The following is a 115343-nucleotide window of genomic DNA, read 5'->3' on the forward strand; positions in this document are numbered from 1 at the left end:
TCTTATAGGTACTGATGGTCTTGTGGCTCAGCAGCATTTGATTGGCGATTTCGTTATTGCCCAGCCCCAGCGCCAGCATCTGCAACACCGCCAGCTCGCGATCCGACAGCAACTGCACCAGCTCCAACTCCGTAGACTGCAAATCATCACGGCGTACCGAACTGCTTGGCAAACTGGGAAAGCAGCTGTAGTTGGACATCACGGCCTTGATCGCTTTTTGCAGCTCGTCCAGTTCCCCTGTCTTGGCGACAAACCCCATCGCGCCTGCACGCATGCAACGCGAGGAAAAGAACTCCGGAAGGTACGACGTCAGTACCAGAATCTTGCACGGCAAGCCCAGCGCCTTGACTCGGCCGATCACCTCCAGCCCACCCAGCTTCGGGATTGCCAAGTCGAGAATGATCAAGGCTGGGCGCCCCTCTCTGGCCTTCTGCACGGCATCGGCACCATTACCCGCTTCATCAATGTCAGTGAAGCCTTCCAGCGTCAGCAGATGGCGGACGGTTTTGCGGATAAACGGGTGATCGTCAACTATTAACGCTTTGCTCATAACACTCCCCTGAGAGGTAAGTAGACTTACACACCACACGGGACACAGGTACCTGTGAGAAATGACAGTGCCGACCAGCGGTGCTGCCCCCACTCAGGACGATAGCCAGGCTATGCCTGGTCCCTTTCGATTGAAAACAGGCCGAACACGTACAGCCAAACGGCTGCCGCTGGCTAGTTGCAAGGGCGCAACCTTAGCAACGAAATGACGTTTCAATCGAAGGGATAGTCCCAACCAAATGTAGGACTTTTCCTCGCGAAAGCATTCCCAAGCCAACGCCTGGTCATGCTTTGCAGGCGCAGGCTAGTCGGTGGTACTCGGGCTCCAGAAGGCCTGCACCACCAGGGTCGATGTGGAGATACGCGCCACCAGTGCATCCAGTTCGTCACCATCGACTGACGTGGCGGCAAGGGTGGCCTCGATTTCCACTTCTTCGCTGCCGAATGGGCGTACGTCGACGTCGCTGGCCGGGTAGTTGCAGCGCGCCAACTCGGCTTCCAGCAATACCATCACCGCCTGTTGCTGGCTGCGCCGTGCGATGACATACAGGATGTTGGTGACCTCTGCCGACACCACGTCCAATGGCTGACGGTTGATGTTATTGACGATCGGCCGCAGCAAGGTATTGGCCGCCAGCACAAACAGCGTGCCGAGCAGCGCTTCGAGAATCAGGTCGGCCCCTGCACAAGCTCCCACCGCCGCCGAGGCCCAGAGCGTGGCAGCGGTGTTGAGCCCGCGTACATTACCTTCCTCACGCATGATCACGCCGGCCCCCAGAAAGCCGATGCCCGAGACCACATACGCGACGACCCGCACGGCGCCTTCCGCGCCGCCCAGGCGGTTGGCCATGTCGACGAAAATCGCCGCGCCCACTGCCACCAGCACGTTGGTGCGCAAGCCCGCCGTGCGCTGGCGGTACTGGCGCTCGAAGCCGATCAAGCCACCGAGGATAAACGCCGCGGTGAGGCTGACCAACGTGTCGACCAGGGTGGTGAGGTTGATGTTGTTGATGGCTTGCATAAAAAATCTCCTTGAATGCAGCAGCAAGCTGATTGCACCGTTGGCCCATGTGGGCGCTGGCTTGCCTGCTCCCACATGGGCCAACGGTATTACGGAATAAAGCCGGTTATTGCCAGCCAAACTTACGGATATAGAAGCCCTTCACCGCCTGGGTCAGCGCCATGTACGCCAGCAAAATCAGCGGCAGGAACACAAAGTACAACGACGGCAGCGCCTGCAATTTGAAGTAGTGCGCCAGCGGCCCCATCGGCAGGAAAATCCCCACAGCCATGATCACACCGGTCATCACCATCAACGGCATCGCCGCCCGGCTTTGCAGGAACGGGATTTTCGGGGTGCGGATCATGTGCACGATCAGCGTCTGGGTCAGCAGCCCCACCACGAACCAGCCGGACTGGAACAGGGTCTGGTGATCGGGCGTGTTGGCATCAAACACATACCACATGAGTGCAAACGTGGTGATGTCAAAGATCGAACTGATCGGACCGAAAAACAGCATGAACCGCCCGACTTCACCCGGCTGCCAGCGCTGCGGCTTGGCGAGCATTTCGTCGTCGACGTTATCGAACGGAATCGCGATCTGCGAAATGTCATACAGCAGGTTTTGCACCAGCAGGTGCATCGGCAACATCGGCAGGAACGGGATAAACGCACTGGCCACCAGCACCGAGAAGACATTGCCGAAATTGGAACTGGCGGTCATCTTGATGTACTTGAGCATGTTGGCGAAGGTGCGGCGGCCTTCGAGCACGCCCTCCTCCAGGATCATCAGGCTCTTTTCCAACAGGATGATGTCAGCCGCTTCCTTGGCAATGTCCACGGCGCTGTCCACCGAAATACCGATATCCGCCGTGCGCAATGCCGGCGCGTCGTTGATACCGTCGCCCATAAACCCCACCACATGCCCGTTGGCCTTGAGCAGGCGCACGATGCGCTCCTTGTGGCTGGGTGTCAGCTTGGCGAACACATTGGTGGTTTCCACGGCCTTGGCCAGCTCGGCGTCGGTCATGTCTTCAATATCGTTGCCCATCAGCAAGCCCTGTTGTTCCAGGCCCACTTCGCGGCAGATTTTGGCCGTCACCAGTTCGTTGTCACCGGTCAGCACCTTGACCGCCACGCCGTGGGCTTTCAGGGCCTTGAGTGCCGGCGCGGTGCTCTCCTTGGGTGGGTCGAGAAAGGCGACATAGCCGATCAGCGTCAGGTCTTTTTCATCCGCCAGGCTGTAGGTGTCGCGCCCCGCCGCCATGGGCTGCGCAGCCACCGCCACGACGCGCAGGCCTTCTTCGTTGAAGGCCGCCGTCACCTGGCGAATGCGCGCCAGCAACTCATCGGTCAGCGCTTCGTTGGTCTCACCATGGCGCACGGTGTTGCACACCGACAGAATCTCTTCCACCGCGCCTTTGCAGATCAGCAGGTGTGGCTGGCCCTGCTCGGCCACCACCACCGACATGCGACGCCGGTTGAAGTCGAACGGAATCTCATCGACCTTCTGGAACGCCGTGCCGACTTGCAAGTCGCGATGCACTTCAACGTGTTCGAGCACCGCCACATCCAGCAAGTTTTTCAGGCCGGTCTGGTAGTAGCTGTTGAGGTAGGCCATTTCCAGCACGTCATCAGACTCTTCGCCCCACACGTCCACATGGCGCGCCAGGAAAATCTTGTCCTGGGTCAGGGTGCCGGTCTTGTCGGTGCACAGCACGTCCATGGCGCCGAAGTTCTGGATTGCGTCCAGGCGCTTGACGATGACCTTCTTGCGCGACAGGAACACAGCGCCCTTGGCCAGCGTGGAGGTCACAATCATCGGCAGCATTTCAGGGGTCAGGCCCACGGCAATCGACAGCGCGAACAGCAATGCTTCGGTCCAGTCACCCTTGGTGAAACCGTTGATGAACAGCACCAGCGGCGCCATCACAAACATGAAGCGGATCAGCAACCAGCTGACTTTATTGACGCCATGCTGGAACGAGGTGGTCGCACGGTCAGTGGCGGTCACGCGTTGCGCCAGCGCGCCGAAATAGGTGCTGTTGCCGGTGGCCAGAACAATCGCCGTCGCCGCACCGGACACCACATTGGTGCCCATGAACAGGATGTTTTCCAGGTCCAGCGGGTTACGCGCCTGGCTGTCGTGCTGGTGGACGAACTTCTCCACCGGCATCGATTCGCCGGTCATCGCCGCCTGGCTGACAAACAGGTCCTTGGCACTGAGCACGCGGCAGTCGGCGGGGATCATGTCGCCGGCCGACAGCACGATCAGGTCACCCGGCACCAATTGTTTGATCGGCAGCTCAATGCGCTTGGCCTTATCGCGGCGCAACACCGTCGCGGTATTGCTCACCATGGCTTTCAAGGCGTCGGCAGCCTTGTTCGACTTGGCCTCCTGCCAGAAGCGCAACAGGGTCGACAGCACCACCATGGAGAAAATCACCGTGGCCGCCTTGATGTCGTCCGTCAGCAAGGAGATCAGCGCGAGCAAGGTCAGCAGCAGGTTGAACGGGTTCTTGTAGCACTGCCACAGGTGCACCCGCCACGGCAGCGGCTGCTCATGCTCGACCTCGTTGAGGCCGTACTGCACGCGCAAGGCGTCGGAATCCTGGGTGCTCAATCCCTCGACATGGCTGCCCAATTTGCCCAGCAATTGCACAGCACTGCTGTTGGCCGCCACCACCAGGGTTTGCGCCAGGGTCGGCGGTACTTCGCGGCTGACGTTGGCGTCGGTCACGGTCTCGAGCATCGCCAGGCGGCGGAAATGCCGGGCAATGTGCCGGGTCCGCAGGAAACCGGCGAAGAACTCTTTCAGCAGTGTGAGGTTCATGGTGTAACTCCTGCGCGAGGAAACCTTCGTGCAGGTACGACCGACTGCACTGCGCCCTTTTTAAAGGCACAGTCAGCTTGGCCCGCCGGCCATAAAAGGCAGGCGCGTCCGTAGCCTCCTGATTGCGATCAGGTGCTGGTCAGCGTCGATGAGAGGGGTTGGGGCAGGTGCCAGGACTGGCCGCTGCCGCGATGCCGCTTCTCGCTTTGTTGGCGAGACAACGGCATCAGAAGAATGCGCGTTACCTTGCCAAGTATGTGCCGGTTACCGAAACCGGCCGACTACTGTCACTCGAACAAGTACCCACTTAGGGTCTCCGCTATTGATGAAAACGCGCGGAGTTTACGCCCCGACTCCGGGGGAGTAAACCGTAGGAAAGTTTACCAACAGGGAATAGGTGGATTCTTCAGGGTGGGTTCAGGAAAGCATTCGGCGTCACAACAGTGAACTGAGAAAGCCTATGGCAACGAATGAATAGAAGGCGCCGCAAATCAGGCCGAATGATTTACGCGTCCGCGTGAAAAACGGTTCCGCCGAATGGGCGGAAAATACCAGGGCGTAGGTACAAAAAATCAGAAACCCCAACAGCGCACAGCCCGCCACCAGCACAAAACTGGTCCAGGCCGGCGCATTGGCGCTAAGCCCGACGGTAGTCACGGTGAACCAGGTCAAGGCCGCCTTGGGGTTGGTCAAGTGAATGCCCAGCCCCTGCAAATAGAACCCCAGGTTTCGGGTCTGTTTTTCCCGCACCCGTGCCACCATGGTGGCGTTGTGGGCCAGTGCGCCACGGATGGACTTCCAGGCGAGGAAGAACAAGTAGCACGCACCCAGTATCTTCAGCCACAGCAGGATCTGGGTGTTGGACATCAACAATGCCGAGACACCGGCAGCGGTCATCGCACCCCAGCACAGCGACCCGGAAATAACCCCGGCCGCCAAGGCCAGGCCTGGCGTACGCCCGTAATTGAGGGAGGTATTGGCGATCGCCAGATTGCCAGGCCCAGGGCTGGCGGTGCCGATCACGTAGACGCCCAGTGCCGCCACGAAACTCGAAAACTCGAACATAGATGCTCTCTTACCCGTCGCGCCAACGCGCAGTGAACACTTCAAGCCACAAGCGGCTTGAAGTGACTTGCCCAAAAACTACTTGAAACAACGATGATCCGGCTCTTGGACACGAATCTGCTCCATCCAGGGTTTGAGTTCCGATTGTTTGTACAACCGCTCCCCCCAGTTCTCCGGCGAGACCGGCAACGGTCGCCCCACCAGGATGTAGTCGGTCAGCAGATGAATAAACTGCTGCAAGCAATAGGCCCCGACATGCAGGCGCAGGGACGACGCCGTCTCGGCGGGCGCTACATTGAAGCGCGCAACATTGATGATCTGGCCACTGTCGACCGACGGCGCAAGGTGGTGGCACGTCGAGCCGTAGGTTTCATCGTTGTAGTAAATTGCGTAATGCTGACTGCCCAGCCCGCGATACTTGGGCGGCGCCGGGTGCAGATTGATCGCACCCTTGCGCGCATTTTTATAAATGCTCTCTGGGAAGATGAAATCGCCACGGTAGGAAATGATCCAGTCGCCTTCCCAATTATCCAGGTGATAAGGGTAAGGATCACCCGGGTCCCAACAAAACACCTCAAGGTTGGAGAACACGGTCTTGGCGAATTCCACCCCATGATCGCACCAGTCCATGGTGCACACCGACAGCAGGACTTTGTCCTTGCACGGCTCGATTGTCTGCATCTTCACTGCTCCATTTCTACGTAATTTGGGTGAACGCGCGATACATCGCCTGACGGCTAATGAGCCACGGCCCGCACCACCGCACTGAACCGTTCAACCATTTGCGCCAGCTCGTCTTCACGGGTGATAAATGGCGGTGCAAACAGCACATGATTGCCTTGTATGCCCTGCACGGTGCCACTGCCCGGGTAGATCAGCAGGCCGCGTGCCAAGGCCTCTTGCTTGAGCGCTGCCGCATACGCACCACCGCCCTTGAACGGCGCCTTGGTGGCGCGGTCTTGCACAAATTCAACCCCGACAAACAGTCCTCGCCCACGCACATCGCCAACGGTATCCAGGTCACTCAGGCTTTCCTTGAGCCAGCTGCGCAGCTGCTCGCCGCGCTGGCGCACCCGGGCCAACAGTTCGTCTTCAACGATGATCTGCTGCACCTCCAGGGCGATGGCACAGGCCAGTGGATGGTTGACATGGGTTTGGCCGTTGCCCAATACGCCTGAGCCCCGCGCCATCACCGAATGCACCTGTTCACTGATGAGCAGCGCTGAAATCGGCATGTAACCGGCCGCCAGGCCTTTGCCCACGGCGACCATGTCCGGCACGATGCCGTCGTCGGCATAAGCGAACAGCTGGCCGGTGCGCCCCATCCCGGCCATCACCTCATCGAGAATCAACAGCACATCGTGACGCTCGCAGACCGCCTTGATTTTGCGAAAGTAACCCGGCACCGGGGGAACAGCGCCGCTGGTCGAACCCACCACGGTTTCGGCGAAAAACGCCGCGACATTTTCGCTGCCCAAGGCGCGGATTTTCTGGTCCAGTTCTTCGGCCAGGCGGGTCGCGTACTGCTCTTCCGTTTCGTCGTGCCGCTGATCACGGTAGGCGTAACACGGCGACACGAACTCGGCCGCCGGGAACAACTGGCCAAACACCGACTGACGCTGCGGGTTACCGGAAATGCTCAGGGTGCCCAGGGTGCTGCCGTGATAGCTCTGGCGCCGGGAAATAAACACCGACTTATCCGGCAGCCCGCGCTCGCACTGGTACTGGTAGGCGATTTTCATCGCCAACTCCATCACCTCCGAGCCTCCCGACAAAAACTGCGCCCGCGCCAGGCCGCCGCTGCCTGCCACCAGGTGTTCAGCCAGTTCCTCCGCTGCCGCCGTGGTGAAACTGCCGGCATGGGCCCAGGCGAGTTTTTTCGCCTCCCGCTCGAACGCCGCAACGATGCGCGGGTGGCCATGGCCCAGGCTCGACACCGCGACACCCCCACAGGTGTCGAGGTAGCGTTTACCCACCGCATCCTCCAGCCAGCACCCGGCGCCACCCACCGCAAGAATCGGTGAGGTATTGAGGTTTTTGTAAATCACCTTTGACATGGACACAGATCCTTAGGCCGATGGCGTTACGGTTGATTGACGGCGTGATCCCACGCGGACGGCGCCTGGTGGAAGCGACGGCCAAACCGTGAGGAATGCAGCACCGAGCGCGTCAACCCGACGGGCAGGAGTACAACCATGAACACGATAAACGCGAGAAATCTCAGCATGGAAAAAGCTCCGGAAAGTTAGGGGTCACGATCAGTCCAGCGGGATTTCGTTGCGCCAGTCGACGCTTTCAACAAAGGCAGGCTGGCCCGGCCGCTCCAGTACGTAACGGCCGAGTACCAGAACGTCCATTTCCGTGCGCATAAAGCAGGCATACGCTTCCTCCGGCTTGCACACGATGGGCTCGCCACGCACGTTGAACGAGGTATTGACCAGTACCGAACACCCGGTGCGCTGCTTGAAACTGCGCAGCAGGTAGGTGAACGGCGCGTTGTTTTCCTCGGTCACGGTTTGCACCCGCGCCGAGAGGTCGACATGGGTCACTGCCGGCAATTGCGAACGAATATTGTTGATGCTGCCCAAGCCACGCTCCGGGCCACCCTCTTGCAGCGATTGCGGGGTTTTGATGGCGTCCGACACGGGCGCGACCATCAACATGTAGGGGCTTTTTTCACAGATATCGAAATAATTCCCGGCGTCCTCGGCCAGTACTGCCGGCGCAAACGGGCGGAACGACTCGCGATACTTGATCTTCAGGTTCATCGTGCGTTGCATCTGCGGGTTGCGCGCATCGCCGAGAATCGAGCGCGCGCCCAGGGCCCGGGGGCCAAACTCCATACGGCCCTGGAACCAGCCCACCACAGCGCCATCGGCCAGTCGGCTGGCGACCTGGTCATACAGGCCGCTGTCGTCATAGCGAATGAAGGGGTATTGGTTTTCCAGCAGGAATGCGGCGATTTCTTCATCGCCGAAGCCCGGCCCCAACAGGCTGCCGCTCATGGCGTCTGACTTGCTGCTGGCCAGGTGCGGGCGGCCGCAGCGCTTGACCGCATGATCCATCGCGGCACCCAAGGCGCAACCGGCATCCCCGGCTGCCGGTTGGATCCAGATCGAGTCAAAACGCCCGGAGCGACTGAGCACGCCATTGGCCACGCAGTTCAATGCGACCCCGCCGGCCAGGCACAGATTGCGCTGGCCGGTCTGCTTGACGGCGGCCGTCGCCAGCCCCAGGACTACCTCTTCGGTGACTTTTTGAATCGACGCCGCGAGGTCGCATTCACGCTGCGATATCGGGCTTTCGGGTTGGCGGATCGGCCCTTCGAAAAGCGCTTCGAAGGCCTCCCCGACCATGCGTTCACCACGCAGGTACTCGAAGTACTTCATGTTCAAGGTGAACGAACCGTCGGGGCGGATATTGATCAGTTCATCGCGAATCTTGTCGGCATAGATGGGTTGACCATACGGCGCCAACCCCATCAATTTGTACTCCCCCGAATCGACCTTGAAACCACAGTAATAGGTCATCGCCGAATACAGCAGGCCCAGGGAATGCGGGTAGGAAATCGAGTTTTTCAGCTCAAGGCTGGAGCCCTGGCCTTGCCAGATGGTCGTCGAATGCCATTCGCCAATGCCGTCGATGCACAGCACTGCGGCGTTCTCGAACGGTGAGGGATAAAACGCAGCGGCCGCGTGAGAACGGTGGTGCCGGGACGCCTGGGTGCGCGGCGCCTTGCCCCGCCCCAGCGCCTCGAGCTGCTCATCGACGAACTTGAGCACGTTCCACTTCCAACGAATCCATTCCGGCATCGCATTGATAAACGTGCGGGCACCGCCGATGCCGCCACTGGCGAAGGAGGACATCACCCGGGAGAATTTCTCCTGAGGGTCTTCGTAATAGACCACAGCCTCCAGGTCATCCAGGGTAATCCCCTCGGCGTCCAGGCAGTACGCAATCGCCTGGGCCGGGAATGCCGGATCGTGACGCACACGGGTGAAGCGCTCTTCCTGAGCTGCAGCAACGGGCACACCGTCCTTGACCAAGGCGGCAGCACTGTCGTGATAGAAGGCAGATATCCCTAAAACATACATAGCCATTTAAGTGTGCATCCTCATCACATCATGCCAATCCATGGAGTTGCTTGTGCCCACCGAGCGGTGAGCGGCACAGCAACTTTCTAGGCGTTTCAAAACCATCCTTGAGCGAATGGCAGACTTTTTATGACCGGTATCAACGACACCACCAGCACCAGGCTCATGGCGATATTGAAGACCTTCAAATGCCGCGGCCGCGTCAAGAAGCGCCGCAGGTACTGCCCAAAAAAAACCCACACCATCGAGCACGGTGTGCCGAACAAAAAGAACAACAGTGCAATCAAAAAAACCTGCAGGGTGTAGCCGCCCAGGGGCGACGTGTAAGCCAACACCGCGCCCACCGCCATGACCCAGGCTTTCGGATTGACCCACTGAAACAACGCCGCGCCAGTGAACCCCAAAGGCTTGCCGGACTTGTCAGCCAGGTCGGCGGTGGGCGAGCGGGCGATCTGATACGCCAGAAACAGCAGGTACACCGCCCCGATCACTTGCAACCCATCATGCAGGCTTGGGTACTGCCGAAAAATCGCGCCGGCGCCCAGGCCGACCGCCACCACCATCAACGGAAAGCCGATGTTGATCCCGGCCACGTGGCGCAGGGTTCGGCCCATTCCGAAGTTGGCGCCCGAGGACATCAACATCACGTTGTTCGGCCCCGGCGTGACGCAGGTGGCGATCACGAACAATGCAACCGCGTAGTAATCCAGAATCTGCATCACTGCCCCCTTATCAACGGTAGTCTTCCAGCGTGCCGCGCCGACGGATATCAACGGACACACAATGGAACCCACCGCTCAAACTGCGGGCATGCCGCATCTTCAACGGCGCCACATCGATGCCATGGCGTTCCAGCGCACGAATCAACGGGACTTGCTGGTCGTTGATCACCGCCAACGACGGGTTGACCATGATGAAGTTCATGCCCTGCCAAATGGATGCGCGTGGGTAGGACCAGCAATAACCGGTGTCTACCATGTCGGGCGCCCAGATAATGTCCCAGTGCTTGAACACTTCCGGCACTTGGTCCTTGGCGATACGCTCAGGGTTCAACACCACCAACCCGGGGCGTACCAGCGTGATCGTGGTGTCCAGGTGCGTACCGTCGTAGAACCCACTGAGGGCGTGCACCCGGTATTGATCACCGAGCACTCGCTTGAGCCATTCGTAGCCCAGCCGATTGCCACTGCGCGACTCCAGGTAAAGAATGTCGCGCCCCATACGCAGCACGTTGGCCGCATCGAAGATAGGTTCCTCATTGGCAATGATCGAGCCTTCACGCGGGTTGACCCGGTAGGTGTTGTCACCCAGTTGCGGCTTGGGGGCCGAGATCCAGTTGGCGCCGCTGGCGAAATACGCTTGCAGGTGTTCACGGTAGGCGAAAGGTTCGAAGTAGCGGCTGCGCAAGGCCATCGGCGCTTCAATGATGGTCTTGCCGACCGGCAGCAGGACATCCCGAGGGCAGTAATTGTATTCACCGTCGGTCTTCCAGTCGGACGTCCCGAAGACCTCGGCGTGGTAGGACTTCTTGGGGCGGCGTACGGTAACGCCATGCCCCACCAGAAACGCCGCGAACGCGTCGAGGTCTTCTTCGGCCTCTGCAACGACCTGCTCGGGATAGGGGCCCGACGGAATCTCATGCATGGCGTCGTGATGTTCGCTGTAATCAAGGGCGAACAGGCCTTTGTCCGGCCGAGGCACGCGCGCGCCATGGGCAATACCCACGATCATTTCCTCGAGGGGGTCCCATTCGTTATGCACTTCTACCAAAGACATAGTTGCTCCTCGTGGCGTTACTGATCGGTCACGTGCGTCAACACTTCCCGAGTGATCGGCAGGTGATGGAGATAGTCATTTGAAGCCGTTGCCCGCTCCGTACGCGGTAAAACGCGCCCCACCGATGACAGGCCCAGCCGACTCAATATCGAGTCCCACTTGCTCGGCATCGGCGCCAGTGATTCATAGCCCACGCGTACGCGCTGCCATTGCTCGGCGACGGCTTCTGCCGTTGCCAACGGGCGCATGTAAGCGTCAATCGCATCGGCAGCCCAGGCTGAGTGCCCGGTGGAAACGTTGTCGATGGTGTTATGCAGATCAACGAACGCGGTGCTGAAACCGTAGTGCCGCAGAAAACGTCGCGCAGAGCGATAAGTACCGCCCACGCCGGATAACTCCATCGCCAGGTTCATGCCGAGAATTTCCGGCATAAAGGTCACCGGCAGTTTCCCCAGGCACAGCCAATACACCGGCAAGCGGAAGGACGCCTCGTCCAGGCGCGGGTCTTCGGCAAATTCACGGCTGCCGGTTGGCGCGAGCTCGAAATCCATCTCGCGCAAGCCATCGCGGTAGATCTTCGGATGATTGAGCGCAGCGACGCCGTTGCCCAGCTCATCCCAATACGTCTGAAACAAGCTGTAGCCGACATGGGAAGACGCCAACCCGACATCGGTAAAACCTTGCAGCCAGGCACCGTCGATCAGCGTCAAGGGCGCCAGTTGCAGGGTTGAATCAATGATTTCTTCACGGCTCGGCATTTGCGCCGGGTCGCTGTTATCGAACTGCTGGCCGTGCTGGTCATGCTTATCGAGCAACCAGGCGCGCAGCACCTGGGTGCCCCACTGCTCGGGCAGTTGGCGCCCGGAGGTTTTCAGCGACCGTTGCGAACGCGCCAGCCAACGGGACACATAGGCGTGAGCGAATTGCAGCGTGGAGGCCTCCAGCGCCCGCCCCTGCAAGACAAAATACGCTTCGCGCAAACTCTGGGGCCAATGGCCAACACTGACCTCGGCGCCCACGGTTTGGCGGGCTTCAATGGCCACGTTATCGATCGGTTGTCGAGGCAGCTGCTGACTGCCGGCGAGCTGGGGCAAGGCGTCGATCCATTGGCGAATCACGCTCAAATCCGCCTCACTGAAGATGCGGAACATGCGGCCCGTCGGCGCCACCAGGCTGGTCACCAACAGGCTTTTTTTCGCGTTGCCGGGAACGATCAAGCGGCTGCGGGAAAGCACATCCAGCAAGGGCGCAGGGTCGGTCTGTGCCTCCCCAAGCCAGAGCGCCAGGCTACGGCCTTCGATCAGGTAGTTCTGGTGATACACCGCGCCGACCCTGGCCAGGCGCTGCACCAACTGCATCATCGCCTGCTGCGGGCAAGTGGCCGCCAACGACGCGTTGTACAGTCGAGCATTCCAGCGCTGTAACGCGCCAAACACCCAGCTGGCCCCACGCATCAACCGCGCCTGCCGTTCCTCACTTTGCAAGGCAACCTGGCGCGCAACCCACTGGCTGATCTGGCGCAGCGATGCCGGCTCCATGCCAGGGAATGACTCACTCAGGTCCAGGCGCCGCACCTCCAGCGCCACACCGTCGAGTTGCCCCATTGCGGCCCAACCGGGGCATAACCCCACTGCCCGCAACACCCAGTCGATACCGCACAGTTCATCACCAAATTCATCACTGCGACGGCTCAGCGCCAACAGTAATGCGGGCAATTCAAACGCGTCGTCACTGAGGTCCGGCAACGTCGACAGTTGCTCAGGCGCCAGGGCATAAGCCGTCAGTTGCAACTGGCCCAGCAGCGCTTTGAAATGATGGGCCCGTGACGCATTCGGGTAACCGACGCCCACGTCATGGGCAAACAATTGCATGATTCGTAGCTGTGCCGGGTCTTCGAAAACCCCAGGCGCACTCATGCCCTGAAGCCAGCAGCCGAGCACCGAGGCCATCGGCGCCGAGTAAATGGCCAGCGCCTGGGCAAAGGCGTGGGTGTTGTTGCGTTCAGCGGCTGCTGCCGCAGCGCTGGCGTATGCCGTTGCCTGAGACACTTGCCACTGGTCGATCCGAGGCGACAGCAGCGACAGCGGCGTTGGCTCACCGCTGCCCAACATACGGTTGAGGTACGCAGCCTCCAGAAAACATTCAGGGTTGAGCGCCAGGCGATACAACTCGCGCCACCTGCCCTCTTCCATCATGCGTGTTGAAACCGAGCCATCCATAGCCAATACCTTGTCCAATCAAACGTCAGAACATTGGATAAATAGAGGAGTCGGGTTTTTTCTTCTTCTTTCCAAACAGGCGCTGAAAAAACTTTTTGATGGATTTCATGAGCAAGTCCTTTTACCGAGTGACATCAAGAATAAGTTTCGAAACCAGGTCATTGCCGAAGTCGGTGAAGTGAATACGGTCAACAAACTGCCAGTCGTCCGGGCCCAGGGCCTCTGCCAGCAAAGGCGTGATATCGACAAAGCCGACCCCCATGCTCTGTGCCCCGGCCCGGAGCCGCTGGGCGTAGGCTTCACGCACTGAGGTTTGCAGGATGTCGCCGTACACGTCGGTAAAGTTTCCTGCCTGGTCCAGTTCGGCGAACAATTGCCGTTCCTCAGGGCTACCGGTTTCCCGTACCCAACCGGCCAGGGGTTGCAGGATGAACGTCAACTTCGCGCCCATATCAGCGGCCAGGGCACGCCAGATATCCAGGTGCTGCAAGGTCAGGTTGGCGGCGTAGTCAATCTGTTCCTGCATCGACTGCGGCGCCGGGCGCTCAGGCTCCTGGGCCTTGCCGAACAGATTCGACAGGCTCCACGAAGTGGACGCCGGCTCCGCTGGGGCCAATGCGTCGAAAAACTGATGGCAATTGAAGAACGCTCCATACTCGCCGCGATAATTTTCGGGCTGCCGAGCCAGGCCGAGGTTATTGAAACCGGAAAACAGCACGATCTCGTCCACCTTCGGCAAACGGTGCTTATTAAGGGTGAACAGCATCAATTCTTGAGTGGAGTTGAAACTGCGACCGCCAAAATTGAGCCAGTGCTGGCCACGGGGGTCGTTTTGAGTGAGGCGCGACGCCAGTGTCTGGCTGTCAGCACTGGCGCCAATACCGAATACGGTCGAGCTGCCCGCCAACAACCGTACCGGGCCACTGCTTTGGCCGCCGTCGGCCACCGAGTAGCGCGTGGTCAACGACTCCGAGTAGCGAAAACCTGCCGAATCGGTATTGACCACGAAGGAGCGATGGTCAGTCGGGTGAAAGTACATCAAATAAGGTAACCAACGAACCTCGCCACCATCGGTGAACTTCTGTTCATATTCGGCCATTTGCGGTGTGAGCGTCATCCTTGCCGTCATTGCGCGTGGTCCTCTCGCTATTCGCTGGGCAGATTCAGGTATCTGTATTTGTCATGCCGGGCATGTCTTGAAATTTGACCGTGCCAGGTGTTGCCTTGCCATTTTGCGACTACCCTGTCCAAGGCCCTGTGCACCGTTACGGGGCTCATCATCCCAAGACGACGATGTGTATTGCAGATACAGAAACATCTAATCTTTTAAATACAGATTGGCTTTTTTGTAAGAAAATTCTTCAAAAAAAGGCACCTCTGTACCTTCTTAAGTAACAGATGAGCAGCTACAGTCAGACCATGACTCTTTATCTGAACCTCGCCGAATTTATCAGCAGCCGCATCGAGCAGGGCCTTTATGGCCCCGGCGAGCGCCTGCCCTCTGTGCGCACGCTCAGCCATGAGCACGGCGTCAGCCTGACGACCGTGCAACAGGCCTACCGTGTATTGGAATGTTCGGGGCTTGCGATACCACGCCCCAAGTCGGGCTACTTCGTGCCGGCCAACCGACGCATCGCGCCATTGCCACAAATGGGCCGGCCGATCCTGCGCCCGGTGGACATTTCCCAATGGGATATGGTCCAGGAGCTGATGCGCTTCGATGAGAACGCCGATATTGTTCAATTGGGATGTGGCATGCCGGACATCACCGCGCCCACGCTCAAGCCACTGCTGACGGCAATGGCACGCATCAGCCGGCGCAGTGATAACGCCAGCCTGCAGTACAACCGTATTCAGGGTGTATTGGCCTTGCGCGAGCAGATCGCCAGGCTGTCGATTGATTCGGGCTGCCGCCTGAACCCTGCCGATATCGTCGTCACCAGCGGTTGCCAGGAAGCCCTCTCCACCGCCATACGCGCGATTTGCTCGCCCGGCGACATTGTCGCCATTGCCTCGCCGAGCTATCACGGGATGATGCAGATCCTCAAGGCGGCCGACCTCAAGGCCCTGGAGATCCCCACGGACCCTGTAACGGGTATCAACCTGGAAGCCCTGGAAATGGCCATGGAGCAATGGCCGATCAAGGTTATCCAGTTGACCGCCAACTGTAATAACCCGTTGGGCTACATCATGCCTGACGAGCGCAAACTCAAACTGATACGCATGGCCCAGCGCTTCGACGTCCCGATCATAGAAGACGATATCTACGGTGACCTGTCGCACCGCTATCCGCGGCCGCGCTCACTCAAGTCCTTTGACGAGGACAATCGGGTGCTGCTGTGCAGTTCATTTTCCAAGACAGTGGCACCTGGCTTGCGGGTTGGCTGGATCGCACCAGGGCGCTATCTGCCACAGGTGCTGCACATGAAATACATTGGCTCCGGCGCGACGGCCACCCAGCCGCAGCTGGCGGTTGCCGAATTCATCGCCAAGGGCAATTACCTCCTGCACCTGCGTCGAATGCGCAAACAATACAAGCGCAATGGCGACCTGATGAGCGAGTGGGTCAACCGCTATTTCCCGGCGGGCACCCGCGTCAGCCAACCCCAGGGGGGCTTTACGCTCTGGGTCGAACTGCCCGAAGAGTTCGACATCTATACCCTCAACCAGCTGCTCGAAGCCCAGGACATACAAGTGGCGAACGGCAATATGTTCTCGGCAGCGGGAAAATACCGAAACTGCATCCGCCTGAACTTCGCCAATGCACCGACGCGCAAAGTCGAGATGGCGGTACTCAAGGTCGGGCAAACCATCAGCCAACTGAAGCAACTGGAAACGCACGGCGGCCAGGCCCGCCAGGATGGCCCAACCGTTTGAGGTGGTACCCAACGGGCTGGTTGCACTGGCGCTGTTACGGCGAGCCTGGTCGATCCCGACCGACTCGCTGCAGGTACTCATCCACCTGCCCGCCTGTCAGCGCCTTGATTTGAATCGACACGCTATTGACCTGTCGCCCCATCGTAATCCCTTCACGACGTCGTACCTGCACATACCCAAGCCTGGGCCAAAAGCGCTCGGCCTTGTGATTGCCGATGACAACGGTCAACCGCAACCACTGGGCACCTTTGCCCATAGCCCACGCCTCAAGATCCGCATGCAACTGCCGCGCAAGCCCGGTGCCATGCAAGCGCGTATGCACCAGCAGCAGCCCGATATGCCACACACCGGCAGCCAACAGGTCGGCGGCAATGTTCACTGCCGCGACCAATTGATCATCAGCATCGCGGTAACCCAACCAGTACATCCGGCTGCAGCGCCAGCCTGCGGGCAAATGACCCTGCAACTCTTCGTGCGCTTCAGTCGGCAAAGCGGGCTCGCCGTTGACGGCGATGAAATAATCCGGCGCCTGCTCAAAAAACCGCTGCAGTTCAGCCGCATCGCTGACCTGCAGTTCAACCACTCGAATACCCTCGACGGAGCAATCCGGCAACGGCGGTGAATCAACGTCCATGTTCAACTCCGTTCAGTCGTCCCGCGTCAGCACTTCCAATAACTCAATCTCAAAGCGCAAATTGCTGTTGGGCTTGATATGCGCGCCCATCGAGCGTTCGCCATAGGCCAGGTGCGCGGGCACACACAACGTGCGCACACCGCCGACCTGCATGCCCATCAAGCCTTGGTCCCAACCCTTTATCACGCGCCCGGTGCCGATCACACACTGGAACGGCTTGCCGCGTTCCCAGGACGAATCGAACACTGTGCCGTCCTCCAAAGTGCCGGTGTATTGGGTGGTAATCAGCGCACCTTTGACCACGGCTTTGCCGTCGCCCACGCGGATATCAGTGATCTGGAGTTCGTCGTGACTCATGGGGAGCTCATTGAAGGTGTAAAGGCTGGGGTTTTCCCAGAAACGGGTGGGTTTGGCAAGTGTAGGAACAGTCTGATCAACAGGAATATACCTACGACAAGGGAGCATAGATGGTAGCCATGAGCCCACCCTGCTTATCTGGGAAACCCCCCAATGGAAAAACAGCACCACCCGGTAAAACGCTAGGCACCGTTTTTGCAAAATGGAAAATGTTTGCAGAGCGAATGACTCTAACAGTCTCTGAGCATTATGGTTCTGAGGGCTGGGAACGCATGTGGATGTCCATAGTAAAAAAATACGAAGGTATTTCATTTCGTGATTTGGTGAAGATGCCAACCATAGCGGCCTGGTGCCAAAGTGATCCTGGTAATGTTGGCGGGATGGGTATGACTTCCCAGGAATCTGCTGTTTTCTACTCCATTGGAATTGGTGACGGCAGTTGGGGAGCATTCTATGACGTGTGTTAGCTTTACCCTTTACGCACGGCAATATTTGGGTTCAGTAGTTACTTGCAATTGATCCACGGACGCGTAAACGCGGAGGGTACGCCCATAGAGCCACCTTATCTGAACTCGACAGAAATATTCGATTTAAATAAAAAGGCTTACTTTTAAGAAACCAAATTATATTGGACTTGGTTCTCTGGCTGAGTCCCTGCTCTTCATAAAGCCGGACGAGCCCTGGGAATCCCTGTACGAACATTTAATTAAAAGCCAGTAAGGACTGCTGACCAGTAGCGCAGTAACAAAACTAAAAAATGACCGTGATAAACATCTGTAAAAAAACCCATGCAAACTTCAATGGCGGCTTCACCCTGCAGGATTATCCTGAATACGAAGTTCAAACTCAGACATAAAGGAATCAGACCACAACGCAACGAGAATCATCTGACTATCACTTACACACTCTATCGCCTCTTATAAACATTAAGCCACCCCGGTTGCATAAAAGTAAGAGGTCACCTCCATGAGCGAACCAACGAGCCCGGCACGTATCGCGGTTATCCAACTTGATCCCCAAGTCGGAATGACCAACCGAGCGGATAACCTGCGTCAGAGTCTTGGAATGGCAACCGAAGCTGCAAACGGCGGTGCCAATCTGATCGTGCTACCTGAACTCACCAATTGCGGCTATTTTTTCAGCAGCCGCCAAGACGCCTTTGATCACGCCGAGCTGGTTCCAGACGGCGCCAGCGTGCGCGCGTGGACTGAATTTGCCGTCAGGCATCAGGTGTATCTGGTTGCCGGTCTAAGCGAAATCGACGGAATGCAGCTGTTCAATACTGCCGTATTGCTAGGCCCCAACGGTTTTATAGGCAAGTATCGCAAAGCTCATTTATGGAATCTGGAAAAGCTTTGGTTCACTCCCGGTAATACGGGCTTTCCCGTGTTCGAAACGCCGATCGGCCGCATCGGCTTACTGATCTGCTGGGACATCTGGTTCCCGGAAGTACCACGTATTCTCAGCCAACAAGGCGCGGATATTATTTGCAGCCTAAATAATTGGGTGTGGACGCCACCACCGCTATTCGATGAGGCAGGCAAATGCATGGCGTCCTACCTGACGATGACTGCCGCACATGTGAATAACGTGTTTATCGCAGCCGCAAGCCGCATTGGTGAGGAGCGGGATGCTCGCTACCTGGGATGCTCGTTGATTGCAGGCACCAACGGCTGGCCGATCGGCGCTGTAGCTTCGGCCAACCGTCAGGAAATTTTATTTGCTGACATTGATATCACCAGCGCCCGGAGCGCACCGATCTGGAACAGCCTCAATGACCTACAACGTGATCGACGCAATGATCTCTACGATCAAATGCTCGGGTACGCCCAACATCCTGCTCTACCGCGTTGATGGGAGGGCAGAAGATGGAAACGCTCTCTACCGATACAAAACGCGGCCATTCACGGGCAGAAATCATCGTCATTATTTTGGGTTTAATCAGTGCATTGCTGGTGCTATGGGTAACAGTCAATCATCACGGCTCTTGGCCAAGCTATAGCGAAATGGTCGCAAGTCTGCCCCATCCAGTCGCATGGCTGCGATGGATACTCGGGGATATCAGTGAATTCGCCTTCTACAAGCATGAACTCGCCTCACTCGGTTTGCTGAGCGGCGCCTATTTGGCGTGGTGGGCTAGCAAGCGCGGTAAAACCTGGCAGGGCTTTTCCATTTCATACGGAACTGGATTGTGGCCTTGGCTGGTGACCAGTTCGCTCTTAGGGCTACTGCTTAGCAATTTACTGTGGGGCTGGAGCGTTACCGCTCAAACGTGGCAACCGACCACATTCGCGGCCTTCGTTTCGTTGCCGGCGGCAATGGTGCTGATGTTTGGCGGCGGCTGGAAGGTTGCGCTCATTGGCGCAGTATTGGGGGCATTACTGGTTACGCCGATGTGCTTGATAATCGTGAACTTCGTATGCGTACCGCTGGATTTACCTCCGGTAATCGGCAATGTGCTGGGCATGGCCGTGGGTAGTGTCTTAGCTTTTTTACTGTGTCGTCATGCGCCATCATTGATGCGCTCAGACTACAAGCCCCCCGCCAGACCCCTGCAGGGCAAACCACCCACTTATGGTGTCGTCTGGAGCCTGCGTCGAGTTTTGGCCGACTTTTCCGAAGCACCGTCTTTCGGAAATGAGCTGGCCAGTCTTGGTCTGCTGGCAGGCGTATTGCTGGCATATGCTTTGAACCCCATCAGCCCAGTTTATGGGTCAGGATTGGTCTTGCCACTGCTAGGGGCGCAAGCACTGACATCGGCACTGGGCGTAGTGTTCTGGCGACACCAGTGGATCAGACGAGGCTGGTATCCAACTTACATTCCATTGGTTTCAGTAGTGCCCGCAGCCGTATTGACCTATGGCAGTAGCTGGATGGTGATTGGCTCAAGTGCGCTACTTGGTGCTCTGATCGCACCGCCATTGGCATCAGCCATTGCAGGACGATTGCCAGCAGACTTTCATCCGTATATTGCGAACGTGATCTCAATGGCGTTGAGTACGCTGTTGATCGTGCCGTCGGTGGGCTGGTTAGTCCAAATGTGAGGTTTTCCCACGCGGCGCTCTTCGCGCAGCGTGGGAACAGTCAACGTTCTTGTCCCTCACAACCAATGCCAAAACCGGCTCCAAAACCCACGCCCCAAATCATTCTTGCAGCCCGCATATTGCGCCGCATACATCTGCGAACGCGCCTGCACCTTGCTGGCCACGGGCGGCAGCCAGGCTTTGGCCGCATAGGTACGCTGGCGGTAGCCGCCCCAGCCTTCGTGGTAGTTCAGGTATTGGCCGTAGGCGTCGTATTTGTAAACGCCGTTGATGGTGTAGGTCTTGTCCATGTACCAGCCGATAAAGTCGATGGCGTCGTCGAAGTCCCGCCGGCTGGCGCCGCTGCGGCCGGTGCTCTTGCGGTAGTCGCTCCACACTTCATCCTTGGCCTGGGCATAGCCGGCGGCAGTGGAGACGCGGCCCCAGGGGATGATCCACAGCAGGTATTTGCGCGGGGCCAGGGCGTCCTGACGGAAGCCGGACTCCTGATACATGATCGCCAGCGGCACCTGGATCGGCACGCCCCAGCGTTTTTGCGTGACCTTGGCTGCATCGTACCAGTCATCTTTTTCGCGAAAGATGCCGCAGATGTCGTTGGGTGTGCGTGGCGGCGACGTACCGCACGCCGCCAGCATTGAGGTGAGTAATAACAACCCGACAGTTTTGCCTGCGCTCAAAGTGCACCTTTGCGTGATCCGCGTAAAAAGCCGGCATTTTACGCGTTCAGCAAAGCGGCGTCCTTGCCGCAAACACTTTTAAGCCAAAGGCACTCGGCGAGTGGTCAGCGCCGTACGCCCGACGAAGAAGCTCAAGGCTGCGCCCAACAGCAACATGGCCAAGGTGCTCCAGGCTGCACGGGAGAGCTGTTTGGCCGCCACTTCACCGGCTTCACGGGCTTTCTGCTCGGCCTGCTGCTTCAGTTCGTCAACCTTTTGCATGGCTTGCTGATAGGCCTGGGCATAGTTGTCGACGATCTGGGTCGCGTCCTCTTTGCTCTTGCCGGTACGGGCCGCGACGATGTTGACCAGTGCATCTTTATCCGCAGCGTTCAGCGCGGGTTCACCCGACGCTTTAACGCGTTCAAACCACTGCTTCAATGCATCGCCGGCCTGGGCTGGATCGGTGGCGGCAGCGGTGGCCGATTGCTTGCCGTCAGCGGCAGCCTGGTCAGCCTTCTGCTCAACGTTGGCCGGGTCCAATTCAGGTTTTCCGCTTTGCTTGAGCAGTGTGTCCAGTTGGCCTTGCAGGCTGTTCCAATCCAGCTGGATGCCCTGCTCGTTCAACTGCTGCTTAACAGTGTTACCAATGCCCGGTGCTGCTGCCGCAATGCCGCTGCCGGCAGCCGACAGGCCTTTGCCCACGACGTTGCCAGCCGTCCCGACCACACTGGCAGCCAAACCCGCCAACAGCCAGGTGGTGAGCAAGGTGGTGACGGTCCAGGTCAACACGCCGTGCAAGCCACCACGGTCCGGCGCAGTGCGGCCAGCCACAAAGGCACCGGCGCCGATGGCGATCAGTGTCGACACGAACAGCCAGATCCCGGCGCCCGTACCAAAGCCACTCAATGGGTTACCTGCTTGCATTGGGTTGACGGCACTCGCCCCGATAGCCGTGCCCAGCACACTGAGCACCAAATAGGTCACCAGTGCAATTGCGCTACCGGCCAATACCGAGCTCCAGGACACACGAAACAGCGAACGATTGGTTTCATAGACAGTGGTCATACACAGGTCCTTCACAAGTTATGAGAGCAAGGCAAAGTGCCTTGATGGGTGTGAGTGTGGCGAAAGGACATACGTTCAGTCGTGGCCAAAATGCACTAGGTCGACTGGTACATTCGCACTTACCCACCCACACTTTCTCTGCACTATCCTCAACCCCGGTTGTCGTACCCCCAAGAGCTATCTACCGGGAGAAACCATGAGCCAGGATGTCCTCGCGAAAGAAACCAACCGCCGCCATTTGCAGCAGATTATCTCCGGGTTATCCGACGGTGTGATCCTGGCCGAGGTCGACCAGACCATCCTGTGGGCCAACGAAGCCGCGTTGAACATGCATGGGGTGAGCGAGATCGAGCAGCTCGGCGCCAATACCGAGCAATATGCCGAGCGCTTCGCCTTGCGCTACCGCAACAACCATCCGTTGCAGCTGGACAACTACCCGCTCAGCCGCGTGGCGGCCGGTGAAGAATTCAGCGACGTGATAGTGGAAGTCACCCCCGCCGCCGACGAAGACCGCCGCTGGGTCCATCGCTTGCGCAGCCTGGTACTGAACGACGCTCACGGCGAGCCGGAGCTGTTGGTGCTGATCCTCAGCGACGCCACCGAGTGGGCCAGCGCCGAGCAACGCTTTGAGAAAACCTTCAACGCCAACCCGGCGCCCGCCGTGATCTGCCGCCTGAGTGACCTGCGCTACATCAAGGTCAACCAGGGTTTCCTCGAGATGACCGGTTACAACCGTGACCAGGTCATCGGCCGCTCTGTGTATGAACTGGATGTGCTGGAACACGCCGAGCGCAAGGACCTGGCCGTGCAGCGCCTGGGCGAAGGCGCGACCATCCCGCAGATGCAGGCCGAACTGCGCCTGCCCGAGGGCGGTAGCAAGCTGGTGATCGTCGCCGGCCAGCCGTTGGACATGAACGAGGAAGACTGCATGTTGTTTTCCTTCACCGACCTGGAGCCGCGACGCAAGGCGGAAACCGCCCTGCGCCAGAGCGAAGAACGCTTCGCCAAATCCTTCCGCCTGACACCAGTGCCGACGCTGGTGTGCAGCGCCGCCAACCGGCAGGTGGTGGATATCAACGAAGCGTTCATGAACATCACGGGCTACATCAGTGAAGAACTGATCGGCAAGACCGTCGAAGAAATCCACTTTATCGACAGCACCCAGGCAGGCGCGCAGCTGTTCGCCACCCTGGAAAAAGCCGGCAACCTCGACGGCCAGGACCTCAAGGTGCGCAAGAAAGGCAACGAGGTGATCGACTGTGTGGTCTCCGCCGACACCGTGCTCATCCAGGACGTGCCCTGCTACCTGTTGGTGATGATGAATATCACTGAACGCAAACGCTCGGAGCTGGAGCTGGTGGCGGCCATCGAGGAAGTGATGCAAGACGCCTCCTGGTTCAGCCAGACCCTGATCGAGAAACTGGCCAACGCCAAGAGCGTTAACAGCCCCAATTTGCCGAGCGTGAACTTTACCGATCTGACGGCCCGTGAGCGTGATGTGCTGGGCTTGATCTGCGAAGGACTGGCCGACAAGGAAATTGCATCGCGCCTGAAACTGGCCCCCAACACCGTACGTAACCATGTGGCCACGGTGTACTCCAAGCTCGGTGTGCACAGCCGCAGTGCGGCAATCGTTTGGGCCCGTGAGCGCGGGCTGTTCGCCGGTGAATTGCGGGTAAAAAGCAAGAAATAGAGTGCAAATGCACTAGTGCGACCAGTGCAAATTCGCCTTATTGCGTCGCGATGCGCTGCTTAACCTTGAAGAGTGGGCACAGGGCGTTTAGTCCCGTGCCGTAAAGGTTTGATCTCTTTGAGGAATGCACCATGAAAAGCGAACAAGTCAAAGGCGCCGTGGAGAAGGTCGCTGGCAAGGCCCAGGGTTTTATCGGCGACCTGACCGGTGACGAGCAATTGCAAGCTGAAGGTGTTGCCCGCCAGGCCGCAGGCCAATTGCAGCAAACCTATGGCGACGCGCTGGATACAGTGAGTGATTTTGCCAAAAACAAACCGCTGGCTACCGTGGCTGTTGTTGCCGGAATCGGTCTGCTCGTGGGTCTGTTGCTGCGTCGCCGTTGAGGAGGCTGAGCACCATGTTCACGCTCTCCCAATTGCGTAACTGCATCGAAGAAGCCCTGCTGCCGCTAACCTGCGAATTCACCTTGTGCCGGGACGCTTCGCTGACACTGAAAGTGTTCGATGCCGAGAGTGGCCGGGTTGACCTGGTGGTAACGGGTATCAGCGTCAACAAGTTGCAGTCGGCCCAGGCCGTGGAAAACATGGTTGAAGAACTGCGCTATGAACTGCAGAGCAACACCATGGGGAGGCTGACGCTGGACGACCTTCCCCTGTCGCCTTCGGCGCAATAACCGCGTGCTACTCAAGCGGCTGCGGTTTCAACGACGCGCCAATAAAGTAAAACACCCCACCGCCCACGATAAACGCCGCCAGCATGTAGAACATGGCGTGGGCCGGCAGGCTGGCCAGCACCAGCCCGCACAATACCGGGCCCAGGGCGGCGCCGAGGTTGGTCAGGTTTTGCGCACCGTAGTACATGCCCCGCAGAGGGTCCGGGGCAATCCGGTCGATAAACATGTACTCGGCCGGAACCACGATGATCTCCCCCACTGTGAATACCGCCATCGCCAACACCCACCACAGCACACTGGTGGACAGTGCAAAACCAATCACACCCAACATGAACATGCCCAGGCCAGCGATCAGCCACTGGCTAAGGTAACGGTAGGAAATACGCCGGCCAATCACATACTGCAACGCAATCACCAGCACGGCGTTGGTGGTGAGCACCGCACTGATCACACTGTAGGTGTATTCGGCAGTGCTGGTAGTCATCAGGTACTGCGACAAGTAGGCCGTGAACTGGCCGAACACCACCGCGCTGAGCAAACCGCCGACGGTGAAGCACACCAATCGGTGATCGCGTAACAGCACGCGGCCAACAGCCAGGAACGACACCGGTTTCTGCGCGGCATCGGCAGTCGTCAAGGTGCGATCGCCCCAGCGCCAGTACAACAGAAAGAACCCCGCGCCGAGCAGCGCCGACAACATAAACGGCAGGCTGATATCCCACTTGGCCACCATCGCGCCCAGAAACGGCCCCACCGCATAACCGATGTTGGTGAGCGTGTACTTGATAGAGAACACTCCACTGCGCGCGTCTTCAGGCAGCAGGCTGGCAAAGCCGGCTTTGATTGCAATATCGATGACGGCATACGCGAGGTTGATCAGGATCAGGCAGCCGTAAAACAGCCAGAGGTGGTGGGCCACGACCGTGCCGACAAACCCCAGTACAAACAGCGCACTCAAGGCGAGCAGCAGCGGGTAACTGTGGATACGGTCGACCAGAAAGCCACCGTACACGCCGAGCAATGAGCCGACGATCAATGAACTGCCGATCACCAGACCGACTTGGGTAATGTCGAGGCCGAAGTGGTCAATGAGGTAAATCACCAGGTACGGAAAGGTGATCGCCTTGGCCAAGGTCAGCAGTAACGTGGCGCACAACAGCAGGTTAACGCTACGCGGGTAGTTTTTCAGGGTGGCAAACATCCTGCTCTCAGCCTTTGAAGGTAACGCGACCGGTGTGGTCGGTTACCTTAGCGCAAGCGCTAGGAAAAAAGACCGGTCATTTCTTGACGGGAGTGATCTCGAGAATGGTGCCGTTGGTGGTTTTCAGCAGCACAAACCTGTCACCCACCCGAGCCCACTGGCTGTCTGCCTCAGGCTGCTTGAGGCCACGCTTCTTCCAGTCGCTGACCGCCGATTCCTTGCGCATCAGCATATCCGGGGCGCGGTCGCCCTCTTTCAGGTCGCGGGCGTTGATGCTTGAAGGCTTTACGGTTTCCTGGGGCGTATCACCGGCCTGCACGACAAAACTGGCGGTGGACAGGCCGGTGGCGACCAGCAGGCAAGCGGCGAGGATTTTAGACTTCATGGGTGCTCCTTCAATGAATGATGCGTACCCAGGTTCCGACCGCGGGCACGCGGAATCATTCAGCCAGAACTCGACTTCAAAGGGGGTTATACAACGGCCACCGGCGTGCCCTGATGAAACACCATCCGCCACTGCCCAGCCTCTTCGCGCCAGACTGAACTGCGCAACGAATGCCCGACCCCTTCCCGATAGCCGCGGTAAGTCACCAGCGCTACGCCTTCACCCAACACGTTCACCGCAAACCCCGTCATGCTCCGCGCGCAAAACACTTCATCCAACAAGCCGGCAATTATTTCGGCCTTGCTGCCCCAAACATTCCCGCTGGCGCCAAACTCAAAAAAATCATCGGCCAGCAACTGCGACAGTCGGGCTGCGTCTGAACGGGTGGTGCACCCCTGCAGCGCCTGTTCCTGCTCGAATAAAAGCGCTTCCAATGCCATGTCCATTGCTCCCATGAAATAAATCCTGTAATTTTTCATGAAATTTATCGAAATAAATTTCATGAACCAACAACAAGAACTCGACACCCTGGCCGTCCTGATCCACGACCTGCGCAAGCACAAGAAACTCACCCTCGCCCAACTCGCGCAAAAAATCGAGCGCTCGGTGGGTTTCCTGTCTCAGGTCGAACGCGGCTTGTCGCGCCCGACCGTGGCGGACCTGACCGCCATCAGCCACGCCCTCGATGTGCCCACCACCTACTTCTACAGCCTGCCCAAACCCAAAGCAGTGGCCTGGGTCACCCGACCCAACGAGCGGCGCACGGTGTATTACGCCAATGGCATTACCGACATCCTGGTCTCGCCGAGCATGAATGGCGCCTTTTCGATGCTCGACAGCCTGCTCGCACCCGGCGCCAACAGTGGCGAACACCCCATGAGCGACCGCGCCGAGCAGGCCGGTTTTGTGTTGGAGGGCGAGTTGACGCTGTGGGTGGACGGTGAGGCCGACTCGGTCACCCTCGGCCAAGGCGACAGCTTCCACCTCGCCAGTTTCGCCCATTGCCGCTACGCCAACCTGACTGAGCTGCCCGCCCGCGTGCTGTGGGTTTACAACTAGGAGCAACACCCGTGAAAAGCCATTCATCCAGTTTGCTGGCCGAAGTACGGACTTTCCGCCAGAACCATCCCGAGGTGCGTTACGTCGACCTGATCGCCCTGGACATTCCCGGGCATTTCTACGGCAAGCGCTACCCGGTGGACATGCTGGAAAAAGTCGCCGCCGGCAGCCCGTTGAAGTTGCCGCAAAACGCTGTGCTGCTGGGGGCTCAGGGCGGCCTGTTCAAGATTGGTGACTATTGCTTCCACGATGGCGACCCGGACGCCAACCGGCGCCTGGTGCCTGGCACGCTCAAGCCGGTGAGCTGGGAGTCACAGCCGCTGGGGCAAATGCTGATTACCTCGGACGGTACCGAAGCGCCGATCGAATTCGAACCCCGCGAAGTCTTGGCCAAGGTACTGGAGCGTCTGCACCACAAAGGCATCCATCCGGTGGTGGCGTTCGAGTTGGAGTTCTATCTGTTCGATAAAAAGCTCGACAGCGGCCTGCCGCAATTTGCCCGCGACCCGCTGAGCGATGACACCGATGACCAGCCCAACCTGCATATCGAACGGCTGTCGCGCTTTTCCGACGTGCTCGACGATATGGCACAAACCGCCAGGGACCAGGGCATCGACATCACGGTAATCACCGCCGAACTTGGCCCCGGCCAGTTTGAAATCAACTTCGGCCACCTTGACGACGGCTTGCGCGCCGCCGACTGGGCCGCCCTGTTCTGCCGCAGCACCCGAGGTGTGGCACTCAAGCATGGTTACCGCGCCAGCTTCATGGCCAAGCCTTATCTGCAATACCCGGGCAGCGGCATGCATGTGCATGTGAGCCTATACGACGGCGCGGGCAACAATGTGCTGGCGGCGCACCAGCAGCAACCGCTGCGTCACGCCGTGGCCGGCTGCCTGGAACTGCTGCCGCACTGCATGCCGATTTTCTCGCCCAACCACAACGCCTTCCGCCGCCTGGGTGGCACCGTCAATGCGGCGACCCGCGCCAGCTGGGGCTTTGAGGACCGCGACGCGTGCGTGCGCATCCCCGAGTCCGACCCGCGCAACCTGCGTATCGAACACCGCCTGGCCAGTGCCGATGCCAACCCGTATCTGGTATTGGCGGCGATCCTCGCTGGGTTGGAGCATGGCCTTGAAGCCAGGCAAGAACCCATCGCCCCCTTGAACGAAGACCGTAACAGCGGCGCCGACTTCCCCCTGGAAATGCTCGATGCCGTGCGCGCCATGCAACATCAACCGGTCGTGCGCGATAAGCTGGGCGCCGAATTTGTCGACGTGTATTGCGAGAACAAACGCCAGGATCACCTGGCCTTTCAACAAGAGATCAACGCGCGGGAATACCGCTGGTTTCTCTAACGCCCTGGAACCCCCGATGACCGAGCAAAGCGCCCCAGCCCTCAAGGAAATCTTCAACGTCGAACGCCTGCAACACATCGCCAGCGAGATGTCGGCGGTGTACCCGGCATTCGACGCCAAGGGGTTCCTCAAGCACGCCAAGGCAGGGCTTGCCGAGTTGTCGGTGATGCAGCGCATGGCGCGGGTCAGCGAAAGCCTCCACGCCGTCATCCCACTGGATTATGCGCAAACCCTCAAGCTGCTTTACGCCCTCGCCCCGCGCCTGAACAGTGGGTTTGTCAGCCTGTTCCTGCCGCACTATGTGGCCAGTTACGGCCAAGGTGACTTCAAACGCTCCATGGCCGCGCTCAAATATTTCACCACGTTTGGCTCGGCCGAATTCGCCATCCGCCACTTTTTGCTGCACGACTTCAAGCGCACGCTGGCCGCGATGCAGGCATGGTCGCTGGACGCCAACGAACATGTACGGCGCCTGGCCAGCGAAGGCTCGCGCCCGCGCCTGCCCTGGTCCTTTCGCCTTGCCGAAGTGCAGGCCAACCCCGAGTTGTGCGCATCGATCCTCGATAACCTCAAGGCTGACAGCAGCCTGTATGTGCGCAAATCCGTGGCCAACCACCTCAATGACATCACCAAGGATGACCCGGATTGGGTGCTCAGCCTGATCGAAGGCTGGCACCTGGATAACCCGCACACCGCGTGGATCGCCCGCCACGCGCTGCGCAGCCTGATCAAGCAAGGCAACACCCGTGCGCTGACAATAATGGGCGCCGGTGCCAAGGCCGAGGTGAAGGTTCACCACCTGACGGTCACCCCGGCGGTGATCAACCTGGGCGAGCGCATCAGCCTCTCTTTCAGCCTGGAGTCCACTGCCGCCACCGCACAAAAACTGGTGGTGGACTACGCCATCGACTATGTAAAAAGCGCGGGGCATAGCGCAGCCAAAGTGTTCAAGCTCAAGGTGCTTACCCTGGATGCGGGCGAGCACCACAGCATTCGCCGCGAACAACATATGCGTGAGCTGACCACACGCAAGCACTACCCAGGCAAACACTGGGTACACGTGCTGATCAACGGCGAGAAGCTCGCCAGCGCCGAATTCGAGCTGATTAAAACCTGACATTTCTTACACAAAAGGCTCTAGAACGGGCCTTTCAGACCAATAAATTGTAGAACAATCCTGGCCTTTGCTGTTGAGATCAATTATCATCTGCGCCTTCTTGCTACCCACAGGGTAGTTGTTTCAATGTGTCACCCGAGGCGCCCATGTACCGTTTTTCGTTTCACCGCCCTTTGATTGCCCTCAGTCTGGGGCTGGTTACCCACTCCGTTAACGCCGCACTGCAACCCATGGCCGAAGCCCCGCTGGCCGGCGACACCGAGTTGCATTGCCACTTCAACCGCGATGCCAGTACCGACTGCACCACCACCTATCACTACACAATCCTTGCGCCCAACGGCCGCGAAATACTCTCGCGCATCGACTTCGATTACTCCGAAGGCGACACCTTTGAAGTGATCAGCGCCCAATCCACCCAGCCTGGCGCCAGGCCGATCGCGCTGGATGCCGCGCAAATCGACACCCGCACCGCACCCAACCCGGACCAGGGCTTTCGCCGCGACAAACAGACCTCCCTGGCCTTCCCGAACCTGCGCGTCGGCACACAGATTCGTTACACCGTGCGCGAACATCGCGCGGCCAAGCCGCTGATGACCCAGTTTCACTACGCCCTCAAGTTCGGCCCGAGCGCGGTCCGTCGCGACCACGTCAAGGCACGCTTTACCGCTGAGCGACCGATCCAGTGGCGCAGCGAACTGTTCGACGATTTCACCGTGACCCCGTCGGCCGACGGCAAAGCCCTGGACGTGGTCCAAAAAGCCCCGATTTACCTCAACTACATCAATGAATCCCCCGGCGCCGCACTGTTGCGCACCCCGCGCCTGGAAGTGGGCAGCGCCCTGGATCGCCAAGCGTATTTCGGTGATTTCGCCCAACGCTACAACCAGATCCTCGGGGCCACCCTGCCAGCGCAAAGTGCCGCGGCCGTGGCCGCCGCGCGCGGTTTACCGCCGGCTGAACAAGTCGCCGCCCTGATGCAGCACATCAATGATCACTACCGCTACCTGGGCGACTGGCGCGCTACAGAGCGCGGCTATGTGCCGTTCAATCTGGCTGAAATCGAGCAGCATGGTTATGGCGATTGCAAAGACCTGGCGATCTTGCTGACCGCCATGCTCAAGGCCAGCGGCATCAAGGCCGAGACGGCGTGGGTAAGCCGTGGCGAAGTGGTGGATTCCTTGCTGATTCCCGGCACCAACGCGCCGAACCACGCCATCGTTCGCGCCGAAGTGGATGGCCAGGTCTGGTGGCTCGACCCGACCAACCCGGTGTTCGCCCCAGGCCAGACGCTGCCCGACATCCAGGACCGCTGGGTGTTGGTCAACGACGCCCAAAGCCAGGTGCGCGAAGAACATATCCCGCTGGAGCGTCCCGAAACGAGCATGCGTCTGAACAAGCAGGTGCACTACGACAAGCAAGGCAACGGCGCGACTCAAGCCACCATCGTCTTCAGCCGCCTGCCGCTGATGCAAATGAGCGTGTCCGACCGCCAACAAGGCACCACCGCCACCGACCAGGCGTTCTGCGCGCGCTTCGGCAACGAGATCAGCGACTGCCACATCACCCGCCCACCCACCGCGTTTGTGGTACACGACGGCTACACCGTCAGCGCAACCTTGAACGACCATCGCGCCCTGGAAAAACTGGCGAATGACTATGTCTATACCGATGAGTCACTCAAAGGTCTCTGGGACGGCTTTATCAACTATCGCCGCCACGGCCAACAGGCAGATCTCTACATGGGCAACCCGGAGACCCACGACTACAGCTTCGTGCTGACGGGCGGGAAAATGGAAAAAGCGATCCCCGGCTGCCAGGTACGCTCGCCGTGGTATGACTTGGATCTGGAAGGGCAACGCACGGATGACGGGTTGCGTTACCACTATCGCCTGAGCCAGAAGACGCGTTGGTTGACCCACGCTCAAATCACCAGTGATGCGTTTGGCAAGATGATTGAAGATGCGCGGGCCTGTGCCGAACAGGTGCATCAGGTGGTAAAGCTCTAACCCCTGCCTGACACCACACAATCAACCTGTGGGAGCTGGCTTGCTCGCGAGCGCGGTGGCTCAGTTAATACATTTACTGACTGACACGCCGCTTTCGCGAGCAAGCTCCGCCCACAGGTTCATCCGGTTTCTTCAACGGGATTCGCCGAGCAGCAAACCTTGCTCACGCGCGCACAATTCCACCACGTAATCCCACAACACGCGCAGCCGCACTGACTTGTGCAGCTCACGGCGCGAGCTGATCCAGTAGCTTCGCTGAATGCCCTCCCCCGGCAGCAACGGCACTAGGTCCGGATCGCCGGCAGCCATGAAGCATGGCAACACGGCAATCCCCAATCCCGAACGCGCAGCCTGATGCTGGGCGATCACGCTGGTGCTGTGGAACACCACCTTGGGGTTTCGGCAAAAGCTGCTGAGGAGTTTAAGTTCCTGGCTGAACAGCAGGTCGTCCACGTAATCGATCCAGGCGTGGGCCGCGAGGTCTTCGCGTTTCTCGATCGGCGGGTTACGGTCCAGGTAGCCACGGCTGGCGTAAAGCGCGAGGCGGTAGTCGGTGAGTTTGCGCGTGACCAGTTGATCGACGCTGGGTCGTTCGAGGTGGATGCTGATTTCCGCTTCGCGGTTGAGGATGCTGACGAAGCGCGGCACGGCCACCAGTTCCACTTCCAGCCCCGGATAACGCTCAAACAGCCCGCCCATGCGACTGGCGAGGAACATCACGCCTAACCCTTCGGCCACACCCAGACGAATCTTGCCCAAGGGCGCGGCGCGATGGGTGAGTTCGTCTTCGGCCAGCAGCGCAACGTTTTCCATGGCTTCGGCGTGTTTGAGCAGGGCTTCGCCGGAGGGCGTCAGCTCGTAGCCCTGCGCGTGCTGGACAAACAACGCGGTGCCGAGGCTTTTCTCGATCGCCTCGATGTGACGGGCCACGGTGGCGTGGGTGGTTTTCAGGCGTTGCGCGGCGGTGAGCAAACGGCCACTGCGTTGCAACTCAAGAAAAAACCGCAAGTCATTCCAGTCGAACATGTCGTCTCCGTTGCGAGAGCCTGAGCCGCGCTGTTTAAAAACGCACAGCAGCTGGGTAAAAACTAACATTTTTAAGACGAAAACTAACAACTAGGATGGAGCCAATAAGAAAAACAAGCGAGACCTCAGATGCCCATTGCAGCTGCTGAATACGATTACGTGGTAGTAGGCGCCGGCCCCGCAGGTTGCCTGCTGGCCAATCGACTGTCCGCCAACCCCGCCCACCGCGTGCTGCTGCTTGAAGCCGGTGGCCGCGACAATTACCCCTGGATCCATATCCCCGTCGGCTACCTGTTTTGTATCGGTAACCCTCGCACCGACTGGTGCTTCAAGACCGAAGCCCAGGAAGGCCTGCAAGGCCGTGCACTGAGTTACCCACGAGGCAAGGTGCTGGGTGGCTGCTCGTCCATCAACGGTATGATTTATATGCGCGGCCAGGCCCGGGATTACGACGGTTGGGCAGCGCAAGGCAACGCCGGTTGGGCCTGGAAAGATGTACTGCCGCTGTTCAAACAGAGCGAAAACCATTTTGCCGGTAGCTCGGAGTTTCACAGCGACGGCGGGGAGTGGCGCGTTGAGCAACAGCGCCTGCACTGGCCGATCCTGGATGCCTTTCGCGATGCGGCGGCACAAAGTGGCATTGCGCCGATCAGCGACTTCAACCAGGGCGATAACGAAGGCTGCGGCTACTTCCAGGTCAACCAGAAAGCCGGGGTACGCTGGAATGCGGCCAAGGCATTTCTCAAGCCGATCCGCCAGCGGCCTAACCTGACGGTGCTGACCGAAGTGGAAGTGGACCGTGTGGCGCTGGAAAACGGCCGCGCATCGGCGGTAGTCGGGCGTCAGCACGGCCAGCCGGTGAGTTGGAAGGCGCGCAAGGAAATCGTGCTGTGCGCCGGCGCCGTCGGTTCACCGGGCATCCTGCAGCGCTCGGGGATCGGCCCGTCGAATGTGCTCAAGCCGCTGGGCATCGACGTGCTGCATGAACTGCCCGGCGTCGGCGGTAACCTGCAGGACCACCTGCAATTGCGGCTGATCTATAAGCTGGAAAACGCGCGAACCCTGAACCAGATCGCAGGCACCGTGTGGGGCAAAATGGGCATGGGCCTGCGCTATCTGTATGACCGCAGCGGTCCACTGTCGATGGCGCCCAGCCAGCTCGGCGCCTTTGCTCGCTCCGGCCCGGAACAGACCTCGGCCAACCTTCAATACCATGTACAACCGCTGTCCCTGGAGCGCTTTGGCGAGCCGTTGCATGCATTCCCGGCATTCACCGCATCGGTCTGCGACCTGCGCCCGCAGAGCCGTGGCCGTATCGATATCCGCTCGGCAAACCCGGCGGATGCGCCATTGATCCGGCCCAACTACCTCAGCCATCCGCAAGACCTGCGGGTAGCCGCCGACGCGATCCGCCTGACGCGCCGCATTGTCGCCGCACCGGCTTTGAGCGCGTTCAAACCGGTGGAATACCTGCCTGGCGAGTCGTTGCAAACCGAAGAACAACTGCACGAAGCCGCCGCGCGTATCGGCACGACTATTTTCCACCCGGTGGGCACCTGCCGCATGGGCAGCGACACCGACGCCGTGGTCGACGCCCAACTGCGCGTGCATGGGGTGCCCGGCCTGCGCATTGCCGATGCCTCGGTCATGCCCCGCATCACATCCGGCAACACCTGCTCACCTACACTGATGATTGCGGAGAAAGCCGCGCAGTTGATCCTTTCGCCGAACACAAGGAGCCTCGCCCCGCAGAAAGAAACGGTTCATGCAATCTGAATAGCGGCGCCACACCCGGCGCCGACAGTGGAACAACAATAAATAATCACTGTGAGGGATACCCGATGTCAGAACACGCTCAACCCCTGGGCTCCGCGGTCCGCGCGAGCACCGGCAGCGAATCAAGGAAAGTCATTTTCGCCTCGTCCCTGGGGACGGTGTTCGAGTGGTATGACTTTTTCCTGTACGGCGCCCTGGCGGCGGTGATCAGCAAGCAGTTCTTTGCCGGGGTCAACGACACCACGGCGTTTATCTTTGCCCTGATGGCCTTTGCCGCCGGTTTTGTCGTGCGGCCGTTTGGCGCGCTGGTGTTCGGCCGCCTGGGCGACATGATCGGGCGCAAGTACACCTTCCTCGTCACCATTATTTTGATGGGCGTGGCGACATTCTGTGTCGGGCTGTTGCCCACCTACGCCAGCATCGGTATTGCGGCGCCGGTCATCCTGATCGCGCTGCGCATGTTGCAAGGCCTGGCGTTGGGCGGTGAGTACGGCGGCGCAGCCACCTATGTGGCCGAACATGCGCCCGCCGGTAAACGCGGCTTGCACACCAGCTGGATTCAATCCACCGCCACCCTCGGCCTGCTGCTGTCGCTGCTGGTGGTGCTGGCCTGCCGTTACTTCACCGGCGACCAGTTCGAAGTGTGGGGCTGGCGTATTCCGTTCCTGTTTTCCATCGTGCTGCTGGGCATTTCCACCTGGATTCGCATGAGCCTGCATGAGTCACCCGCGTTCCTGAAAATGAAGGAGGAAGGCAAGGCCAGCAAGTCGCCGATCCGCGAGTCCTTCGGCAAGTGGGAAAACCTCAAGGTGGTGCTGATCGCGCTGTTCAGCATCAACGGCGGGCAAGCGGTGACCTTCTACGCGGCGCAGTTCTACGTGCTGTTCTTCCTCACGCAGTTTTTGAAGATGGACCCGGCGCTGGCCAACATGCTGTTGATCATCAGTGTGGTGATCGGCGCGCCGTTCTTTATCCTGTTTGGCTGGCTGTCGGACAAGGTCGGCCGTAAGCCGGTGCTGATGCTCGGCTTGCTGCTGGCCACCGTGCTGTATTTCCCGATCTTCAAGGGGCTGGCGCACTACACCAACCCGGCGATGGACCAGGCCAGCCACCAGGCCCCGATTACCGTGCTGGCCGACCCGGCCACGTGCACCTTCCAGTTCGACCCGGTGGGCAAGGCGCGTTTTGACAGCCCGTGCGACAAGGTCAAGACCTTCCTGGTCAAGCAGGGCCTGCCGTATAGCAGCGCGGTAGCCCCGGCGGGCAGCCCGGTACAGGTGAGCGTCGGTGACGTGCGCATCGATGGCTTCGACGAAGCCGCCCTGCGCGGTGCGGTGACCCTGGCCGGTTACCCGACTTCGGCGGACATGGCCCAGGTCAACAAGGTGATGGTGGTGGTGCTGATCGTGGCGCTGATCCTGATCGCCGCCATGTGCTACGGCCCGCTGGCGGCGTTGATGGTAGAGCTGTTCCCGACGCGTATCCGCTACACGTCGATGTCGCTGCCCTACCACATCGGTAACGGCTGGTTTGGCGGGTTCCTGCCGACCGTATCGTTTGCCTTGGTGGTGTACACCGGCGATATCTTCTATGGCTTGTGGTACCCGGTGGTCGTGACCGGGGTGAGTTTGATCGTGGGTTTGTTCTGCCTCAAAGAAACGCGGAATGTGGACATCGATAACAACTGATCTAAAAAACGCTGAAGCCCCTGTGGGAGCGAGCTTGCCCGCGATGGCGGTGGTTCAGTCACTGTTGTAATGACTGACACATCGCTATCGCGGGCAAGCCCACTCCCACATTTTGGTTTCGCGGCGCTCACACAAATTGCTGTACATCCATACAGATAATGATTGCTCAAATCCTTCTGACTAAGCATCCTGCAAGGCATCAACCCGATGTGATGTGATGACCATGCGGCTGTACCTCTGTGAAAAACCCTCCCAGGCCAAGGATATCGCGGCCGTACTCGGCGCCAGTCGCCGTGGCGATGGCTGCTGGCTGGGCAATGGCGTCACAGTGACCTGGTGCATCGGCCACCTGCTGGAAACCGCCCCGCCCGATGCCTACGACGCCAAATACAAGCGCTGGGTGCTGGCCGACCTGCCGATCGTCCCGGAAAAATGGAAGATGCTGGTCAAGCCCAAGACCGCCAGCCAGTTCAAGGCGGTCAAGCGTTTGTTGGGGGAAGCGCAGGAACTGGTGATCGCCACCGACGCCGACCGTGAGGGCGAGATGATCGCCCGTGAACTGGTGGAGCATTGCCGTTACCGCGGGCCCATCCAGCGGTTGTGGCTGTCGGCGCTGGATGACGCCTCCATTCGCAAGGCCCTGGCCGCGCTCAAGCCGGGCGCCGAGACCTTCAGCCTGTATCACTCGGCCCTCGGCCGCTCGCGCGCCGACTGGCTGATCGGCATGAACATGAGCCGTTTGTTTACCTTGCTCGGGCGCCAATCCGGTTATCAAGGCGTGTTGCCGGTGGGCCGGGTGCAAACCCCGACGTTGCGCCTGGTGGTGGACCGCGACCGCAGCATCGCAGACTTTGTGCCGGTGGCTTACTGGGCCATCGATGTCGACTTGCGCCATGAACGCATGACCTTCACCGCGCAATGGCGCGCCAGCGAGGACGCCTGTGATGATCAGGGCCGCTGCCTGAACCCCCAGCTGGCTCGGGAAGCGGCCGATGCGATGACCAATGCCGGGACTGCGCGCCTGATGAAACTGCGCACCGAACGCATGCGCGAGGTAGCCCCCCTGCCCTTCGACCTCGGCACATTGCAGGAAATCTGCTCCAAGAAGCTCGGCCTCGGCGCCCAGGAAACCCTGGATGTCGCGCAATCCCTTTACGAAACCCACAAGGTCATCACCTACCCGCGCAGTGACTGCGGCTACTTGCCGTTAAGCCAGCACGGCGACGCGCCAAAGATCCTCGCAGCGTTGGGCCGTGCGGATGCGGCGGTGAACGAGCTGATGCCGCATATCGACCCGCAACGCCGTTCGCGGGCCTGGAACGACGCCAAGGTCAGCGCGCACCACGGCATCATTCCTACCGGCGCAGGCAAGGATGTCGGGCAGCTCACCGGCAAACATCGTGCGGTCTGTACCCTCATTCGTGCGCGTTATCTGGCGCAGTTCCTGCCCAACCATGAATACGATCGTACCCAGGCGGATTTCGACTGCGCCGGCCAGGCGTTGCGTGCAGTCGGCAAGGTCATCATCGAGCCGGGCTGGAAACGCGCGCTGCCCGAAGCGCTGGCGCCCGCCAAAGGCCGAGAGGCCGCCGCGCCACAAGCGTTGCCGACGCTGGTGCAGGGCCAGGATTATGCGGTGGCCAAGGTCAACCTCAAGGACCTCTGGACCCAACCGCCCAAGCCATTCACCGAAGGCGACTTGATCAAAGCGATGAAAAACGTCGCCAAACTGGTGGAAGATCCGCTGCTCAAGCAAAAACTCAAGGACACCACCGGCATCGGCACCGAAGCCACGCGCGCCGGGATCATCCAGGGCCTGCTGGACCGTGGTTACCTGGTCAAAAACGGCAAGGCGCTTTCAGCCACTGCGGCGGCGTTCAGCCTGATCGACGCGGTGCCACGGGCGATCGCCGACCCCGGCACCACCGCGATCTGGGAGCAGGCACTGGACATGGTGCAAAGCGGTGAAATGAGCCTGGAAGAGTTCGTCGCCAAGCAGGCCGCCTGGATGAGTAAACAAGTGGCGCGCTGCAATGGCATGCGCATGACCATCAGCGGCCCGGCCAGCCCTGCGGGCCGAGGCGCTACGCCGTGGAAAAAGAAACGCAAGAGCACACCGCGCAAAACGACAGCCACCCCCACCAAGCGCGCAAAAAAGCCGACAAATGCTGGATAACGTCGAAAAAATCCGGCGAATGACGTTTTTCGACGGGTTTAACGCCGCTTTGGACCTTGCTCCGCCGTGGGCCGTCTAGGATTCTGTAGGTGACCCGCTGACTTCCTAACAACAACACCGGAGTGGCCGCCATGAAAACCGTTGCACAAGTGCTCAAAGCCAAGGACCAGAAGAATCACGACGTCCACACAATCCAATGGGACCACACCGTGTTTGAGGCACTGGTGCGGATGTCCGAGAAGAACGTCGGGGCCTTGCCGGTCGTCAAAGAAGGCACGGTTGTAGGGATCATCAGCGAACGTGATTACGCACGTAAACTCATCCTCAAAGGCTTATCGTCGGTCACCACAAGGGTTGATGAGGTGATGAGTTCACCGGTGATAACCGTCGATACCCATAAAAGTGTCGAGGAGTGCATGAACATCATGACCGACAGTCACCTGCGCCATTTGCCGGTGGTCGAAGACGGCAAACTGCTGGGCCTGCTCTCCATCGGTGACCTGGTCAAGGAAGCCATTGCCGAACAGGCTGACCTGATCAAGCAACTGGAGCAGTACATCCGCGGCGAATAGGAGACCCCATGCTCGACACGCTGGAATATCAACAGGACCACCTCGATACCCTGCACCGGGCCATGGCTGAACGGCGCTTTTTGGTGTTGACCGGCGCGGGGATCAGTACGTCGTCGGGTATCCCTGACTATCGCGACAGCGAGGGCGTGCGTCGAGGCAAGGCGCCAATGATGTACCAGGAATTCCTGGCCACCCCTCAAGCGCGGCGCCGCTACTGGGCGCGAGCGATGCTGGGTTGGCCACGGGTACGCATCGCACAGCCGAACAAGGCTCATTGGGCGCTGGCGACATTGCAGCAACGTGAGCGCATCAGCGGGCTGATCACGCAAAACGTCGATGCCTTGCATGACCAGGCGGGCAGCCATGAGGTGATCGAACTGCATGGCAGCCTGCATTGGGTGCTGTGCCTGGATTGCCAACAGCGCAGCGAGCGCGATGTGATCCAGCGGGTCATGGAAGATCAGAACCCGTACCTGGCCGGTGTTGATGCCGTGCAGGCGCCCGATGGCGATACGCTGCTCGATCCTGCCTTTGAAGAACGCTTCCAGGTCCCCCACTGCCCTTACTGCAACGGCCAACGGCTGAAACCGGATGTGGTATTTTTTGGCGAGAACGTCGCCCAGGCAACGGCGGCCAAGGCAATGGCCGCTGTGGCACACGCCGAGGGCTTGCTGGTAGTGGGCTCATCGCTGATGGCCTACTCGGCGTTCCGCCTGTGCAAAGCAATGGTGGAACAAGGCAAGCCAGTGATTGCCATCAACCTGGGCAAGACCCGTGGGGATGAGCTGTTGCAGATAAAGATCGAGGCCTCGTGCGAGCGGTTGTTGCCCTTGCTGGTCGAACGATTGGGACAGTAGGAACACTGCAGATCAAAAAATGTGGGAGCAGGCTTGCTCGCGAAAGCGAATTGTCAGTTAACAAATGTTTAGCTGACCCACCGCATTCGCGAGCAAGCCCGCTCCCACAGGGTTCGTGTGGTGGTTCGACTATCGTGCCCTTCGACCAACCGCACAAAAAATGACGCCCGAGTCACGTTTTCCCGCATTCTCCCGTCCCTGCTGCGATTTATGTAGTGCCCTAAAAAAATCACTACATAACCGTTGACGTAACCTTTTTGTCCTTGCATTATCGAGACGTCTCCCGGATCGGGAGCGTTGGTAACAAGCGTTTTGAACAAGCTCGTCTGACCGCCGAGCTGTTTTTTCCGGATGTGCACTGCCCACAAGGCAGATTGATGAAGCTGACCGGCTCGAAAGAATCGGTACAAGGGGCTCAAACGCTGCTTGTCTTCGTTATGAAACCATTGCGTAGCAGTTCATCAGCAAGACTACATACATCAGGTTCAAGACCCTGCCCGTATTCGGCAGACCGTCACTGACGCCCGGTTTTCGGAACCGGAGACAACTAAGCAGTATTAACGAATCAACTGATAGATCGCCAACTGGTCAAGGGGCTTACACATGAATCTGAACAACCAACCTACTATTGATGAATTGGCTGAGATGTTCGCAGCGCAGAAAGACAAACTCGACGACCATATCCTGTGGATAGGTAAATCGGGCGAAGTCAATATTGACTGCCTGGCGCCCCATACTGAAGAAGCCGAGTTCGACCGCAATCACCATGAACTGGCGGCGCGCCTGAAGATGTACCGCCGCGGCCAGGGTTATGTTGGCAAGAAAGCGGCTGCCGATCGCAACTTTATCGAGCAAGTTTTCCATACACTTAATACCGAATGGCAGCACCTCAAAGGCCAATCGCAGGTTAAAGTGATTGATAAATACTGCTGATAACAGTGCCACTTGATTTTAAGCCCGCTCGTTTATTCGAGCGGGCTTTTTAATACCTGATTTTCAAAAATTTTATACCCGTGCGGGAAACCTGCCCTTCGCCGCTTCATCGCGAAAAATATCAAACAACACCTGCGCCGCCGCCGACAATTCATGCCCGGGTTTGGTCAGTACACCAATGGGCCGCTCGATCACCGGATCGCTCAACGTAATGCAATGGGCACCCGCTTCCTCCATCTGTCGTGCGCACAATGCCGGTACGGCGCTGACGCCCAGGCCGCTAGCAACCATCTTGCCCACCGTTGCCAGTTGATGGCTCTCCAGCGCTACCGGCAATTTCATCTGCAAGGCGCCCAAGTGTTCCTCCAGCATCACCCGCACCGTGGAAGGCCGTTGCAAGGTAATGAACGGTTGCTCCAATAAGGTTTTCCAGTCGATTTCGGCACACTGTGCCAAGGGCGAGTCACCCGGCACCACGGCTATGAACCGGTCCAGGTACAACGGTGTGAACGCCAATGACGAACCTTCCGACGGTTCGAACGCCACGCCCAATTCCACCTGACGGTCGCGGACCATCTCCAGTACCTGCTCGTTGATCAGGTCATGCACCGTCACGTTCACCTGAGGGTAACGTGCGCGGAATATCTTCAGAATCGGCGGCAGCAGGTTGCCCGCAAACGATGGCATGGCAGCCACTGTGACCCGGCCACGCTGCAGGGTGAAGCGCTGGCGCAGCTCATCCTCGGCGTTGTCCCAATCCGCAATCAAGCGCCGAGCCAGGGGTAACAACGATTCACCTTCAGGCGTGAGCGCGACGTTGCGGGTATTACGGCTGAACAGGCGGCCACCCAAGCCCTCCTCCAGCCCTTTGATCGTCAGGCTCAGCGCCGATTGGGAAAGGTGCAGGCGCTCGCAGGCAGCGGCGAAACTCAGGCTCTGGGCCACGGCGAGAAAGGCACGCATCTGTTTAACGGTCATGAGGTTGCTCCGAACGACGGGTGGACTATGCTGTTTTCTAAATCAATCAACCTTAAAAAACAACTTAACAAATCAATCCGTCAGCGCAACACTCGGCTCATTGGCTGGCCCACAAACAATAAAAGAGGTGCATATGGCAGGTTTCGATAAACGCGTGGCGTCCTATGAAGAAGCACTGGCAGGCCTGGAAGACGGCATGACGGTACTTTCCGGTGGTTTTGGCCTGTGCGGCATTCCGGAAAACCTCATCGCCGAGATCAAACGCAAAGGCACCCGCGACCTGACCGTGGTTTCCAATAATTGTGGCGTCGACGGTTTCGGCCTGGGCGTGCTGCTGGAAGAAAAGCAGATCCGCAAAGTGATCGCCTCCTACGTCGGTGAAAACGCCCTGTTCGAGAAGCAACTGCTCAGCGGCGAAATCGAAGTAGTGCTCACCCCACAAGGCACCCTCGCGGAAAAAATGCGCGCAGGCGGTGCCGGCATCCCGGCTTTCTTCACCGCCACCGGCGTCGGCACCCCGGTTGCCGAAGGCAAGGAAACCCGTGAATTCAACGGTCGCCCGTACCTGATGGAAGAGTCCATCACCGGCGACTTCGCGATTGTCAAAGGCTGGAAAGCCGACCACTTCGGCAACGTCATCTATCGTCATACCGCCCAGAACTTCAACCCGCTGGCCGCCACCGCCGGCAAGATCACCGTGGTCGAAGTTGAAGAAATCGTCGAACCGGGCGAGCTGGACCCGGCGCAGATCCACACCCCTGGCATCTACGTCGACCGGATCATCTGCGGCACCTTCGAGAAGCGCATCGAACAGCGCACTGTCCGCAAATAATCCTCCAGCCCAAATAATAAGGAGACAAAAAATGGCTCTTACCCGCGAACAAATGGCTCAACGCGTCGCCCGCGAAATGCAGGATGGTTTCTACGTCAACCTCGGCATCGGCATTCCAACCCTCGTGGCCAACTACATCCCCGAAGGCATGGAAGTCATGCTGCAATCGGAAAACGGCCTGCTGGGCATGGGTCCGTTTCCGACTGAAGAAACCATCGATGCCGACATGATCAACGCCGGCAAACAGACGGTGACTGCGCGCATTGGCGCGTCGATTTTCTCCTCCGCCGAGTCCTTCGCGATGATTCGCGGCGGCCACGTCGACCTCACCGTGCTCGGCGCGTTTGAAGTGGACGTACACGGCAATATCGCCTCATGGATGATCCCCGGCAAACTGGTCAAAGGCATGGGCGGCGCCATGGACCTGGTGGCCGGCGCGGAAAACATCATCGTCATCATGACCCACGCCTCCAAAGACGGTGAATCCAAGTTGCTCAGCCAATGCAGCCTGCCGCTCACGGGCGCCAATTGCATCAAGCGTGTGCTGACCGATCTTGCCTACCTGGAAATCGAAAATGGCGCTTTTGTCCTCAAGGAACGCGCACCTGGCGTCAGCGTTGAAGAGATTGTGAGCAAGACCGCCGGTAAACTGATCGTCCCGGACCACGTTCCAGAAATGCACTTCCAGTGAGGACAGATTCCATGCAAGACGTCGTGATTGTTGCTGCCACCCGCACCGCCGTGGGCAGCTTTCAAGGTTCGCTGGCCAGTATCCCGGCGCCGGAACTGGGCGCGGCCGTGATCCGTCGCCTGCTGGAGCAGACCGGCCTGGACCCCGCTCAAGTAGATGAAGTCATCCTCGGCCAGGTGCTCACGGCCGGCAGTGGCCAGAACCCTGCGCGCCAGGCGTCGATCCTTGCCGGCCTGCCCCATGCCGTGCCGGCCTTGACCCTGAACAAGGTGTGCGGTTCTGGCCTCAAGGCGCTGCACCTGGGCGCCCAGGCGATTCGTTGCGGCGACGCTGACGTGATCATCGCCGGCGGTATGGAAAACATGAGCCTGGCGCCGTACGTGTTGCCCGCTGCGCGCACCGGCTTGCGCATGGGCCACGCCAAGATGATCGACAGTATGATCACTGACGGCTTGTGGGATGCGTTCAACGACTACCACATGGGCATCACCGCCGAGAACCTGGTGGACAAATACGGCATCAGCCGTGAAGCCCAGGACGCCTTCGCCGCTGCCTCCCAGCAGAAAGCCACTGCGGCGATCGAAGCTGGCCGGTTTGTCGATGAGATCACGCCCATCCTGATCCCCCAGCGCAAAGGCGACCCGGTGACCTTCGCGGTCGATGAACAGCCGCGCGCCGGCACCACCGCCGAATCCCTGGCCAAGCTCAAGCCCGCGTTCAAAAAGGACGGCAGCGTCACCGCCGGCAACGCCTCCAGCCTCAATGACGGCGCGGCGGCGGTACTGCTGATGAGCGCTGATAAAGCCAAGGCGCTCGGCCTGCCCGTTCTGGCGCGTATTGCCAGCTACGCCAACGCCGGTGTTGATCCCGCCATCATGGGCATCGGCCCGGTCTCGGCCACACGCCGCTGCCTGGACAAAGCCGGCTGGAGCCTGGGCGACCTGGACCTGATCGAAGCTAACGAAGCCTTCGCCGCGCAATCCCTGGCGGTGGGCAAAGAGCTGGAGTGGGATGCGGACAAGGTCAACGTCAACGGTGGCGCTATCGCCATCGGCCACCCGATCGGCGCCTCAGGCTGCCGCGTGCTGGTGACCCTGCTGCATGAAATGATCAAGCGCGATGCCAAGAAAGGCCTCGCGACGCTGTGCATCGGTGGCGGTCAAGGCGTAGCCCTCGCCCTCGAACGCAGCTGATTCAAGAGCAACATGGAAAAGGCCCGGTTCCACGAAAACCGGGCCTTTTCTTTGGGCAGCATTCCTGAAAAAACACGGTAATGATTTCAGTGTCAGTCGGTACGAGGCACCGCAAACACCGCACTCGCCCGCGCCACGACCTTCTCCCCCACCTGCAAGCTCGCCGTGGCAAACGCCATCTGCCGACCACGTTTATGATGTTCCAACCGCACCACCATCCACTCACCCACCTGCATCGCGCCCAGGTAGTCCAAGGTCATGCTTGCGGTAATTAACGGCAACGGTGGCTCGCTGGAAAACGCCATCGCATACCCCATGCCGATATCCGCCAGAGTCGCCAACACCCCACCGTGCACCGTGCCGCGCCCATTGGCGTGGCGGTTGTCGGCGCGCAGGCCGATTTCCAGTTGCAAACCTTCACCCCGGCAATAGGCCGGGCCTAACAAGTCGAGCAACGGGCTGCTGCGCGGTAGCGAGACGAACCCTTGGGGCACGGCGTGAGCGATCATGGCGAGTTCTTCCTTGGCATAAGGTTTGAGGTGTACGCCTGGCTCTGCGAGGCTGCCATCACCATCAGCCACGCAAATCCTGTGCGATGCTTTGCGTAAATACGCCAGACCCGCTTTAATCGCGATCATTTCCCCTGCACACCCCAAGGAACTGCAATGCGCCATCTGGACGGCACAACAAAACCGCTGCTTTTGATCGTGCTGGCCGGCCTGGCCCTGGCCGGTTGCTCGCCCAAGGACCACTCCCGTGCCACGGTGATCAATGGCGAACAGGGCCGGGCCGGGGCGCAGTTGGCCTATGAACATGAGCTGATGCTGGCGCTGCCCGGCGCCCTGCTTGCACCCCGCATGCACGCTACCCGTGAGGCGTGTGAATCGGCACGTTTCGGCGCCTGCAATATTCTGGGTATCACCGAAGATGACAATGGCGGCACGATCATCCTGCGCATCGCACCTACCGGCGTGGAGCCGATGGTCGCACTGGCCGCTGAAGGCGGAAAACTCGGCCAGCGCATCACTAGCGCCGAAGACCTGGCCGACGCGGTGGCCGATGTGCGCCGTCGCCAGGATCGCCTGCAAGCCCAACAGCAACGCCTCGACGAACTGGCCAAGCGCAAGGACATCACCGTCAGCGACCTGATCGCCCTGAGCAAGGAACAGGCTGCTATCGAAAACGAATTGCAGGAACTGGCACAGGTCGCCGCGGGCCAGCAACGTCGCCTTGATACCAACCGTGTGACCCTGAATTTCCGTTCTTCCGACGGTGAGAATCAACCCTCACGCTTCAGCCGGATGTTCAGCAACCTGGGTGACAACTTGGTGAACGGCACGGCAGACGCCCTGGAGCGCGCCAGTTATGTGCTGCCGTTTGTGATCCTGGCGTTCCCGGTGGTGTGGTTGTGGGTCTGGCTGTGGCGCCGGTTCGTTAAACGCCGCCCATGATCAGCGCTTCATACAGCGCTGATAGCGCTCATCCACCCGCTTGGCAAACCACGCCGTGGTCAGGTTGCGGGTGATCTTCGGGCTCTTGAGCACGATGCCCGGCAGGATCGCCCGTGGCATCGGCTTGCCTGCAGCCTTATCAGCTAGAGCAAACACACGCTGGTAGAGGGTGGTCTGCTCAAAGTCCAATTGCTCGCCCTGCTCCAGCTGGCTGCGGATGCTGGGGTTGCGCATGTCCAACTTCGAACCCAGTGAGCGCACCGCCAGCTCAGTGGTGCCCGGCAGCAGCGACCCGTAGCGAATCAAATCCCCGTCCAACGCCAGCTCGGTGCCGCTGGCACGACTGACGGCAGCCTGGAACGCAGCGTTACGACTGGCGTACCAGCCCGCGTTGAAATCGGCAAAGCGGTACAACGGCTGGTCGTAGTTCACCGGGTAACCGAGCAGATGGGTGATACCAAAGTACATCCCGCCACGACGAGTGAAGACTTCGCGCCGAATCGTGCCATCCACGGTGTAGGGATAATCACGGGCGTGCTGTTGCGCAAAGTCGATGCTGACCTGCATGGGGCCGGCGGTATGCACCGGGTTGAAACCGCCAAACAATGAATTGCCCAAGGGCACCATGCTGATGAAATCATCAAAGATGCCGCTCAGGTCCTTCTCTGTGCGTGCCGCGTTGAGGCGATCGGCGTAAGTCTTACCGCTGGGCGAGCGCAATTGCAGCGTGGTCCGCACCACGAAGGCCGGGACATGGACCTTGCCGGCACGCCGCAGAATTTCATCCTGGGCGATCTTGCCCATGTTTGGCACGGGTGGGTCGACCTGGTAGGTGGACTCTTGCTCGGTCACCGCCAGCACAGCGCAGATATTCTCGGTGCTGGGGTAGACTTTCTGGGTGTCGAAGGCGGTGTAAATGTCCTGGGCCCAGCCACTGCGGTCGGGAACCGAGGTCGGCAACAGGCGCACGATCTGCGCCTTTACCTCGGCCTCGCTGCGTTCAGGCTGCTGCGGGCCACGTGGGGTGGAGCAGCCGGCCAGCACCAGCAACGTAGTGAGGCACAGGATCAGACGGCTTGAATACATGGGGCTTCCTTGAGTAACGACGGGCCGGGCAATGCGGATATCGACAGGTAAGTCTAACCGGGGTTCGCCGACCTGCTGCACTCGCCAGTTATCACCGAACATGACAGGATCCGTCATCAGCCATTCGTACACGGAGTTGGATGCCATGCTCAATCTGAATTTCTTCGTCACCTGCCTGATCGTCGTACTGATCCCCGGCACTGGCGTGATTTTTACCGTCTCTACCGGCCTGACCTCCGGCAAACGCGCCAGCTTGTTTGCCGCGCTGGGCTGCACCGCCGGGATCATTCCTCACTTGCTGGCGTCGATACTGGGCCTGTCCGCCCTGCTCCACACCAGCGCCTTGGCCTTCGAAGCATTGAAATTCGCCGGCGCGGCCTACCTGCTGTACTTGGCCTATGCCACCTGGCGTGACCGCTCGGCCTTTGCAATGAGCGACACGCCGACGGTTGCGACCGCGCGCAGCCTGATGCTGCGTGGCTTTTTGCTGAACATCCTCAACCCCAAGCTGACGATTTTCTTCCTGGCCTTCCTGCCTCAATTCGTAACGCCAGGCGGCACGGCGCCAGCCGTGCAGATGCTGGTACTGAGCGGCGTGTTCATGGCGATGACGCTTGCAGTGTTTGTGCTGTATGGCCTGTTGGCCAATGTGTTTCGTCGTGCGGTGGTCGAATCGCCACGTGTGCAGAACTGGCTGCGTCGCAGTTTTGCCGCGGCCTTTGCAGGGCTTGGGTTAAACCTGGCGTTTGCGCAGCGCTGAAAACGTGTCGAATCGTGTTAATGGATCACTGACAAGGACTACTGAAACATCCTACCCAGCCTCCGGATAAGCTCTACATACCTCTCCTGAAAACCTCTGCAAAGTCCTTCGCCTGATCACACAGTGCGAGGGATTGCAGATGGTTTTTTTCGTTAAAGCCCGCGTTAATGGGGCTGTCGCTTGAACCCGGCCATTGGCAGGCTGGCCCTGGCCCCAATGGATGCAAAGACGGTCGATGTTGAAACCGTCTTGCGCGACTTTAGAGAGTGCCTGAACACCTTTGACGACTGGGCTTCGAGCTTCTGGAGCTTTTCGGCGCTGGATGTCGAGCAGGTGTTCAAGGTCGGCGACGAGGTGGCGCTGGTCGCGCCCATCAACCGCTCCATTTTTCCCAGCAGCACCGTCGCCACGTGCCAGGCCAACGGCACGTTGACCCTGGTGCACATGTTCCAGAGCACGCGGTTTGTGCCCATCGGCAACACGCCGGTGGTGCTGCAACGCGTCGATCCCAACGGCGGGCCGTTGGGCGAGCCGATCCACAAGACCATCGGCCCCAGCGGCATTCTCGAAATCACCGAGTGTGATCGCAACCAGCCGTACCGAATCAGCTTCTATCCCAACGTTTCCACGGAGCACGTCAAGGCGCTGTACGCGTCTTATCAGTCGGTGATCGGCGAGCTGGAAGCGCGCCTGCGGGGAGAGTGGAACAGCAGGTTCCAAGCGCAGTGGAAAGACTATACGGACGCTACTGCGCTGGATCGGCGCCGGATGCTGGAAGCGGCGTTTCTCAGTGGCATGGGCAAAGCGCTTTACGGGCTGTGGGACAACATCACGCAGCTGTTTGACTTGTTGGCGGACATCAAGCCCAACAGCGAGAAGTTGCTGCAATACATCTCCCAAACCGAACTTGATGAACTGCTGAAGCTCGGCAACGACGCGATTGCCAACGGCCTGCTGATACTCAGCGATGAGCCGCTGTTGTTCATTTATGTGTCGGCGATGGTCAGCTGGATGCGAATGCTGCCGCCGCAAGAAATGAACGAACTGATGGGGGAAATCACTGGCGAGGTGTTGATCAACCTGCTGCTGATCTGGGCGACTGCGGGAATGGGTGTGGCGGTGCGCCTGGGTGCTCAAGCGCTTGGGCATATTAAGTCTGGGCGGACGCGGGATCTGCTGGAGTTGTTGGCGACAAAGCTGGTGATGCCCAGGTTGGAGCCGCATGCCGAGGTGGTGAAGCCACTGCTGATTGGTAGCGCGGCGACGCCGATCAAGACCGTGCCGGTTGCGTCGTTGAAGGCGGGTGAGCAGTTGGTTTCCAACGCGGTGCCTGCGGTTCGTAAGAAGACCCAGCAGACGGCATTGGTGCGCCAGGAACATGTCGACGATGTGCCTGCTGCGGGTAAGAACCCGAACGGCGAGGCGGCGGCCCCTGCGGACAAGACCGCCACCAATGGCTGCCCGGTGTCGATGGTGACCGGGGAGGAACTGCTGACCCTCACCGATGGCACCCTGGATGGGGTTTTGCCGTTTGAGTGGACGCGGCTGTATCGCACCAGTGCGGTGGACGTGGATTGCGGGTTGGGGTTTGGCTGGAGTCATTCGCTGGCCCAAAGGCTGGTGGTGGATGGCGATTCGGTGGTGTGGACGGATCATGAGAATCGGTCGACTGCCCTGCCCTTGGCTACGGTGGCTCGGCCGGCGATTACCAACAGCCTGGCCGAAGCGGCGATCTACTTGGGCGCTTTGCCCGATGAGTTAGTGCTGGCTCAGGCGTCGCGTTTCTACCATTTCCGCGACGGTGTGCTGACGGCCATCAGCGATACGTATGAAAATCGGCTGCGCATCAGCCGTGATCGTTTGGGGCGAATCGAACGACTGGATAACGGTGCAGGTCGCTCGCTGTTTTTGCGCTATGAGTTCGGCCGAATCGTGGCCGTGGACTACCAGGTTCATCGCGCCAAAGGGCATGAACCCTTTGAATGGGTGACTGAACAGAACGTCGTTTCCTACGCCTATGACGATATTGGCCGACTGGCGTCGGCGACCAATGCTGTCGGTGAAAGCGAGGTTTATCGGTACGACGATCAGCACGTCATTCTTGAGCGACAGTTGGCCGGTGGGGCAAGTTTCTTTTGGGCGTGGGAACGGGCTGGCAAGGCGGCACGCTGTGTCCGGCACTGGGCCAGCTTTTCGCAGATGGACACGCGGTATGCGTGGGATGACAACGGCCGGGTCGCGGTTCAGAACGCTGATGGCAGCCGGGAAGTTTACGTGCATGACCAGCGGGCGCGGCTGGTGCAGCGCATTGATCCCGATGGCGCCGAGCATTTCAAGTCCTATGACGACAAAGGCCGGCTGACGGTCGAGCAGGACCCGTTGGGGGCGGTGACGGCGTATCAGTACGACGACGCCGGACGTTTGGTGGCGTTGTTTCCTGGGGAGGATGAACCGACTTCCTACGAGCACGATAACGGGTTCGTACGGGTAGTACGGCGTGGTGAAGCGGTTTGGAAGTATGAGCGCAACGACCAGGGCGACGTCATTCGTAAGACCGATCCCGACGGCCACATTACGGACTACAGCTACAACAAATACGGGCAACTGACCGGGATTTGGTATCCGGATAACAGCTGTCACCGGCTGGTCTGGAATGAACGTGGTCAGCTGCTTGAGGAACAGCTGCCGAATGGCGGTATCAAGCGCTATCGCTATGACGATCTTGGGCGGAAGGTTACGCACGAGGATGAACAGGGCGCGCTGACTCAGTATCAATGGGACAGCGTGGGCCGGTTGACTCGCGTCGTGTTGCCAGGCGGCACGACGCGGGAATACAGCTACAACCCCTACGGAAAAATCACCGCCGAACGCGATGAACGGGGCCACGTCACCCGCTACGAGTACGCCGACGGTCTGCACCTGATCAGCCGCCGCATCAATGCCGACGGCAGCCAGGTCAACTACCGCTACGACAACGTACGGTTGCTGCTGACCGCCATCGAAAACGAAGTCGGCGAAACCTACCAGCTCGCTTACCACCCCAGTGGCCTGATCCAGCAGGAAATCGGTTTTGACGGCCAGCGTACCGCCTACGCCTACGACCTCAATGGCAACCTGCTCGAGAAAACCGAATATGGTGATGACGGTAGTCAGCTCGTCACCGGCTACGAGCGAGACCACGCTGGCCGACTTGTACGAAAAACCCTGCCCGACGGCAACCTTGTTGACTACGCCTACGACCGCCAAGGCAACCTTCTCAGCGTCGACGACGGGCACTGGGCGCTTGCCTACGAATACGACAGCCAAAACCGCCTCACTGCCGACCACCAAGGCTGGGGCACCTTGCGCTTCGGCTACGACGCCTGCGGCCAACTGCAAAACCTGCGCCTGCCGGACAACAACCGCCTCACCTTCAACCACGACAAAGGCGGCCACCTTTCCACCATTGAATTGAACGGTGAAACACTCACCTCCCACCTGTTCAAAACCGGCCGCGAGCGCCAGCGCCAACAAGGCCAGCTCCTCAGCCATTACCACTACGACGAGCAAAACCGCCTGCACACCCATGCTGTCAGCCAACAGCAACACACCCTCTACCAGCGCCAATACGACTACGACAAAACCGGCAACCTCAGCCGCGTTCTCGACACCCGTAAAGGCCAACACGACTACCACTACGACCCCCTCTCCCGCCTGACCCGCGCCGATCACTCGCAAGGCGTGCAAGAACGCTTCGGCCACGACCCGGCGGGCAACCTGCTGATGCAGGATCGACCCGGCCCGGACATCGTTGCCGGCAACCGCCTGATGATCCAGGGCGATCATCATTACGACTATGACGCCTTTGGCAACCTGATCCGTCAGCGACGTGGCAAGGGCCATCAACTCGTTACTGAATACCGCTACGACTGCCAGCATCGGCTGATCGGCATTACCCAGCCGAACGGGAAAACAGCCAGCTATCGCTATGACCCGTTTGGTCGACGGATCAGCAAAACTGTCGACGACATCACCACAGAGTTTTTTTGGCAAGGCGACAAGCTGATTGCAGAGCATCACGCGGATCGCCATCGCAGTTACATCTACGAACCGGACAGTTTTAGGCCTTTGGCACTGCTGGAAGGCTTTGGTCCAAAAGACACCCAGCCCTTCCACTACCAACTCGACCATCTCGGAACACCGCAGGAGCTTACAGATCCAGACGGCGAAATCGTCTGGTCGGCGCACTACCGCGCCTACGGAGAAATTGCCCGACTCGACATCAGCAAAATCGACAATCCGCTGCGCTTCCAAGGCCAATACTTCGACCCGGAAAGCGGACTGCACTACAACCGCCATCGCTACTACAATCCGGATAGTGGTCGTTACCTGACGCCTGACCCGGTGAAGCTAGCGGGTGGGATCAACGCGTACCAGTACGTGCCGAACCCTACGGGGTGGGTAGATCCGCTAGGACTCAGTAAATGTCCTGGTAATTGCGGTCCCTTTGAGGACGTCGAAGATCCGGCAAACAGTGCAATAGTCAAAGGCAGCCAGCCGACGCTGCCTGCACCTGAAGAAATCGAGTGGACCGCTCATGGGTATAAGCACAGCCCCTCAAAAAAAATGCCTTGGAAAGATATTTTGGCTACAACAAAGTCCGGCCCAGCCAAGTACAAGCCAGGCATAAATATTGAAAATCTGGAAAGAGAATCCTATAAAAATGGCAGAACAGTTACTAATGGAAAAACGTGGAAAGTGATGGAGTATCCTGAGAGCATTGGCGCCAGCGAAGGAGTATCCAGCCGTTGGATACGTATTGAATTAAGCGCGAAAACAATCCACGGCCACCCTATATCAGAGCAAGAATTCCGGAGATTAACTAAATGATCTCGTTAGATTTTCTACAAGGCAAAGTAACTTACGACGAGCTCTCGATGTTACAGGAATCAGGGATTGAGCATCAAGCCTACCATCTGAAAGAGGACTTGCTTCAAGTGGAGTATCCAGACGGTTTCCTAATTGACGTAGGTTGGTATCCTTCATTCGACGCAAAAGGGCACTTCCAAATAAAGGTCGTTAAAGACTATGAATGGGAGTCTCCCACTTTAACGCTTACCGCGCAGTCAATTGATGCGCTAACCGAGCAACTGCTGCTCGCTCAAGTTTTGATTAGCGCAAAACTTCAAAAAAAGCCAATTCATTGATCGATTGAAAACATCTAATGAAGCGTGTTCCCCCAAGCTGGTACCTGCGACGAGCACACTCGCTCGCCACAGGACCACGGACCGGAAAATGATCGCGCAACGGCAGAGTTAGCAATATCAAACGTATTAGATGACAACAAAGCCAAGATTAGCAACTTTCTCAAATGGCAAAATAATCAAGTTGTCATTGTTCAAAAAGTCAAACACCCTATAGGCACCAGCTTTAAAAAGAACACCACGACTTCCGTTCCCGGAACGGAAATTCACCTTGTCATTCGCAGAGATAACAATATGCATAATGGCTACCGAATTCATACTGGACATCCAAACCCATAAACCAAGACTATCCCGAATTACAGCAATTCCTTGCAGGCTATTTTAATCAAGATTGGGTGCACGACCACAAGAACGCAGATGATGTAATTGACTTTTTCATCTCCGATGTTTCTGCGGACGCACTATTCGAAGTACAGTCAGAATTAGACAGATTAATAATGACCAACAAGACGGAGCAAGAGCTTCAATACTATTTATTCGCCGACATTGGATGCTACTACTATTATCTTAACGAATGGAAGGACGCTCGAACGTGGTTGAAACATGTGGCTTCAACCCTGAAAAAACAAAGCTCCAAATAAAAAACAAATAAGGCGGAAACCTTGTAGTGAGCGAGCTTGCGTTGGGCTGCGAAGCAGCCCCAATAGGAGCGGACAAGTTACTACCACTACGACCCCTTCGCCCGCCTGACCCGCGCCGATCACTCGCAAGGCGTGCAAGAACGCTTCGGCCACGACCCGGCGGGGAATCGGTTGATGATCCAGGGCGATCATCATTACGACTATGACACCTTCGGTAACCTGATCCGTCAAAGGCGCGGTAAGGGTCACCAACTTGTCACCGAATATCGCTATGACTGCCAGCATCGGCTGATCGGCATTACCCAGCCGAACGGGAAAACAGCCAGCTATCGCTATGACCCGTTTGGGCGGCGGATCAGCAAAACCGTCGACGACATCACCACAGAGTTTTTTTGGCAAGGCGACAAGCTGATTGCCGAACACCATGCAGATCGTCATCGCAGCTACATCTACGAACCGGACAGTTTTAGGCCTTTGGCACTGCTGGAAGGCTTTGGTCCAAAAGACACCCAGCCCTTCCACTACTAACTCGACCACTTCGGAACACCGCAGGAGCTTACAGACCCAGACGGCGAAATCGTCTGGTCGGCGCGCTACCGCGCCTACGGCGAGGTTGCCCGACTCGACATCAGCAAAATCGACAATCCGCTACGCTTCCAAGGCCAATACTTCGACCCGGAAAGTGGGCTGCACTACAACCGCCATCGCTACTACAATCCGGACAGTGGTCGTTACCTGACGCCTGACCCGGTGAAGCTGGCGGGTGGGATTAACGCGTACCAGTACGTGCCCAACCCTACGGGGTGGATTGATCCGCTAGGCTTGAATTCATGTCCTGGTGGAGATGGTTGCAAGTCAAGCGCTAACGTTCAAAACTCAACTAAAGGTGTACATCACGGAGAGCCCGCGTTACCTCAACTGACACGTGCGGAACGACTGGCAAAAATTGATGAGCTCGTAGAGGCAAATACCTACAGACGCTTGGACAAGCTCGAAGAGGAGACACCAGGCGCACATTTTTTAGAAAAACACGGCGCCCAGACAACACTTGAATCTCAGCTCGAAAGAGTCAGATCAGCAAAAAACCCAACAACAGGAATTGTTGAGATTTACACATCAGGTAAGAAAAAAGGAGAACCTAAATACCCACCTGCAGCAACGCATTACCTGAGCCATAGGGATCAGTTGAATTCGATATATCGAGCACAGCTAATATTTAGAAGAAACGGTCATGCAGCATCATTGGAGCCGATGGACATGGGAAGAGTGATTGGTGAAGGGTATTCCAGTGGCGACCTGAAATATAGTCAACAACGCAAAGCACGAGTAATACTAGATAAAGATGGAAAACCAAAAACTGCATATACCGAGTGATGGACATGAAAAAAAATCCAAGTATGGCAATAATCCGTGGATTACTATTCACATACGACATTGAAAATACGGATAATCCGGAAAGAGAAGATCTCATCTCCTCAAAGAATGTAAACAATAAAGAAGAACTTATTGAGCTTTTTGACGAACTGACCAAGCCAGAATTTCTGTCTTATACGAAACCAGAACAAGATTGGTTTATCGAGTCGATCGAACACTACTTATCTATTAATGATGACTTCAACGCCATATTTAAAACAATGGCAACTTACTTCAGCGACCCTATAGCTGATCAACGAATCTTTATGCAGATCCTTTTAAGCCGTTTAAAGCAATACATGGTCAGTTTTAAAGACCAATAGACATCATAAGAACGCCACCACTCGACGTTACAGCCCAACCCCCGTGGTGAGAGAGCGAACATGCTCGCTCTCTCACCACGGGTCTTCGCGATAACCCTAAATCCCAGCCAACGCCAAATCCATCGCAAAATACGTAAAGATCAAATCCGCCCCCGCACGCTTGATCGACCCCAACGTCTCCCGCACCACACGCGCCTCATCAATCGCGCCCGCCTGGGCACCAAATTTGATCATCGCGTACTCACCACTCACCTGATAGGCCGCCACCGGCAAGCGCGAAGCTTCGCGAATGTCGCGGATGATGTCGAGGTAGGCACCGGCAGGCTTGACCATCAGCGCGTCCGCGCCCTCTTGCTCGTCCAGCAGCGATTCGCGCACGGCTTCGCGGCGGTTCATCGGGTTCATCTGGTAGCTTTTACGGTCGCCCTTGAGGGCGCTGCCACCGGCTTCGCGGAACGGGCCGTAGAGGGCCGAGGCGAATTTGGTGGAGTAGGTCATGATCGGAATATGGGTGAAGCCGGCGTCGTCCAGGGCGCGGCGAATCGCCTGAACCTGGCCGTCCATCGCTGCCGAAGGGGCGATCACATCGGCGCCGGCACGGGCTGCGGCCACGGCTTGCTTGCCGAGGTTGACCAACGTCGCGTCGTTGTCGACATGAGCACCGTGCATCACGCCGCAGTGGCCGTGGTCGGTGTATTCGCAGAAGCAGGTGTCGGACATCACGATCATTTCCGGCACGGCGTCCTTGATGATCGAGGACATGCGCGAAACCAGGCCGCGTTCTTTCCAGGTGTCGCTGCCGTTGGCATCCAGGTGGTGGGACACACCAAAGGTCATCACCGATTTGATCCCGGCACGGGCAAAACGCTCGATCTCACCGGCCAGTTTCTTCTCTGGGATTCGCACCACACCCGGCATGCTGGTGATCGGTACGAAGTCGTCGATTTCTTCTTCGACGAAAATCGGCAACACCAGGTCGTTGAGGGTGAATTCGGTTTCCTGGAACAAGCCACGCAGCTCCGGGGAGCGGCGCAGGCGACGTGGGCGGGCTTGGGGGAACTGGCTGGTCATGGTTTTCCTGACTGGATGCTAAAACAGTAGAGGCAATAATCTTTGGGGCCAAAGCTTATGCCCCCAGGCCCCGGCAGTACAAACGCCAAGGGGCCAACAGTGTATTGCGCGGCCCGTAACAATTCATTGATCTAGAGCTGTACACGCCCTTCGATGCATACCGCTACCGCGCCACCGATCCAGATTTCATCGCCGCGATGCTCGACGCGAATACGCCCGGCGCGCCCCATGGCAGTGCCTTGACTGACCACGTAACGGCTCGGCGCAAGGCCTTCACTGCGCAACCATTGGGCAAGACCGGCATTCAGGCTACCGGTGGCCGGGTCTTCCGGGGCACCATCGCCAGCGATAAAAGCGCGGACTTCGAAGTGCGTGTCGACATCGTCGCGCGCCGGGTCACACGGCGCGATGACGCCAATGGCCAACCCGTGCAGTTGCGCGTAATCCGGCTGCAAGCCCAGCACCTGGTCACGATCGGCCAGCATCAGCGCCAGCCAGCCCGCGCCATTGTCCACCCATTGGCTGCGCACAATGGCCTCGGGCGCCAGACCGAGCGCCAGGCGCACGCGCTCCAGCACAGGGGCCTCTACCGCGCCGGAACGCAATAACGGCGGCGCAATAAACGCCAACTCATCGCCTTCACGACGGACACGCACCAGGCCGATTTCGCACTCCTGGATGATCTCCTCGCCTTTCGGCACGCCGCCAGCTTGCAGCCAGGCATGGCAGCTGCCCAACGTCGGGTGCCCGGCGAACGGCAGCTCGTTGAGCGTGGTAAAGATTCTCACCCGATAATCCGCCCGCGAATCACGCGGCGTCAGCAAAAACGTGGTTTCGCTGAGATTGGTCCAGTTGGCGAAGTCGGCCATTTGCTGGTCGGTGAGGCTGTCAGCGCCCAGCACCACGGCCAACGGGTTACCTTTGAGTGAGACGCTGCTGAATACATCCAGCTGTTTGAAATCGAAAGTCGGCATGCTTCAACTCGGTATGTTCAGGCCGCGGATCACCGCAGGGCGCGCAACAAAGCCGTCCAGCGCGCGCAGCACGTTAGGAAAATCGGCGATGCCCACCAGGTCGCCGGACTCGTAGAAGCCAATCAAGTTACGAATCCACGGGAACGTGGCGATGTCTGCGATGCTGTAATCGTCGCCCATGATCCAGGTGCGGCCCAGCAGGTGTTTTTCCAGCACGCCCAGCAATCGCCGAGACTCGGCGGCGTAGCGATCACGCGGGCGTTTATCTTCGTATTCCTTGCCGGCGAATTTATTGAAGAACCCGACTTGGCCGAACATCGGGCCGATGCCCGCCATCTGAAACATCAGCCACTGAAGGGTTTCGTAGCGGGTGGCCGGGTCTTCGGAGAGCAACTGGCTGGTTTTTTCCGCCAGGTAAATCAGAATCGCGCCGGACTCGAACAACGCCAGCGGCTGACCGCTCGGGCCATTGGGATCGATGATCGCGGGGATTTTGTTGTTGGGGTTCAGGGACAGAAACTCAGGTGACATCTGGTCCTGGGTCTCGAAACTGACCTTGTGCGCTTCATAAGGCAGGCCCAGTTCTTCGAGCATGATCGACACTTTGACGCCGTTGGGCGTGGGCAACGAATACAGCTGCAAGCGTTCAGGGTGTTGGGCGGGCCATTTGGTGTTGATCGGGAAAGCGGCGAGTGCATTCATCGGAAAGTCCCCAGGCGGAAAGTCCTCATAATAACCACAGGCTCGGCGTCCTGCATGGGTCATGATTGCGCAACATAGCCGCGCTAATCTCGCGTGCTGACGAACCAAAGAGCGGATAAACACTCTTAAGTGCGCCATCAGGGTGAACGGAGACACTCGTTACAACGACACGGAAAACCGCAGGACGCCGGATGCGTCACTGGCGCCGGGCCTGTACGACTTAACCCCAAGCACGAAGACTCGACACTACAATGACAATCAAGCCTCTGTGCCTTGCTAAACGCCTTAAACGCTATTCATACATCATGTTGCCGCTGCTTCTGGTCGGCGGCGCAATCGGCCTGACGCTGGAGTCGCGGACCAGCCGCGCCGAACCGGTGGATGGCGTACAAACCCTGGTCTTCCTGCGTCACGGTGAAAAACCGGTCGGCGGCCTCGGCCAGCTCAACTGCCAGGGCCTGAATCGCGCGATGAACCTGGCGAGCGTATTGCCGGAAAAATTCGGCAAGGCCAATTACGTATTCGCCGCCAACCCGACACGCAACGTCGAGGAAGGTGAACACGACAATTCCTACAGCTACATTCGGCCGCTGATGACCATCAGCCCCAGCGCCATCAAGCTCGGCCTGCCGGTGAATATCAAATTCTCAGCCAATGACACCAGCGCCCTCGCCGACGAGTTGGTCGAAGACAAGTACCACAACGCGATCATCTATACCGCCTGGTCCCATGGCTATCTGCCGGAGCTGATCAACAAGGTGGCCAGTGAAGCCTCGGGGGAAAAACACACCATCACTGAGGATTGGTCAGGCGATGACTACGACACGCTCTATGTCCTGACCTTGACCTGGCATAACGGCAAAGCGTCGCTGCTGAGCCGCAATTACAAGCAAGGCCTGAATAACGGCCAGCAGACATGCCCGGACGCAACTCAAGTCAGCGCAGATATCTGAAGCCTGGGCGCCACAGGCGTATGATGCCCCGCTATTGAACCATCTGCGGATCTGCACCATGCCCAACCTCATCTCCCACCAGCCCAACCGGGGCTGGTCCTTCTGGTGGAAACCAGCGCTGTTCGTGCTGGTGGCCTGCATAGGCCTCTACTACGTGAAGTGGTCGCCCTACTACCTCAAGGCGTTCGTGGCGGCGGATAACCACAGCATCGGCGCCTCGATTCTGAATGACCAGCAAAGCTCGCCACTGGCAGCGGCGCTGGCCTATGCCCAGGTATATTTCCTGGCGATCTGGAAGGCCGCCGTGCTGGCGGTCATCCTGGGCTCGCTGCTGCAAGTGTTGATTCCCCGCGACTGGTTGCTGCGCCTGTTCGGCCGCGCCGGGCTGGGTTCGACCGTGCGTGGCGGGCTGTTCGCCTTGCCGGGAATGATGTGCAGTTGCTGCGCGGCCCCGGTGGCGGCCGGCATGCGCCGTCAGCAGGTGTCGGTGGGCGCGGCCCTGGCCTTCTGGATCGCCAACCCGGTATTGAACCCGGCAACCCTGGTGTTCATGGGCTTTGTGCTGGGCTGGGGCTTTACCGCATTGCGGCTGGTCGCTGGTATTGTGCTGGTGGTCGGCGTGTCCCTGGTGGCGCAGCGGATTGCCCGGCCCGACCAAGTGCCTGAAGCCGCACTGGATGCGGTGGCCGACGTCAGCCAGGTCGAGTCTCAGCCGTTCCTGAGCCGTTGGTTACGCACCCTGTGGCAATTGTTCTGGAGCACGATCCCGATCTATATCGTCGCCGTGCTGGTGCTGGGTGCTGCGCGGGTCTGGCTGTTCCCCCATATTGACGGGGCCATGGCCAACAGCCTGATGTGGCTGGTACCGCTGGCGATCGTCGGCACGCTGTTCGTGATTCCTACCGCCGCCGAGATCCCAATCGTACAAACCATGATGACCCTGGGCATGGGCACCGGGCCGGCCGTAGCCTTGCTGATGACCCTGCCCAGCGTGAGCCTGCCGTCACTGTTGATGCTGCGCAAGGATTTCGATGCGCGCGTGCTGGTGACGGTGGCCGGGCTGACCATGCTGATGGGCGTGGTGTGTGGGTTGATCGGGGCGATCCTTCTTTAGATTTCTGGCGACGTTGAGGGCCCTTTAGCGAGCAAGCCCGCTCCCACATCCAACCGGGCTCATCCTGTAGGATTGCGGTCGACATGTGGGAGCGGGCTTGCTCGCGAAGAGGCCCTCAAACCCACCGATTATTCTCGCCTGGCACTGCGCTCGCGCAAATAATCCACCACCGCGCCCTGCTCCCCCGCGAACTCGATCCGTGCGCCTTTGCTTTCACGCTGGAAGGCGTACATCGGGTCGTAATACTCACGCAGCAACCCTTCGATCCACACCCGGTGCAAGTCCACCGCACCGCTGCGGGCCTGTTCAGCCAAAGCGTCCTGCAAAACAGCCTGCAAGCGCTGGAAGCGCTCGCCGCCCAGCCGTTTGTGGATATTGGCCAGGCTCTGGGTCAGGCGCTCGGCAAACAGCGCCGGGCCATTTTCTCCAAACACCTGGATAAACTCGGCGCACAGGTCGACCACGTAATCACGCAAGATCCTTTCGACCCGGCCTTCAACGCTGTCTTCCAGCCACACCATCGGGAACGTCTGCATGCCTTTGTACAATGCCAATGGCAGCGCACAGCTGCCGATCATGCGGCTCTCATCCTCAACGACAAATTGCTCGATACCCGCCGCGCGTTTTTTCAGCAGGTCCACCGCCAGGCGGTTTTCGAAGTCGATGTTGGACGGTTGTGTCGTGGCGCGCTTGCCGAAGCTGGAACCGCGATGGTTGGCGTGCCCCTCAAGGTCCAGGGCGTTATGCAACTGGCCAAGCACCTCGGTTTTACCCGTGCCGGTCATGCCGCCCAGCAATACGAAATCACACTCGGCGGTCGCTTGCTCCACGGTATCCAACAAAAAGGTACGCATGGCCTTGTAGCCACCGCCGACGCGGGGATACTCGATACCGGCTTCAGTCTTCAACCATTGCTGCACGATCTGCGAGCGCAGCCCGCCGCGAAAGCAGTACAAGTAACCGTCAGGATTGGCCTTGGCGAACTGCGCCCACTGTTCGATACGCTCGGCCTTGATTGCCCCCGAGACCAGCTCATGCCCCAGCACAATCGCGGCTTGCTGGCCCTGCTGTTTGTAACAGGTGCCGACCCGCTGGCGCTCGTCGTCAGTCATCAACGGCAGGTTGATCACCCCGGGAAACGCGCCCTTGATGAATTCGATCGGCGCGCGGGTATCCATCATCGGCCGGTCGTTGAGGAAGATGTCGCGGTAGTTGGTGATGTCGGTTGCCATCAAAACACCTCTACCGCGTGTGTCTGTCGCTCAACCAGTTCACCGATCGGCTCCAGGCTCAGGCCCAGCTCGGCGGCCACCGCGTGGAACTCAGCGTCACCTTCGGCGGTAACGGCGATCAGCAGGCCGCCACTGGTCTGCGGGTCGCACAGCACGCGTTTGTGCAGCTCCTGCAAGCGCCCGAGTTTGCTCGAGTAGCTGTCGAAGTTGCGCAAGGTGCCACCGGGCATGCAGCCCTGATCCAGGTAATCCTCGATCCCTGCAAGGCGTGGGACTTTTTCGTACTCGATGCGGGCCGTGAGACCACTGCCGTCAGCCATTTCCACCAGGTGGCCCAACAGGCCGAAACCGGTGACATCCGTCATGGCCGTGACGCCGGCCAACTTGCCGAAGCGGCTGCCGGGTTTGTTGAGTGTGCACATCCAGTCACGGGCCACGCCGACATCCGCCTCGCGCAATTTGCCCTTCTTCTCGGCAGTGGTGAGGATGCCGATACCCAGCGGTTTGGTCAGGTACAGTTTGCAGCCGGCGGTAGCGGTGTCGTTGCGTTTCATATGGCGCTTTTGCACGATGCCGGTCACGGCCAGGCCGAAAATCGGCTCCGGGGCATCAATGGAGTGGCCACCCGCCAGCGGGATACCGGCGGCATCGCACACCGAACGGCCGCCACGGATCACTTCGCGGGCAACCTCCGGCGCCAGCACATTCACCGGCCAGCCCAGAATGGCAATGGCCATCAACGGGTCGCCCCCCATGGCGTAAATGTCGCTGATCGCGTTGGTGGCGGCAATGCGGCCGAAGTCAAAGGGATCATCGACGATCGGCATGAAAAAGTCGGTGGTGGAAACCACACCGCGTTCGTCGTCGATGGCGTACACCGCCGCATCGTCGCGTGAGGCATTGCCGACCCACAGATTGGGGTCGAGGTTCTGCGCGCCGCTGCCGGCGAGGATCACTTCCAGCACCTGGGGCGAAATCTTGCAGCCGCAACCCGCGCCGTGGCTGTACTGGGTGAGGCGAATCGGCTCGTTCATGGTGGACCTCAAGGTAACAAGTGGGCGGATTCTATCAGACAGCAAAAAGCCGGCTGGACTCTTGGGAGTTCAGCCGGCTTTTGGGTTTAGCCGTTACTGCCTGGCAGCGAGCAAACGCTTATGGCGATTGCGCCGCGCGATGTTCAGGCACTCGATCACCGCCGAGAACGCCATGGCCGCGTACACGTAGCCTTTTGGCACGTGAGCGCCGAAGCCTTCAGCGATCAACGTCATGCCGATCATGATCAGGAAGCCCAGGGCCAGCATCACGACCGTCGGGTTGTCGTTGATGAACTTGGCCAGCGGTTCAGCCGCCACCAGCATCACGATAACCGAGGTCACCACGGCAATGATCATGATCGGCAAATGCTCGGTCATGCCCACGGCGGTGATGATGCTGTCGATGGAGAACACCAGGTCGAGCAGCAGGATCTGACCAATCGCCGCGGCAAAGCCGATGGTCACCACATTGCCGGTGGTCGCCTTCTCTTCCGGCTCAGGGTCCATGCTGTGATGGATCTCGGTAGTCGCCTTCCACACCAGGAACAGGCCACCGGCGATCAGGATCATGTCTTTCCACGAAAACGCCTGGCCGAAGATTTCAAATACCGGGGCCGTCAACTGCACTATAAACGCGATAGTGCTCAACAGGCCCAGGCGCAACACCAGCGCCATGCTGATGCCGATACGGCGCGCCTTGGCTCGGTGCTTTTCAGGCAATTTGTTGGTGAGGATCGAGATAAAGATCAGGTTATCGATGCCCAGCACGATTTCCATGACGATCAAGGTGGCCAGTGCCACCCAGGCGGTGGGGCTGGCGGCCAGTTGTAAAAGGTAATCCATAGGTCAGTCCTGACGTTGTGCTGGGGAATTAGGCTTCTTTGTTGCTCGTTTCAGGCTCTTTTTCTTGCTGATCAGCCTTTTTTTGCGGACTGATCAGGCCTTGCGTCGCCTCACTCAATGCCTGCTCGGCGGCTTTGTGGGTGTCATCGATGGCTTGCTTGGCCGACTCGGTCGCCTTGCCCAACACTTGCTGGGCGCTTTTTTCGACCTGATCACACCCGCTGATCATCACCAATGAAAGCGCAAGTAAGGACGCCGCGCCCAGGGAATTGAGTTGCATGCTGTATTCCTCGTTAGAACCAGTGGGTCCAAATAGTGGCCCCTCGATAGCGAGGCATTCTATGCAGCTGAACAGTTCAGGAAAATTCGTATTTTTCTCGCGTATACTTCGATTTTTACGAAGTGTAGACGACGATGCTCAATTACCGACAGCTGCATTATTTCTGGGTGGTGGCCAAGACCGGCAGCATCGTGCGCGCCTGTGAGCAATTGAATCTCACGCCCCAGACCATCAGCGGGCAGATCAGCCTGCTGGAGCAGACCTTCGGTATTGCACTGTTTCAGCGTGTCGGCCGCCAGCTTGAACTCACCGAAGCCGGGCGCCAGGCGTTGCCCTACGCTGAGCAAATGTTCCAGACCGGCAACGAACTGGAGGCGATGTTGCGCGCGCAGCCCAATGAACAGCAGATCCTGTTCAGGGTCGGCGTGGCGGATGTGGTGCCCAAATCCATCGTTTACCGGCTGATTGCACCTACGATGGAGCTGAGCGAACAAATCCGTATCACCTGCCGCGAGGACAAACTCGAACGTTTACTGGCAGACCTGGCGATCCAGCGTCTCGACCTGGTGATCTCCGACAGCCCCATGCCCAGTCACCTGGACATCAAAGGCTACAGCCAGAAACTGGGGGAATGTGGCATCAGCTTTTTCGCCACCCAGGCGTTGGCCGACCAGTACGGTGGCGATTTCCCACAATGCCTGCAGGGGGCGCCATTATTGATTCCGGGGGCCGAGACAGTGGTGCGCAGCCGCTTGCAACGCTGGTTCGCCGAGCAGCAGATTCAACCAAAGATCATCGGTGAGTTCGATGACAGTGCATTAATGCAAGCGTTTGGCCAATCGGGCAGCGGAATCTTTATCGCTCCCAGCGTGATTGCCGACGAGGTGGTGCGCCAGTACGGCGTGGCGCTGATCGGCCAGACTGATTCGGTAACCGAGTCGTTCTATGCGATCTCGGTGGAGCGCAAGGTCAAGCACCCCGGCATCGTGGCGATTACCGAAGGTGCCCGACGCGAGTTGTTTACCGCCCTGCCCTGACGACTCAGGCGTTGGATGCGACTGGTTGCCTGGCGGTCATCAGCCACAACGCCAGTAAGATCGACACCAGGATAAACCCGGACGCCGCAAAGCCCAGGCTGCCAAGGCCGAGGGTGTCGATCACATGCCCACCGACCATTGCCCCCAGGCCAATGCCCAGGTTGGCCCCGGCAATATTCAACGACGCCGCAAACGCCGGCGCATGGGGCGCGGCCTTCATCAACCGCACGTGGCTGACCAGGAACAGCGCCGCCTGGGTCACGCCCCACACGGCCATCGCCGCCGCGAGGCCGACAGTGGAGTGAATCGCCGGGACCAACGCCACCATGCCCGCGACCATGAACCCACAGAACACCATGGACGCGATCAACGGGTGGCGATCCACTGCGCGCCCGCCGAGTGAGTTGCCGATCAGGCCTACCGCGCCAAACCCCATCAGGCACCAGCCCACCAGTGTGCCGTCGAACCCGGCCAGGCGCTCAAGGATGTCCGCCAGGTAGGTATAAGCGGTGAACATGCCGCTGAACACCAGCACTGACAGCAGGATATGACCCTGCATCAACGGGTTGCGCAGGATCTTGAATTGCGAGCGCAGCGTCACCTGGTCGTTCTTCGGCTGGGTCACCGGCAAGTAGATGAACAGCAGCAACGCCTTGGCCAACGCCACGACCGCCAGAATGGCAAACGCGGTACGCCAGCCGAACATGTCGGAAATCAACGTACCGACCGGAATGCCGAACACCGTCGCACAGACGATGCCGAAGCCGATTTTTTCGATGGCTCGCCCGGCGTATTCGGGGCCAACAATGTCCACCGCGGTTTCGCTGGCCAAGGCCCAGAACACCGGTAACCCCAGCGCCGGTATCAACCGCGCGAACGCCATCACCCAAATATTCGGCGCCAGCGCCGCCACGGTATTGGCCACGCCGAACATGATCAGGATGCTGATAAACAAGCGCTTGCGTGGGAAGCGCGCGCAGTACGCCGTCAGAAACGGACCGAACGCCGCCACGGTAAAGGCGAACAAGGTCACCAACAATCCCGCCTGGGACACGCTGACATTCAAGTCCCGGGCAATCGACGGCAGCAGGCCCACGATGACGAATTCTGTGGTCAACACAGTAAAGCCGGCGGCCGACAGCAGCAGGATGGGAAACAACATGAAAACTCCAGAAACGACGACATCAACGACGACATCAACGACAGCCCGAAGGGCTCGCTGACGGAGAGGAAAGATGAGAGGGGAGAATATTAACAGAGTATGTCTGGATTTTGCCAAAGCCTGCGGGCGTGGGTGACGCAATGCCGCACCGAACGGGACACTTCCTACAGCATGTTAGACTTCGCACCTACTGCCTACAGCACTTTCCGCCTGCAATGCTGCGTTCTATTAAAAAAACTAGAGACAACTGTTTATGACTGCTGCCCCTTCCCTGTTGCAACGACTTCTGCGCGTTAGCCTGGTCACCCAAATTGTCTTCGGCTTGATTGCCGGGATCCTGTTGGCCCTGTGGATGCCCGAGGCTGCCCGCGCCACCGGTTTTATCGGCAAGGTGTTCGTCACCGCCCTGAAGGCCGTCGCACCGATCCTGGTGTTCGTGCTGGTCATGGCCTCGATCGCCAACCATAAACACGGCCAGGAAACCCATATCAAGCCGATCCTGTTCCTGTACCTGCTCGGCACCTTTGCGGCTGCCGTCGTGGCGGTGGTTGCCAGTACGCTGTTCCCGTCGTCCCTGGTGCTTGCCACCCATGACGTCGCGGTAAGCGCTCCCGGCGGCATCGGCGAGGTGTTGCAAAGCCTGCTGTTGAGCGTGGTGGATAACCCGGTGAGCGCACTGATGAATGCCAACTTTATCGGCATTCTGGCGTGGGCCATCGGCATGGGCATCGCGATTCGCCATGCTGGCGAAACCACCCGCACCGTGCTCGACGACCTGTCCAACGGCGTGACGCTGATCGTGCGCGTGGTGATTCGCTTCGCGCCGCTGGGGATCTTCGGCCTGGTGGCCTCGACCCTGGCCACTTCCGGTTTTGGTGCCCTGCTCGGCTACGCTCACCTGCTGGTGGTGTTGATCGGCTGCATGCTGTTCGTGGCATTGGTGGTCAACCCGGCCATCGTGTTCTGGAAGCTGCGCCGTAACCCCTACCCACTGGTGCTGATGTGCCTGCGTGAGAGCGGCATCACCGCTTTCTTCACCCGCAGTTCGGCGGCCAATATCCCGGTAAACCTGGCGTTGAGCAAACGCCTGGGCCTGCATGAAGACACCTATTCGGTATCGATCCCACTGGGCGCCACCATCAATATGGCCGGTGCCGCGATCACCATCACCGTGCTGACCCTGGCGGCCGTGCATACCCTGGGGATTGCCGTCGACCTGCCGACCGCCGTGTTGCTCAGCGTGGTGGCGGCAGTGTGTGCCTGCGGGGCGTCGGGCGTGGCCGGTGGCTCGTTGCTGTTGATTCCTCTGGCGTGCAGCCTGTTCGGCATTCCCAGCGAGATCGCCATGCAGGTAGTCGCCGTAGGCTTCATCATTGGTGTGTTGCAGGATTCGGCGGAAACCGCGCTCAATTCGTCCACCGATGTGCTGTTTACCGCCGCCGCTTGCCTGGGCCAGGAAGAACAGCCGGCTTAACCCTCAGGCGAAAAAAAGCCCGGTGCGGTTCGTTGCAGAACCGCACCGGGCTTTTTTGTACCTGGGTGCTTAGAACGCGCCCATGTAATCGCGCTTGCCCACTTCTACGCCGTTGTGACGCAGCAAGGCGTAAGCGGTGGTGACGTGGAAGAAGAACTGCGGCAGGCCGTAGGTCAGCAGGTAGGACTGGCCGCTGAAGCGCTTCTCTTTCGGGGTGCCTGGGCGGGTGATGATCTCGATGCCTTCTTTGCCATCGATTTGCTCGGGCTTGATGGTGTCGACAAACGCCAGCACCTTGGCAATCAGCGCTTGCAGGTCGGCAAAGGTCACTTCGCTGTCTTCGTACTTCGGCACTTCAATCTCGGCCAGGCGTGCGGAAACGCCCTTGGCGAAGTCGACGGCGATCTGCACCTGGCGCACCAGCTGGAACATATCCGGGAACAGGCGCGCTTGCAGCAGTGCATTGGGCTCGATGTTCTTGGCGGTGGCATGGGCTTCGGCTTTGTTCAGCACATCGCTCAGGGCGTTGAGCATTTGCTTGAAGACCGGGATGGAGGCGGCGTACAGGGAAATAGTCATGACAGTCTCGCGGTGATGGCAGGGTGTGTAACCAGCGGCGATTATAGACATGCCAGCCGCGTGTGCAGCTTGTCTTTTATTTTTTCAGGATTAGGCTAGGGGACTCACTGCATAGGGAAAGCGCGATGACCGCCGAGCACGCCACCGACACCCCAGAACCGCGCCTGAACAGCACGGAAATTCGCATCCTGGGCTGCCTGATCGAAAAACAGGCGACCAACCCGGAAACCTACCCCCTGACCCTTAATGCATTGGTGCTGGCCTGCAACCAGAAAACCAGCCGCGAGCCGGTGACGAACCTCAGCCAAGGCCAAGTCGGGCAAAGCCTGCGCGCGCTGGAAGGCCAAGGCTTTACGCGCCTGGTCATGGGCAGCCGGGCCGACCGCTGGGAGCATCGTGTGGACAAGGCACTGGAGCTGGTGCCAGCCCAGGTGATACTGATCGGGCTGCTGTTTCTGCGCGGGCCGCAGACGGTCAATGAACTGCTGACCCGCAGCGGACGCATGCATGATTTTGAAGATGCCGAGCAGGTTGTACACCAGCTGGAGCGTTTAATTGCGCGCGGGCTGGCGCTGTTGGTGCCGCGTCAGGCGGGGCAACGGGAAGATCGTTATACCCATGCGCTGGGCGATCCGGCGGATATTGAAGTGATTCTGTCGGCGCGGGGTAATCCGGTGGAGCGGTCGGCCGGTGCCGTCTCTTCGGATCGTATCGAAGAACTTGAAGCCCGGATTGCAGCGCTGGAAGAGCGCCTTTCGCAGCTGGAACAGGCTTAACACGGTCAACAGGTGGGAGCTGGCTTGCCTGCGATGCAGATACCTCGGTACATCAGGTACACCGGGGTGATGCTATCGCAGGCAAGCCAGCGCCCACATGGGTTCTTCAGTGTTCTCTAGGCTCGGCGGGCAAACGCCACGGCTTTTTCAAACTGCGCCTGCGTCGGCCGCACGCCGGTGTACAGCACAAACTGCTCCAACGCCTGGATCGCGATCACTTCCAGCCCGGTAATCACCCGCTTGCCCTGGGCACGCCCGCGCACAATCAGTGGCGTTTCGGCGGGGATCGCCACCACATCAAAGACGGTGTCCGCGGCATCCACTGCGCCAGCCTCAAAGGCTAACTGGTCGGCCTCCGCCCCGCCGGTCATGCCAATCGGCGTCACGTTGACCAACATCTGCGGGCGCAACTCACCCAATTGCGCTTGCCACTCATACCCCAGACCTTGTGCCAACGCCCGGCCTGCCGCCTCATTACGCGCCACAATCACGCCGTTGGCATAACCACCGTCGCGCAAGGCACTGGCCACGGCCTTGGCCATGCCGCCGCTGCCACGCAGGGCAAAGGTCGCGTCTTTTGGCACTGCGTGTTTTTTCAGCAGCTGTTCGATAGCAATGTAGTCAGTGTTATAGGCCTTGAGATGGCCGTTGGTGTTGACGATGGTGTTGAGGGAAGCGATGGCCTTGACCGACTCATCCAGCTCGTCGACCAAGGCGATACTGGCTTCCTTGAACGGCATGGACACACCGCAACCACGGATGCCCAGCGCCCGAATACCACCGATCGCGCCGGGCAAATCCTGGCTGCTGAACGCTTTATAATAAAAATTCAAACCCAACTGTTCGTACAGATGGTTATGGAAACGCAAGCCAAAATTCCCAGGGCGCGCCGACAATGACATACACAGCTGGGTGTCCTTGTTGGGGTGCATCTGCATGGGTAACTCCTTTGAGTAAGCAATTCGGTACAGACCTTACACAACCTTTACCTATCGGCCGTGCTGTTTTTCAGAAATACGTTGTCTTAAAAGTATCCCCGCGACAATCCTTGAGTCTATTGATTGCAGACCACAAGCGCAGGGGCTAACCGAGGAATGACCATGATTCGTAAAATCCCCAAAATCGCCTTGCTTATCGGCGCACTCGCTATGGCAGGCCAAGCCTCCGCCCACGGTGGTGGTTGGGGTGGCCCGGCCGTATTGGGTGCTTTGGTCGGCGCAGCCGTAGTGGGCTCCGTGGTTGCCAGCCAATCCCAGCCGGTCTACGTGCAGCAACCGGTGTATGTCCAGCCGCAACCGGTTTACGCCGCGCCGCCGCCGGTCTACTACGCACCGCCACCACCGGTGTATGTGCAACAACAGGTTTACTACCGCCCGGCGCCGGTCTATTACGGCCCACCGCGCGGCTATTACGGCCCTCCCCACGGCTATTATGGTCGCGGCTGGTAACACGCAATTGAGATGACAGGTACAGGCCTCGCCTACACGCGGGGCCTTTTTTTGCCTGAAAAGTCCGGATTCATCCTGCCAAGGTCGCTCTGAGGACAATGGTCGACGCGTAATCGCACATGATTATGGCCAATGACCCCTTGCTCGAACGCGCCTCGCGCTGTCATGTTTGTGTCACGAAACACTCCCACTATCGACACTGTCCACCCAATAACAACAAGGACGACTGACCATGCCCACGCAAAACCCGCATCGAACCGCTGGCCTGTGTACGTCCAGCAAGGTCTACAGCGCACTGACCGAACTCAAGCACCTTGAGGGCCACCGCAGCGCAAAATTCCTGTCGCTGCTGGCGGAAAACCTGGTGCGTAAAGGCCTGCTCAGTGAACAGGAAGTGGTTTCCATGCTCGATCAAGTGGTGGATTGACGCCTGGCGTTAATGTCGACTATCGAGCCAGGTGATTTTTCCTACGGGCAAACAGCCAGTATGGTGACCTCCATAGCAATTGGAGGTACCTATGCCCACTGTTCAGATCATGTCCGTCATCGGCAGCGCAGTCCCCGCCCCTCTTCGTGAGCACGGGTTGCTGGCCTGTTGGTATCTGGTGCGCGATGGCGAGCCCATCAGCGGCCCGCTCACCTCGTTGTCCGCTGCCGAAAAACAGCTGCAGCAAGCGTCGAACTTCAGACTCCACGCATGAGCCTCACGCTCTGTAACGTCTAGGGCAACGGCAGCTTGACCCGTGGTTTGCTTTCCACGAACAGCGCCCAACTGGACATAAACAGCGCCGCTACCAGCGGACCGATCACAAACCCGTTAAGGCCAAACACAGACAGGCCGCCCAAGGTCGAGATCAGGATCAGGTAATCCGGCATCTTGGTATCCTTACCCACCAGGATCGGGCGCAGCACATTGTCCACCAACCCAATCACGAAAACGCCGAACAGTCCCAGCACCACGCCCTGCCAGATCGAACCGCTCAACAGGAAGTAGGCAGCCACCGGCGCCCATACAATTCCTGCGCCGACCGCCGGCAACAGCGAAAGAAACGCCATCAGCACCGCCCAGAGCAACGCACTGGGAATGTCGAGAAACCAGAAAATCAAACCACCCAGCGCACCTTGGGTCACGGCCACTAGCACGTTGCCCTTGACCGTCGCGCGCACCACCCGGTTGAACTTGAGCTGCAACCGACGCTTTTGCGGCTCGGCCAGCGGCACTGCCGTGCGTACCTTGCGCACCAGTTCTGGGCCGTCGCGCAGCAGGAAAAACAGCAGATACAGCATGATGAAAAAGCTCACCAGGAAATCAAACGTCCCCTGGCCGAAGCTGAATGCCTGGGTCGCAAAGAACTGGCTGCCCTGCATTGCACTCTTGACGATTTTTTCTCGCAGACCTTCCAGGTTGCCCATGCCAAAGCGGTCAAGCAGGTGCTGGAAGTAAGGCGGCAGCACGTTTTTGAACTGCTCGATATACCCCGCTACATCCAGTTTTCCGCTCTCGATATTTTTATAGAGCGTCGCGCCCTCTTGCACCAGCAGCACGCTGGTAATGATCACCGGCAGAATCGCAATGATCAGGCACACCGTCAGGGTGGCCAGGGATGTCAGGTTGCGGTTCCAGCCAAACCGCAGCTGCAGGCGACGCTGCATAGGGGCAAAGATAATGCCGAGGATCACCGCCCAGAACACCGCGCCGTAGAACGGCAGCAATATCCAGATAAAGGCGATGGTGACCAGGGCCAGCAACAACAGCAGGGTTTTGAATTGCAGGTTCGTTTGGTTCATGTCCGGTCCATGTCAGATAGCAAAGGGCCTTCGTAAGCCCTGTTGCTTAGTCCGCTGCGAAACCTGGGAGTGCCCTTGTTTATAGAACGAGCATAGACCGCATCGCTCGATGGCTTGAAGTATCCGACCGCGCCTCACTCAACAGAGCGCGTATTGCGTGGTGTGTACGCCGATGACCGCCAGGCCATCCTTTTCGTAGCGCTGCGCCGAGGTCTTTACACACGGCCTGGAAGCCCTTGAGGTGTCGCGCGTGTGTCGCGAACCCGCTGGCGATACAAAGTCAGCAAAAGGACGATCTGGATCAATAAAGCCCGCTGCCGGCTCCTTTACCCTCGCGCCCTTTTGCGACTTGAGCCTATGCCCCCTGTGATCGCCCCCGAGCTGCTCGCCCCCGCCGGCACCCTGAAAAACATGCGCTATGCCTTCGCCTACGGCGCCGATGCGGTCTACGCCGGCCAGCCGCGCTACAGCCTGCGAGTACGCAACAATGAGTTCGACCACGCCAACCTGGCACTCGGCATCCACGAAGCCCACGCGCGGGGCAAACGCTTCTACGTGGTGGTGAACATTGCGCCGCACAACGCCAAGCTGAAGACCTTCCTCAAAGACCTGGCCCCCGTAATCGCCATGGGCCCGGATGCGCTGATCATGTCCGACCCGGGGCTGATCATGCTGGTGCGACGCCACTTCCCCTTGATGCCCGTTCACTTGTCGGTGCAAGCCAATACGGTGAATTGGGCCAGTGTGGAGTTCTGGCAGCAGCAAGGCATCTGCCGGGTGATTCTGTCGCGGGAGCTGTCACTGGAAGAGATCGGCGAAATCCGCCAGCACGTGCCGGCCATGGAGCTGGAAGTGTTTGTGCACGGCGCCTTGTGCATGGCCTATTCCGGCCGCTGCCTGCTTTCCGGGTATATGAACAAACGCGACGCCAATCAAGGCACCTGCACCAATGCCTGCCGTTGGAAATACCAGGCGGTGCCGGCGATGGAAAACGCCACCGGCGATATCGTCCAGGCGTTTCAGCCTACGCTGGGTATTGGTACGCCGACCGATCAGGTGTTTCTGCTACAAGAAACCCACCGCCCCGATGAACAGATGCCCGCGTTCGAGGATGAGCACGGCACCTACATCATGAACGCCAAGGACCTGCGCGCGGTGCAGCATGTGGAACGCCTGGCCCACATGGGCGTGCATTCGCTGAAGATCGAAGGCCGTACCAAATCCCACTTCTACTGCGCGCGCACCACCCAGGTGTATCGCAAAGCCATTGATGATGCGGTGGCCGGCCGAGCCTTTGACCGTAACCTGATGACCGATCTGGAGTCCCTGGCCCAACGCGGCTACACCGAAGGCTTTTTGCGCCGTCATGTGCATGACGAATACCAGAACTACCAGAACGGCAGCTCGGTATCGGAACGTCAGCAGTTTGTCGGCGAATTGACCGGCGAACGCCGGGGCGAGTTGGCCGAGGTCAAGGTGAAGAACCGCTTTGCCGTGGGTCATCACCTGGAACTGATGACCCCCGCCGGTAACTTTCACTTTGACCTGGCCACGCTGCACAACGCCCAGGGCGAAGCCATCGAGGTGGCGCCGGGTGATGGGCACACCGTTTATGTACCGCTGCCGGCGCAGATAGACCTGCAATTTGGCTTGCTGATGCGGGATATCTGACAGGGCGCCGGCTTGGTTTTAACGCCAAACAACCCAGCCTCCAAGCCAGGTCTGGTTAGATCCTGAACTGACCGACAAGCTGCCCCAACCGCTGGCCGAGGTCTGCCAGGCTACGAGAGGTCTGGGCGCCCAGTTGGGTTTCATCGGCCACGCTGTCCACCGCCACGGCGATCTGATGCACGCTGCGGTTGATCTCTTCGGCCACGGCGGTCTGTTCTTCCGCCGCGCTGGCAATCTGCGCGTTCATGGAATTAATCGTGCCGATCAATTGGGCCATGGTGTCCAGCGACGCGCCGGCTTCGTTGGCGCGGGCTGAGGTACCGTCGCCCGCATCGCTGGAGCGGCGCATCGACTCCACCGCAGCTTCGGTGCCTTTTTGCAGGCGGTCGATCATGCCCTGGATTTCCTGGGTGCTGGTCTGGGTGCGACTGGCCAGGGCGCGGACCTCGTCGGCGACCACGGCAAAACCACGCCCGGCCTCGCCGGCCCGCGCGGCTTCGATGGCGGCGTTGAGCGCCAGCAGGTTGGTCTGCTCGGCAATCGAGCGGATCACGCCAAGCACGCTGACAATCGACGACACGTCCTGTTGCAGGCTGTCGAGGGACACGCCGCTGCTGCGGATATCGTTCACCAGTGCATGGATCTGCGCGATGCTGCCGTCCACCACACGCTTGGCAGCCTGGCCTTCCACATCGGTTTGCTGCGCCGCCACGGAAGCACCCTGCGCACTGCGCGCGACTTCTTGCGCAGCGGAGGACATCTGGTTGATCGCGGTAGCGACCTGATCGGTTTCGTGACGCTGGCGCTCCATGGCCTGCTCGGAACGCTGAGCCTGGTCCGACACCTGGCTCACCAGGCCGGTGAGTTGCGCAGTCATCTCGGTGATCTGGCGCACCAGGCCGTGGATCTTGTCGACAAAGCGGTTGAATGCGCCGGCCAGATCGCCCAGTTCGTCCTGGCTGGTAATGGCCAGGCGGCGGGTCAAGTCGCCCTCGCCCGCCGCGATATCGTCGAGGTTGGCTTTCATCAGGTTCAGCGGGCGCAGGATGGTATTGGCCGTCACCATACCCACGGCGGCAATCACCAACAGCACCACCACGGCCACGCCGAGAATGCTCAGCAGCACGCCTTCCATGCGTTTCTCGACCTTGGCCTCGACCACCGCCACCTGGCCTTCAATGCCGTCGAGGTTGACCGACGTACCAATCACCATGTCCCACTTCGGCAGGTACTCGGTGTAACCCAGCTTGGGCACCAATTCGGTCTGCCCCGGCTGGGTCGAGCTGTATTGCAGGTAGTGGGTGCCGTCTTTGCCGACCTTGACCAGGTCGCGGTTGACGTAGACCCCGTTGGGGTCGCGGTTGTCCTTGAAGCTCTTGCCGACGCCGTCCGGGCTGTTGCCCTTGAACAGGCGAATGGTCTCGGAGTCGTAGCCGAAGAAGTAGCCGTCCTTGCCGTAGGTGGTGTTGGACAGCAATTTGACCACCTCAGCCCGAGCGGCGGTGTCGCCCGGTGAGGCGGCATCGTAGAGCGGCTTGATGGTGGTCATGGCCACTTCCACATAACTTTTCAGCGTGGTCTTGGCGTCGTTGAGCAGGCGCTGGCGGGTTTCATCCACCTCATTGCGCGCCTGGCCCTGCAGAATCCACACGGTGGTCAGGCTGATGACCACGGCAAACAACAACACCGGCACTACAGCGAGGGACAGGACTTTGGCCTTCAAGCTCAGACGCATGGCTTTTCTCTCTTATTCGTGGCGACTTGAGAGGTTAACGGCCAACCGAGAAATATCTGTAGGCCCCAGGTATGCGTGGCCAGCGCCTCCATTTGTGGGTTATCAGAGGGTCATGGCAGCCAGCCAGCCAAATGCCAATAAAGGGATGTTGTAGTGCAGGAACGTCGGCACCACCGTGTCCCAGATATGGTGGTGCTGGCCGTCGATGTTCAGGCCGGAGGTAGGGCCGAGAGTCGAGTCCGATGCAGGCGAACCGGCGTCACCCAGCGCACCGGCCGTGCCGACAATGCACACGATGGCCAGCGGGCTGAAGCCTAGTTGCACGCACAACGGTACGAAAATCGCGGCAAGAATCGGCACCGTGGAAAACGACGAACCGATGCCCATGGTCACCAGCAACCCCACCAGCAGCATCAGCAACGCGCCCACCCCACGGCTATGGCCGATGAATGCCGCCGATGCTTCCACCAGCGAACGCACGTCACCGGTGGCCTTGAGCACTTCGGCAAACCCCGAAGAGGCGATCATGATGAAGCCGATCATCGCCATCATTTTCATGCCTTCGGTAAACAGGTCGTCGGTTTCACGCCAGCGCACAATGCCCGACACCGAGAAGATCAGGAAGCCGGCCAGGGCGCCGATAATCATCGAGTCCAGCCACAGTTGAATGATGAACGCCGAAGCAATCGCCAGCCCGGCCACCAGCAAGGTCAGCGGGTTGTACTGCACCGCCACTTGCTCGACCCGCTCGATTTTTTCCAGGTCGTACACACGCTTTTTGCGATAGCTGACAAACACCGCCACCAGCAGGCCGACCACCATGCCTAACGCAGGCAGGCCCATGGCGTGGGTGACGTTGACCTGGCTGATATCCACACCGCTCTTGGCCACGTTGGCCAGCAGGATCTGGTTGAGGAAGATGTTGCCGAAACCCACCGGCAGGAACATATAAGGCGTGATCAGGCCGAAGGTCATCACGCAAGCGATCAGGCGGCGATCCAGTTGCAGCTTGGTCAGCACGTATAACAGTGGCGGCACCAGCAGCGGGATAAACGCGATGTGGATCGGCAAGATGTTCTGCGAAGCAATCGCTACCACCCACAACAGGCCGATCAACAGCCATTTGACGTGGCTGCCGCCGGTAGCTTCCTGACGATCGACCAACAGCAGCGCCTTGTCCGCCAGGGCATGAGCCAAGCCGGATTTGGCAATCGCCACGGCGAAAGCGCCGAGCAAAGCGTAGGACAGCGCCACGGTCGCGCCGCCGCCCAAACCACCGTTGAATGCCTTGAGCGTGGCCTCGATGCCCAGGCCACCGGTCAAGCCACCCACCAGGGCGCCGACAATGATGGCGATGACCACATGCACGCGGGATAAGCTGAGCACCAGCATGGTGCCGACCGCGGCGATGACTGCGTTAATCATGGTTACCTCAAGACAGAAACATAAAAACAGGCATACCCGCGCCCGGGCGGCCATTGGTTGGCGCCAGCGTGCAGGCTTTAAGAGGTCTTATTAGAGGGCGCGCACTTTGCAGCAGCCGGGCGCGCATGTCAAAAAACGGCGTCGCTTTTCAGCTTTCAATTGAACGTTTAAACAATAAAGAAACCGAAAAAGCGGCCGATAGCCTGACTCTCTGTGTTTTCAGGTTAAGGATGCTCCTCGATGTCCATCAGACAGCTCTCCATACAATGGAAAATCACCCTGCTCGCCGGCCTGTGCCTGCTGGGAATCGTGACCCTGCTGGTGGGTCTGTCGCTGTATCGCATGGAGCAGAGCTCGCAACAGGTCAAAGCCTCCAGCATGCAGATGCTCGACGAGTCCGCCCAGGCCCGCATCGAAGCGCAAGGTGAAGGACAGGCGCTGGGGATTCGCCAGCAATTCATGGATGCCTTCCAGTACGGCCATGGTTTTTCACGCCAGGTGCTGTTTTTGCGCGAACAGGCTGAAAAACGCTTTCTCGACGCCTTCGACACGCGCGAAGACCTGACCCGCCAGGTCAAGGCCGCGCTGCAGGCCAACCCGGATTTACTCGGTTTGTCGCTGGTGTTCGAAGCCAATGCGCTGGACGGCAAGGATGAGTTGTTCGCCAACCAGGCGGAACTGGGCAGCAACGACAAGGGCCGATTCGCTCTCTACTGGTCGCAGCCGACACCCGGCAAACTGACCTCCATGGCACTGCCCGAAAGCGACATGTCCGACACCAGCACAGGCCCCAGCGGCGAGAAAGCCAACGCCTGGTTCACCTGCCCGCGCACCACCCTGAAACCCTGCGTCATCGAACCCTACTTTTATATGATCGACGGGCAAAACGTGCTGATGACCAGCATCGTCTTCCCGCTGATGGTCAATGGTAAAGTCATCGCCTCGCTGTCGGCGGACATCAACCTCAACAGCCTGCAGGCCGTTAGCCAACAGGCCAGCCAGAAGCTGTATGACGGCCAGACCCAAGTCAGCATCCTCAGCCCCACCGGTTTGCTCGCCGGCTACAGCCCGGACGCCAGCAAACTCAGCCAGCGCCTGGACAAGGTCGACCCTGCCAGCGGTGCGCAATTGATCAACGCCCTGGCCAGCAGCACGCAGACCCGCAGCCTGCGCGCCGACCACCAACTCAAGGTGCTGGCACCCTTCACACCGATTCCCGGCGGCAAACCGTGGGGCGTGTTGCTGGATGTGCCGGAAAAAGTCCTGGTGGGCCCGGCCGAAACACTCAAGACGCAGCTGGACGCCGATAACGCCCGTGGCACTTTGCTGGAACTGAGCCTGGGCCTGCTGGCTGCGGTGATTGGCTTGATCCTGGTGTGGCTGATGGCTCGCAGCGTGACCCGACCGATCCTCGGCGTGGCACGCATGCTGGAAGACATCGCCAGCGGCGAAGGCGACCTGACCCGCCGCCTGGCCTATGACAAGAAGGATGAGCTGGGGCAACTGGCCGGCTGGTTCAACCGCTTCCTCGACAAGCTGCAACCGATTATTGCTCAGGTGAAACGCTCGGTGCAGGACGCCCGTGGCACCGCCGACCAGTCCGCCGCGATTGCCAGCGAAACCAGCGCCGGCATGGAGCAGCAATACCGCCAGGTCGATCAGGTGGCTACCGCCTCCCATGAAATGAGTGCCACCGCCCAGGACGTGGCCCGCAGTGCCGCCCAAGCGGCACAAGCTGCGCGCGACGCCGACCAGGCCACCCGTGAAGGGTTGACCGTTATCGACCGCACCACCACCAACATCGGCAACCTGGCGGCGGACATGAGTACGGCCATGGCCCAGGTCGAAGGCCTGGCAGCCAATAGCGAGAAAATCGGTTCGGTGCTGGAAGTGATTCGCGGCATTGCCGAGCAGACCAACCTGCTGGCGCTCAACGCCGCCATTGAAGCCGCGCGCGCCGGTGAGGCCGGCCGTGGCTTTGCCGTGGTCGCCGACGAGGTCCGCAACCTGGCGCGACGCACCCAGGAGTCGGTGGAAGAAACCCGCCTGGTGATCGAGCATCTGCAAAGCGGCACCACCGAGGTGGTCAGTTCCATGGGCAACAGCTATCGCCAGGCTCAGGGCAGTGTCGAGCAGGTCGGCCAGGCGGTCACCGCCCTGCGCCAGATCGGCGATGCCGTCACGGTGATCAGCGACATGAACCTGCAAATCGCCAGCGCCGCCGAAGAGCAAAGCGCGGTGGCCGAAGAGATCAACAGCAATGTCGCGACGATTCGAGATGTGACCGAGTCGCTGTCGGAACAAGCGAATGAATCGGCACGGGTGAGCCAGGCGTTGAACAGCCTGGCGAATCAGCAGCAGGGGCTGATGGATCAGTTCCGCGTATAAGCGAATGGCACAAACCCTGGGCCCGATGAAGGGCCCCTGTGGGAGAACGCCCCCTCCCACAGGTTGACCTGCATTGTGTCAGCTTTGGCGTTTGGGCAACTCGACCAGCACTTTGAGCCCACCCTGCTCACTCTCCTGCAATTGCAACACCCCGCCCCACACCTCGACGATATCCCGCACGATCCCAAGGCCCAGGCCATGGCCGTCGACCTGTTCATCCAGGCGGGTGCCACGGCTGAACACCTGGTCGCGCTGGGCCTGTGGAATGCCCGGGCCGTCGTCTTCGACCGCCAGTAGATAGCTGTGCGCGGTTTCGCTGATACTCAAGCGTATTTCGGCGTCCGCCCATTTACAGGCGTTGTCCAGCAGGTTGCCCAACAACTCCAGCAGATCTTCGCGGTCCCAGGGCAGTTGCAGGCCGGGCACAACGCGGTAGCTCAAATCCAGGTGTTCGCCGTGAATCATGTTCAACGTGGCCAGCAGGCCGGGCAGTTCCTTTTCGCAATCAAACAAGGTCCCCGGCAGCGTTTCACCGGCAAGACGGGCACGGTTGAGTTCGCGATTGAGGCGTTGTTGCACCTGCTCAAGCTGGTCGCGCAGCAACTTGCTCAGGTGCGGGTGGTCTTTGAGCACCTCGCTCGACGCCGCACTCAACAACACCGCCAACGGGGTTTTCAGCGCATGGCCGAGGTTGCCCAAGGCATTGCGCGAACGCTTGAGGCTGTCTTCGGTGTGGGCCAACAGGTGGTTGATCTGCGCCACCAGCGGCTCGAGCTCCAGCGGCACTTGAGTATCAAGTTGCGAACGCTGGCCCTGTTGCAGTTGGGCGATCTGCTCGCGGGCGGTTTCCAGCGGCCGCAAGGCGCGACGCACGGTGACCCGTTGCAGGATCAACACCAGTAACAGCGCCGCCAGCCCCAGCACCAGACCAATCTGGCGCATCAGGCGGAAGCTTTCCCGCACAGGCGTGTAGTCCTGGGCCACGCTGATGGAAATCGACTGGCCGAAGCGCTTGTAGTCCGAACGCAACACCAGCAGTTGCTGGCCTTCCGGCCCCAATTGCAGGTTACCCTTGAGCCCGGCCTCGGGCAGGCGTGGCAGTTCCTGGTCCCAGAGCGAGCGTGAACGCCAGTGCGCGTCGGCAAAATCAATGCGGAAATAGTGCCCGGAAAACGGTCGCTGATAAGCCGGTGACAGGCGTTGCTCATCCAGTTGCACACCATTCGGCCCGCGCACCAGCGCCACCAGCAAGTTCTCGCTGTCGTTGCGCAACCCAGCGTCCAGATAACGCTGCAAACCGGCCTCGAACAGCCACAAACTGGTCTGCGCGAGCACCACGCCCACCACCACCATCACGCTGATCAGCCCCAGGCTCAGGCGCCGCTGAATCGACCTCATGCCGGGGCGGCGCCAAACCGGTAACCCTGGCCGCGCCGGGTTTCGATCACGCTGCGCCCCAGTTTGCGGCGCAGGTGGTTGACGTGCACCTCCAATACATTGGAGTCACGCTCGGTCTCACCGTCATACAAGTGCTCAGCCAAGTGGCTTTTCGACAGAATCTGTTCCGGGTGCAGCATGAAGTAGCGCAGCAGGCGGAATTCGGCGGCCGTCAGTTGGATTTCGTCACCCTCACGCAGCACACACTGGCGCCCTTCATCCAAGTGCAAGCCGGCCGCTTGCAACGTAGGCTGGTTGGCTTGGCCATGGGAGCGGCGCAACAGGGCCTGGATGCGCAAGTGCAGTTCTTCGGGGTGAAAGGGTTTGCTCAGGTAGTCGTCGGCGCCGGCCTTGAGTCCTTCGATACGCTCAGCCCATGAATCGCGTGCGGTCAGCACCAGCACTGGGGTGGCCAGGGCGGCTGCGCGCCACTGCGCCAGCACCTCCAGCCCCGGCAGCCCTGGCAAGCCAAGGTCGAGGATGATCAAGTCATACGGTTCGCTGCGGCCTTGATAGGCGGCGTCGCGCCCATCCGCCAGCCAGTCGACGGCGTAACCCTGGCGCTGCAGGCCCGCCACCAGTTCATCGGCCAGCGGCACATTGTCTTCCACCAGAAGCAGGCGCATCAGTCGTCTTCCTTATCTTTGAGCAACTCACCGGTGCTGGCGTCGAGCTCGATTTCACGCACCACGCCTTCGACGGTCAACAGCTCGATTTCATAGATATAGCGCACCGGCCGCTCCTTGTGCTCTTCAAGCTCGGCATCCAGCAGTTTGGCGCCCGGGTAGCGCGCGAACGCCGGGCCCAGCAAGTGCTCCAGCGGGGCGATCACGCCCTTCTGGCGCAGGCGCAAGGCTTCGTCCTGACCAAGGTCATGGGCCGACAGGCTTGAGCTGGTCAGTATCAATACCAGCACCACCAGCCTGCCTGCGCTTAGATTTACCTTCATTGCGTGTCCTGATGTTCCTGAGGGCGGCCCGGTTAGGGGCTTGGGCCAAATAGGCGATGGGGACAATGATACGGGGGGCGAACCGACCCGTGAGGGTTTTCACGTAAGCCTGCGTTTCTGGATGAATGTCCTACGCGACCCACGTTAACCCTGGCAACTTAACTGAAACTGAATTGCCACCATGGCAATTTGAGCCAAGCGCTTTTACCTCATCGTGCCAGATTTTCTATACTGGCTCATTCGCGTCAAAAGAGACCGGTATGACAGCCATCCACATCAAGTTTCCCGCCCTGACCCTCAAGGCCGGCAAACGCGCCTATACGCGCATTCGCGAACAAGGCCTCGCGCCGGCAGACGTCGGTATCCTCCCCGGCGCGGCCGGTGGCCCCAAAGCCCTGGGCATTCAGGGCCTGGACCTGGCGCTGTTCGGCGATTGGCTGCCACGCGCGCCGCGCGAACGCGCACTCATCGGCGCGTCCATCGGCTCCTGGCGGTTTGCCAGCGCGTGCCTGCCCGACCCGGTGCAAGGCCTGCTCGACCTCGGCCGCCTGTACAACGAACAGCGTTTTGCCAAAGGTGTGACCATGGCCGAGGTCAGCCACAGCTGCCAGCGCATGCTCGATGATCTGCTGGCCGGCCGCGATGCTCGGGTGCTGGACAACCCCGACTACCGCCTGAACATCATGGTGGTCAAAAGCCACGGCCTGCTCGCCGATGACCACCGTGGGCGGTTGGGCCTGGGCCTGTCGTCGGTGATTGCCGACAACCTGCGGGGCCGCGCGCGGCTGTCGCGGCATTTCGAGCGGCTGATCATTCACGACCCGCGCCAGGCGCCGCCGGTGCATCCGCTTAAGGATTTCCCGTCGCGCTTCCTTAACCTGGAACTGGGCAACCTGCGCCAGGCACTGCTCGCCTCCGGCTCAATCCCCATGGTGATGCAAGGCGTGCGCGACCTGCCTGGCGCAGGCGCCGGCACGTACCGTGACGGCGGCCTGCTGGACTACCACCTCGACCTGCCCTACCACGGCGATGACATCGTGCTGTACCCGCACTTTACCGACCGGATCATCCCCGGCTGGTTCGACAAGGGCCTGCCATGGCGACGCAGCAATCAACAGGGTTTGCAGGATGTATTGCTGCTGGCGCCGTCCAAGGACTACCTGGCCCGCCTGCCCTACGGCAAATTGCCGGACCGCAGTGATTTCAAGCGCTTCATGGGCGATGACCCGAGCCGCAACAAATACTGGCAAACCGCGATGAGCGAGAGCCAACGGTTGGGGGATGAGTTTCTTGAGTGGGCGGACAACGGCAAATTGGGCGAGCACTTGCAGGCCCTTTAACGCAACAGCGATCTCCTGACCGTGAGCGGTATCCTCGCCGCGCGTTCAGCCTGTTGTTGCATCGCCCCACCCTTAAAATTTCGCCGCAAAATGTAAGATTGCCAGCGTTCGAGCTTCACGCGCTATTCAGACGTCAGGCAGACGCGTATCACGCCCCAAAGCGGATGGGTCGGCGCACTGAATGCGCGCCGACCCACATTGCCAAGCGTCGAGCGTCAGTGACTGGCTTGAGTCGAGGCTGGCACGCCGCCCCTTGGCTGCGACCGGATATGCTGCAGCAGAGGATTCAACGCACCGCCCCAAATAACCGCATTAGCGAGTTTGGTAGGGTGGTTGATGGTGTTTCCACCCACGCTGCCGGGGTTGGTACTGAAATCCCCTAATCCATATATTTCAATGTCACTTAAATCGGGAGCACCGTGAGCCTCGGGAACACCCAAATTCGCTATCCAATTGGAAATGGTGCCCTCTGCGCCTGACACCACCAAGCCGACTTTACCAAAGCGCAGGTTGTTGAAGTCATACACGGAAATAACGTTAACGCCATTCAAATACACCTCGTGCTTCGCCCCGCGAACCGTCACTTTCACGCTGACCGAAGTTCCATCCGGTATGGGTGCGTAAACCGCTGACCGACCAATCACGGTGCCGCCCCAGTAAAGCAGAACCTGGTTGGCTGTCACTTGCGCCGTGTACTGACTCAGGCCTGAGCCCATAGACCGATAGCGAATACCGCCTATTTGTCCAGACCAACTGGGCATCGTGAAAGTAGCCGACAAACTGACATCCTGGCACGCCCTGTTGAACATCGCAGCGCCACGCCCCTTCAGGGTGTATTGCTCAGGCGAACCGGATACCGCGAATGTAGTGCCTGTTTCCGGACTCCAGCCGGTGGGGTAGCTCGCAAGGTTATCGTCGCGAATAAAACTAAGCTTATCCACATCGACGCCTGCGCGGTGAAGATTGAACAGTCGGTTAATATCCAGGACGGTCAGATTTCGAACTTTCGCAACATCCCGCGCTGCGTCAGCCGCGACTTGAACCTGCTCTTGATGCCCAAAAGCAACGGACGGTAACGCGGCAGGCGCAATAGCAGTAGAAGGGACTTTTGACCAGGTATTCTGATAATCAAGTGACTTGAAATAATAGTCGGCGTTTACACTACTGCTTCCCGTAAGATCATTGGCACCAAACATATAAATCACGAGGTCAGGAGCAAAGTCCTTAACGTGGTCAGCCCAGCTCTTTCCCACAACGGAGCCGCCGGGCCATTGACGCGTGACCTCCCTTCCCGGCTCCCTGTAGAAACCCGTCATCGGATTTTCGACAGCGCCCGCCTCCCCTATGTAATTACGGTTTGAGTACATCCCCATCCCGCGTCCAGCCAGGCTGAAATTACCAAAGGTGAAAGCAATGTCGGGATTCTGCTCGCGGGCCAATCGCATCAAGGTGGCCACGACGGAGTTTTCGTAAAGCCCGTCAACATCACCCTGGGAAATAGAGTCGCCGACGACGGCGATTTTAACTGCGCCTTCTTTAATAGCAGCGTCAAGCCGCTCCAGATTGCCCACGTTGGACAGCGTTGAGAAATCATCCGGCGCATTCTGGTTGCTCGGGAGGCTCGGAGCGCTAACGGAAATAGCGGGCGCGGGAGCGGCTAGCGTCGCGTCGTTTTGGGTGGGTGCGACCGCGCCAGCAAGATCCGCCCCAAATACGTATTGACCGGAACCAAAGAGGTTGAGTGGGACGCTAATGAAAAAAGCAATCAAGAAAATCAGTGGTTTCGTTCTGTAGTGCACAGGGTAAGCAGACACGTCGTGACACGCCAATTCAATAGAGAATTTTAATTCTACTGAATTCCACTTAATTTGTCGCAAAGGTGCATACCGAACGCCGAAACCTTTACTGAAGTGATGTTGAACTAAACAGCGCAGGTTTCTTCACCGTAACAGCCACGCTGTTATCGGGTTTCTTAATACGCTGAACTCAACGTCCTTCACCAGCGAATAATCTCTGCGCTCACTGCGTTGACTCTTTTTGCACTCGGATGTGCTCCGTCAGCGCCGAGAAAGATCCCGCCCAGCAGACGCTGTTGGCCAGCTTGGTTGGATGGTTGATACCGTTCCCTTCCGGCGTGTGATTGTGGGTGGCGCAGGCATCACCGCCGTAGAGGTCGAGATCACTCAGCTGCGGTACGCCATTCGCGCAGTAGTTACCTTTGTCTACGATAAATTCAGTCAGGGTTCCAGTGCCGCCGATGATCGCCACCCCGTGACTGCCACGGCGCAGATAGTTGTAGTCATGGACACTCAGTTGCAGCACATCGTTGACATATACCCTGTGCAGCGCTCCGCGCACATCAACCTGCAACACAACCTTTGAGCCGGACGCGATTTCACCAATGGCCTTGTAGCCAATGGTGGTTGCGCCCCAACAAAGAGCCAGAAAGCCCGACGAGACGTGCGCGCTGTATTGGTGTGCAGCCGAGCCCTTCGACCGATAACGCAGGGCGCAGGTCGTAAACACCCAGTTGGGGCAGCTAAACGTAGCCTTGATCATGATGTCCAGCGACTGCGCGTGATGCAGTGCCGACCCGGTGCCGCTCATTGAGCTCGCGTCCGCATTTGCCAGTGACAGCGTGGTGCCGTCCTCGACATTCCAGCCGGTTGGATATCCGGCGAAGTTGTCATCACGCGTGTAGTGGAGGTTGTCGACGTCAAAGCCGGAACGCAGCAGGTTGAATGCCCGGTTGATATCGACCAGCGTCAGGTTCAGTTCCCGGGCCACGCCGCGTACGCCATCAGCGGCGATTTGAGCCTCTTCCTGGTATCCCGCTGAAACGGCCGGCAGGGCGGTGGTGGATACCCCAATAGACGGAGCCTTGGGGAAATGGCTAATCAGCCCGACCACATACTTAAGTGCGGTCGTGTTCCCGACACTCGAGCCGGACAAATCGTTAGCACCGTGCATGACCATGACAAAGTCGGGGGCGAAATCCTTGAGGTGCGCCATCCACGACTTACCGACGACGGATCCTCCCGGCCACTGGTCAGTCACGGGAGCGCCGTCAGGGCGATAAAATCCGGTACTGAGGTTTTCCGGGTAGGGCTGCCCCACGTACGTCTCGGTTGCCAGTGCTCCGATACCTCGGCCTGACAGGCTGAAGTTGCCCACTACAAAGTTGATTGCAGGGTTCTGCTCGCGCAAAGCCCGCATGACCGTTGCCACAACCGAGTGCTCATAAAGGCCGTCGCGATCGCCTTCGACAATCGAATCGCCCGCAAAAGCTATGCGTACGGTGCCCTCGGAAATAGCTGCGTTGAGCCGGTCCAAGTTGCCCAGGTTGGAGAATATCTCGAAATCGGCAGCGGTCGGTTGCGGCTCTGTGCGGTCGGGGCGATCCACCGGCGCCAGTGCAAGACCAACGGTTTCAGGCGCGTACTCAAGGGCCGACGTTTCCTGCGCCCGGGCGCCGTCTTGCGCCGCTTTCATGCCTGCCCAGCGCTTCAGGGTCTTACCCAGCCTTGCACGCCAGGTACGGTCTGAACGATCGCTCGCGCCATTCGGCTCGACAGAGTTTCTGTTGGTAAAGGCCATGGTTGCCCCCGAGGCAAAAAAAAACGCTCAGTGGCGAGCCTTGAAACGGTTGGTATTATGCGGGTTTATCGGCGACCAGGAAGAGCGCGTTGCCAAAACAGGTTAGAATAGGCCCCAACTCGGTCGCCTGGCGCCAGTCGGCAAGCGCCGAATGGATGGCCTTAATCGCGCCCAGCGACGACCTATCAGTACATTGATCAGTGCATCTAAAACTGACAATCACTTCAAACCCACGCAACACAAGCCCTACAGGTCACACCGTGGAAATCTTCAAAGAGTTTACCTTCGAGTCCGCCCACCGCCTGCCCCACGTACCGGAAGGCCATAAATGCGGGCGCCTGCACGGGCATTCGTTCAAAGTGGCGATCCACCTGAGCGGCGACCTGGATCCCCATACCGGCTGGATTCGCGACTTCTCGGAGATCAAGGCGATTTTCAAGCCGCTCTATGAACGCCTCGACCACAACTACCTCAATGACATCCCAGGCCTGGAAAACCCGACCAGCGAAGTGCTGGCCAAGTGGATCTGGAATGAGCTCAAACCCCTGCTGCCGGAACTCAGTGCAATTCGTATCCATGAGACCTGCACCAGTGGCTGCATCTATCGCGGTGAATAAGCGATGAAGTGCTGAAGAACCACCTGCGGGTGGTTTTTTTATGCCTGGGAAGCAATCTTGATGCGGCATGTACCCGCATCCAATGGGTGTGGCCACTCATGGGAGGCGTCTGGGTTTATCGCGCCAAATCGTCAATGCGATCGAAACCGGTCGCCATGATCCGAGCTTGCCTCTGGCGTTCAAGATCTCCAAGGTGTTCGAATGCCGTATCGAGGCGTTCTTCGAGGCGCCGAAGGGCTGATCCATTTTGACAGGAGCACACTGCAATGCTGCGCCCCGCCACTGTTGCTGATGTTGCGACCATCGAGGCCATCGTCCAGGCCGCCTATTCGCCTTACATCGAACGGATCGGCCGCAAGCCCGGGCCAATGCTTGAGGACTACCGCCAGCAGGTCGAGGCAGGGCACGTACATGTGCTGGACAACGCCGGGCAGGTCCAGGGTTTTATCATCTTGCTCAACGCCGATAACGACCTGCTGTTGGAAAACCTGGCCGTCGCCCCAGATGCCCAGGGCCTGGGATTGGGACGTCAGTTGATGGACTTTGCCGAGCACAAGGCACTCGCTGCGGGTTACGCAACCATCCGCCTCTACACCCATGTAGCGATGACTGAAAACATCACGTTGTACACCCGCCGCGGCTATGTGGAAACCCATCGCATCGAGGAACACGGCCTGCACCGTGTGTACATGACAAAGCGCCTTTAGGAGAACCTCATGGAAAACATCTGGCTGGCCCAGGCCAAGCGCCTACAGGCACTGGCGTCCACAGGGCTGCACTTTTGCACCGACGATTTCGAGCGTGAGCGCCTTGAAGAAATTGCGCAGATTGCTCACAGCATGCTGGCGCAACTGGCGGATGTGCCGTTGGAACGCATCACCGGGCTGGTGTCGGATTTTGCCAAGCGTTATTCAACGCCGATGGTTGAAGTGCGCGGTGCGGTGATCGATGGCGACCGGATTCTGCTGGTGCGCGAATTGACTGATGGTTGCTGGGCGCTGCCTGGTGGTTATGCCGATATCGGTTTATCGGCGGCGGAAAACATCGTCAAGGAAATCCGCGAGGAAGCCGGGCTAAGCGTGACGGCACGCGCGCTGTATAGCGTCACTCACAAGGCCAAGGGCCTCTATCGCCCGGACGTGCGGGACTTCTACAAGCTGTATTTCCTCTGCGAACGGGTGGACCAACTGGCGCCGATGCCCGGTTTCGAGACCACTGAAGTGGGCTTTTTTACCTTGGACGACCTGCCGCCGCTGTCCCGTGGGCGCACCATCGAAAGCGATCTTGAAGCAGCCTTTGCGTTTCATCGCGGCGAGGTCACCCAGACGCTGTTCGACTGATCCAATGTGTATCACCGCTGCACTGCTTTCGTGCCCGACCGGGCACAACGAACATGCAATGTGACGATACGCGCCTGTTTGGCTCCACATACACTGCGCTGCCGGTTTGGCACGCGCAGTGCAATAGCCCTGCGTCAGTCATCCAGGGAGCAAGGCCATGACGCAGCAAGAACCGGGCAACGATTACCCCCTCAGCGAAGTGCCGATGCATGCGCGCAAGGGCCTGGCGTCTACCGCCATGGTGCTGTTGGGGTTTACGTTTTTTACCGCGACCATGTTTGCCGGCGGCAAGCTGGGCGTAGCATTCAGTTTCACCGAGATGCTCGGTGTCGTGGCCCTGGGTAACCTGTTGCTGGGTATTTACGCGGCAAGCCTGGGTTACATCGCCTTCAAAAGCGGCTTGAACTCGGTGCTGATGGGGCGTTTCTGCTTTGGCGAGGTGGGCAGCAAGCTCAGTGACTTGATCCTTGGCTTCACTCAGATTGGCTGGTACGCCTGGGGCACTGCCACCGCCGCAGTGGTGCTGGGCAAGTATTTCGAATTGGGCCAAGGCACGGTGCTGGCATTGATGGTGCTGTTTGGCCTGGTGTTCTGCGCCACGGCCTATGTGGGCTATCGCGGGCTGGAGATTCTGTCCTACATCGCGGTGCCGGCCATGGGCATTTTACTGTTTCTGTCGATAGGGGTCGCCACCCTCAAAGTCGGCGGCCTGGACGGCCTGTTGGCGGTGGTGCCGACAGGCGAGCTGGATTTGTCCACCGCGATTACGCTGGTGTTCGGCACCTTTGTCAGCGGCGCGACACAGGCCACCAACTGGACGAGGTTTTCTCGTTCGGCCAAAGTCGCGGTGCTGGCGAGCCTGATCGGCTTCTTTATCGGCAATGGTTTGATGGTGTTGATCGGGGCCTATGGCGCCATCGTCTATCAGCAGCCGGACGTGGTCGAAGTCTTGCTGCTCCAAGGTTTCGCGATGGCGGCGATGGCCATGTTGCTGCTCAACATCTGGAGCACCCAGGACAACACCATCTACAATTTCGCCGTCGCAGGCTGCAATTTGCTGCGCACCCGCAGGCGCAAGACCGTGACCCTGGCCGGCGCGGTAATCGGCACCCTGCTGGCGTTGCTCGGCATGTACGACCTGCTGGTGCCCTACTTGATTCTGCTGGGCACCGTGATCCCGCCGATTGGCGGGGTGATCATGGCGGACTTCTTCTACCGTTATCGCGGCCAATATCCGCGCCTGGCCGAGACCCGCCTGCCGGCCTTCAATTGGCCTGGGCTGGGAGCGTACGCCGTGGGCACCATGCTGGCGTTCCACTCGCCGTGGGTGGCACCGTTGGTGGGGATTGTTGCCGCGTCCTTGACCTACATTGGGCTGAGCGCAGTACTGCGCGTACGGGCACCGCTGGCTGATGCACGGGGATGAGTCTGGCGGGCGTCTCGGGAATGGTAACCTTATGGCCGACGCGCCAGGCCGTACATCACAACAGCCCGGATAATCTGGCGTTGTCTGCCTGATTGTCATTAGCCAAGAGGAACTTGCCCATGCATATCATCAACGCCCGCCTGCGCAACCGTGAAGGCCTGCATGATCTGCACCTGGAACACGGCCGGATCGCCAGCATCACGCCACAAACCGTGGCGCCAACTTTAAGGGCAGACGACCTGGACGCCGCCGGCAACCTGGTGATACCGCCCTTCGTCGAGCCGCATATCCACCTTGATGCCACCCTCACCGCCGGCGAACCGCGCTGGAATATGAGTGGCACATTGTTCGAGGGCATTGAATGCTGGGGCGAGCGCAAAGCCACCATCACCCAGGAAGACACCAAGACCCGCGCCAAGCAAACGATCCAGGCCCTGGCCGCTCACGGCATCCAGCATGTTCGCACCCATGTCGACGTCACCGACCCCGACCTCACCGCACTGAAAGCCATGCTGGAAGTCCGCGAAGAAAGCACGCACCTGATCGACCTTCAAATCGTCGCCTTCCCGCAGGAGGGCATCGAATCCTACCGCAATGGCCGCGAACTGATGCAGGAAGCCATCCGCCTGGGCGCCGACGTGGTCGGTGGTATCCCCCACTTTGAATACACCCGCGACCAAGGCGTGAGTTCGGTGAAGTTTCTCATGGACCTGGCCGAACGTACCGGCTGCCTGGTAGACGTGCATTGCGACGAAACCGATGACCCGCACTCGCGTTTTCTCGAGGTTCTTGCCGAAGAAGCCCGCAGCCGCGACATGGGCACACGCGTCACCGCCAGCCACACCACGGCCATGGGTTCCTACGACAACGCTTATTGCGCCAAGCTGTTTCGCCTGTTGGGGCACTCAAAAATCAGCTTCGTCTCCTGCCCCACCGAAAGCATCCACCTGCAAGGTCGCTTCGACAGCTTTCCAAAACGCCGCGGCGTCACCCGCGTCAACGAACTGCTCGAGGCCGGCATGAACGTCTGCTTCGGTCAGGACTCCATCGTCGACCCGTGGTACCCGCTGGGTAATGGCAACATCCTGCGTGTGCTGGAAGCCGGTTTGCACATCTGCCACATGCTCGGTTACCGCAACCTGCAAAGCGCCCTGGACCTGGTGACCGACAACAGCGCCAAGGCCATGGCCTTGGGTGACCGGTACGGTCTGGAGCCCGGGCGCCCGGCCAATCTGTTGATCCTCTCGGCAGACAGCGACTATGAGGTGATCCGCAGCCAGGGCCTGCCGCTCTACTCGATCCGTAATGGCAAGGTGCTGATGAAGCGGCAACCGGCGCAGGTCGAGTTCTTGTAAAACCGACCACTAGACGATCGAGTCGATATCCAACGGTTGCGGGTTCAACGGGCTGCTTTGAATGGGTGCAGGAATACTGGCGATTTGCGCCAATTCACGGTTTTCCCGGTGGCTGAACCAACGTTTCAGGCTGGGCTGCAACTGGCTGGATTGAGCGTGACTTCCATACACGTCACGCGCTTCCAGGCGGCGCCAACGCAAGGATTCCAGACGGCGACGGCTGGTGTGCAGGCGGTCAATTTCTGCGTTGAGCGCCTGGTTGTGTTCATGTCCATAGCCGCGCTGGTTCGCAGGGCGGCGACGCTCAAGTTCGCGGTTCTTGTTGCGCAACTGTCGAGTCATGGTTTCGAGCGCAAGGTCGAGTAACTCAAACTCTCTTGGCGTGACCAAAGGCCCCTGGCTATCCAGGGTTTGTTGCCAGCGACGCAAAGTGGCCCAGGCTGCCGGGATGTAGCTGGCGGTCATGAAATGCTGGTTCGCCTGGAACAGCTGTTTCAGCAGGTTGTCGCGGCCCGGCATATCGCCATGCAGTTGCACCGCACGGTTACAGCCGGCCTCCAGGATGGATTCACAGCCAGGCGTCCATAACACCGAGGAGTGCGTACCGTCCGGCAGTTTGATCGGCATGAAGTGCTGTTGTTCGCCGTGATGCTGGTAAGGATTGCCCCCCACGCGTACCAGGCCCGCCGCAAACAGCAGGCCGCCTGCTGCGGGAGCACTGAAGAGCGTGACGGCGCCCGGGACCCACAGTTTGGCGGTGGTGTTCATCCACGTGGCGGGGACACTGGGGACCGGGTCGTTGTGGTTGACGATGCGGTGGTGGATCAGGGATGAGGCGCCGTCAGCGAATTCCGAATCGGCAGCGCGGGGCGCGCCATAGGTGTAGAGGAGGATGTTGTACTGCGACCCGGGAACTCGGCGCAGCCCTTCTGCCAGCAGCAAAGCGATGGCGCCTCCCAGGCTGTGGCCGCAAATCACAATACGTTGGCCGCTGTGGAACAGGTCGAGGTAGTGCAAAACGAAATCTCGCATCGCTCGATAGGCTTGGTAAAAGCCTTCATGGGCTTTGCCAACACCTTCGGAAAATGGCACTTGGTGGGCATTTGCGTCTCGTAGTGCGTCCGCGCCGCTGGCGGTACCTCGCACAGCGATCAGGACTATTTCATCATGGTGAGTGATGAAAGCTTGAGTGTCAGTACCGAACTTTTCATCATCGAAAAAATGTAAGCGCGCAGGATGCTCCTGCTCATGCTCCAATGCCGGACGATTCTGTGGGTATAGCTCCGGATCGAAGGGAAGGATTTCAAAACGCAGGGAGTAAGGAACCTCTTGATAAAGCGGATAAAAACGCTGGACTTGCTCGGGATCAACTCGCCAGGCGTCCTCAAATAGCGACAGTTTTTCAGCAAACAGATTTCCAACCGTTGGGTCCAGCGGGAAGGACACATGGTCAATAGGTTTCTTGGGCGGTTGCTGACCAAAATCGCAGTAACTCAAAGTAGACATCAGAGCCAATTGATACAGGTTCAACGCGCAGAAGCTGTCCTCAATAGACAGCATCGGACGCAGTGCTCGCAGCGGTCTGACTTCCAGTACAGAGTGCTGATTCGGGAATAACACCACCCCTGACAAGGCAGGTTGAGGTGGTCCAAATCCCAGGTCAGCCATCATTTTCAATGCATGGCGTTGGGGGCGATGAGTCCGAGGCGTCACCGGTGGAAGATGGGCGACATGGCGAACCAAATCGCGCACCTCAACTTGGTAAAACCTGTCTGCTTGCGACTGTGCCGGATTACCTTCGGTACGCCGGCCATCTTTAGTAGAAAACCTGGTCTGCTCGGCGCGAATTTGAAGTTCGGTGATAGGTAGCTCGTACGCAACGCGAGTCCGCAGTTGGTAATACGGTGCTTGCGCCCCGGAATACAGACCATCAAATTTGAGTACGACCGGACCGCAGTAAAAACCTTGTAGTCTTGCAAATCCCTCACCATTCAATCTGCCGTCGTACTGGCATCCTGTACTGTCGTAAAGGGTGTATGGAAGCCCGCCATAGGCCTTTCCACTGCCAGTTTCATCTACCAAAGAAAAACTCACCCAGTGCCCTTTCAATGCGCAAGCGGGCATCTTCCCACTGAAAAATGGTTGCTTCCATGCGTCCAGTTTCATGAACTCGCTCCTTATTCATTGCACGTTGGGTAAACATCACATATGCGCCCATCCGGCATTTGTATGGGTTTAAAGTCTGTAGTAAAGCCGCCACAAGCCCCCGTCAGGTCTTCGAAACTCGTTCCTCTGCAACGCTTCCACCCTCTCGGAACCGCTATCCATCTGTCTCTAAACGCAGGTAACTCTTGCTTGGTAACAGTCAGCACCAATCGGAGTTTTTTACCCTCGATCTGATCACGTTGAGCGCCACCGCCCGGCTTTGTTTTTTCTGGCAGCCCCATTGCATCCAACGAATGGCATTGCAAAATTTTCCTGATCGCATGCAATGGGCCCACCGTCCGAAAATGCCATCGACATTGCCCTTGCAACACCTGAACCCCAGATTCGGGCATGGTCGGAAAATCATCTGGCAGGCGATCTCGAATAGCGATACTCCCAAAATCCCTGCCGACGTCCGTGTCCCGCTTCCCCCACTTCCCATAAAACTCGAACTGAACGCTGTGCAGCACCGAAGGGCAACCTTCAATGGTTTCGCTTAACGGCAGCTCATAACTCACCCGGTTGGCCACCGGGCTGAACTCAGTAAAAAAGACCTTCCGCTCTGGTCGCTTGCCTCTACGTACTGGCAACGTGCAGGTCTCACCTGTAGCCGGGCGGTAATTAGCAGCAGTTTTAAGTTCAAAATCCGCCGGTAAATCCACCTCCAGCGTAAAGCGATCAACCGGCCCCATCGCACACCCCGACAGCCATCCCATTCCAAGCGCAACCCAAACGCTGTGTATCAACCTACTCATGCGTATCTCCCAACCTTCGCCACTGCTCCACCACCCGTTCAAAATGATCACCTGGCGCCTCGCCCACCATCGGCTGCCAGCGAATCACGCTGCTTTGCGTCGCCTCTTCCAACCTGTGCACGACCAAAAATTCGAGCTGCTGCGGCTCCCGCCATTGCCAGGCACGGGCTTGTTGCAGCACTTGGTCCAGCCAGACCCGGGGGTCTTGGAATTCAACCAGCGCGGCGAGGCTTTCGCTGTGCTCGGTCAGCAGGTAGCGCAGGATATTGGCGTGCAGGATGACTTCGGCCTGGGGGTTGGGCGTGTTCAACCAAGGTGCAGGTACAGGGACCGAATACTCGCCGGGCGCCGGGTTTTCGCTCTGGCACCAATGGCCGTCGTGCCAATAGCACACACTGATCAGTGGGCCGAGGAACGCCGGCCAATGCTCGTTCGGCAGATGGGCCAGAGCGCGGGCCAAGGTACGGTTATCTTGAAAGCGATACAGGGTCTGGCTTCCAACCGCCCCTACTACCAGGCGGTCGCGCCAGTGTCGGACCACGCCAGACAGGTCATCGTCGGGCAGGCTGCCCAGCCAGCCCCAGTTCGCCTCTGGATACTGCAACAGGTCGACCAGCGCGGGCTCACCCACCTGCTCCAGCAGCAGAATAAAGGGGCCTGCCGCTGCCAGCTCGGCCACGGCTGTTTCACCGTACAGGCTGCAATACTGCGACAGATTGCGGCCCGCCAAGAGCGATTGGCGTGCGTCGTAGTTACCGTCAAGGATCAGGCACAGTCGGCGCCCCGCCTGGTGCTGTTGGGCCATCCACTGGCCTGGCTCACTCGGCATCACGCGGCCCTCTGCGTGACAGTGCAACGGCCTTCGCGACATTGCTCACACACCGGGCAAAAGTCCGCGCCCAACTGTCGGGCCATGTCCAGAATGGCGCCCTGCGCCGCCGAGATGTTCGGTACACCCGCTGCCCACAAAGGGTTCGCTGGCCTGGTCACGGGAGGCAAGCCACCGACGGTAATTGGCCTGCTGCTGAAAATGCCACCCGCCTGGATCAGCAGGTGCTCGCCACCGGCCTTGAAACTCAGGTGTGCACCCGCGTCGATGACCAGGCTGGCGCCTGCCTTGAGGTAGATCTGCTGCCCAGCCTCGATGACCATGGACTGACCAATATGTGTCTGGCTGTCACCTTGCACGTGCAAATGATCGTTCGCTTTGAGCTCGGCCTTGCGATCACCCGTAATGGATCGATACTCCCCGTTTTCCAGTTGAACCGTGCTTAACCCCCGAATGATTTCACGGCGCTCTCCGGCCACTTCCAAGCGGCTGTCATGGCCCACCCGCTGCTCCAGATCGCGTTGGGCGCGCAGGTAGATGAGTTCCTCGCCGTGGCGGTCTTCAAGGTGCAACTCATTGGCACCCGCGCCGCCCTGGGAACTGCGGCTGCGCAACACACTGCGCGTCTTGTGTTGCGGCAAAGGATAAGCAGGCATGTGCAATGCATTGGGCAAGCAACCGTTGATCAACGGCTGGTCGGGATCGCCCTCCAGGAAAGTCACCAATACCTCCATGCCCACGCGCGGAATCAGCATTGCGCCAAAGCCATCTCCCGCCCAACCGGATGCCACCCGCACCCAGCAACTGCTTTTGTCGTCGGTGTTGTCCAGGCGGTCCCAATGAAAACGCACCTTCACCCGGCCATAGGCGTCGCAATGCACCTCCTCGCCTGCCGGCCCCGTCACAGTGGCGGTTTGGCTGCCTTGGATGGTCGGCTTCGGGTGTTTGAGGGGCGGCCTGTGCGCTGCGCGCCAGGGTGTTGCGGTGAATCGGTTGCGATACCCCTGGAATGTGTCAGCCGCAAACACCGCTTCCTCCAGCACCTGCGGTTGATAGCCCTCATGGCGCACCGAGGTGAGCAGCCACAAGTCGTTACAGGAAGGATCGGGGTGTTCACACAGCTCAAGAAAATGGCCGCTGCTTAACGCCGGTTGATCGCTCCTGCCCAGTGCGCGATGACGGTCGCTTTGATGTCGCTCCAAGCCACGACGCGCCAATTGCCGGCCCCGCGCATGAGCGGTGAAACCGGCGGGATAACGATAGTCTTCGAGGGGTTGCGCCGATGCAGGGCCGGCCGTGTCTTGCAGGCGCAGCGACGGATGCTGGAAGTCGTGATCGCGAAGCACCATTTGCCGAGTGCGGGTTTCCAGGCACAGGTCGAAACGCCGGATCGCTCTCGCTTCGCCTGCCAGCTCGCCCGTCGAGCAAAAGCGCTGCGCAGCCAAGCGCCGAAACACAGTCTGGTCATCACCGAACACCAGCAGATGATTGTTCGGGCTGTGGCGAAAATGGTAATGAATGCCCTCCTCCTCACACAACCGCTGGATAAAGTGCAGATCGGTTTCCGCGTACTGCACGCAGAACGTGCGTGGCGGGTAGACCACAGGGCCGAGTTCGAAGGCATAGGCGTCGGCAAAGATGCCATGGTGTTCAAGGACCGCCGCAATGATCTGCGGCACGCTGCATTGTTGGAAAATCCGCTGGTCGCGCCGATGGGCAAGACACGCCAGGCGGGGGGCCAGAGTGAGATGGTACCGGGTGAGTCGAACGCCCGGGTCATACCGGCCGACCGCGTAGACCTGCCCGTGCAGCCCGGCATCGGCTTCGCCGAAGTCCAGGTAGGCGGGCTGGTGGAGCAGCGCCTCCAGATCCAGGGAGGGATTTTCACTGACTAATTGCAGTTTAATGAAAAAGGGTTGATTAACGACTTCGCGGCCTTTGAACGCCAGCACCTGAAAGTCGTTGTTTATTTCTGGAAGTATCAATTTGAAACGTGAAACAGCAAACGTATCAACCATCCGCAAGTTACCCATCATCAATGATTTGATTGAAAGGCTTTCTCCCTTCGGATGCTGATTTAACTGCCGGGAAAAAGCGCCTGAATGCGTTGAAGCTTAGCGATTCCAGGCGAAAAGCGGCCCTTAAAAGATAAAAAAGAAGTTTCGTACGGTGTAGCCGGAAGTGTCTTTTACAGAATAAGACAAAAGATTAGTTACCCTCCTCCAACAACGAGAACACTCCCACACTAACTCTACAAAATTACCTAACAGACAAGGAAACAGCTGACACTTATTAAAGATATCAGCTGCACTTCCAAATTCAGGTTTGCGGGCGTGCAGCCCCGAACAAACTGACGCTCAGCAGCGTTTCACCCTGACTCTGCAACCGTACCGGCGCCGTGCCACCCGGCATGACCACCGCCACGTCCCCTGCCTCGACCCAACCCGCCCGCCACGCTGCGCATGCCACCGCGCTGGCGCTGGTCCCGGAGGACGCGGTAGGCCCCTCACCCCGCTCAAACACGCGCGCGATAAGCTGATTGCCTGTAGACCGAGCGGCCCATTGCAGATTAACCCCGGCCAAACACGGTTGGCCGCGCCCGGCTGGTGGCGCAAAAGCAATCGCCTGCAGCGGCTCAAACAGTGAGGGGTGGAGCATCGACTGATTGTCAGGTAACGCCGAGGTTTGCTCGACGAGCGTGACGCAATGGGGATTACCGACACGGACAAACTGGCTTTGTGCCCAGTGCCGGTTGATCGCCGCCAGCGCGTCGACGTGACTGAATTCGCGCGCGCCCATGGCAACCGAATTGATACCGCAAGCACCCACCGCTGCTGGCCCAAACTCCGGCTGTCCCAGGGCCAGCCAGAATCCTGCAAGCTGTTCGTAGACCGCAGGTTCCACATAGGTCGCAAGGGGTGACGCGGTATCCGCGTTGTCGTGATGCACCCGTAACTCACAGCCTTGAGTCATCAAGCCTTGATCAGTGAGCGACTGAGAAAAAATCGTCAGTCCATTACCACTGCGCTCGGCAAGTGAGCCGTCCGTATTGACGATCAATACGTCAAACGGCGGCGCCGACTGGAAGGGCCCGACCAATAAACCATCGCAGCGGTGTGCCTTGGCATCCGCTGCACGCGGCAACGCGCCCCATCCACATTCAGACGCGATAGCCGACGAAGCCCAATCCTTGCGCGTGTTCGCGGCCAGGTCGGCGCGTTCGGGCACGTCAATGCCTCGGTTGCGCAAATAGCCCGGACTGACCACGCCATAGATATTGCCCCGTGCGTCGTAGAACAGGGTCATATCGCTACCTGACTGAAAATTTTCATCGGCTCATCCGTCCAATTGCATTCACATTTGGCGGCAGCGTATTACAGAACGGTCGTCCCGTGGGAAGTGAGCTGGAAGGTGGTAATCCAACGCAAGATAGCTGGGGTTCGTCCATTCTCGCGCAGATTACGCACCTTCCAGACCACCGCCTGAAGACTCGATAGCCTTTGTGTGGTAGCGGCCCTTGAGTGCGTTCCAAGGCTATAAAAATAAATTCCCCGCCTGCGCGCCAATCCCTATCGCCAAGGGAACCCGGCTCGCTCGACAGGGCCTGATGTGCAAGGATGTCGCGCCGGACATCGTTCGTTGAACGCAAAACCAAGGATTTTTCATGACTGCCATCCCCACCCCAGCGCCCGTGGTTCCCGGGCGGCTGGAGCAAATGTCGACCCGTATCGCCTTTTTCATCGCCGGTTTCGGCATCGCGGCCTGGGCGCCGCTGGTGCCGTATGCCAAAGCGCGCGCAAATCTCAATGAGGGCACACTGGGCCTGTTGCTGTTGTGCCTGGGGGTTGGGTCGATTATCGCCATGCCCGTCGCGGGCGCCCTGGCCTCACGCTATGGCTGCCGACGCGTACTGACGGCCGGCACCCTCATGATCTGCCTCGCGCTGCCAATGCTCGCTACGGTCAGTTCGATTCCATTGCTGATGGCCGCGCTGTTCCTGTTTGGCGCAGGCCTGGGCAGTGTGGATTCGACGGTCAACCTGCAAGCGGTGATCGTTGAACGCGCCAGTGGCAAAACCATGATGTCGGGCTTCCACGGTTTGTTCAGCCTGGGCGGCATTGTCGGCGCGGCGGGCGTGGCCGGGTTGCTGGGGCTGGGCTTGTCGCCGCTGCAGGCAACACTGGTGGTGATCGTCATCATGGCGGCGGCACTGCTCAAAGCCGGACCGCACCTGTTGCCCTACGGCAGTGAAAGCTCGGGCCCGGCGTTTGCTGTACCGCACGGTGTGGTGCTGTTTATCGGCTGCCTGTGTTTCATCGTGTTTCTGGCCGAAGGTGCGGTGCTGGATTGGAGCGCAGTGTTCCTCAGCGCCGAGCGCGGCCTCGATGAAGCCTATGCCGGCCTGGGTTATGCGGCGTTCGCCTTGACCATGACTGCGGGGCGCCTGACCGGTGATGCCATCGTTCGACGCCTGGGCGCCACCCGGGTGATCGTGATTGGCGGCACGCTGGCAACCGCCGGCATGTTGCTCGCTACGTTATTCCCGGCCTGGGAAACTGCATTGCTGGGGTATGCGTTGGTAGGTGCCGGTTGTTCGAATATCGTGCCGGTGCTGTACACCGCCGTCGGTAAACAGAAGGTCATGCCGGAACATATCGCGGTGCCGGCCATCACCACTCTGGGGTATGCCGGCATTCTCGCCGGCCCTGCAGTCATCGGCTTTATCGCTCACGGCAGCAGCTTGAGCACCGCCTTTGTGCTGATTGCAATGCTGCTGGCCGGCGTGGCTATCAGCGGCAAAATTCTCAAGGTGTAAACCGCTCACCGCACAAGACCAGGGTGTTACCTGGCTTTGTGTGTCGCGTGCTGTTCCAGCCAGCGCTCCAGGCTTTTGTTGCAAAGCCATCCCTCGTGCCTGGGGCGACCAAACATACGCGTGTTATTGGCGCGCTCCAATGAGCGTAGTAAACCCGGGCGCTCAATGATGTTTTTTGCCGTGTACACGCAGTGTTCGCTGTACTTCTTCCTGGGTAACCCAGTGGCGGGCTCCAGAATGGGCATGCCCCGTGAATCGGTGTCGTCGGGGTCATTCATCACGGTTTCAAGCAGTGCGATGTCCAGATATTCAAAGGTTTCAAAAAACACCGTGCGGTCTTTGGACGTGTCCCTCAATGGTTTGAAATAGCCTTGTAAAGCCTGCACGACCTCGGTGTTGCCCTGGCCATGAAAAGGGTCCTGGCTGAAGGCGCTGGAGGAGCTGTTGCCCCGTAACGTGGCGGCGGCGGCGTTCAAGCTGTCGCGGGTGATATACCCCGTGCAATCGATGATCGCGTCGTTCAGCGACGGGCGATTGAGAATTTCCCTGATCACCAGAATCATACGGTCCCGCACATTACTCTCCCGTCAACGCTTGCGCTGCGATCTGGCGCAGCGACGACTGCGTCAAGCGACCTTCTTTCAAGAACGCATGCAGGTCGCCAAAGTGTCTCTCCAACTCGCCCGCCAATTGGCTATCCGTCGAGGTCGGACCGGGAGGTGTGGTGTTCGCGCGAGCAGTGGGTGCATTCTGCAGCGTCTGGTGGCGCAGCGAAGACAGGCCTGCGCGCAACAACGCAGGCCGTCGTACCGGCACATCCGGCGTTGCGTATTGCGCGTCGCAAGGTGGATGAAAAACGGGTGGCGGCGAAACCCAACGGGCCTCTGGCCCGCCCATCGTCGTTGGCTGCCCGCACGGTATTGCACCATCAATCTTCATACGTCATCTCCCACCTGTTGCAGATCTGTACTTGCTTGAAAGTCACCATCAAGGTGCCCCCAATCATCGAATTGATGCCTGGGCAGCAAGCAGCGGATATGTGGTTAGTGGCGTGCAATAGTTCCGGTCAACGGGCGAATACCCATAACAGCATGTAAAAAGACCCTGAGACGCCGGTTAAAGCTGGCCTTTGCCCACGCCACCAGGCGGCGAGGCCATTGGTCAGCGCGGCCCACACGCAATGGGCTTGCCTCAACCCCTTGGCATCCGGCTGGCTTGCATGCCCCGGCGCAAGCAGGCCACGGATAAAATCATCGGCGACTGGGGCCTGGAATTTGCGCTGGCCCACAAAGGCTTTCACTCGCAGCGCTTCGGTGGCGTGCACCTTGCGCAGCGCTGCTGATGCCCCGTCCACGTTTTCCGATGTTGAGCGAGCAAGGATATGCCGGCAGTGGAAGGCGCCACGGCCAGCGGATTGGCCGGATTGAAACAAAGTTGAAGTCATGTATGGGCCCTGGCTCAGCGTCTGAAAAGCGACCAGTACGATCAAATCCTCTGGTTATAGGCTGTGTGGCAAACGCGCGAAAACAGTTCCTGCGCAGGCCGTACGCAAGTGGGTAGCCGCTGGGTAAACAGGCAAAAAAATCGCAGCCCGTGAGCTGCGATGTTTCATTTCAACGGCCGGTCAGAACCCGACGCTTGCCTGTACGAAGAACGTACGCGGCTCGCCAAGGTACAAGCCGGAATTGTTGTCACTGGAGCGTGTGTAGTGCTGCTGGTCGAAGACGTTTTTCACACCCACACCCAGTTTAAGGTTCGACAGTTGCGCACCGAAGTCATACCCGCTGCGCACGTTAACCGACACATAACCCGCGATATCCCCGTACTGGCCATCGGCGGTGCCCTGGGTAATGTAAGTGGTGCCGGTGCCTGGCGCGCGTTGACCGGACTGGGCATAGACGTCCAGGTTATGGGTCCAGTGGTTGATGTCGTAACGCAGGCCCAGTGTCGCCACTTCACGAGAGTACAGCGGCAGGTCGCGGCCCTTGAACGGTACATCGCCTTCGGAGGTGGCCTTGGTGTAGGTGAAACCGGCGCTGGCGGTCAGGCCGTCGAGGCGTGGGTCCAGGTGCGACAGGTCATAGTGGGCCGAGGTTTCGATACCCTGGTGTTTGGTAGCACCCAGATTGGTCCAGCCCACGTCGTTGCTGACGTATTGCAGCTCATCCGAGAAGTCGATGTAGAACAGCGTCACTTCGCCGCCCCAGACGCTGTCGTTGTAGCGCGTACCGATTTCGTAGGTCTTGGCTTTTTCCGGGTTCAGGCCGTTGGCGGTCTGGTCACCGTTACCGCCCTGCCCGAGTTGGAAGTACTGCAGGCTACCGAAGGACGTTTCGTAGTTGGCGAACAGTTTCCAGGCGTCGGAGACGTGGTACATCACGCTCAGGGCCGGCAGCGGCTCGTTGTTGCTGACCTCGCGATTTTTCTCCTGGGTGCGCACACCGTTCAAGGCGACTACCGGGCGGTCGTGCCAAGTGGTCTTGATGTCTTCGAAGCGAATGCCCGGGGTAATGGTCCACTTGCCGATATCGATTTTGTTATCGATATAGAAGGCGTTGGCCTCGGTGCCGCCGGTGCGGTCCTGGTAGACGTGCCCGTCGTTCTGGCCGCCCGGCGTCGGTACGTTATTGACCAGGTTCAAGCTGGTAGCCTGCTCGTGCATGCCTTCCTTGAGGTAGCGATAACCCAGACTGACTTCCTGGGTGCTCGGCCCCACGTCGAACACGTGGGACACCCGTGGCTCGATGCCGAAGGTGTAGTAGGTGCGCGGGTAGGAACTGATGGTCTTCAGGTCGCGGTTGGCGATGTTGCTGCCGCGGAAACTGTCGGAGTAGTAAGTCAGCACTTCGGCCTGGGTACGGTCGTCGATCTGACGGATGTACTTGAAGGACACGTCCTTGCGCCGGCCGCTGAAGTTGTCCCAGTCACGCACCGACTGATACGGGTTGGCGCGGAACTGCTGCTGAGTCAGGCCGCCGGGCATATCGGCGCTGGCGTCGTAGTAGTGGAAGTTCAGCGAGAAATCGTCTTGATCGGTCGGTGCCCAGTGGGTCTTGAAGATCACATCGTCGATGTCGTTGCTGTTGTTACTGCTGCGATAGCCATCACCCTTGACCCCGGAATACAGCAGCGCTGCGCCGATACCGTTGTCCGCGGTGCCGCCGACGAAGGCGTTTTCAATGTGTTTCCAACCGCCGTGGGCCGAAGTTTCCAGGGTGGTGCCGACGTCGCCGGAGAATTTTTCCGGGATGGCGCGGGTCACGAAGTTGATCACACCACCGACGTTCTGTGGCCCATAACGCACGGAGCCGGCCCCGCGCACCACGTCGATGCTGTCCAGGTTGCCGGCGGAAATCGGTGCCATCGACAGTTGTGGCTGGCCATACGGGGCGAACGCCGCCGGCACGCCATCGATCAGTACGGTAGAGCGTGGCGACAGGCGCGAGGTCAGGCCGCGAACGCCTACGTTCAGGGAAATGTCGCTGCCGCCGGTGCCGTTGGCTTCCTGCACCTGTACGCCAGGCACACGGCGCAATACGTCACCGACGTTCATCGCGCCCTGCTCCACCATTGCTTCGCGGCGGATCACCGTCCGCGCGCCGGGGTGGTTCTGCACCACTTCGGCATTGGCGTCGCCCAGCCAGTCGCCGACCACCTTGATGTCGGTGACGCCCAACTCCAGCGGCGAGCCGGCTTCCCCGGTGCCGTTGCTCTGCGGGCGCAGGGTCACGGAGCCCGCGTCCATCTGATAATCCAGGCCGCTGCCGTGCAGCAATTGGCCCAGTGCTTGTTCGGGCGAGACATTGCCATCTACCGCAGGGGCTTGTTTGCCCGCAACCATCTCAGGGCTGAAAAACACTTGCAGGGACGTTTGCTGGCCCAGCTGGCTCAACGCTGCGCCCAACGGCTGGGCCCGAATATGGATGCCATCGGCAGCGTAGGCTGCAGGCAACGCGGCGCTGACAGCCAGTGCCAGGGCGAGTGGAGCCCAGCAGGCGATTTTAGTGTTGCTCACTTTATTGTTGTACACGGCGAGTTTTTTCACGTCGAACCTAGTCCTGTGATCGCAAGAGTGCGCGACTGTTAATGCAAACCAGTTGCAGTTGCAGAAGAAGACGTAGAACTCGAAAAAAACCTGAATCTCAGCGTGAAATAATTTCCTGACTGCCATCCGGCAAGGCGCGCACCGCGACCGGCAGGATGTGCGGCAAGGCTTTGAGCAAGGCGTCGGTGTCGCTGGACTTGAACACGCTGGTCAGGCGCAGGTTGCTGACCGCAGCGGTATTGACCCGCAACGGTTGCTCGCGGTAACGCGATACTTCCCGCACCACTTCGCCGAGGGTGGCGTTGTTGAACACCAACTTGCCGGTGCGCCAGGCCGTCAGCTCATCGGCATTCACCGCATACGCCGCTGCGACTTGCCCTTGAGGATCAACATGCGTGCCCCGCCCCGCCGTAAGCGTGACGATTTGATCCGACGAGCGCCCCTGTACCTTGACCGTGCCGGCCTCGACCACCACGCGGGTCTGGTCGTCATCGCGGCGCACATCAAACCGCGTGCCGGTGACCGTCACCTGGCCGGCCCCGGCAGCGACAATAAAGGGACGGCGGGTGTCATGTTCGACGCTGAACATGGCTTCGCCCTGTTTCAGCTCGACACCGCGCCGGCCCTTTTCGTAGTGCACCGCGACGACGCTGCGGCTGTTGAGGTCCATCATCGAACCGTCGGGCAAGGCCACCTGGCGATGCTCGCCCAGGCGAGTGCTGAACTCGGCGCTGTAGGGTTTGGTGTGATCAAGCGCGCTGAATAGTCCCAACCCCAAGGCAGCGGCGACCACGCTGGCGGCGATGGCATAACGCAAGATTGCCCGGCGCTCGGGGCGCTCGACCGGCTCATCGCACAGGGCCTGCAAACGGGCCTTGGGCAACAGGTCGGTGGCGCTCCACACGCCTTGCAGCAGGTCAAATTCGTATTGGTGCTCCGGGCACTCATTGCGCCAGGCGTCGAAACGTTGGCGCTCTTCGACGCTCAACTCGGCGTCTTGCAGGCGTACAAACCATTGCGCGGCTTCGTCGCGAGAACGGTTATCCATCATGGAAGATCCTGTTTCAAGGCGGGTCATGGGGCCATCGCATCCAGGCGGTCACGCAGATGCCGCAGGGTGCGGATCATATACTTTTCCACCATGTTTTTTGAAAGCCCCAGGCGTACGGCGATTTCCTGCTGGGTGAGACCCTCGATCTTCTGCCAGATGAAAATCCTGCGGCAGTTGACGGGCAACTCGGCCAAGGCCCGCTCGATGGAGTCCGCCAACTGGATCGCGTGCATGAAATGCTCCGGGTCGCCGCTGTGGGGCGAACGCTGATCAAAGGTTTCCAGCGCCAGCGCTTCACGGCGGTCTTCGCGGCGGTAAGCGTCTACGGCGATATTGCGCGCTGTTTGATGCAGATAAGCGCGCGGTTGCTCAACCTCGGTCGGACGCGACTCGAGCACCCGCACGAAAGTGTCGTGGGCCAGATCTTCGGCCTGCTGACGGTTTTTCAGGCGACGTGTCCAGGTTCCGATCAACTCTTCGTAATGCTCGAAAAAGCCTGTTCTGCGGGGCGGCTGAGGAATCATCGCGAGAGCACTGGGGAGGCGGGACGTGAATAGTAATGCTTCCTATTAAGCGGGGCAATTGATTCCCGGCGTGCGGGTGCCGGGTGAACTTGTGCCCCATCGCGTCAGTCAGCAGAAAGGACTCTCATAAAACGGTGGGTGGGCGATGCAGATTTCATTGCAACAACAAGTGGCCCTGGTCACCGGCGCCAGTTCCGGCATTGGTGCTGGCGCCGCCAAGGCCCTGGCCGAAGCCGGGGCGGCCGTGGTGCTCAATTACAATTCCCAGGCGGCACCCGCCGAAGCCCTCGCCGCTCAGATAAACGCCGACGGCGGCCGAGCGGTGGCCATCGGTGGTGATGTGTCAAAAGAGGCCGACGTGGAACGCCTGTTCGCCCAGACCCTCGACGCCTTCGGCCACCTGGATATTCTGGTCGCCAACTCCGGTTTGCAAAAAGACGCCAACCTGGTGGACATGACCCTCGACGACTGGAACACCGTGATCGGCGTCAACCTCACCGGCCAGTTCCTGTGTGCCCGCGCCGCCGTGCGTATCTTCAATCGCCAAGGCGTGCGCGAAGGCGTGTCGCGAGCGGCCGGCAAGATCATTCACATGAGTTCGGTGCATCAAATCATCCCGTGGGCCGGGCACGTGAATTACGCGGCCTCTAAAGGCGGGGTCGAGATGCTGATGCGTACCCTTGCCCAGGAAGTCAGCGAGCAGCGCATACGGATCAATGGCATTGCACCGGGTGCGATTCGTACGGCGATCAACCGTGCGGCCACGGAAGGCGCGGCGCAAAAGGAGTTATTGAAGCTGATTCCTTATGGCCGGGTCGGCGACGTGGAGGACGTGGCCAATGCGGTGGTCTGGCTGGCGAGTGACGCCTCCGATTACGTGGTCGGCAGCACCCTGTTCATCGATGGCGGCATGAGCCTTTATCCGGAGTTTCGTGGCAATGGTTGATTTCAAGAACGAACCTCAAAGCGCCATTGATGCCCACGGCATCATCGGTGATATGCGCAGTGCAGCGCTGGTCAATGACACCGGCAGTATCGACTTTTTCTGCTGGCCGGAATTCGACAGCCCGTCGATCTTTTGCTCGCTGCTGGACACACCTGAGGCCGGCGCTTTCCAGCTCACTCCCGACCTGCCCAACGCCCGCCGCGAGCAAATCTACCTGCCCGACACCAACGTGCTGCAAACCCGGTGGCTGAGCGATGAGGCGGTGGTGGAAATCACCGACCTGCTGGCGGTCACCGAAGAAATCGACGACCTGCCGCTGTTGATCCGCCGGGTGCGCGTTGTCAGCGGCAAGGCCACGATCCACCTGCGCTGCGCCGTGCGTCATGACTATGCCCGCTCGGCAACGCACGCCGCGGCCGACGAGGGCGGCGTGCTGTTCACTGCCGACGGCCAGCCTGGCCTGCGCCTGGTCGGCAGCCACCCGTTAAGCCTCGACGATCATTCGGCAGTCGCCAGCTTTACCCTGACCCAGGAAGAAGGCGCCGAATTTGTATTGGGCGGCGAGGACGATCCGCGCGTGACCAACCACTGTACCGACCTGTACCTGGAGCGCACCTTGAAGTTCTGGCGCGGCTGGATCGCGCAGTCGAATTACCGCGGGCGCTGGCGCGAAATGGTCAACCGCTCGGCCCTGGCCCTCAAGCTGCTGACCTCACGCAAACACGGCGCCATCATCGCCGCCGCCACCTTCGGCCTGCCGGAAACACCCGGCGGCGAACGCAACTGGGACTACCGCTACACGTGGATCCGCGACGCCTCGTTTACCGTCTACGCGTTCATGCGCCTGGGCTTTATCGAGGAAGCCAACAGCTACATGCGCTGGCTCAAAGGCCGGGTCAGTGACTGCTGCGGCCAGCCGACCAAAATCAACATCCTCTATGGCATTGACGGTCGCCAGGAACTGCCGGAAACCGAGCTGGACCACTTCAGCGGGCATGGCGGCGCCAAGCCTGTGCGCGTCGGCAATGAGGCCTTCGACCAGATCCAGCTGGATATCTACGGCGAGCTGATGGACGCGGTGTACCTGGTTAACAAATACGGTGAAGCCATCTCCCACGAAGGCTGGAAACACACGGTGGAAGTCGCCGACCAGGTTTGCGAAATCTGGAATCAGAAGGACGTCGGCATCTGGGAAATGCGCGGCGAGCAGCATCACTTCCTGCACTCACGCCTGATGTGCTGGGTGGCGCTGGACCGCGCAATCCGCCTGGCCTCCAAACGCTCGCTGCCCGCCCCGTTCGCACGCTGGGACCAGACACGGCAGGCGATTTATGCCGATATCTGGAGCAACTTCTGGAATGAAGAGCGCGGGCACTTCGTGCAACATATCGGCAGCACCGCCCTTGATGGCTCGATGTTGCTGATGCCGCTGGTGCGCTTCGTCGCGGCCACTGACCCACGCTGGCTGTCGACACTGGAGGCGATCCAGAAAAGCCTGGTGCGTGACGGCATGGTTTATCGCTACCGCAACGATGACAGCCAGATTGACGGCTTGCAAGGCACCGAGGGCGCGTTCGCCGCCTGCTCGTTCTGGTACGTCGAGTGCCTGGCGCGGGCCGGTCAAGTCGAGAAAGCCCACCTGGAATTCGAACAACTGCTGCGCTATGCCAACCCCCTGGGTTTGTACGCCGAGGAGTTCGACAGCCAGGCCCGGCATCTGGGCAATACACCCCAGGCGCTGAGCCACTTGGCGCTGATCAGCGCAGCGACCTTTCTGGACCGTAAACTCAGTGGGGAAAAGACCGTCTGGCAACCCTGACCGGGACGCCACCAGGGAACCCCAGCCGGTGCTGAAAAACGCCGGCCTGCTGGCTACCCATCCCGGCGAGCAAGACTATTGCCCTCAAGTACATGCCGCATCGTCATTCGGTATCGGCTAGAGTTCCAGCACCTTCGGCCACCTCGTTCGAGCGCATCATGAACACATCCGCCCCGCTACTTTACGTGCGCACTTCCATGCTCGATGTGGCCTATGAAGCCCACGGCCCCGACGACGGTGAGCCGGTTATCCTGTTGCATGGTTTCCCCTACGACCCACGCGGCTACGATGACATTGCGCCGGCCCTGGCCGAGCGCGGGTGCCGGGTGTTAGTGCCCTACCTGCGTGGCTATGGCCCGACGCGGTTTATCGATGAGCAGGTGATGCGTTCCGGCCAACAGGCGGCGTTGGCCAAGGACCTGCTGGATTTCATGGATGCGCTGTCTATCCAGCGCGCGACCCTGGCGGGCTATGACTGGGGTGGGCGCGCCGCCTGTATCGTCGCGGCGCTGTGGCCGGAGCGGGTGCGTGGGTTGGTGACCGGGGATGGCTATAACATTCAGGATATCGCCCAGTCGCCCACGCCAAGCGCACCGGAGACTGAGCATAGGCTGTGGTACCAGTTCTACTTTCACACCCCGCGCGGCGTAGACGGTCTGACCGCCAATCGTCGTGAGCTCTGTGAGTTATTGTGGCAGCTGTGGTCACCGACCTGGGCCGAAGGTCCGGCTCTGTATGGCCAGACCGCGCCGTCGTTTGATAACCCGGATTTTGTCGAGGTGGTGATTCACTCCTACCGCCATCGTTTCATGTACGTCCCCGGCGACCCGACGCTGGAGTTCATCGAGCGGGCCCTGGCACTGCAGCCGCCGATTTCGGTACCGAGCATTTCGTTGTGCGGCGCCGATGATGGCGTGGGCCCGGCCGCGGTTGAGGATGACGATGTGGAACAGTTCACCGGCGTTTATCGGCGCGAAGTCTTGGCCGGCGTCGGTCACAATATTCCCCAGGAAGCACCGCAGGCGACTCTTGCAGCGATTTGCGAATTGCTTGATCGGACGTGACGTCAGCGTGCAGCCGCGACCCTGACACTGAAGACGTTACCCTGCCCTGCCCTGGCAACAGGCCTGGGCGAAACGAATCATTTCATCTTCTGAAAGCGCCGGCGCTGAAGACGGTGCAATAACACATCACCTGGGTTCAAACCGGTACGTTTTCATTCAGGCCGGTTGGCAGAAGCGCTCGCGATAGGCCTGGGGCGTGACGTCCAGGGCCCGCAGAAAACTGCGTCGCAGGGTCTCCTCGCAACCGAAACCACACTGCACGGCGATGCGTTTGATCGAGGCTGTGCTGTCGGCCAACTGCCGGCGCGCGGCGTCAACGCGTATCAACTCGACCGCACGCGCCGGAGTTTGCCCGGTTTCAGCGCGATAGTGGCGTACAAAACTGCGTTCGCTCATACCCGCCTGGGCCGCCAGTGTGGGAATGTTCAGATCGAGGCTGAGGTTTTCGGCGATCCAGACGTGCAAATCGGCGAAGCGACTGTCACCTTTTTGCAAGGACAAGGCCGCGCTGAATTGGGATTGGCCACCCGGACGCTTGAGAAACACCACCAGATGCCGCGCCACTTCCAGGGCAACGGCCCGGCCGAGGTCTTCCTCCACCAGGGCCAGGCACAGGTCGATGCCGGCCGTTACACCGGCAGAGGTCCACACCGCGCCTTGCTGGATGAAAATCGGGTTGGACTCCACCGTCAGCAAAGGGTATTTGCGCGCCAGTTCGTCACAGCGAGTCCAGTGGGTGGCCACGCGACAGCCATCGAGCAAGCCGCTGGCGGCCAGCAAAAAAGCGCCGGTGCACACCGAGGTCATGCGCCGGGTGTGCTGGGCTTTTTGCTTCACCCACCCCACCAGTGCGCCGTCTTCGGCGGCACCGTACACACCCCAGCCGCCGGCGATCACCAGTGTGTCGCACGGCGTGTCGGCTGCGGGCAGAGGTTCGGCCAACAGCGCCAAGCCAGCCGAGGTGATCACCGGCGTCGTCTGCGCGGCGATCACCGAGGCCGCGTAGGGCAACGGCAAGCCGCGCTGGCGTGCCAGGTCGTTGGTCGAGGCGAACACCTGCAACGGCCCGGTTACGTCGAGTACCTGTGCGTTATCAAAAGCGAGTACGTGGATTATTCGAGTCATGATTGGCGTAATTGGTGGGCTTAATGGCGTATACGCCAAAGCCTAGGCCTCTAGAGTGAAGCCGTCTACCTCTCCCGTAATCGGAGCTTCACTCATGACCTTGCAGATCGGTTTTCTCTTGTTTCCCGGTATCCAGCAACTGGACCTCACCGGTCCCTATGACGTGCTGGGCTCGCTGCCGGATGTGGAGTTGCACCTGCTGTGGAAAGACCTGGCGCCGGTCACTTCCAGCACCGGGCTGGTGTTCACCCCGACCATGACCTTTGCCGATTGCCCGCGCCTGGATGTGATTTGCGTGCCCGGCGGGGCCGGTGTCGGCGCGCTGATGGAGGACCCGCAAACCCTGGATTTCTTGAAGGACCAGGCACAGACCGCGCGCTACGTGACGTCGGTATGCACCGGTTCGCTGGTACTCGGCGCGGCGGGTTTGCTGCGCGGTCGCAAGGCCACCACGCATTGGGCTTACCACGACCTGCTCGCTCCGCTCGGCGCGATCCCGGTGCAGGCGCGGGTGGTGCGTGACGGCAACTTGTTTACCGGTGGCGGCATCACCGCCGGGATCGACTTCGCCCTCACGCTGGCCGCCGAGCTGTACAGCGAGGACGTCGCGCAACGGGTGCAACTACAGATCGAATACGCACCGGCGCCACCCTTCGACGCGGGCAGCCCGGAAACCGCCCCCAAGCACGTTCTGGAGGAAGCCAACAAGCGCACAGCGGAGTCGCATCGGGTACGTGCCGAGGTTGTGGCGCGCGCCGCTGCACGGCTGCGCTGACTAACCCTGCCCCGCTGGACGCGACATCAGCGCCCAGCCCATTAATGGGGCTTGGCACTGCGGGTAGCGCTCGAAGAAATGGCTGAATGCGTGAAGTCGATCATTTCTTCCACGTCATCCGCCCGAGCGCGCGACCGGTAAAGTAGTCAAATGGATACAAACAAAAAATTGCGCTGATACTTTTTTAATAAAAATGCCGTGGTCGGCGCCAACTGCCTTTTGGACAACTTTATAACAAGGCACACGATTTTTACGCGTGCGTTTGAAAGGTCGCTCATACCCGCTCGAACGCCATTTTCAGGGCACTTGGGCCGCCTTTCAAAACCCTCCTTGTCCCTCTTTCCTACCTCCATTCAAAAAAGGTTTTCCCGCCCGGCAGGAAAATTCTCACATTTGTTTCTACACTCAAAATCACACCCTAGGACCGAGTGAATCGACAAGGAAGGTCAATAAAATGACACACAAAAAGACTAAACAAGGTGTCTACGGCAGCCCATCCGAAAAAAAGTCAACTTATTGACAAGGTCAGAAAAAAGGCGTTTTCTCTCACTGACAAAGCCAATAACCGGAAAACTCCTTTAGCCACTGCCCCCACGCATTTCCTTTGTTTTGGAAGGGAAAGGCTTGCGTTTTACCCAGAGTTGCCATCGTTCGCCCGCCCTCAAAAGCAGCGAACAGAAAGCCTGGAGTGCAATGAGGGATGTTTTTATGCGAGAAAAGTCGTCAGTCGTAAGCCTGTTTCTAACCCGTGCGGGTTTTGTTGAGTTCTTTGTGGTTTTCGTCAAATTGGTACACGGCCTGACTGCTATCTTGCCACCGCTGGTCCTGGTATTTTTCTTCGACACAATGGACCCCCAATTGCGCCCCCATTTCCTCGGCCTGCTGCTGTTTTTTGCAGTGCTGAGCGTGATTCTTTTCCATGCACTGGGGATCTATTCAGAAGAGTTGTTCAGCAATCGTCTGCGCCTGCGGACCAGCATCGTGGCCTGGTCCTCCGCGTTCTGCATCTTGCTGTTCATGTACCAGATCCTGCAGTTTTTCCCGCAATTGACTCCGCGCAACCTGGTGGCCTGGTACTTCACCAGCCTCGGGCTGTTCTGCCTTGAGCGCCTGGTGATGCTGCGCCTGTATCGCAACCTGATGCGCAAAGGCAAATACCTGCAACGCACGGTGATCCTGGGCTTCACCGACACGGCCGTGCACGTCGCCGACCACCTGCAACGCAATGGCGATATCCGTTCCGGCCTGATCGGTTTCATCGACGACCGTACCGAGCGCATTCCCAAGGAATTGAGCCACCTGCCCCTACTGGGCAATACCCGCGACCTGGAAAAGCTGATTCGTGCCGAACAGGTCAACCAAGTGATGATCTGCCTGCCCTGGGCCGCCGAAAAACGCATCCACGGGCTGGTCAATCGCCTGCGCCAGATGTCGGTGAACGTGATGCTGGTGCCCGACATGGCCGCCTTGCGCTATGGCCACAGCCGCATCACCGACGTGGGCGGCATTTTGATGTTCAACACCTCGCAGTTACCGCTGCGCGGCTGGTCGCCGTTCATCAAGCGCTGTGAAGACTTGCTGCTGGCCAGCCTGGCCTTGGTGGCGCTGTCGCCGGTAATGCTGCTGACGGCGATCGCGATCAAGCTCGACTCCAAGGGCCCGGTGCTGTTTCGCCAGAACCGGTTCGGCTACAACGACAACGAGATTCGCGTGTTCAAGTTCCGCTCGATGTTCACCGACCAGAGTGACTTCACCGCCGAGCAACAGACCACCCGCAAAGACCCGCGCATCACACGTGTGGGCCGCATCATTCGCAAGACCAGCATCGACGAGCTGCCGCAGTTGTTCAATGTGCTGCTGGGCAATATGTCCATGGTCGGCCCACGCCCCCACGCCACAGCAACCAAGGCCGCGGGTATTCCGTTCGAAGTCGCGGTGAGCGAGTACAGTTCGCGGCATCGGGTCAAGCCGGGCATCACCGGCTGGGCGCAGATCAACGGCTACCGGGGTGAAACCGATACCCTGATCAAGATCCAGAAACGTGTCGAGTACGACCTGGAATACATCTCCAAGTGGTCGGTGTGGTTTGACTTGTACATCGTCTTCATGACGGTCCCGGCCGTCCTCTCCACCAAGGAAGTCTATTGATGAATACCCTCAACGGATTAATTCCCTGCATCATTTCCGGTGGTTCGGGCACACGGCTGTGGCCGGTCTCCCGGCAGAACATGCCAAAGCCTTTCATGCGCATGCGCGATGGCCAGAGCCTGCTGCAAAAAACCTTCCAGCGCGCCGCCAAACTGCCCGGCGTGGAAAGCGTGCTCACGGTGACCAACCGCGACCTGCTGTTTCGCACCCTGGATGACTACCGCGTGGTCAACAAGGCCCACCTGCCCCTGGACCTGTTGCTGGAACCATTCGGCCGCAACACGGCGGCGGCCATCGCAGTGGCGGCGCTGCACGTGCAAGAGCATTTCGGCGACCAGGCGCAGTTGCTGGTGATGCCCGCCGACCATTTGATTCTCAATGAGGTCGCGTTCGCCGAAGCGGTCACCCAAGCCCGCGACCTGGCCGAAGCCGGCTACCTGGTCACCTTCGGCATCAAGCCCGACCACCCGGAAACCGGTTTCGGCTACATCGAAAAAGGCGAAGCACTGGGCGACGGCTTCCGGGTCAAACGCTTTGTCGAGAAACCTGACCTGGTCACCGCGCAAGGCTACCTCGACGGCGGCAAGCACCTGTGGAACGCCGGCATGTTCTGCTTCAAGGCCAGCACCCTGGTGGACGAACTCGCCGCCCACGCCCCCGACGTGCTGACAGCGGCCAAAGCGGCACTGGAACACAGCCATGACCTGCAAAACAAAACCTCGCGCCAGCGTGAACTGGACCCTGACGCTTTCGGCAGCGCGCCGGATATATCCATCGACGTGGCGTTAATGGAGAAGTCCAAGCAAGTCGCGGTCGTGCCCTGCGACATTGGCTGGAGCGACATCGGTTCCTGGGAAGCGCTGCGCCAACTCACGCCCAGCGATGCGCATGGCAACCAGGTCAACGGCGAAGCGATTTTGCATGACGTACACAACTGCTACATCGACTCGCCCAAGCGCGTACTGGGCGCCGTGGGCATACACGACCTGATCATCGTCGACACCCCCGATGCGCTGCTGATCGCCGACGCCCACCGCAGCCAGGACGTGCGCTTTATTGTCGCCGAACTCAAGCGCCAGAATCATCCGGCGTACAGCCTGCACCGCACCGTCACGCGGCCGTGGGGCACCTACACCGTGCTGGAGGAAAGCAGCCGGTTCAAGATCAAGCGCATCGTGGTCAAGCCCCAGGCGTCGCTGTCCTTGCAAATGCACCATCACCGCAGTGAGCACTGGGTGGTGGTCAGCGGCGCCGCACAGATCACCAATGGCGACCGCGATTTTCTGATCAACGCCAACGAGTCCACCTACATTCCGGCCGGGCACAAGCACCGACTGACCAACCCCGGCATCATCGACCTGGTGATGATCGAGGTACAAAGCGGCGAGTACCTGGGCGAAGACGACATCGTGCGTTTTGATGACATCTATGGGCGCGCGCCCGCAGAAGTGAAAAAGTGACATGCGCACCTCGTTGATCATCCCGACCCGCAACGCGTCCAGTCACCTGGCGCGGCTGCTGCCTGCGCTGAAAATGCAAACCCTGCAACCGGACGAGATGCTGGTAGTCGACAGCGCCTCCAGCGATGACACCGTGGCACGGTTTCGCGACTTCGGCGCCCGGGTCGAGGTGATCGACGCCCAAGACTTCAACCACGGCGGCACGCGCCGCTGGGCCAGTGAACAGGTGGACGGTGATGCGCTGATCATGATGACCCAGGACGCGATCCCCGACGGCCCCGAGACCTTTGCCAACCTGCTTGACGAATTGCAGCAAGACCCGCGCAGCGGCGTGGCGTACGGCCGGCAATTGCCACACCCCGGCGCCGGTGTGCTGGGCGCGCAGTCGCGGCATTTCAACTACCCGGCCCAGAGTCGCAGCAAGAGCATGGCCGATGCACCGCAGTTGGGCATCAAGACCTGCTTCAGCTCCGATTCGTTTTGCGTATACCGACGCAGCGCATTGCAGGCAGTCGGCGGCTTCCCCGCCAATGTGATCGGCAGCGAAGACGCCTACGTCGCTGCGCGCATGCTCCTCCAGGGCTACACCGTGCGCTACGCCGCCACCGCGCGGGTGTATCACTCCCACGATTACCGACTCATGGATGAGTTTCACCGCTACTTCGACATTGGCGTGTTCTACGGTCGCGAGCCGTGGATTCGCCAGGCCTTTGGCGACGCTGGCGGTGAAGGTAAACGCTATGTACTGGCTGAGCTCGCGGCCTTGCGCGCAGCCGGTGCATTGCACCGCG

The 115343-nt window shown here is 59.4% G+C and carries 106 protein-coding genes and 2 pseudogenes (2 of these 108 only partly in view); 55 read left to right on the forward strand and 53 right to left on the reverse strand.

The genetic code is table 11. From position 1 onward, the window contains the following. The 12 genes from ACLBW8_RS22595 to ACLBW8_RS22650 form a co-directional block, all read right to left on the reverse strand. On the reverse strand, positions 1-550 hold the 5' portion of the coding sequence (locus tag ACLBW8_RS22595; protein WP_064451802.1) for a response regulator transcription factor. Its footprint begins 77 nt before the window's first position; 550 of the gene's 627 nt are visible here — the first part of the coding sequence; the start codon lies at positions 548-550; the stop codon falls past the left edge of the window. Positions 551-853: 303 nt separating this feature from the next. After that, a complete protein-coding gene (locus ACLBW8_RS22600) occupies positions 854-1570 on the reverse strand; it encodes an MgtC/SapB family protein (protein WP_053255480.1) in 717 nt (238 codons plus the stop codon). A 106-nt stretch (positions 1571-1676) separates the two neighbouring features. Next, the gene (mgtA, locus tag ACLBW8_RS22605) at positions 1677-4382 is read right to left on the reverse strand and encodes a magnesium-translocating P-type ATPase (RefSeq protein WP_262667527.1); all 2706 of its coding nucleotides are present in this window, start codon (positions 4380-4382) and stop codon (positions 1677-1679) included. A gap of 435 nt (positions 4383-4817) precedes the next feature. Beyond that, the gene (locus ACLBW8_RS22610; protein ID WP_447806348.1) at positions 4818-5447 is read right to left on the reverse strand and encodes a LysE family translocator; all 630 of its coding nucleotides are present in this window, start codon (positions 5445-5447) and stop codon (positions 4818-4820) included. A gap of 78 nt (positions 5448-5525) precedes the next feature. Beyond that, a complete protein-coding gene (locus tag ACLBW8_RS22615) occupies positions 5526-6128 on the reverse strand; it encodes a formyltransferase family protein (protein ID WP_447806349.1) in 603 nt (200 codons plus the stop codon). A gap of 56 nt (positions 6129-6184) precedes the next feature. Further along, positions 6185-7504: an aspartate aminotransferase family protein gene (locus tag ACLBW8_RS22620; protein ID WP_447806350.1), complete on the reverse strand. Its 1320-nt coding sequence runs from the start codon at positions 7502-7504 to the stop codon at positions 6185-6187. A 26-nt stretch (positions 7505-7530) separates the two neighbouring features. Then, positions 7531-7674 carry a hypothetical protein gene (locus tag ACLBW8_RS22625; protein ID WP_167353688.1) on the reverse strand — a complete coding sequence of 48 codons (144 nt, stop codon included), beginning with the start codon at positions 7672-7674 and terminating at the stop codon, positions 7531-7533. 31 nt (positions 7675-7705) lie between these two features. Then, on the reverse strand, positions 7706-9547 hold the full coding sequence (locus ACLBW8_RS22630; protein ID WP_064451797.1) for a carbamoyltransferase family protein: 1842 nt from the start codon (positions 9545-9547) through the stop codon (positions 7706-7708). Between the two features lie 89 nt (positions 9548-9636). After that, a complete protein-coding gene (locus ACLBW8_RS22635) occupies positions 9637-10260 on the reverse strand; it encodes a LysE family translocator (RefSeq protein ID WP_064451796.1) in 624 nt (207 codons plus the stop codon). 13 nt (positions 10261-10273) lie between these two features. Beyond that, complete coding sequence (locus ACLBW8_RS22640; RefSeq protein WP_447806351.1) at positions 10274-11317, reverse strand: inosamine-phosphate amidinotransferase 1; 1044 nt, start codon at positions 11315-11317, stop codon at positions 10274-10276. A gap of 17 nt (positions 11318-11334) precedes the next feature. Then, the gene (locus ACLBW8_RS22645) at positions 11335-13536 is read right to left on the reverse strand and encodes an iron-containing redox enzyme family protein (RefSeq protein ID WP_447806352.1); all 2202 of its coding nucleotides are present in this window, start codon (positions 13534-13536) and stop codon (positions 11335-11337) included. A 121-nt stretch (positions 13537-13657) separates the two neighbouring features. Then, positions 13658-14665 carry an SGNH/GDSL hydrolase family protein gene (locus tag ACLBW8_RS22650; RefSeq protein ID WP_447806353.1) on the reverse strand — a complete coding sequence of 336 codons (1008 nt, stop codon included), beginning with the start codon at positions 14663-14665 and terminating at the stop codon, positions 13658-13660. 290 nt (positions 14666-14955) lie between these two features. Between ACLBW8_RS22650 and ACLBW8_RS22655 the strand changes: the two genes are divergently transcribed. Then, positions 14956-16413: an aminotransferase-like domain-containing protein gene (locus tag ACLBW8_RS22655; protein WP_064454906.1), complete on the forward strand. Its 1458-nt coding sequence runs from the start codon at positions 14956-14958 to the stop codon at positions 16411-16413. A 34-nt stretch (positions 16414-16447) separates the two neighbouring features. On the opposite strand, the gene ACLBW8_RS22660 is transcribed toward ACLBW8_RS22655, so the two are convergent. After that, positions 16448-17047, reverse strand: coding sequence for a GNAT family N-acetyltransferase (locus tag ACLBW8_RS22660; protein ID WP_262667524.1), 600 nt, complete (start codon positions 17045-17047; stop codon positions 16448-16450). A gap of 12 nt (positions 17048-17059) precedes the next feature. Next, entirely contained in the window at positions 17060-17404 is a 345-nt protein-coding gene (locus tag ACLBW8_RS22665) for an FKBP-type peptidyl-prolyl cis-trans isomerase (RefSeq protein ID WP_262667523.1), read from the reverse strand. Between the two features lie 119 nt (positions 17405-17523). On the opposite strand from ACLBW8_RS22665, the gene ACLBW8_RS22670 reads away from it, so the two are divergent. From ACLBW8_RS22670 to ACLBW8_RS22680, 3 genes are all read left to right on the forward strand, one after another. Continuing rightward, positions 17524-17871 carry a hypothetical protein gene (locus tag ACLBW8_RS22670; RefSeq protein ID WP_447806354.1) on the forward strand — a complete coding sequence of 116 codons (348 nt, stop codon included), beginning with the start codon at positions 17524-17526 and terminating at the stop codon, positions 17869-17871. Positions 17872-18370: 499 nt separating this feature from the next. Next, positions 18371-19258: a nitrilase family protein gene (locus ACLBW8_RS22675; RefSeq protein WP_447806355.1), complete on the forward strand. Its 888-nt coding sequence runs from the start codon at positions 18371-18373 to the stop codon at positions 19256-19258. A 14-nt stretch (positions 19259-19272) separates the two neighbouring features. Further along, a complete protein-coding gene (locus ACLBW8_RS22680) occupies positions 19273-20448 on the forward strand; it encodes a hypothetical protein (RefSeq protein ID WP_447806356.1) in 1176 nt (391 codons plus the stop codon). A 56-nt stretch (positions 20449-20504) separates the two neighbouring features. Here ACLBW8_RS22680 and ACLBW8_RS22685 read toward each other — a convergent pair whose 3' ends face one another. Further along, on the reverse strand, positions 20505-21125 hold the full coding sequence (locus tag ACLBW8_RS22685) for a transglycosylase SLT domain-containing protein (protein ID WP_064451789.1): 621 nt from the start codon (positions 21123-21125) through the stop codon (positions 20505-20507). Between the two features lie 78 nt (positions 21126-21203). Then, on the reverse strand, positions 21204-22172 hold the full coding sequence (locus ACLBW8_RS22690; protein ID WP_447806357.1) for a hypothetical protein: 969 nt from the start codon (positions 22170-22172) through the stop codon (positions 21204-21206). Positions 22173-22368: 196 nt separating this feature from the next. Here ACLBW8_RS22690 and ACLBW8_RS22695 point away from each other — a divergent pair, with 196 nt between their 5' ends. The 3 genes from ACLBW8_RS22695 (at position 22369) to ACLBW8_RS22705 (ending at position 24538) form a co-directional block, all read left to right on the forward strand. Then, positions 22369-23865: a PAS domain S-box protein gene (locus ACLBW8_RS22695; RefSeq protein WP_447806358.1), complete on the forward strand. Its 1497-nt coding sequence runs from the start codon at positions 22369-22371 to the stop codon at positions 23863-23865. Positions 23866-23996: 131 nt separating this feature from the next. Continuing rightward, positions 23997-24248: a CsbD family protein gene (locus ACLBW8_RS22700; protein WP_064451786.1), complete on the forward strand. Its 252-nt coding sequence runs from the start codon at positions 23997-23999 to the stop codon at positions 24246-24248. Positions 24249-24262: 14 nt separating this feature from the next. Next, a complete protein-coding gene (locus ACLBW8_RS22705; RefSeq protein WP_221294399.1) occupies positions 24263-24538 on the forward strand; it encodes a DUF1652 domain-containing protein in 276 nt (91 codons plus the stop codon). A gap of 7 nt (positions 24539-24545) precedes the next feature. On the opposite strand, the gene ACLBW8_RS22710 is transcribed toward ACLBW8_RS22705, so the two are convergent. From ACLBW8_RS22710 to ACLBW8_RS22720, 3 genes are all read right to left on the reverse strand, one after another. Continuing rightward, positions 24546-25739 (reverse strand): MFS transporter, encoded by a 1194-nt coding sequence (locus ACLBW8_RS22710; protein WP_447806359.1) that lies wholly within the window; start codon positions 25737-25739, stop codon positions 24546-24548. Between the two features lie 76 nt (positions 25740-25815). Further along, positions 25816-26124, reverse strand: a complete 309-nt coding sequence (locus ACLBW8_RS22715; RefSeq protein ID WP_262667517.1) for an RcnB family protein — start codon at positions 26122-26124, stop codon at positions 25816-25818. A gap of 86 nt (positions 26125-26210) precedes the next feature. After that, on the reverse strand, positions 26211-26627 hold the full coding sequence (locus ACLBW8_RS22720; protein ID WP_237140898.1) for a nuclear transport factor 2 family protein: 417 nt from the start codon (positions 26625-26627) through the stop codon (positions 26211-26213). Between ACLBW8_RS22720 and ACLBW8_RS22725 the strand changes: the two genes are divergently transcribed. The 4 genes from ACLBW8_RS22725 (at position 26626) to ACLBW8_RS22740 (ending at position 31664) form a co-directional block, all read left to right on the forward strand. Further along, positions 26626-27183, forward strand: coding sequence for a helix-turn-helix domain-containing protein (locus tag ACLBW8_RS22725; protein ID WP_262667516.1), 558 nt, complete (start codon positions 26626-26628; stop codon positions 27181-27183). The genes ACLBW8_RS22720 and ACLBW8_RS22725 overlap by 2 nt on opposite strands. Positions 27184-27194: 11 nt before the next feature. After that, the gene (locus ACLBW8_RS22730) at positions 27195-28541 is read left to right on the forward strand and encodes a glutamine synthetase family protein (RefSeq protein ID WP_064451782.1); all 1347 of its coding nucleotides are present in this window, start codon (positions 27195-27197) and stop codon (positions 28539-28541) included. A gap of 16 nt (positions 28542-28557) precedes the next feature. Beyond that, on the forward strand, positions 28558-29658 hold the full coding sequence (locus ACLBW8_RS22735) for a DNA alkylation repair protein (RefSeq protein ID WP_447806360.1): 1101 nt from the start codon (positions 28558-28560) through the stop codon (positions 29656-29658). 146 nt (positions 29659-29804) lie between these two features. After that, positions 29805-31664: a DUF3857 domain-containing transglutaminase family protein gene (locus tag ACLBW8_RS22740; protein WP_447806361.1), complete on the forward strand. Its 1860-nt coding sequence runs from the start codon at positions 29805-29807 to the stop codon at positions 31662-31664. A gap of 132 nt (positions 31665-31796) precedes the next feature. Here ACLBW8_RS22740 and ACLBW8_RS22745 read toward each other — a convergent pair whose 3' ends face one another. After that, a complete protein-coding gene (locus tag ACLBW8_RS22745; protein ID WP_447806362.1) occupies positions 31797-32690 on the reverse strand; it encodes a LysR family transcriptional regulator in 894 nt (297 codons plus the stop codon). Positions 32691-32819: 129 nt separating this feature from the next. Here ACLBW8_RS22745 and ACLBW8_RS22750 point away from each other — a divergent pair, with 129 nt between their 5' ends. The 6 genes from ACLBW8_RS22750 to ACLBW8_RS22775 all read left to right on the forward strand — a co-directional run bounded on the left by ACLBW8_RS22750 (position 32820) and on the right by ACLBW8_RS22775 (position 40692). Continuing rightward, positions 32820-34466 (forward strand): GMC family oxidoreductase, encoded by a 1647-nt coding sequence (locus ACLBW8_RS22750; protein WP_447806363.1) that lies wholly within the window; start codon positions 32820-32822, stop codon positions 34464-34466. A gap of 65 nt (positions 34467-34531) precedes the next feature. After that, positions 34532-36154, forward strand: a complete 1623-nt coding sequence (locus tag ACLBW8_RS22755; RefSeq protein ID WP_064451777.1) for an MFS transporter — start codon at positions 34532-34534, stop codon at positions 36152-36154. 223 nt (positions 36155-36377) lie between these two features. Continuing rightward, positions 36378-38330 (forward strand): DNA topoisomerase III, encoded by a 1953-nt coding sequence (locus ACLBW8_RS22760; RefSeq protein WP_447806416.1) that lies wholly within the window; start codon positions 36378-36380, stop codon positions 38328-38330. Between the two features lie 131 nt (positions 38331-38461). After that, positions 38462-38902, forward strand: coding sequence for a CBS domain-containing protein (locus ACLBW8_RS22765; RefSeq protein WP_064451776.1), 441 nt, complete (start codon positions 38462-38464; stop codon positions 38900-38902). A gap of 8 nt (positions 38903-38910) precedes the next feature. Then, positions 38911-39759 (forward strand): NAD-dependent protein deacetylase, encoded by an 849-nt coding sequence (locus tag ACLBW8_RS22770; protein ID WP_447806364.1) that lies wholly within the window; start codon positions 38911-38913, stop codon positions 39757-39759. Between the two features lie 603 nt (positions 39760-40362). Beyond that, positions 40363-40692, forward strand: coding sequence for a hypothetical protein (locus ACLBW8_RS22775; protein ID WP_447806365.1), 330 nt, complete (start codon positions 40363-40365; stop codon positions 40690-40692). A 72-nt stretch (positions 40693-40764) separates the two neighbouring features. Here the strand turns inward: ACLBW8_RS22775 and ACLBW8_RS22780 are convergent, their stop codons facing one another. After that, on the reverse strand, positions 40765-41670 hold the full coding sequence (locus ACLBW8_RS22780; protein WP_064451774.1) for a LysR family transcriptional regulator: 906 nt from the start codon (positions 41668-41670) through the stop codon (positions 40765-40767). 133 nt (positions 41671-41803) lie between these two features. On the opposite strand from ACLBW8_RS22780, the gene ACLBW8_RS22785 reads away from it, so the two are divergent. The 3 genes from ACLBW8_RS22785 to ACLBW8_RS22795 are packed head-to-tail and all read left to right on the forward strand — an operon-like array spanning position 41804 to position 44386. After that, on the forward strand, positions 41804-42502 hold the full coding sequence (locus tag ACLBW8_RS22785; RefSeq protein ID WP_048729618.1) for a CoA transferase subunit A: 699 nt from the start codon (positions 41804-41806) through the stop codon (positions 42500-42502). 31 nt (positions 42503-42533) lie between these two features. After that, the gene (locus ACLBW8_RS22790) at positions 42534-43193 is read left to right on the forward strand and encodes a CoA transferase subunit B (RefSeq protein ID WP_032886654.1); all 660 of its coding nucleotides are present in this window, start codon (positions 42534-42536) and stop codon (positions 43191-43193) included. An 11-nt stretch (positions 43194-43204) separates the two neighbouring features. Continuing rightward, positions 43205-44386, forward strand: a complete 1182-nt coding sequence (locus tag ACLBW8_RS22795; RefSeq protein ID WP_447806366.1) for an acetyl-CoA C-acetyltransferase — start codon at positions 43205-43207, stop codon at positions 44384-44386. 92 nt (positions 44387-44478) lie between these two features. Here the strand turns inward: ACLBW8_RS22795 and ACLBW8_RS22800 are convergent, their stop codons facing one another. Next, positions 44479-44895, reverse strand: coding sequence for a PaaI family thioesterase (locus ACLBW8_RS22800; protein ID WP_447806417.1), 417 nt, complete (start codon positions 44893-44895; stop codon positions 44479-44481). Positions 44896-45051: 156 nt separating this feature from the next. Between ACLBW8_RS22800 and ACLBW8_RS22805 the strand changes: the two genes are divergently transcribed. After that, positions 45052-45837, forward strand: a complete 786-nt coding sequence (locus ACLBW8_RS22805) for a DUF4349 domain-containing protein (RefSeq protein WP_064451772.1) — start codon at positions 45052-45054, stop codon at positions 45835-45837. On the opposite strand, the gene ACLBW8_RS22810 is transcribed toward ACLBW8_RS22805, so the two are convergent. Next, positions 45838-46923 carry a DUF1615 domain-containing protein gene (locus ACLBW8_RS22810; RefSeq protein WP_432751896.1) on the reverse strand — a complete coding sequence of 362 codons (1086 nt, stop codon included), beginning with the start codon at positions 46921-46923 and terminating at the stop codon, positions 45838-45840. It lies immediately after the preceding gene. A 145-nt stretch (positions 46924-47068) separates the two neighbouring features. On the opposite strand from ACLBW8_RS22810, the gene ACLBW8_RS22815 reads away from it, so the two are divergent. The 7 genes and pseudogenes from ACLBW8_RS22815 to ACLBW8_RS22845 all read left to right on the forward strand — a co-directional run bounded on the left by ACLBW8_RS22815 (position 47069) and on the right by ACLBW8_RS22845 (position 55243). Continuing rightward, positions 47069-47683 (forward strand): LysE family translocator, encoded by a 615-nt coding sequence (locus ACLBW8_RS22815; protein WP_447806418.1) that lies wholly within the window; start codon positions 47069-47071, stop codon positions 47681-47683. Positions 47684-47899: 216 nt separating this feature from the next. After that, the gene (locus tag ACLBW8_RS22820) at positions 47900-52552 is read left to right on the forward strand and encodes an RHS repeat-associated core domain-containing protein (RefSeq protein WP_447806367.1); all 4653 of its coding nucleotides are present in this window, start codon (positions 47900-47902) and stop codon (positions 52550-52552) included. Further along, entirely contained in the window at positions 52549-52869 is a 321-nt protein-coding gene (locus ACLBW8_RS22825; protein ID WP_447806368.1) for a hypothetical protein, read from the forward strand. The genes ACLBW8_RS22820 and ACLBW8_RS22825 overlap by 4 nt, the downstream gene beginning before the upstream one ends. Before the next feature lie 24 nt (positions 52870-52893). Next, positions 52894-53205 carry an RNase A-like domain-containing protein gene (locus ACLBW8_RS22830; protein WP_447806369.1) on the forward strand — a complete coding sequence of 104 codons (312 nt, stop codon included), beginning with the start codon at positions 52894-52896 and terminating at the stop codon, positions 53203-53205. 56 nt (positions 53206-53261) lie between these two features. Further along, on the forward strand, positions 53262-53507 hold the full coding sequence (locus ACLBW8_RS22835) for a contact-dependent growth inhibition system immunity protein (RefSeq protein WP_447806370.1): 246 nt from the start codon (positions 53262-53264) through the stop codon (positions 53505-53507). An 81-nt stretch (positions 53508-53588) separates the two neighbouring features. Continuing rightward, positions 53589-54881: pseudogene (locus ACLBW8_RS22840) on the forward strand (RHS repeat-associated core domain-containing protein); the annotation flags it as partial. A gap of 5 nt (positions 54882-54886) precedes the next feature. After that, complete coding sequence (locus ACLBW8_RS22845; protein ID WP_447806371.1) at positions 54887-55243, forward strand: hypothetical protein; 357 nt, start codon at positions 54887-54889, stop codon at positions 55241-55243. Between the two features lie 96 nt (positions 55244-55339). On the opposite strand, the gene hemB is transcribed toward ACLBW8_RS22845, so the two are convergent. From hemB to ACLBW8_RS22860, 3 genes are all read right to left on the reverse strand, one after another. Beyond that, positions 55340-56314, reverse strand: coding sequence for a porphobilinogen synthase (gene hemB / locus ACLBW8_RS22850; protein WP_447806372.1), 975 nt, complete (start codon positions 56312-56314; stop codon positions 55340-55342). 131 nt (positions 56315-56445) lie between these two features. After that, entirely contained in the window at positions 56446-57288 is an 843-nt protein-coding gene (locus ACLBW8_RS22855) for a PhzF family phenazine biosynthesis protein (RefSeq protein WP_064451768.1), read from the reverse strand. Between the two features lie 3 nt (positions 57289-57291). Next, positions 57292-57990 (reverse strand): glutathione S-transferase N-terminal domain-containing protein, encoded by a 699-nt coding sequence (locus tag ACLBW8_RS22860; RefSeq protein WP_447806373.1) that lies wholly within the window; start codon positions 57988-57990, stop codon positions 57292-57294. 251 nt (positions 57991-58241) lie between these two features. On the opposite strand from ACLBW8_RS22860, the gene ACLBW8_RS22865 reads away from it, so the two are divergent. Beyond that, entirely contained in the window at positions 58242-58943 is a 702-nt protein-coding gene (locus ACLBW8_RS22865; protein WP_064451766.1) for a hypothetical protein, read from the forward strand. 58 nt (positions 58944-59001) lie between these two features. Further along, the gene (locus ACLBW8_RS22870) at positions 59002-60057 is read left to right on the forward strand and encodes a permease (protein ID WP_447806374.1); all 1056 of its coding nucleotides are present in this window, start codon (positions 59002-59004) and stop codon (positions 60055-60057) included. Positions 60058-60185: 128 nt separating this feature from the next. Here the strand turns inward: ACLBW8_RS22870 and mnmH are convergent, their stop codons facing one another. The 4 genes from mnmH to ACLBW8_RS22890 all read right to left on the reverse strand — a co-directional run bounded on the left by mnmH (position 60186) and on the right by ACLBW8_RS22890 (position 63446). Continuing rightward, the gene (gene mnmH, locus ACLBW8_RS22875; RefSeq protein WP_447806375.1) at positions 60186-61289 is read right to left on the reverse strand and encodes a tRNA 2-selenouridine(34) synthase MnmH; all 1104 of its coding nucleotides are present in this window, start codon (positions 61287-61289) and stop codon (positions 60186-60188) included. Continuing rightward, positions 61289-62323, reverse strand: a complete 1035-nt coding sequence (selD, locus tag ACLBW8_RS22880; protein ID WP_262667508.1) for a selenide, water dikinase SelD — start codon at positions 62321-62323, stop codon at positions 61289-61291. Before selD ends, mnmH begins: the two co-directional genes overlap by 1 nt. A 93-nt stretch (positions 62324-62416) precedes the next feature. Beyond that, on the reverse strand, positions 62417-63166 hold the full coding sequence (locus ACLBW8_RS22885; RefSeq protein ID WP_128592216.1) for a TerC family protein: 750 nt from the start codon (positions 63164-63166) through the stop codon (positions 62417-62419). A 28-nt stretch (positions 63167-63194) separates the two neighbouring features. Further along, positions 63195-63446: a hypothetical protein gene (locus ACLBW8_RS22890; protein ID WP_407017708.1), complete on the reverse strand. Its 252-nt coding sequence runs from the start codon at positions 63444-63446 to the stop codon at positions 63195-63197. A gap of 134 nt (positions 63447-63580) precedes the next feature. Between ACLBW8_RS22890 and nhaR the strand changes: the two genes are divergently transcribed. Then, complete coding sequence (nhaR, locus tag ACLBW8_RS22895) at positions 63581-64483, forward strand: transcriptional activator NhaR (protein ID WP_447806376.1); 903 nt, start codon at positions 63581-63583, stop codon at positions 64481-64483. Between the two features lie 4 nt (positions 64484-64487). Here nhaR and ACLBW8_RS22900 read toward each other — a convergent pair whose 3' ends face one another. Beyond that, positions 64488-65645, reverse strand: coding sequence for an MFS transporter (locus ACLBW8_RS22900; RefSeq protein ID WP_447806377.1), 1158 nt, complete (start codon positions 65643-65645; stop codon positions 64488-64490). A gap of 253 nt (positions 65646-65898) precedes the next feature. Between ACLBW8_RS22900 and sstT the strand changes: the two genes are divergently transcribed. Then, positions 65899-67119 (forward strand): serine/threonine transporter SstT, encoded by a 1221-nt coding sequence (sstT, locus tag ACLBW8_RS22905; RefSeq protein WP_064451759.1) that lies wholly within the window; start codon positions 65899-65901, stop codon positions 67117-67119. Between the two features lie 69 nt (positions 67120-67188). Here sstT and ACLBW8_RS22910 read toward each other — a convergent pair whose 3' ends face one another. Beyond that, positions 67189-67698 (reverse strand): DUF1993 domain-containing protein, encoded by a 510-nt coding sequence (locus ACLBW8_RS22910; RefSeq protein ID WP_053255427.1) that lies wholly within the window; start codon positions 67696-67698, stop codon positions 67189-67191. A 125-nt stretch (positions 67699-67823) separates the two neighbouring features. Here ACLBW8_RS22910 and ACLBW8_RS22915 point away from each other — a divergent pair, with 125 nt between their 5' ends. Next, positions 67824-68474, forward strand: coding sequence for a YceH family protein (locus ACLBW8_RS22915; RefSeq protein ID WP_064451758.1), 651 nt, complete (start codon positions 67824-67826; stop codon positions 68472-68474). A 116-nt stretch (positions 68475-68590) separates the two neighbouring features. Here the strand turns inward: ACLBW8_RS22915 and ACLBW8_RS22920 are convergent, their stop codons facing one another. Then, complete coding sequence (locus ACLBW8_RS22920; protein WP_447806378.1) at positions 68591-69412, reverse strand: shikimate 5-dehydrogenase; 822 nt, start codon at positions 69410-69412, stop codon at positions 68591-68593. A 156-nt stretch (positions 69413-69568) separates the two neighbouring features. Here ACLBW8_RS22920 and ACLBW8_RS22925 point away from each other — a divergent pair, with 156 nt between their 5' ends. From ACLBW8_RS22925 to ACLBW8_RS22935, 3 genes are all read left to right on the forward strand, one after another. After that, a complete protein-coding gene (locus ACLBW8_RS22925) occupies positions 69569-69922 on the forward strand; it encodes a hypothetical protein (RefSeq protein ID WP_053255424.1) in 354 nt (117 codons plus the stop codon). Between the two features lie 232 nt (positions 69923-70154). Next, the gene (locus ACLBW8_RS22930) at positions 70155-70349 is read left to right on the forward strand and encodes a hypothetical protein (RefSeq protein ID WP_053255423.1); all 195 of its coding nucleotides are present in this window, start codon (positions 70155-70157) and stop codon (positions 70347-70349) included. A gap of 91 nt (positions 70350-70440) precedes the next feature. Beyond that, on the forward strand, positions 70441-70623 hold the full coding sequence (locus ACLBW8_RS22935; protein WP_053255422.1) for a hypothetical protein: 183 nt from the start codon (positions 70441-70443) through the stop codon (positions 70621-70623). Positions 70624-70642: 19 nt separating this feature from the next. Here ACLBW8_RS22935 and ACLBW8_RS22940 read toward each other — a convergent pair whose 3' ends face one another. After that, entirely contained in the window at positions 70643-71710 is a 1068-nt protein-coding gene (locus ACLBW8_RS22940) for an AI-2E family transporter (protein ID WP_064451756.1), read from the reverse strand. Between the two features lie 357 nt (positions 71711-72067). On the opposite strand from ACLBW8_RS22940, the gene trhP reads away from it, so the two are divergent. Further along, complete coding sequence (trhP, locus tag ACLBW8_RS22945) at positions 72068-73381, forward strand: prephenate-dependent tRNA uridine(34) hydroxylase TrhP (protein WP_447806379.1); 1314 nt, start codon at positions 72068-72070, stop codon at positions 73379-73381. Between the two features lie 55 nt (positions 73382-73436). Here the strand turns inward: trhP and ACLBW8_RS22950 are convergent, their stop codons facing one another. Both ACLBW8_RS22950 and ACLBW8_RS22955 read right to left on the reverse strand, forming a co-directional pair. Then, on the reverse strand, positions 73437-75116 hold the full coding sequence (locus ACLBW8_RS22950; RefSeq protein WP_447806380.1) for a methyl-accepting chemotaxis protein: 1680 nt from the start codon (positions 75114-75116) through the stop codon (positions 73437-73439). A gap of 102 nt (positions 75117-75218) precedes the next feature. Then, positions 75219-76538: a Na+/H+ antiporter family protein gene (locus ACLBW8_RS22955; protein WP_167353725.1), complete on the reverse strand. Its 1320-nt coding sequence runs from the start codon at positions 76536-76538 to the stop codon at positions 75219-75221. A 1386-nt stretch (positions 76539-77924) separates the two neighbouring features. On the opposite strand from ACLBW8_RS22955, the pseudogene ACLBW8_RS22960 reads away from it, so the two are divergent. Further along, a pseudogene (locus ACLBW8_RS22960) lies at positions 77925-78071 on the forward strand (HAMP domain-containing protein); the annotation flags it as partial. A 102-nt stretch (positions 78072-78173) separates the two neighbouring features. Beyond that, complete coding sequence (locus tag ACLBW8_RS22965) at positions 78174-78929, forward strand: methyl-accepting chemotaxis protein (protein WP_407017733.1); 756 nt, start codon at positions 78174-78176, stop codon at positions 78927-78929. 78 nt (positions 78930-79007) lie between these two features. Here ACLBW8_RS22965 and ACLBW8_RS22970 read toward each other — a convergent pair whose 3' ends face one another. Genes ACLBW8_RS22970 through ACLBW8_RS22980 form a run of 3 tightly spaced genes read right to left on the reverse strand, consistent with a single transcriptional unit; the run spans position 79008 to position 81315 of the window. Further along, positions 79008-80327 carry a sensor histidine kinase gene (locus ACLBW8_RS22970; RefSeq protein ID WP_064451751.1) on the reverse strand — a complete coding sequence of 440 codons (1320 nt, stop codon included), beginning with the start codon at positions 80325-80327 and terminating at the stop codon, positions 79008-79010. Next, positions 80324-80992 (reverse strand): response regulator transcription factor, encoded by a 669-nt coding sequence (locus ACLBW8_RS22975; RefSeq protein ID WP_064451750.1) that lies wholly within the window; start codon positions 80990-80992, stop codon positions 80324-80326. Before ACLBW8_RS22975 ends, ACLBW8_RS22970 begins: the two co-directional genes overlap by 4 nt. Then, complete coding sequence (locus ACLBW8_RS22980; RefSeq protein WP_447806381.1) at positions 80992-81315, reverse strand: PepSY domain-containing protein; 324 nt, start codon at positions 81313-81315, stop codon at positions 80992-80994. Before ACLBW8_RS22980 ends, ACLBW8_RS22975 begins: the two co-directional genes overlap by 1 nt. Positions 81316-81575: 260 nt before the next feature. On the opposite strand from ACLBW8_RS22980, the gene ACLBW8_RS22985 reads away from it, so the two are divergent. Next, positions 81576-82655 carry a patatin-like phospholipase family protein gene (locus ACLBW8_RS22985; protein WP_447806382.1) on the forward strand — a complete coding sequence of 360 codons (1080 nt, stop codon included), beginning with the start codon at positions 81576-81578 and terminating at the stop codon, positions 82653-82655. A gap of 215 nt (positions 82656-82870) precedes the next feature. Here ACLBW8_RS22985 and ACLBW8_RS22990 read toward each other — a convergent pair whose 3' ends face one another. Next, complete coding sequence (locus tag ACLBW8_RS22990) at positions 82871-84469, reverse strand: SGNH/GDSL hydrolase family protein (RefSeq protein ID WP_447806383.1); 1599 nt, start codon at positions 84467-84469, stop codon at positions 82871-82873. Between the two features lie 205 nt (positions 84470-84674). Then, positions 84675-86252, reverse strand: coding sequence for an SGNH/GDSL hydrolase family protein (locus ACLBW8_RS22995; RefSeq protein WP_447806384.1), 1578 nt, complete (start codon positions 86250-86252; stop codon positions 84675-84677). An 89-nt stretch (positions 86253-86341) separates the two neighbouring features. Between ACLBW8_RS22995 and ACLBW8_RS23000 the strand changes: the two genes are divergently transcribed. The 7 genes from ACLBW8_RS23000 (at position 86342) to codA (ending at position 90990) form a co-directional block, all read left to right on the forward strand. Continuing rightward, positions 86342-86449 (forward strand): AlpA family phage regulatory protein, encoded by a 108-nt coding sequence (locus ACLBW8_RS23000; RefSeq protein ID WP_447806385.1) that lies wholly within the window; start codon positions 86342-86344, stop codon positions 86447-86449. A 63-nt stretch (positions 86450-86512) separates the two neighbouring features. Beyond that, complete coding sequence (gene queD / locus ACLBW8_RS23005) at positions 86513-86869, forward strand: 6-carboxytetrahydropterin synthase QueD (protein ID WP_003190259.1); 357 nt, start codon at positions 86513-86515, stop codon at positions 86867-86869. A 67-nt stretch (positions 86870-86936) separates the two neighbouring features. Beyond that, positions 86937-87110, forward strand: a complete 174-nt coding sequence (locus ACLBW8_RS23010; RefSeq protein WP_447806386.1) for a helix-turn-helix transcriptional regulator — start codon at positions 86937-86939, stop codon at positions 87108-87110. Positions 87111-87135: 25 nt separating this feature from the next. Beyond that, positions 87136-87576, forward strand: a complete 441-nt coding sequence (locus ACLBW8_RS23015) for a GNAT family N-acetyltransferase (RefSeq protein ID WP_447806387.1) — start codon at positions 87136-87138, stop codon at positions 87574-87576. 9 nt (positions 87577-87585) lie between these two features. Next, the gene (locus ACLBW8_RS23020) at positions 87586-88209 is read left to right on the forward strand and encodes an NUDIX hydrolase (RefSeq protein ID WP_064451743.1); all 624 of its coding nucleotides are present in this window, start codon (positions 87586-87588) and stop codon (positions 88207-88209) included. Between the two features lie 157 nt (positions 88210-88366). Beyond that, on the forward strand, positions 88367-89635 hold the full coding sequence (codB, locus tag ACLBW8_RS23025) for a cytosine permease (protein WP_447806388.1): 1269 nt from the start codon (positions 88367-88369) through the stop codon (positions 89633-89635). A 119-nt stretch (positions 89636-89754) separates the two neighbouring features. Further along, positions 89755-90990, forward strand: a complete 1236-nt coding sequence (codA, locus tag ACLBW8_RS23030; protein ID WP_064451741.1) for a cytosine deaminase — start codon at positions 89755-89757, stop codon at positions 90988-90990. A gap of 9 nt (positions 90991-90999) precedes the next feature. Here codA and ACLBW8_RS23035 read toward each other — a convergent pair whose 3' ends face one another. The 5 genes from ACLBW8_RS23035 to ACLBW8_RS23055 form a co-directional block, all read right to left on the reverse strand. Further along, on the reverse strand, positions 91000-93156 hold the full coding sequence (locus ACLBW8_RS23035; protein WP_447806389.1) for a lipase family protein: 2157 nt from the start codon (positions 93154-93156) through the stop codon (positions 91000-91002). Between the two features lie 11 nt (positions 93157-93167). Continuing rightward, positions 93168-93950, reverse strand: coding sequence for a hypothetical protein (locus ACLBW8_RS23040; protein ID WP_447806390.1), 783 nt, complete (start codon positions 93948-93950; stop codon positions 93168-93170). Beyond that, positions 93943-94779, reverse strand: coding sequence for a DUF4123 domain-containing protein (locus ACLBW8_RS23045; protein WP_447806391.1), 837 nt, complete (start codon positions 94777-94779; stop codon positions 93943-93945). Before ACLBW8_RS23045 ends, ACLBW8_RS23040 begins: the two co-directional genes overlap by 8 nt. Continuing rightward, complete coding sequence (gene tssI, locus ACLBW8_RS23050) at positions 94779-96797, reverse strand: type VI secretion system tip protein TssI/VgrG (RefSeq protein ID WP_447806392.1); 2019 nt, start codon at positions 96795-96797, stop codon at positions 94779-94781. The genes ACLBW8_RS23045 and tssI overlap by 1 nt, the downstream gene beginning before the upstream one ends. Before the next feature lie 301 nt (positions 96798-97098). Beyond that, on the reverse strand, positions 97099-98085 hold the full coding sequence (locus ACLBW8_RS23055; RefSeq protein WP_447806393.1) for a diaminopimelate epimerase: 987 nt from the start codon (positions 98083-98085) through the stop codon (positions 97099-97101). Positions 98086-98443: 358 nt separating this feature from the next. On the opposite strand from ACLBW8_RS23055, the gene ACLBW8_RS23060 reads away from it, so the two are divergent. Next, on the forward strand, positions 98444-99595 hold the full coding sequence (locus tag ACLBW8_RS23060) for an MFS transporter (RefSeq protein ID WP_064451736.1): 1152 nt from the start codon (positions 98444-98446) through the stop codon (positions 99593-99595). 26 nt (positions 99596-99621) lie between these two features. Here ACLBW8_RS23060 and ACLBW8_RS23065 read toward each other — a convergent pair whose 3' ends face one another. From ACLBW8_RS23065 to ACLBW8_RS23090, 6 genes are all read right to left on the reverse strand, one after another. Then, positions 99622-100170 (reverse strand): type III secretion effector protein, encoded by a 549-nt coding sequence (locus tag ACLBW8_RS23065; protein ID WP_447806394.1) that lies wholly within the window; start codon positions 100168-100170, stop codon positions 99622-99624. A 1-nt stretch (position 100171) separates the two neighbouring features. Further along, complete coding sequence (locus tag ACLBW8_RS23070; protein ID WP_156526268.1) at positions 100172-100534, reverse strand: hypothetical protein; 363 nt, start codon at positions 100532-100534, stop codon at positions 100172-100174. A 127-nt stretch (positions 100535-100661) separates the two neighbouring features. Continuing rightward, on the reverse strand, positions 100662-101039 hold the full coding sequence (locus ACLBW8_RS23075; protein ID WP_447806395.1) for a hypothetical protein: 378 nt from the start codon (positions 101037-101039) through the stop codon (positions 100662-100664). A 180-nt stretch (positions 101040-101219) separates the two neighbouring features. Continuing rightward, complete coding sequence (locus ACLBW8_RS23080; protein ID WP_447806396.1) at positions 101220-103640, reverse strand: TonB-dependent siderophore receptor; 2421 nt, start codon at positions 103638-103640, stop codon at positions 101220-101222. Between the two features lie 97 nt (positions 103641-103737). Beyond that, positions 103738-104691: a FecR family protein gene (locus ACLBW8_RS23085; RefSeq protein ID WP_447806397.1), complete on the reverse strand. Its 954-nt coding sequence runs from the start codon at positions 104689-104691 to the stop codon at positions 103738-103740. A 23-nt stretch (positions 104692-104714) separates the two neighbouring features. Next, a complete protein-coding gene (locus ACLBW8_RS23090) occupies positions 104715-105215 on the reverse strand; it encodes a sigma-70 family RNA polymerase sigma factor (protein ID WP_447806398.1) in 501 nt (166 codons plus the stop codon). A gap of 145 nt (positions 105216-105360) precedes the next feature. Here ACLBW8_RS23090 and ACLBW8_RS23095 point away from each other — a divergent pair, with 145 nt between their 5' ends. The 3 genes from ACLBW8_RS23095 (at position 105361) to ACLBW8_RS23105 (ending at position 109044) form a co-directional block, all read left to right on the forward strand. After that, entirely contained in the window at positions 105361-106161 is an 801-nt protein-coding gene (locus ACLBW8_RS23095; RefSeq protein WP_064451732.1) for a glucose 1-dehydrogenase, read from the forward strand. Then, positions 106154-107980, forward strand: a complete 1827-nt coding sequence (locus ACLBW8_RS23100; RefSeq protein WP_447806399.1) for a glycoside hydrolase family 15 protein — start codon at positions 106154-106156, stop codon at positions 107978-107980. The genes ACLBW8_RS23095 and ACLBW8_RS23100 overlap by 8 nt, the downstream gene beginning before the upstream one ends. Positions 107981-108138: 158 nt before the next feature. Then, complete coding sequence (locus ACLBW8_RS23105) at positions 108139-109044, forward strand: alpha/beta fold hydrolase (RefSeq protein ID WP_447806400.1); 906 nt, start codon at positions 108139-108141, stop codon at positions 109042-109044. Between the two features lie 156 nt (positions 109045-109200). On the opposite strand, the gene ACLBW8_RS23110 is transcribed toward ACLBW8_RS23105, so the two are convergent. After that, positions 109201-110169 carry a GlxA family transcriptional regulator gene (locus ACLBW8_RS23110; RefSeq protein WP_447806401.1) on the reverse strand — a complete coding sequence of 323 codons (969 nt, stop codon included), beginning with the start codon at positions 110167-110169 and terminating at the stop codon, positions 109201-109203. 94 nt (positions 110170-110263) lie between these two features. Here ACLBW8_RS23110 and inhA point away from each other — a divergent pair, with 94 nt between their 5' ends. From inhA to ACLBW8_RS23130, 4 genes are all read left to right on the forward strand, one after another. Continuing rightward, positions 110264-110944, forward strand: coding sequence for an isonitrile hydratase (gene inhA, locus ACLBW8_RS23115; RefSeq protein ID WP_447806402.1), 681 nt, complete (start codon positions 110264-110266; stop codon positions 110942-110944). 708 nt (positions 110945-111652) lie between these two features. Continuing rightward, the gene (locus ACLBW8_RS23120; RefSeq protein WP_447806403.1) at positions 111653-113092 is read left to right on the forward strand and encodes an undecaprenyl-phosphate glucose phosphotransferase; all 1440 of its coding nucleotides are present in this window, start codon (positions 111653-111655) and stop codon (positions 113090-113092) included. After that, positions 113092-114552, forward strand: coding sequence for a mannose-1-phosphate guanylyltransferase/mannose-6-phosphate isomerase (locus tag ACLBW8_RS23125; protein ID WP_447806404.1), 1461 nt, complete (start codon positions 113092-113094; stop codon positions 114550-114552). Before ACLBW8_RS23120 ends, ACLBW8_RS23125 begins: the two co-directional genes overlap by 1 nt. 1 nt (position 114553) lies before the next feature. Next, on the forward strand, positions 114554-115343 hold the 5' portion of the coding sequence (locus tag ACLBW8_RS23130; RefSeq protein WP_447806405.1) for a glycosyltransferase family 2 protein. Its footprint extends 122 nt past the window's final position; 790 of the gene's 912 nt are visible here — the first part of the coding sequence; it begins with the start codon at positions 114554-114556; its stop codon lies beyond the right edge, outside the window.

It is taken from the genome of Pseudomonas sp. M5A4_2d (assembly GCF_053345295.1).

Excerpts from the sequence above, each read along its gene's own strand:
- ACLBW8_RS22600 (WP_053255480.1), bottom strand. The coding sequence starts at position 1,570 with ATGCAAGCCATCAACAACATCAACCTCACCACCCTGGTCGACACGTTG.
- mgtA (WP_262667527.1), bottom strand. The coding sequence starts at position 4,382 with ATGAACCTCACACTGCTGAAAGAGTTCTTCGCCGGTTTCCTGCGGACC.
- ACLBW8_RS22610 (WP_447806348.1), bottom strand. The coding sequence starts at position 5,447 with ATGTTCGAGTTTTCGAGTTTCGTGGCGGCACTGGGCGTCTACGTGATC.
- ACLBW8_RS22615 (WP_447806349.1), bottom strand. The coding sequence starts at position 6,128 with ATGCAGACAATCGAGCCGTGCAAGGACAAAGTCCTGCTGTCGGTGTGC.
- ACLBW8_RS22620 (WP_447806350.1), bottom strand. The coding sequence starts at position 7,504 with ATGTCAAAGGTGATTTACAAAAACCTCAATACCTCACCGATTCTTGCG.
- ACLBW8_RS22625 (WP_167353688.1), bottom strand. The coding sequence starts at position 7,674 with ATGCTGAGATTTCTCGCGTTTATCGTGTTCATGGTTGTACTCCTGCCC.
- ACLBW8_RS22630 (WP_064451797.1), bottom strand. The coding sequence starts at position 9,547 with ATGGCTATGTATGTTTTAGGGATATCTGCCTTCTATCACGACAGTGCT.
- ACLBW8_RS22635 (WP_064451796.1), bottom strand. The coding sequence starts at position 10,260 with ATGCAGATTCTGGATTACTACGCGGTTGCATTGTTCGTGATCGCCACC.
- ACLBW8_RS22640 (WP_447806351.1), bottom strand. The coding sequence starts at position 11,317 with ATGTCTTTGGTAGAAGTGCATAACGAATGGGACCCCCTCGAGGAAATG.
- ACLBW8_RS22645 (WP_447806352.1), bottom strand. The coding sequence starts at position 13,536 with ATGGATGGCTCGGTTTCAACACGCATGATGGAAGAGGGCAGGTGGCGC.
- ACLBW8_RS22650 (WP_447806353.1), bottom strand. The coding sequence starts at position 14,665 with ATGACGGCAAGGATGACGCTCACACCGCAAATGGCCGAATATGAACAG.
- ACLBW8_RS22655 (WP_064454906.1), top strand. The coding sequence starts at position 14,956 with ATGACTCTTTATCTGAACCTCGCCGAATTTATCAGCAGCCGCATCGAG.
- ACLBW8_RS22660 (WP_262667524.1), bottom strand. The coding sequence starts at position 17,047 with ATGGACGTTGATTCACCGCCGTTGCCGGATTGCTCCGTCGAGGGTATT.
- ACLBW8_RS22665 (WP_262667523.1), bottom strand. The coding sequence starts at position 17,404 with ATGAGTCACGACGAACTCCAGATCACTGATATCCGCGTGGGCGACGGC.
- ACLBW8_RS22670 (WP_447806354.1), top strand. The coding sequence starts at position 17,524 with ATGAGCCCACCCTGCTTATCTGGGAAACCCCCCAATGGAAAAACAGCA.
- ACLBW8_RS22675 (WP_447806355.1), top strand. The coding sequence starts at position 18,371 with ATGAGCGAACCAACGAGCCCGGCACGTATCGCGGTTATCCAACTTGAT.
- ACLBW8_RS22680 (WP_447806356.1), top strand. The coding sequence starts at position 19,273 with ATGGAAACGCTCTCTACCGATACAAAACGCGGCCATTCACGGGCAGAA.
- ACLBW8_RS22690 (WP_447806357.1), bottom strand. The coding sequence starts at position 22,172 with ATGACCACTGTCTATGAAACCAATCGTTCGCTGTTTCGTGTGTCCTGG.
- ACLBW8_RS22695 (WP_447806358.1), top strand. The coding sequence starts at position 22,369 with ATGAGCCAGGATGTCCTCGCGAAAGAAACCAACCGCCGCCATTTGCAG.
- ACLBW8_RS22700 (WP_064451786.1), top strand. The coding sequence starts at position 23,997 with ATGAAAAGCGAACAAGTCAAAGGCGCCGTGGAGAAGGTCGCTGGCAAG.
- ACLBW8_RS22705 (WP_221294399.1), top strand. The coding sequence starts at position 24,263 with ATGTTCACGCTCTCCCAATTGCGTAACTGCATCGAAGAAGCCCTGCTG.
- ACLBW8_RS22710 (WP_447806359.1), bottom strand. The coding sequence starts at position 25,739 with ATGTTTGCCACCCTGAAAAACTACCCGCGTAGCGTTAACCTGCTGTTG.
- ACLBW8_RS22715 (WP_262667517.1), bottom strand. The coding sequence starts at position 26,124 with ATGAAGTCTAAAATCCTCGCCGCTTGCCTGCTGGTCGCCACCGGCCTG.
- ACLBW8_RS22725 (WP_262667516.1), top strand. The coding sequence starts at position 26,626 with ATGAACCAACAACAAGAACTCGACACCCTGGCCGTCCTGATCCACGAC.
- ACLBW8_RS22720 (WP_237140898.1), bottom strand. The coding sequence starts at position 26,627 with ATGAAATTTATTTCGATAAATTTCATGAAAAATTACAGGATTTATTTC.
- ACLBW8_RS22735 (WP_447806360.1), top strand. The coding sequence starts at position 28,558 with ATGACCGAGCAAAGCGCCCCAGCCCTCAAGGAAATCTTCAACGTCGAA.
- ACLBW8_RS22740 (WP_447806361.1), top strand. The coding sequence starts at position 29,805 with ATGTACCGTTTTTCGTTTCACCGCCCTTTGATTGCCCTCAGTCTGGGG.
- ACLBW8_RS22745 (WP_447806362.1), bottom strand. The coding sequence starts at position 32,690 with ATGTTCGACTGGAATGACTTGCGGTTTTTTCTTGAGTTGCAACGCAGT.
- ACLBW8_RS22750 (WP_447806363.1), top strand. The coding sequence starts at position 32,820 with ATGCCCATTGCAGCTGCTGAATACGATTACGTGGTAGTAGGCGCCGGC.
- ACLBW8_RS22755 (WP_064451777.1), top strand. The coding sequence starts at position 34,532 with ATGTCAGAACACGCTCAACCCCTGGGCTCCGCGGTCCGCGCGAGCACC.
- ACLBW8_RS22760 (WP_447806416.1), top strand. The coding sequence starts at position 36,378 with ATGCGGCTGTACCTCTGTGAAAAACCCTCCCAGGCCAAGGATATCGCG.
- ACLBW8_RS22765 (WP_064451776.1), top strand. The coding sequence starts at position 38,462 with ATGAAAACCGTTGCACAAGTGCTCAAAGCCAAGGACCAGAAGAATCAC.
- ACLBW8_RS22770 (WP_447806364.1), top strand. The coding sequence starts at position 38,911 with ATGCTCGACACGCTGGAATATCAACAGGACCACCTCGATACCCTGCAC.
- ACLBW8_RS22775 (WP_447806365.1), top strand. The coding sequence starts at position 40,363 with ATGAATCTGAACAACCAACCTACTATTGATGAATTGGCTGAGATGTTC.
- ACLBW8_RS22780 (WP_064451774.1), bottom strand. The coding sequence starts at position 41,670 with ATGACCGTTAAACAGATGCGTGCCTTTCTCGCCGTGGCCCAGAGCCTG.
- ACLBW8_RS22785 (WP_048729618.1), top strand. The coding sequence starts at position 41,804 with ATGGCAGGTTTCGATAAACGCGTGGCGTCCTATGAAGAAGCACTGGCA.
- ACLBW8_RS22790 (WP_032886654.1), top strand. The coding sequence starts at position 42,534 with ATGGCTCTTACCCGCGAACAAATGGCTCAACGCGTCGCCCGCGAAATG.
- ACLBW8_RS22795 (WP_447806366.1), top strand. The coding sequence starts at position 43,205 with ATGCAAGACGTCGTGATTGTTGCTGCCACCCGCACCGCCGTGGGCAGC.
- ACLBW8_RS22800 (WP_447806417.1), bottom strand. The coding sequence starts at position 44,895 with ATGATCGCTCACGCCGTGCCCCAAGGGTTCGTCTCGCTACCGCGCAGC.
- ACLBW8_RS22805 (WP_064451772.1), top strand. The coding sequence starts at position 45,052 with ATGCGCCATCTGGACGGCACAACAAAACCGCTGCTTTTGATCGTGCTG.
- ACLBW8_RS22810 (WP_432751896.1), bottom strand. The coding sequence starts at position 46,923 with ATGTATTCAAGCCGTCTGATCCTGTGCCTCACTACGTTGCTGGTGCTG.
- ACLBW8_RS22815 (WP_447806418.1), top strand. The coding sequence starts at position 47,069 with ATGCTCAATCTGAATTTCTTCGTCACCTGCCTGATCGTCGTACTGATC.
- ACLBW8_RS22820 (WP_447806367.1), top strand. The coding sequence starts at position 47,900 with ATGGATGCAAAGACGGTCGATGTTGAAACCGTCTTGCGCGACTTTAGA.
- ACLBW8_RS22825 (WP_447806368.1), top strand. The coding sequence starts at position 52,549 with ATGATCTCGTTAGATTTTCTACAAGGCAAAGTAACTTACGACGAGCTC.
- ACLBW8_RS22845 (WP_447806371.1), top strand. The coding sequence starts at position 54,887 with ATGAAAAAAAATCCAAGTATGGCAATAATCCGTGGATTACTATTCACA.
- hemB (WP_447806372.1), bottom strand. The coding sequence starts at position 56,314 with ATGACCAGCCAGTTCCCCCAAGCCCGCCCACGTCGCCTGCGCCGCTCC.
- ACLBW8_RS22855 (WP_064451768.1), bottom strand. The coding sequence starts at position 57,288 with ATGCCGACTTTCGATTTCAAACAGCTGGATGTATTCAGCAGCGTCTCA.
- ACLBW8_RS22860 (WP_447806373.1), bottom strand. The coding sequence starts at position 57,990 with ATGAATGCACTCGCCGCTTTCCCGATCAACACCAAATGGCCCGCCCAA.
- ACLBW8_RS22865 (WP_064451766.1), top strand. The coding sequence starts at position 58,242 with ATGACAATCAAGCCTCTGTGCCTTGCTAAACGCCTTAAACGCTATTCA.
- ACLBW8_RS22870 (WP_447806374.1), top strand. The coding sequence starts at position 59,002 with ATGCCCAACCTCATCTCCCACCAGCCCAACCGGGGCTGGTCCTTCTGG.
- mnmH (WP_447806375.1), bottom strand. The coding sequence starts at position 61,289 with ATGGCAACCGACATCACCAACTACCGCGACATCTTCCTCAACGACCGG.
- selD (WP_262667508.1), bottom strand. The coding sequence starts at position 62,323 with ATGAACGAGCCGATTCGCCTCACCCAGTACAGCCACGGCGCGGGTTGC.
- ACLBW8_RS22885 (WP_128592216.1), bottom strand. The coding sequence starts at position 63,166 with ATGGATTACCTTTTACAACTGGCCGCCAGCCCCACCGCCTGGGTGGCA.
- ACLBW8_RS22890 (WP_407017708.1), bottom strand. The coding sequence starts at position 63,446 with ATGCAACTCAATTCCCTGGGCGCGGCGTCCTTACTTGCGCTTTCATTG.
- nhaR (WP_447806376.1), top strand. The coding sequence starts at position 63,581 with ATGCTCAATTACCGACAGCTGCATTATTTCTGGGTGGTGGCCAAGACC.
- ACLBW8_RS22900 (WP_447806377.1), bottom strand. The coding sequence starts at position 65,645 with ATGTTGTTTCCCATCCTGCTGCTGTCGGCCGCCGGCTTTACTGTGTTG.
- sstT (WP_064451759.1), top strand. The coding sequence starts at position 65,899 with ATGACTGCTGCCCCTTCCCTGTTGCAACGACTTCTGCGCGTTAGCCTG.
- ACLBW8_RS22910 (WP_053255427.1), bottom strand. The coding sequence starts at position 67,698 with ATGACTATTTCCCTGTACGCCGCCTCCATCCCGGTCTTCAAGCAAATG.
- ACLBW8_RS22915 (WP_064451758.1), top strand. The coding sequence starts at position 67,824 with ATGACCGCCGAGCACGCCACCGACACCCCAGAACCGCGCCTGAACAGC.
- ACLBW8_RS22920 (WP_447806378.1), bottom strand. The coding sequence starts at position 69,412 with ATGCAGATGCACCCCAACAAGGACACCCAGCTGTGTATGTCATTGTCG.
- ACLBW8_RS22925 (WP_053255424.1), top strand. The coding sequence starts at position 69,569 with ATGACCATGATTCGTAAAATCCCCAAAATCGCCTTGCTTATCGGCGCA.
- ACLBW8_RS22930 (WP_053255423.1), top strand. The coding sequence starts at position 70,155 with ATGCCCACGCAAAACCCGCATCGAACCGCTGGCCTGTGTACGTCCAGC.
- ACLBW8_RS22935 (WP_053255422.1), top strand. The coding sequence starts at position 70,441 with ATGCCCACTGTTCAGATCATGTCCGTCATCGGCAGCGCAGTCCCCGCC.
- ACLBW8_RS22940 (WP_064451756.1), bottom strand. The coding sequence starts at position 71,710 with ATGAACCAAACGAACCTGCAATTCAAAACCCTGCTGTTGTTGCTGGCC.
- trhP (WP_447806379.1), top strand. The coding sequence starts at position 72,068 with ATGCCCCCTGTGATCGCCCCCGAGCTGCTCGCCCCCGCCGGCACCCTG.
- ACLBW8_RS22950 (WP_447806380.1), bottom strand. The coding sequence starts at position 75,116 with ATGCGTCTGAGCTTGAAGGCCAAAGTCCTGTCCCTCGCTGTAGTGCCG.
- ACLBW8_RS22965 (WP_407017733.1), top strand. The coding sequence starts at position 78,174 with ATGGAGCAGCAATACCGCCAGGTCGATCAGGTGGCTACCGCCTCCCAT.
- ACLBW8_RS22970 (WP_064451751.1), bottom strand. The coding sequence starts at position 80,327 with ATGAGGTCGATTCAGCGGCGCCTGAGCCTGGGGCTGATCAGCGTGATG.
- ACLBW8_RS22975 (WP_064451750.1), bottom strand. The coding sequence starts at position 80,992 with ATGCGCCTGCTTCTGGTGGAAGACAATGTGCCGCTGGCCGATGAACTG.
- ACLBW8_RS22980 (WP_447806381.1), bottom strand. The coding sequence starts at position 81,315 with ATGAAGGTAAATCTAAGCGCAGGCAGGCTGGTGGTGCTGGTATTGATA.
- ACLBW8_RS22985 (WP_447806382.1), top strand. The coding sequence starts at position 81,576 with ATGACAGCCATCCACATCAAGTTTCCCGCCCTGACCCTCAAGGCCGGC.
- ACLBW8_RS22995 (WP_447806384.1), bottom strand. The coding sequence starts at position 86,252 with ATGGCCTTTACCAACAGAAACTCTGTCGAGCCGAATGGCGCGAGCGAT.
- ACLBW8_RS23010 (WP_447806386.1), top strand. The coding sequence starts at position 86,937 with ATGTACCCGCATCCAATGGGTGTGGCCACTCATGGGAGGCGTCTGGGT.
- ACLBW8_RS23015 (WP_447806387.1), top strand. The coding sequence starts at position 87,136 with ATGCTGCGCCCCGCCACTGTTGCTGATGTTGCGACCATCGAGGCCATC.
- ACLBW8_RS23020 (WP_064451743.1), top strand. The coding sequence starts at position 87,586 with ATGGAAAACATCTGGCTGGCCCAGGCCAAGCGCCTACAGGCACTGGCG.
- codB (WP_447806388.1), top strand. The coding sequence starts at position 88,367 with ATGACGCAGCAAGAACCGGGCAACGATTACCCCCTCAGCGAAGTGCCG.
- codA (WP_064451741.1), top strand. The coding sequence starts at position 89,755 with ATGCATATCATCAACGCCCGCCTGCGCAACCGTGAAGGCCTGCATGAT.
- ACLBW8_RS23035 (WP_447806389.1), bottom strand. The coding sequence starts at position 93,156 with ATGAAACTGGACGCATGGAAGCAACCATTTTTCAGTGGGAAGATGCCC.
- ACLBW8_RS23040 (WP_447806390.1), bottom strand. The coding sequence starts at position 93,950 with ATGAGTAGGTTGATACACAGCGTTTGGGTTGCGCTTGGAATGGGATGG.
- ACLBW8_RS23045 (WP_447806391.1), bottom strand. The coding sequence starts at position 94,779 with ATGCCGAGTGAGCCAGGCCAGTGGATGGCCCAACAGCACCAGGCGGGG.
- tssI (WP_447806392.1), bottom strand. The coding sequence starts at position 96,797 with ATGGTTGATACGTTTGCTGTTTCACGTTTCAAATTGATACTTCCAGAA.
- ACLBW8_RS23055 (WP_447806393.1), bottom strand. The coding sequence starts at position 98,085 with ATGACCCTGTTCTACGACGCACGGGGCAATATCTATGGCGTGGTCAGT.
- ACLBW8_RS23060 (WP_064451736.1), top strand. The coding sequence starts at position 98,444 with ATGACTGCCATCCCCACCCCAGCGCCCGTGGTTCCCGGGCGGCTGGAG.
- ACLBW8_RS23070 (WP_156526268.1), bottom strand. The coding sequence starts at position 100,534 with ATGAAGATTGATGGTGCAATACCGTGCGGGCAGCCAACGACGATGGGC.
- ACLBW8_RS23075 (WP_447806395.1), bottom strand. The coding sequence starts at position 101,039 with ATGACTTCAACTTTGTTTCAATCCGGCCAATCCGCTGGCCGTGGCGCC.
- ACLBW8_RS23085 (WP_447806397.1), bottom strand. The coding sequence starts at position 104,691 with ATGATGGATAACCGTTCTCGCGACGAAGCCGCGCAATGGTTTGTACGC.
- ACLBW8_RS23090 (WP_447806398.1), bottom strand. The coding sequence starts at position 105,215 with ATGATTCCTCAGCCGCCCCGCAGAACAGGCTTTTTCGAGCATTACGAA.
- ACLBW8_RS23095 (WP_064451732.1), top strand. The coding sequence starts at position 105,361 with ATGCAGATTTCATTGCAACAACAAGTGGCCCTGGTCACCGGCGCCAGT.
- ACLBW8_RS23100 (WP_447806399.1), top strand. The coding sequence starts at position 106,154 with ATGGTTGATTTCAAGAACGAACCTCAAAGCGCCATTGATGCCCACGGC.
- ACLBW8_RS23105 (WP_447806400.1), top strand. The coding sequence starts at position 108,139 with ATGAACACATCCGCCCCGCTACTTTACGTGCGCACTTCCATGCTCGAT.
- ACLBW8_RS23110 (WP_447806401.1), bottom strand. The coding sequence starts at position 110,169 with ATGACTCGAATAATCCACGTACTCGCTTTTGATAACGCACAGGTACTC.
- inhA (WP_447806402.1), top strand. The coding sequence starts at position 110,264 with ATGACCTTGCAGATCGGTTTTCTCTTGTTTCCCGGTATCCAGCAACTG.
- ACLBW8_RS23120 (WP_447806403.1), top strand. The coding sequence starts at position 111,653 with ATGCGAGAAAAGTCGTCAGTCGTAAGCCTGTTTCTAACCCGTGCGGGT.
- ACLBW8_RS23125 (WP_447806404.1), top strand. The coding sequence starts at position 113,092 with ATGAATACCCTCAACGGATTAATTCCCTGCATCATTTCCGGTGGTTCG.